The 110876-nt window shown below is 73.7% G+C and carries 106 protein-coding genes, 2 tRNA genes and 1 other RNA gene (1 of these 109 running past the window's edge); 42 read left to right on the forward strand and 67 right to left on the reverse strand.

Translation table 11 applies throughout. The features are described 5' to 3' along the window. The first annotated feature begins 591 nt into the window (after positions 1 to 591). Together ABD946_RS24150 and ABD946_RS24155 are read left to right on the forward strand one after the other, a co-directional pair. Entirely contained in the window at positions 592 to 891 is a 300-nt protein-coding gene (locus ABD946_RS24150) for a hypothetical protein (protein ID WP_345286919.1), read from the forward strand. A 367-nt stretch (positions 892 to 1258) separates the two neighbouring features. After that, the gene (locus ABD946_RS24155) at positions 1259 to 3655 is read left to right on the forward strand and encodes a SulP family inorganic anion transporter (protein WP_345286921.1); all 2397 of its coding nucleotides are present in this window, start codon (positions 1259 to 1261) and stop codon (positions 3653 to 3655) included. A gap of 123 nt (positions 3656 to 3778) precedes the next feature. Here the strand turns inward: ABD946_RS24155 and ABD946_RS24160 are convergent, their stop codons facing one another. After that, positions 3779 to 4327: a hypothetical protein gene (locus ABD946_RS24160; RefSeq protein WP_345286923.1), complete on the reverse strand. Its 549-nt coding sequence runs from the start codon at positions 4325 to 4327 to the stop codon at positions 3779 to 3781. Between the two features lie 508 nt (positions 4328 to 4835). Here ABD946_RS24160 and acs point away from each other — a divergent pair. Then, positions 4836 to 6788, forward strand: a complete 1953-nt coding sequence (acs, locus tag ABD946_RS24165; RefSeq protein WP_345286925.1) for an acetate--CoA ligase — start codon at positions 4836 to 4838, stop codon at positions 6786 to 6788. Positions 6789 to 7022: 234 nt separating this feature from the next. Here acs and ABD946_RS24170 read toward each other — a convergent pair whose 3' ends face one another. After that, positions 7023 to 8192: a serine hydrolase domain-containing protein gene (locus tag ABD946_RS24170; RefSeq protein WP_345286927.1), complete on the reverse strand. Its 1170-nt coding sequence runs from the start codon at positions 8190 to 8192 to the stop codon at positions 7023 to 7025. A 402-nt stretch (positions 8193 to 8594) separates the two neighbouring features. Here ABD946_RS24170 and nhaA point away from each other — a divergent pair, with 402 nt between their 5' ends. The 4 genes from nhaA (at position 8595) to ABD946_RS24190 (ending at position 12164) form a co-directional block, all read left to right on the forward strand. After that, on the forward strand, positions 8595 to 9893 hold the full coding sequence (nhaA, locus tag ABD946_RS24175; RefSeq protein WP_345286929.1) for a Na+/H+ antiporter NhaA: 1299 nt from the start codon (positions 8595 to 8597) through the stop codon (positions 9891 to 9893). 157 nt (positions 9894 to 10050) lie between these two features. After that, positions 10051 to 10527 carry a phage holin family protein gene (locus ABD946_RS24180; protein ID WP_345286931.1) on the forward strand — a complete coding sequence of 159 codons (477 nt, stop codon included), beginning with the start codon at positions 10051 to 10053 and terminating at the stop codon, positions 10525 to 10527. A gap of 218 nt (positions 10528 to 10745) precedes the next feature. Further along, entirely contained in the window at positions 10746 to 11705 is a 960-nt protein-coding gene (locus tag ABD946_RS24185; RefSeq protein ID WP_345286933.1) for an alpha/beta fold hydrolase, read from the forward strand. A 240-nt stretch (positions 11706 to 11945) separates the two neighbouring features. Beyond that, a complete protein-coding gene (locus ABD946_RS24190) occupies positions 11946 to 12164 on the forward strand; it encodes a hypothetical protein (RefSeq protein WP_345286935.1) in 219 nt (72 codons plus the stop codon). Positions 12165 to 12177: 13 nt separating this feature from the next. Here the strand turns inward: ABD946_RS24190 and ABD946_RS24195 are convergent, their stop codons facing one another. The 4 genes from ABD946_RS24195 to nth all read right to left on the reverse strand — a co-directional run bounded on the left by ABD946_RS24195 (position 12178) and on the right by nth (position 15987). After that, positions 12178 to 12879 (reverse strand): metal-dependent hydrolase, encoded by a 702-nt coding sequence (locus tag ABD946_RS24195; protein ID WP_345286937.1) that lies wholly within the window; start codon positions 12877 to 12879, stop codon positions 12178 to 12180. A 186-nt stretch (positions 12880 to 13065) separates the two neighbouring features. After that, positions 13066 to 14250: a MarP family serine protease gene (locus ABD946_RS24200; RefSeq protein WP_345286939.1), complete on the reverse strand. Its 1185-nt coding sequence runs from the start codon at positions 14248 to 14250 to the stop codon at positions 13066 to 13068. 211 nt (positions 14251 to 14461) lie between these two features. Beyond that, positions 14462 to 15112, reverse strand: a complete 651-nt coding sequence (locus tag ABD946_RS24205) for an NUDIX hydrolase (RefSeq protein ID WP_345287266.1) — start codon at positions 15110 to 15112, stop codon at positions 14462 to 14464. Between the two features lie 11 nt (positions 15113 to 15123). Next, on the reverse strand, positions 15124 to 15987 hold the full coding sequence (gene nth, locus ABD946_RS24210) for an endonuclease III (protein WP_345286941.1): 864 nt from the start codon (positions 15985 to 15987) through the stop codon (positions 15124 to 15126). Between the two features lie 401 nt (positions 15988 to 16388). Between nth and ABD946_RS24215 the strand changes: the two genes are divergently transcribed. The 5 genes from ABD946_RS24215 (at position 16389) to ABD946_RS24235 (ending at position 22112) form a co-directional block, all read left to right on the forward strand. Beyond that, positions 16389 to 19064, forward strand: coding sequence for an ATP-binding protein (locus tag ABD946_RS24215; protein WP_345286943.1), 2676 nt, complete (start codon positions 16389 to 16391; stop codon positions 19062 to 19064). Positions 19065 to 19186: 122 nt separating this feature from the next. Next, entirely contained in the window at positions 19187 to 20149 is a 963-nt protein-coding gene (locus ABD946_RS24220; protein WP_345286945.1) for a sigma-70 family RNA polymerase sigma factor, read from the forward strand. Between the two features lie 71 nt (positions 20150 to 20220). After that, entirely contained in the window at positions 20221 to 20709 is a 489-nt protein-coding gene (locus ABD946_RS24225) for a carboxymuconolactone decarboxylase family protein (protein WP_345286947.1), read from the forward strand. Between the two features lie 102 nt (positions 20710 to 20811). Continuing rightward, a complete protein-coding gene (locus tag ABD946_RS24230) occupies positions 20812 to 21240 on the forward strand; it encodes an SRPBCC family protein (RefSeq protein ID WP_345286949.1) in 429 nt (142 codons plus the stop codon). Positions 21241 to 21437: 197 nt separating this feature from the next. Beyond that, on the forward strand, positions 21438 to 22112 hold the full coding sequence (locus tag ABD946_RS24235; protein WP_345286951.1) for a Crp/Fnr family transcriptional regulator: 675 nt from the start codon (positions 21438 to 21440) through the stop codon (positions 22110 to 22112). A 67-nt stretch (positions 22113 to 22179) separates the two neighbouring features. Here the strand turns inward: ABD946_RS24235 and ABD946_RS24240 are convergent, their stop codons facing one another. From ABD946_RS24240 to sp36, 5 genes are all read right to left on the reverse strand, one after another. After that, complete coding sequence (locus tag ABD946_RS24240) at positions 22180 to 23001, reverse strand: MBL fold metallo-hydrolase (protein ID WP_345286953.1); 822 nt, start codon at positions 22999 to 23001, stop codon at positions 22180 to 22182. Further along, positions 22998 to 23183 (reverse strand): hypothetical protein, encoded by a 186-nt coding sequence (locus ABD946_RS24245; protein ID WP_345286955.1) that lies wholly within the window; start codon positions 23181 to 23183, stop codon positions 22998 to 23000. Before ABD946_RS24245 ends, ABD946_RS24240 begins: the two co-directional genes overlap by 4 nt. Positions 23184 to 23276: 93 nt before the next feature. Next, positions 23277 to 24122: an NUDIX hydrolase gene (locus ABD946_RS24250; RefSeq protein ID WP_345286957.1), complete on the reverse strand. Its 846-nt coding sequence runs from the start codon at positions 24120 to 24122 to the stop codon at positions 23277 to 23279. Between the two features lie 231 nt (positions 24123 to 24353). Next, a complete protein-coding gene (locus ABD946_RS24255) occupies positions 24354 to 24818 on the reverse strand; it encodes a RidA family protein (protein WP_345286959.1) in 465 nt (154 codons plus the stop codon). Beyond that, a complete protein-coding gene (gene sp36 / locus ABD946_RS24260) occupies positions 24818 to 24973 on the reverse strand; it encodes a Sp36 family protein (RefSeq protein WP_345286961.1) in 156 nt (51 codons plus the stop codon). Before sp36 ends, ABD946_RS24255 begins: the two co-directional genes overlap by 1 nt. 277 nt (positions 24974 to 25250) lie before the next feature. On the opposite strand from sp36, the gene bagA reads away from it, so the two are divergent. Together bagA and bagB are read left to right on the forward strand one after the other, a co-directional pair. Then, positions 25251 to 26309, forward strand: a complete 1059-nt coding sequence (gene bagA / locus ABD946_RS24265; RefSeq protein WP_345286963.1) for an ATPase BagA — start codon at positions 25251 to 25253, stop codon at positions 26307 to 26309. A 70-nt stretch (positions 26310 to 26379) separates the two neighbouring features. Then, positions 26380 to 27540, forward strand: coding sequence for an ATPase BagB (gene bagB, locus ABD946_RS24270; RefSeq protein WP_345286965.1), 1161 nt, complete (start codon positions 26380 to 26382; stop codon positions 27538 to 27540). A 204-nt stretch (positions 27541 to 27744) separates the two neighbouring features. Here the strand turns inward: bagB and ABD946_RS24275 are convergent, their stop codons facing one another. Continuing rightward, positions 27745 to 28068: a WhiB family transcriptional regulator gene (locus ABD946_RS24275; protein WP_345286967.1), complete on the reverse strand. Its 324-nt coding sequence runs from the start codon at positions 28066 to 28068 to the stop codon at positions 27745 to 27747. A 400-nt stretch (positions 28069 to 28468) separates the two neighbouring features. Here ABD946_RS24275 and ABD946_RS24280 point away from each other — a divergent pair, with 400 nt between their 5' ends. Further along, entirely contained in the window at positions 28469 to 30724 is a 2256-nt protein-coding gene (locus tag ABD946_RS24280; RefSeq protein ID WP_345286969.1) for a transglycosylase domain-containing protein, read from the forward strand. 151 nt (positions 30725 to 30875) lie between these two features. Here the strand turns inward: ABD946_RS24280 and ABD946_RS24285 are convergent, their stop codons facing one another. Then, the gene (locus ABD946_RS24285; RefSeq protein ID WP_345286971.1) at positions 30876 to 31328 is read right to left on the reverse strand and encodes a GatB/YqeY domain-containing protein; all 453 of its coding nucleotides are present in this window, start codon (positions 31326 to 31328) and stop codon (positions 30876 to 30878) included. A gap of 306 nt (positions 31329 to 31634) precedes the next feature. Here ABD946_RS24285 and ABD946_RS24290 point away from each other — a divergent pair, with 306 nt between their 5' ends. Next, complete coding sequence (locus ABD946_RS24290) at positions 31635 to 32576, forward strand: metallophosphoesterase (protein ID WP_345286973.1); 942 nt, start codon at positions 31635 to 31637, stop codon at positions 32574 to 32576. Between the two features lie 101 nt (positions 32577 to 32677). Continuing rightward, positions 32678 to 32751: transfer RNA gene (locus tag ABD946_RS24295), tRNA-Pro, on the forward strand. A gap of 243 nt (positions 32752 to 32994) precedes the next feature. On the opposite strand, the gene ABD946_RS24300 is transcribed toward ABD946_RS24295, so the two are convergent. The 3 genes from ABD946_RS24300 to ABD946_RS24310 form a co-directional block, all read right to left on the reverse strand. Then, positions 32995 to 34068, reverse strand: coding sequence for a hypothetical protein (locus tag ABD946_RS24300; RefSeq protein WP_345286975.1), 1074 nt, complete (start codon positions 34066 to 34068; stop codon positions 32995 to 32997). Positions 34069 to 34242: 174 nt separating this feature from the next. After that, positions 34243 to 35679, reverse strand: a complete 1437-nt coding sequence (locus tag ABD946_RS24305) for a DHA2 family efflux MFS transporter permease subunit (protein ID WP_345286976.1) — start codon at positions 35677 to 35679, stop codon at positions 34243 to 34245. A 9-nt stretch (positions 35680 to 35688) separates the two neighbouring features. After that, complete coding sequence (locus ABD946_RS24310) at positions 35689 to 36324, reverse strand: NADPH-dependent FMN reductase (protein WP_345286978.1); 636 nt, start codon at positions 36322 to 36324, stop codon at positions 35689 to 35691. Positions 36325 to 36452: 128 nt separating this feature from the next. On the opposite strand from ABD946_RS24310, the gene ABD946_RS24315 reads away from it, so the two are divergent. Both ABD946_RS24315 and ABD946_RS24320 read left to right on the forward strand, forming a co-directional pair. Beyond that, complete coding sequence (locus tag ABD946_RS24315) at positions 36453 to 37145, forward strand: TetR/AcrR family transcriptional regulator (protein WP_345286980.1); 693 nt, start codon at positions 36453 to 36455, stop codon at positions 37143 to 37145. A gap of 134 nt (positions 37146 to 37279) precedes the next feature. After that, positions 37280 to 37807: a gamma carbonic anhydrase family protein gene (locus ABD946_RS24320; protein ID WP_345286982.1), complete on the forward strand. Its 528-nt coding sequence runs from the start codon at positions 37280 to 37282 to the stop codon at positions 37805 to 37807. A gap of 67 nt (positions 37808 to 37874) precedes the next feature. Here the strand turns inward: ABD946_RS24320 and ABD946_RS24325 are convergent, their stop codons facing one another. Both ABD946_RS24325 and ABD946_RS24330 read right to left on the reverse strand, forming a co-directional pair. Next, positions 37875 to 38129 (reverse strand): hypothetical protein, encoded by a 255-nt coding sequence (locus ABD946_RS24325; RefSeq protein WP_345286984.1) that lies wholly within the window; start codon positions 38127 to 38129, stop codon positions 37875 to 37877. A gap of 161 nt (positions 38130 to 38290) precedes the next feature. Further along, positions 38291 to 38716: a hypothetical protein gene (locus tag ABD946_RS24330; protein WP_345286986.1), complete on the reverse strand. Its 426-nt coding sequence runs from the start codon at positions 38714 to 38716 to the stop codon at positions 38291 to 38293. Positions 38717 to 39044: 328 nt separating this feature from the next. Here ABD946_RS24330 and ABD946_RS24335 point away from each other — a divergent pair, with 328 nt between their 5' ends. Both ABD946_RS24335 and ABD946_RS24340 read left to right on the forward strand, forming a co-directional pair. Continuing rightward, complete coding sequence (locus ABD946_RS24335) at positions 39045 to 39554, forward strand: hypothetical protein (RefSeq protein ID WP_345286988.1); 510 nt, start codon at positions 39045 to 39047, stop codon at positions 39552 to 39554. 138 nt (positions 39555 to 39692) lie between these two features. Beyond that, complete coding sequence (locus ABD946_RS24340) at positions 39693 to 41510, forward strand: S9 family peptidase (protein WP_345286990.1); 1818 nt, start codon at positions 39693 to 39695, stop codon at positions 41508 to 41510. 73 nt (positions 41511 to 41583) lie between these two features. Here the strand turns inward: ABD946_RS24340 and ABD946_RS24345 are convergent, their stop codons facing one another. From ABD946_RS24345 to ffs, 10 genes are all read right to left on the reverse strand, one after another. Beyond that, positions 41584 to 42384 carry an SURF1 family protein gene (locus tag ABD946_RS24345; protein ID WP_345286992.1) on the reverse strand — a complete coding sequence of 267 codons (801 nt, stop codon included), beginning with the start codon at positions 42382 to 42384 and terminating at the stop codon, positions 41584 to 41586. Positions 42385 to 42466: 82 nt separating this feature from the next. Next, on the reverse strand, positions 42467 to 43537 hold the full coding sequence (locus ABD946_RS24350) for a hypothetical protein (RefSeq protein ID WP_345286993.1): 1071 nt from the start codon (positions 43535 to 43537) through the stop codon (positions 42467 to 42469). Then, positions 43530 to 44060 (reverse strand): SigE family RNA polymerase sigma factor, encoded by a 531-nt coding sequence (locus tag ABD946_RS24355; RefSeq protein WP_345286994.1) that lies wholly within the window; start codon positions 44058 to 44060, stop codon positions 43530 to 43532. The genes ABD946_RS24350 and ABD946_RS24355 overlap by 8 nt, the downstream gene beginning before the upstream one ends. A 293-nt stretch (positions 44061 to 44353) precedes the next feature. Continuing rightward, positions 44354 to 45421: an aspartate-semialdehyde dehydrogenase gene (locus ABD946_RS24360; protein WP_345286995.1), complete on the reverse strand. Its 1068-nt coding sequence runs from the start codon at positions 45419 to 45421 to the stop codon at positions 44354 to 44356. After that, positions 45418 to 46698 carry an aspartate kinase gene (locus ABD946_RS24365; protein ID WP_345286997.1) on the reverse strand — a complete coding sequence of 427 codons (1281 nt, stop codon included), beginning with the start codon at positions 46696 to 46698 and terminating at the stop codon, positions 45418 to 45420. Before ABD946_RS24365 ends, ABD946_RS24360 begins: the two co-directional genes overlap by 4 nt. Positions 46699 to 46991: 293 nt before the next feature. Then, positions 46992 to 47645: a DUF5063 domain-containing protein gene (locus ABD946_RS24370; RefSeq protein ID WP_345286999.1), complete on the reverse strand. Its 654-nt coding sequence runs from the start codon at positions 47643 to 47645 to the stop codon at positions 46992 to 46994. Beyond that, positions 47638 to 48237: a recombination mediator RecR gene (gene recR, locus ABD946_RS24375; RefSeq protein ID WP_345287001.1), complete on the reverse strand. Its 600-nt coding sequence runs from the start codon at positions 48235 to 48237 to the stop codon at positions 47638 to 47640. The genes ABD946_RS24370 and recR overlap by 8 nt, the downstream gene beginning before the upstream one ends. Before the next feature lie 161 nt (positions 48238 to 48398). Beyond that, positions 48399 to 48737: a YbaB/EbfC family nucleoid-associated protein gene (locus tag ABD946_RS24380; protein WP_345287003.1), complete on the reverse strand. Its 339-nt coding sequence runs from the start codon at positions 48735 to 48737 to the stop codon at positions 48399 to 48401. A gap of 89 nt (positions 48738 to 48826) precedes the next feature. Then, on the reverse strand, positions 48827 to 51100 hold the full coding sequence (locus tag ABD946_RS24385; protein ID WP_345287005.1) for a DNA polymerase III subunit gamma and tau: 2274 nt from the start codon (positions 51098 to 51100) through the stop codon (positions 48827 to 48829). 50 nt (positions 51101 to 51150) lie between these two features. Further along, positions 51151 to 51241: signal recognition particle sRNA small type (ffs, locus tag ABD946_RS24390), an RNA gene on the reverse strand. Positions 51242 to 51374: 133 nt separating this feature from the next. Between ffs and ABD946_RS24395 the strand changes: the two genes are divergently transcribed. Both ABD946_RS24395 and ABD946_RS24400 read left to right on the forward strand, forming a co-directional pair. Next, positions 51375 to 51459, forward strand: a tRNA-Ser gene (locus ABD946_RS24395). A gap of 373 nt (positions 51460 to 51832) precedes the next feature. Next, positions 51833 to 52348, forward strand: a complete 516-nt coding sequence (locus ABD946_RS24400; RefSeq protein ID WP_345287007.1) for a DUF5994 family protein — start codon at positions 51833 to 51835, stop codon at positions 52346 to 52348. A 41-nt stretch (positions 52349 to 52389) separates the two neighbouring features. Here the strand turns inward: ABD946_RS24400 and ABD946_RS24405 are convergent, their stop codons facing one another. Next, positions 52390 to 52641 carry a hypothetical protein gene (locus ABD946_RS24405; protein ID WP_345287009.1) on the reverse strand — a complete coding sequence of 84 codons (252 nt, stop codon included), beginning with the start codon at positions 52639 to 52641 and terminating at the stop codon, positions 52390 to 52392. A 129-nt stretch (positions 52642 to 52770) separates the two neighbouring features. On the opposite strand from ABD946_RS24405, the gene ABD946_RS24410 reads away from it, so the two are divergent. The 3 genes from ABD946_RS24410 to ABD946_RS24420 all read left to right on the forward strand — a co-directional run bounded on the left by ABD946_RS24410 (position 52771) and on the right by ABD946_RS24420 (position 54081). Further along, a complete protein-coding gene (locus ABD946_RS24410) occupies positions 52771 to 53127 on the forward strand; it encodes a PRC-barrel domain-containing protein (RefSeq protein ID WP_345287011.1) in 357 nt (118 codons plus the stop codon). 31 nt (positions 53128 to 53158) lie between these two features. Continuing rightward, positions 53159 to 53326: a hypothetical protein gene (locus ABD946_RS24415; RefSeq protein WP_345287013.1), complete on the forward strand. Its 168-nt coding sequence runs from the start codon at positions 53159 to 53161 to the stop codon at positions 53324 to 53326. A 161-nt stretch (positions 53327 to 53487) separates the two neighbouring features. Next, positions 53488 to 54081, forward strand: coding sequence for a DUF5994 family protein (locus ABD946_RS24420; RefSeq protein WP_345287015.1), 594 nt, complete (start codon positions 53488 to 53490; stop codon positions 54079 to 54081). A 36-nt stretch (positions 54082 to 54117) separates the two neighbouring features. On the opposite strand, the gene ABD946_RS24425 is transcribed toward ABD946_RS24420, so the two are convergent. Both ABD946_RS24425 and ABD946_RS24430 read right to left on the reverse strand, forming a co-directional pair. Next, positions 54118 to 54366, reverse strand: a complete 249-nt coding sequence (locus ABD946_RS24425) for a hypothetical protein (RefSeq protein ID WP_345287017.1) — start codon at positions 54364 to 54366, stop codon at positions 54118 to 54120. A 61-nt stretch (positions 54367 to 54427) separates the two neighbouring features. Then, on the reverse strand, positions 54428 to 54916 hold the full coding sequence (locus ABD946_RS24430) for a DUF5994 family protein (RefSeq protein WP_345287019.1): 489 nt from the start codon (positions 54914 to 54916) through the stop codon (positions 54428 to 54430). Between the two features lie 196 nt (positions 54917 to 55112). Here ABD946_RS24430 and ABD946_RS24435 point away from each other — a divergent pair, with 196 nt between their 5' ends. Further along, positions 55113 to 56093: a TerC family protein gene (locus ABD946_RS24435; RefSeq protein ID WP_345287021.1), complete on the forward strand. Its 981-nt coding sequence runs from the start codon at positions 55113 to 55115 to the stop codon at positions 56091 to 56093. 59 nt (positions 56094 to 56152) lie between these two features. Here the strand turns inward: ABD946_RS24435 and ABD946_RS24440 are convergent, their stop codons facing one another. From ABD946_RS24440 to ABD946_RS24450, 3 genes are all read right to left on the reverse strand, one after another. Continuing rightward, on the reverse strand, positions 56153 to 57373 hold the full coding sequence (locus ABD946_RS24440; RefSeq protein ID WP_345287268.1) for a PP2C family protein-serine/threonine phosphatase: 1221 nt from the start codon (positions 57371 to 57373) through the stop codon (positions 56153 to 56155). A gap of 478 nt (positions 57374 to 57851) precedes the next feature. Next, on the reverse strand, positions 57852 to 58718 hold the full coding sequence (locus tag ABD946_RS24445) for a hypothetical protein (protein ID WP_345287023.1): 867 nt from the start codon (positions 58716 to 58718) through the stop codon (positions 57852 to 57854). Between the two features lie 170 nt (positions 58719 to 58888). Beyond that, a complete protein-coding gene (locus ABD946_RS24450) occupies positions 58889 to 61078 on the reverse strand; it encodes an MMPL family transporter (RefSeq protein ID WP_345287025.1) in 2190 nt (729 codons plus the stop codon). Positions 61079 to 61255: 177 nt separating this feature from the next. Here ABD946_RS24450 and ABD946_RS24455 point away from each other — a divergent pair, with 177 nt between their 5' ends. After that, a complete protein-coding gene (locus ABD946_RS24455) occupies positions 61256 to 62428 on the forward strand; it encodes a sensor histidine kinase (RefSeq protein WP_345287026.1) in 1173 nt (390 codons plus the stop codon). Then, complete coding sequence (locus ABD946_RS24460) at positions 62403 to 63065, forward strand: response regulator (protein ID WP_345287028.1); 663 nt, start codon at positions 62403 to 62405, stop codon at positions 63063 to 63065. Before ABD946_RS24455 ends, ABD946_RS24460 begins: the two co-directional genes overlap by 26 nt. A 35-nt stretch (positions 63066 to 63100) precedes the next feature. Here ABD946_RS24460 and ABD946_RS24465 read toward each other — a convergent pair whose 3' ends face one another. The 17 genes from ABD946_RS24465 to ABD946_RS24545 form a co-directional block, all read right to left on the reverse strand. After that, entirely contained in the window at positions 63101 to 64354 is a 1254-nt protein-coding gene (locus tag ABD946_RS24465; protein ID WP_345287030.1) for an ATP-grasp domain-containing protein, read from the reverse strand. Positions 64355 to 64396: 42 nt separating this feature from the next. Then, positions 64397 to 65629, reverse strand: coding sequence for an ATP-grasp domain-containing protein (locus ABD946_RS24470; RefSeq protein WP_345287032.1), 1233 nt, complete (start codon positions 65627 to 65629; stop codon positions 64397 to 64399). Between the two features lie 3 nt (positions 65630 to 65632). Then, complete coding sequence (locus tag ABD946_RS24475) at positions 65633 to 66136, reverse strand: flavin reductase family protein (protein ID WP_345287034.1); 504 nt, start codon at positions 66134 to 66136, stop codon at positions 65633 to 65635. Beyond that, a complete protein-coding gene (locus ABD946_RS24480) occupies positions 66133 to 67482 on the reverse strand; it encodes an LLM class flavin-dependent oxidoreductase (RefSeq protein WP_345287036.1) in 1350 nt (449 codons plus the stop codon). Before ABD946_RS24480 ends, ABD946_RS24475 begins: the two co-directional genes overlap by 4 nt. A 75-nt stretch (positions 67483 to 67557) precedes the next feature. Further along, entirely contained in the window at positions 67558 to 68526 is a 969-nt protein-coding gene (locus ABD946_RS24485) for a D-2-hydroxyacid dehydrogenase family protein (protein WP_345287038.1), read from the reverse strand. Then, positions 68519 to 69541, reverse strand: coding sequence for a mandelate racemase/muconate lactonizing enzyme family protein (locus ABD946_RS24490; protein ID WP_345287040.1), 1023 nt, complete (start codon positions 69539 to 69541; stop codon positions 68519 to 68521). The genes ABD946_RS24485 and ABD946_RS24490 overlap by 8 nt, the downstream gene beginning before the upstream one ends. Beyond that, the gene (locus tag ABD946_RS24495; RefSeq protein WP_345287042.1) at positions 69538 to 70917 is read right to left on the reverse strand and encodes a DUF6025 family protein; all 1380 of its coding nucleotides are present in this window, start codon (positions 70915 to 70917) and stop codon (positions 69538 to 69540) included. Before ABD946_RS24495 ends, ABD946_RS24490 begins: the two co-directional genes overlap by 4 nt. Next, entirely contained in the window at positions 70914 to 73415 is a 2502-nt protein-coding gene (gene acnA / locus ABD946_RS24500; protein WP_345287044.1) for an aconitate hydratase AcnA, read from the reverse strand. Before acnA ends, ABD946_RS24495 begins: the two co-directional genes overlap by 4 nt. Further along, a complete protein-coding gene (locus ABD946_RS24505; RefSeq protein ID WP_345287046.1) occupies positions 73412 to 74797 on the reverse strand; it encodes a citrate/2-methylcitrate synthase in 1386 nt (461 codons plus the stop codon). The genes acnA and ABD946_RS24505 overlap by 4 nt, the downstream gene beginning before the upstream one ends. A gap of 46 nt (positions 74798 to 74843) precedes the next feature. Continuing rightward, positions 74844 to 76445 carry an amino acid adenylation domain-containing protein gene (locus ABD946_RS24510; protein ID WP_345287048.1) on the reverse strand — a complete coding sequence of 534 codons (1602 nt, stop codon included), beginning with the start codon at positions 76443 to 76445 and terminating at the stop codon, positions 74844 to 74846. A 167-nt stretch (positions 76446 to 76612) separates the two neighbouring features. After that, positions 76613 to 77236 carry an RraA family protein gene (locus ABD946_RS24515; RefSeq protein WP_345287050.1) on the reverse strand — a complete coding sequence of 208 codons (624 nt, stop codon included), beginning with the start codon at positions 77234 to 77236 and terminating at the stop codon, positions 76613 to 76615. Next, positions 77236 to 79890, reverse strand: coding sequence for a YCF48-related protein (locus ABD946_RS24520; protein WP_345287053.1), 2655 nt, complete (start codon positions 79888 to 79890; stop codon positions 77236 to 77238). The genes ABD946_RS24515 and ABD946_RS24520 overlap by 1 nt, the downstream gene beginning before the upstream one ends. A 37-nt stretch (positions 79891 to 79927) precedes the next feature. Then, complete coding sequence (locus ABD946_RS24525) at positions 79928 to 81160, reverse strand: MFS transporter (protein ID WP_345287055.1); 1233 nt, start codon at positions 81158 to 81160, stop codon at positions 79928 to 79930. Continuing rightward, a complete protein-coding gene (locus ABD946_RS24530) occupies positions 81154 to 81990 on the reverse strand; it encodes a hypothetical protein (RefSeq protein WP_345287057.1) in 837 nt (278 codons plus the stop codon). Before ABD946_RS24530 ends, ABD946_RS24525 begins: the two co-directional genes overlap by 7 nt. After that, complete coding sequence (locus ABD946_RS24535; protein ID WP_345287059.1) at positions 81983 to 82666, reverse strand: response regulator; 684 nt, start codon at positions 82664 to 82666, stop codon at positions 81983 to 81985. Before ABD946_RS24535 ends, ABD946_RS24530 begins: the two co-directional genes overlap by 8 nt. Before the next feature lie 328 nt (positions 82667 to 82994). Then, complete coding sequence (locus ABD946_RS24540) at positions 82995 to 83276, reverse strand: hypothetical protein (protein ID WP_345287061.1); 282 nt, start codon at positions 83274 to 83276, stop codon at positions 82995 to 82997. Between the two features lie 7 nt (positions 83277 to 83283). After that, on the reverse strand, positions 83284 to 83472 hold the full coding sequence (locus ABD946_RS24545; protein WP_345287063.1) for a hypothetical protein: 189 nt from the start codon (positions 83470 to 83472) through the stop codon (positions 83284 to 83286). A 400-nt stretch (positions 83473 to 83872) separates the two neighbouring features. Here ABD946_RS24545 and ABD946_RS24550 point away from each other — a divergent pair, with 400 nt between their 5' ends. Next, positions 83873 to 84847 (forward strand): LuxR C-terminal-related transcriptional regulator, encoded by a 975-nt coding sequence (locus ABD946_RS24550; protein ID WP_345287065.1) that lies wholly within the window; start codon positions 83873 to 83875, stop codon positions 84845 to 84847. Positions 84848 to 85080: 233 nt separating this feature from the next. Here ABD946_RS24550 and ABD946_RS24555 read toward each other — a convergent pair whose 3' ends face one another. Further along, on the reverse strand, positions 85081 to 85506 hold the full coding sequence (locus ABD946_RS24555; protein WP_345287067.1) for an RNHCP domain-containing protein: 426 nt from the start codon (positions 85504 to 85506) through the stop codon (positions 85081 to 85083). Between the two features lie 13 nt (positions 85507 to 85519). Then, positions 85520 to 85858, reverse strand: coding sequence for an RNHCP domain-containing protein (locus tag ABD946_RS24560; RefSeq protein WP_345287269.1), 339 nt, complete (start codon positions 85856 to 85858; stop codon positions 85520 to 85522). Positions 85859 to 86209: 351 nt separating this feature from the next. On the opposite strand from ABD946_RS24560, the gene ABD946_RS24565 reads away from it, so the two are divergent. Beyond that, the gene (locus tag ABD946_RS24565; protein WP_345287069.1) at positions 86210 to 87214 is read left to right on the forward strand and encodes a GlxA family transcriptional regulator; all 1005 of its coding nucleotides are present in this window, start codon (positions 86210 to 86212) and stop codon (positions 87212 to 87214) included. A gap of 82 nt (positions 87215 to 87296) precedes the next feature. Next, positions 87297 to 87917 carry an isochorismatase family protein gene (locus ABD946_RS24570; RefSeq protein ID WP_345287071.1) on the forward strand — a complete coding sequence of 207 codons (621 nt, stop codon included), beginning with the start codon at positions 87297 to 87299 and terminating at the stop codon, positions 87915 to 87917. A gap of 14 nt (positions 87918 to 87931) precedes the next feature. On the opposite strand, the gene ABD946_RS24575 is transcribed toward ABD946_RS24570, so the two are convergent. Further along, positions 87932 to 89473, reverse strand: coding sequence for a PLP-dependent aminotransferase family protein (locus ABD946_RS24575; RefSeq protein WP_345287073.1), 1542 nt, complete (start codon positions 89471 to 89473; stop codon positions 87932 to 87934). 109 nt (positions 89474 to 89582) lie between these two features. Between ABD946_RS24575 and ABD946_RS24580 the strand changes: the two genes are divergently transcribed. Further along, positions 89583 to 90074, forward strand: coding sequence for an Lrp/AsnC family transcriptional regulator (locus ABD946_RS24580; protein WP_345287075.1), 492 nt, complete (start codon positions 89583 to 89585; stop codon positions 90072 to 90074). A gap of 47 nt (positions 90075 to 90121) precedes the next feature. Here the strand turns inward: ABD946_RS24580 and ABD946_RS24585 are convergent, their stop codons facing one another. Beyond that, a complete protein-coding gene (locus ABD946_RS24585; protein ID WP_345287077.1) occupies positions 90122 to 91522 on the reverse strand; it encodes a hypothetical protein in 1401 nt (466 codons plus the stop codon). 166 nt (positions 91523 to 91688) lie between these two features. Here ABD946_RS24585 and gad point away from each other — a divergent pair, with 166 nt between their 5' ends. Further along, on the forward strand, positions 91689 to 93077 hold the full coding sequence (gene gad / locus ABD946_RS24590) for a glutamate decarboxylase (RefSeq protein WP_345287079.1): 1389 nt from the start codon (positions 91689 to 91691) through the stop codon (positions 93075 to 93077). Between the two features lie 103 nt (positions 93078 to 93180). On the opposite strand, the gene ABD946_RS24595 is transcribed toward gad, so the two are convergent. The 3 genes from ABD946_RS24595 to ABD946_RS24605 all read right to left on the reverse strand — a co-directional run bounded on the left by ABD946_RS24595 (position 93181) and on the right by ABD946_RS24605 (position 94488). Next, complete coding sequence (locus ABD946_RS24595; RefSeq protein ID WP_345287081.1) at positions 93181 to 93717, reverse strand: hypothetical protein; 537 nt, start codon at positions 93715 to 93717, stop codon at positions 93181 to 93183. Between the two features lie 4 nt (positions 93718 to 93721). Next, complete coding sequence (locus tag ABD946_RS24600; RefSeq protein WP_345287082.1) at positions 93722 to 93907, reverse strand: hypothetical protein; 186 nt, start codon at positions 93905 to 93907, stop codon at positions 93722 to 93724. Between the two features lie 110 nt (positions 93908 to 94017). Further along, on the reverse strand, positions 94018 to 94488 hold the full coding sequence (locus ABD946_RS24605; RefSeq protein ID WP_345287083.1) for a MarR family winged helix-turn-helix transcriptional regulator: 471 nt from the start codon (positions 94486 to 94488) through the stop codon (positions 94018 to 94020). Between the two features lie 122 nt (positions 94489 to 94610). On the opposite strand from ABD946_RS24605, the gene ABD946_RS24610 reads away from it, so the two are divergent. Further along, on the forward strand, positions 94611 to 95021 hold the full coding sequence (locus tag ABD946_RS24610; RefSeq protein WP_345287085.1) for an organic hydroperoxide resistance protein: 411 nt from the start codon (positions 94611 to 94613) through the stop codon (positions 95019 to 95021). A 60-nt stretch (positions 95022 to 95081) separates the two neighbouring features. On the opposite strand, the gene ABD946_RS24615 is transcribed toward ABD946_RS24610, so the two are convergent. Then, complete coding sequence (locus tag ABD946_RS24615; protein WP_345287087.1) at positions 95082 to 96161, reverse strand: imine reductase family protein; 1080 nt, start codon at positions 96159 to 96161, stop codon at positions 95082 to 95084. Positions 96162 to 96238: 77 nt separating this feature from the next. On the opposite strand from ABD946_RS24615, the gene ABD946_RS24620 reads away from it, so the two are divergent. Continuing rightward, on the forward strand, positions 96239 to 97294 hold the full coding sequence (locus ABD946_RS24620) for an AfsR/SARP family transcriptional regulator (protein WP_345287089.1): 1056 nt from the start codon (positions 96239 to 96241) through the stop codon (positions 97292 to 97294). Between the two features lie 8 nt (positions 97295 to 97302). Further along, positions 97303 to 99312 (forward strand): ATP-binding protein, encoded by a 2010-nt coding sequence (locus ABD946_RS24625; RefSeq protein ID WP_345287091.1) that lies wholly within the window; start codon positions 97303 to 97305, stop codon positions 99310 to 99312. A gap of 10 nt (positions 99313 to 99322) precedes the next feature. Here ABD946_RS24625 and ABD946_RS24630 read toward each other — a convergent pair whose 3' ends face one another. Genes ABD946_RS24630 through ABD946_RS24645 form a run of 4 tightly spaced genes read right to left on the reverse strand, consistent with a single transcriptional unit; the run spans position 99323 to position 105072 of the window. Beyond that, the gene (locus tag ABD946_RS24630) at positions 99323 to 100864 is read right to left on the reverse strand and encodes a DUF4407 domain-containing protein (RefSeq protein ID WP_345287092.1); all 1542 of its coding nucleotides are present in this window, start codon (positions 100862 to 100864) and stop codon (positions 99323 to 99325) included. After that, a complete protein-coding gene (locus tag ABD946_RS24635) occupies positions 100854 to 102170 on the reverse strand; it encodes a hypothetical protein (protein ID WP_345287093.1) in 1317 nt (438 codons plus the stop codon). The genes ABD946_RS24630 and ABD946_RS24635 overlap by 11 nt, the downstream gene beginning before the upstream one ends. Continuing rightward, entirely contained in the window at positions 102167 to 104296 is a 2130-nt protein-coding gene (locus ABD946_RS24640; RefSeq protein ID WP_345287094.1) for a hypothetical protein, read from the reverse strand. Before ABD946_RS24640 ends, ABD946_RS24635 begins: the two co-directional genes overlap by 4 nt. Next, positions 104293 to 105072 carry a hypothetical protein gene (locus tag ABD946_RS24645; protein ID WP_345287096.1) on the reverse strand — a complete coding sequence of 260 codons (780 nt, stop codon included), beginning with the start codon at positions 105070 to 105072 and terminating at the stop codon, positions 104293 to 104295. The genes ABD946_RS24640 and ABD946_RS24645 overlap by 4 nt, the downstream gene beginning before the upstream one ends. A gap of 233 nt (positions 105073 to 105305) precedes the next feature. Between ABD946_RS24645 and ABD946_RS24650 the strand changes: the two genes are divergently transcribed. Then, a complete protein-coding gene (locus ABD946_RS24650; RefSeq protein ID WP_345287098.1) occupies positions 105306 to 105797 on the forward strand; it encodes a Pycsar system effector family protein in 492 nt (163 codons plus the stop codon). A gap of 68 nt (positions 105798 to 105865) precedes the next feature. On the opposite strand, the gene ABD946_RS24655 is transcribed toward ABD946_RS24650, so the two are convergent. Further along, positions 105866 to 106567, reverse strand: coding sequence for a Crp/Fnr family transcriptional regulator (locus ABD946_RS24655; protein WP_345287100.1), 702 nt, complete (start codon positions 106565 to 106567; stop codon positions 105866 to 105868). 110 nt (positions 106568 to 106677) lie between these two features. Between ABD946_RS24655 and ABD946_RS24660 the strand changes: the two genes are divergently transcribed. After that, the gene (locus ABD946_RS24660) at positions 106678 to 107283 is read left to right on the forward strand and encodes an HhH-GPD-type base excision DNA repair protein (RefSeq protein ID WP_345287102.1); all 606 of its coding nucleotides are present in this window, start codon (positions 106678 to 106680) and stop codon (positions 107281 to 107283) included. Here ABD946_RS24660 and ABD946_RS24665 read toward each other — a convergent pair. Beyond that, complete coding sequence (locus ABD946_RS24665; protein WP_345287104.1) at positions 107276 to 107482, reverse strand: KTSC domain-containing protein; 207 nt, start codon at positions 107480 to 107482, stop codon at positions 107276 to 107278. The two genes, ABD946_RS24660 and ABD946_RS24665, sit on opposite strands and share 8 nt — an antisense overlap. 57 nt (positions 107483 to 107539) lie before the next feature. On the opposite strand from ABD946_RS24665, the gene ABD946_RS24670 reads away from it, so the two are divergent. Then, positions 107540 to 108247: a nucleotidyl transferase AbiEii/AbiGii toxin family protein gene (locus ABD946_RS24670; protein ID WP_345287106.1), complete on the forward strand. Its 708-nt coding sequence runs from the start codon at positions 107540 to 107542 to the stop codon at positions 108245 to 108247. A gap of 7 nt (positions 108248 to 108254) precedes the next feature. Here the strand turns inward: ABD946_RS24670 and pyrB are convergent, their stop codons facing one another. Next, positions 108255 to 109289 carry an aspartate carbamoyltransferase gene (gene pyrB / locus ABD946_RS24675; RefSeq protein WP_345287108.1) on the reverse strand — a complete coding sequence of 345 codons (1035 nt, stop codon included), beginning with the start codon at positions 109287 to 109289 and terminating at the stop codon, positions 108255 to 108257. Positions 109290 to 109396: 107 nt separating this feature from the next. Beyond that, entirely contained in the window at positions 109397 to 109915 is a 519-nt protein-coding gene (locus ABD946_RS24680; RefSeq protein WP_345287110.1) for a YbhB/YbcL family Raf kinase inhibitor-like protein, read from the reverse strand. A gap of 67 nt (positions 109916 to 109982) precedes the next feature. Here ABD946_RS24680 and ABD946_RS24685 point away from each other — a divergent pair, with 67 nt between their 5' ends. Further along, positions 109983 to 110708 carry a rhomboid family intramembrane serine protease gene (locus tag ABD946_RS24685; RefSeq protein WP_345287112.1) on the forward strand — a complete coding sequence of 242 codons (726 nt, stop codon included), beginning with the start codon at positions 109983 to 109985 and terminating at the stop codon, positions 110706 to 110708. A 93-nt stretch (positions 110709 to 110801) separates the two neighbouring features. After that, on the forward strand, positions 110802 to 110876 hold the beginning of the coding sequence (locus tag ABD946_RS24690; RefSeq protein ID WP_345287114.1) for a hypothetical protein. It continues 1083 nt past the right edge of the window; 75 of the gene's 1158 nt are visible here — the first part of the coding sequence; its start codon is at positions 110802 to 110804; its stop codon lies off the right edge, out of view.

The following is a 110876-nucleotide window of genomic DNA, read 5'->3' on the forward strand; positions in this document are numbered from 1 at the left end:
CCGGCGCGCACTCTCGCCCGAAGATCAAGGAGTACCTGCGCGGGGAGAACCCACGATGCAGCTCCGCTCCGCGGGTAGGAGGATGATTCGAAGACACTCCGACGTGGCCGGGGCTCCCGGACGTGCGCGGATCTTTTGGAGGCAGAATCCGCTGTCTACGCCATGCCTGCGCGCGGGCCGGTTGGCGCTCGACGAGGAATGGCCGGTCCGCCTGCATGCGGCCACCGGGTCGTTATGCACGCCTGAGGGTAGGGACCTCGGCGGGCCTTGCTGCCACTCCAGGTCGGCGCTGCGCGAGCTTCACCTCTGAAAACCTGCAGGACGGATCCGGACGAGTACTGTGGCGTGACGGACATGACGCCAGCTGCGCTCCGGAATCCTTACGCCTCGGCCTGTTCACCCGCTTCGACCCGACCTTCTGATCGCCGAGCCAAACCGGGCAAGGGACCGTCTCCATCTACCCCAAAGTACAAACAGCGAGTACGCCGGGACTTCCGGGATGGCGATCAGGTTGGTGGGCAACAAGGGTGCAGAGCCCGGACGACCTGGCCATTCCTCCGTCGACGAGGTCCCCCCCCCCCGACAGACCTGATGGCCAGCTTCCGGAAAGTCGGACTCGGGCTACGCCGACTGGAGCAGGGCACAGAGCCCGCACTGCGCGAACTGGATCCCGCCAACCGCGCCGTGCTGGAGGTGCTGCGCGAGCAGGCCGACGCGGCGTTCGACGCCCGCGACCCCCAGCGGTACACCGAGCAGGCCGTCCACTTCCACCTGCGGAACGCGGAGAGCTGGGGCAACGCCAAGACCGGCGTCGACCTGGCCACCCAGGTGGACCGCGGCTTCACGCTCGGCCCGGCGCGGGCCGGCCGGCTGGATGCCGCAGGCGTCTGACGCCCCGTCGGACCAGCAGTCGCACGCACGAGGGCGGCCCCACAGGGGCCGCCCTCGTCTGCTCTGCGGCCGGGCACGCCCCCGGCTGCGGCGCCGTCAGCGCTCCCGGCAGCGATCTCGGGCGCGAACTCTCCCATATTCCCGACTGGTTCGACTACTCCCCATTCGAGTGAATCCAACGCTCGGATCTACCACTCGATTTTACGCTGTGCAAAGCTCTCATTACTCTCGGTTTACCGAGTCTTGATAGTTCAAGGGTGGACACCACCATCCCCGCCACACCGTCGCGACCCACGACAGCCGATCCGATCCCCCGAGCACCACCCCGGACCTGACTGCGTTCGTTCCCCCGGAAAGACGGGCAACCATGACCCTCGACATCTCCTCCGCTCCCATCGCCTCCGACACCACCGACCACGCGCCGCCCCCCGCCGGGGCCCCTGCCCCGCGAGCCTCCCTCCTGCGGGACCTCCCGGCCTCCGTCGTGGTCTTCCTGATCGCCGTTCCGTTCTCCCTCGGCATCGCCCTGGCCACCGGCGCTCCGCTCACCGCCGGCCTGGTGGCCGCCGCCGTCGGCGGCCTGGTCGCCGGCGCGCTCGGCGGAGTGCCGCTGCAGGTGACCGGTCCGTCCGCCGCGCTGACCGTGGTCGTGGCCGGGCTGATCACCCAGTTCGGCTGGTCGCTGACCTGTGCGGTCGTGGTCGTCGCCGGCCTGCTCCAGCTGCTGCTGGGCTCCATCAAGGTGGCCCGGGCGGCACTCGCCGTCTCCCCCGCCATCGTGCACGGCATGCTCGCCGGCGTCGGCCTGACGATCGCCATCGCCCAACTCCACGTGGTGCTGGGCGGATCCCCGCAGAGCGCCGCCCTGGCCAACCTGATCGCGCTCCCCGGTCAGCTCTCCGCCGCCCACCTGCCCGCCCTCGCCGTCGGCGCGCTGGCGATCGTCCTGCTCTTCGGCTGGCCCCGGTTGAGCCGCCTCCCGGGACGGGCCGGGCGGATCGGCGCCCAGGCCACCAGGATCCCCGCCGCCCTGGTCGCGGTCGGCGCCGCCACCGGTCTGTCCGCGGTCCTCGGTCTGACCCTGGCCAAGGTCGAGCTCCCCACCTGGGAGCAGCACGGCATCGCGGCCCTGCCCTCCCTCTCGCTGCTGGAACAGCACTGGCCGACGCTGCTCGCCGCCGCCCTCACCATGACGGTCGTGGCCGGGGTGGAGTCGCTGCTCTCCGCCGTCGCGGTCGGCCGGATGGCCCCCGGTCCGATCGACCTCGACCGCGAGCTGCGCGGCCAGGGCATCGCCAACGTGGTCTCCGGCCTGCTCGGCGGCCTCCCGGTGGCCGGCGGCGCGGTCCGCTCCACCGCCAACATCCGCGCCGGGGCGACCAGTCGGTGGTCCTCCGTGCTGCACGGCGTATGGGTCCTGATCGCCGCGCTGACCCTGGCCACGGGCTTCCGGCACATCCCGCTGGCGGCACTCGCCGCGCTCGTCCTGGTGGTCGGCCTCCAGATGGTCAGCTTCGCGCACATCCGGCGGGTGCACCGGCACCGGGAGTTCCCGGTCTACCTGGTCACCGTGCTCGGCGTGGTGGTGATCGGCGTACCGCTGGGCGTGCTGGTCGGCTGCGCGGTGGCGGGCGTGCTCGCCCTGCACCGGCTGACCAGGGCGCACGTGGACGTGCTGGCCGAGCCCGACGGCTCCTACACCATCCGCACCCACGGCCCGCTGACCTTCGCCGTGGTGCCCCGGCTCAGCCGGACACTGGCCGAGATCCCGCCCGGCACCGCCGTGACGGTCCGCCACGACGGCTCCTTCCTCGACCACGCCGCCTACGAGGAGATGCACACCTGGCGGGCGGGTCACCAGGCCGGCGGCGGGCGGGTCTCGATGCTGACGGAGCCCCACGAGGACGACGTGCTCGACCCCGACGGCACCGTGCGCTCCGGCAGCTCCCCCGGCCCGCACCGTTGCCGCGCCTGGACCCCGTGGGTCGGCCACCACTGCATCGAGCAGGCCGAGGACGATCCTCACGGGCGCCTGCTGGAGGGCGTGCGCGGCTTCCAGCAGCACACCGCCCCGCTGGTCCGCCCCGAGCTGGCCCGGCTGGCCCGTGAGGGCCAGACCCCCTCGCAGCTCTTCCTCACCTGCGCCGACTCCCGGCTGGTCACCAGCATGATCACCAGCAGCGGCCCGGGCGACCTCTTCACCGTGCGGAACGTGGGGAACCTGGTGCCCGCCCCCTACGAGCCCGGTGCTGCCGACGACTCGGTGGCCGCCGCCGTGCAGTACGCGGTCGAGGTGCTGGAGGTCCGCTCCATCACCATCTGCGGGCACTCGGGCTGCGGGGCGATGAAGGCCCTGCTGGACGGCGTGCACGAGCAGACCGGACCGCCCACCCCGCTCGCCCGCTGGCTGCGAAACGGCCGCGGCTCACTGGCCCGGCTGCGCCGGGTGCCCGCAGAGTTCGCCCACCGGCCGGTCAGCGACGAGGCGGAACAGCTCTGCATCACCAACGTGGTCCAGCAGTTGGACCAGCTGCTCGCCCATCCTTCGGTGGAGCGGAGGGTGGCCGAGGGCAGCCTCCGCCTGGTCGGGATGTACTTCGACTTCGCCGACGCCCAGGCCTACGTGCTCGATCCGGCGATCGGTCGCTTCGTCCCGGTCTCCGAGCGACAGCCCGGCGCTGACGACCCGTCGGACTCCCGGCGCCATGTGATCGTCGAGCACCCGTCCACCGAGGAGCTCGCGCCCCGGTCGCTCGCGGCCTGAGCGGCCCGCTCCCGGCAAGCCGGCCCGGCCTCGAACCGCTGCCCGGCGCCGCTCCACCCTCGCCCCGGCACGACCCGGGGCGAGGGAGGCACCGACAGGCCTCGGGAGCATCCGGCGAAACCCCTAGGCCAGGAGGTTGGCCAGGTCCGCCGGAGTCACGTACCCGGGCCAGCGACCGTCGGAGAAGAGGTGGACGCCGGCGTCCTGGTAGCACTGGTCGACCAGTTGGGAGCAGATCATGTGGCGGCTGTCCGCCACGTAGGCCCTGAGCAGCGGGCCGACCGGCAGGTGGAAGCGGTGCGCGGCCAGGGCGAAGTAGTCGGCCACGCTGTACGGGGTGCCGACGTACCCGAGAGCAGCGGCGACGATCGCCCTGCGCTGGTGGTCCGTCAGCGGGAAGCGACCGGTGGACCATCGGACCGGGCGGCCGTCGGTGTAGACCGAGAGGGGGCGCAGTTCGGCCCCGCCCGGCTGGGCCTCGACCAGCTCCTCGTTCCCCACGTAGACGAAGGCGTGCTCGAAGTCGGCGAAACCGTCGCCGTTGAGCCACTGTCCGATCCGGATCGCGCGGCCGCCCCGGCCACCCATCCGGACCACCGCGAAGTCGCCCGGGAGCGGCCGCACTTCGACGGCCGCGGCAGACCCGGGAGCCGGCCCGGGTCCAACGGTCACCGATTCGGAAGACACCTCGGAAGGAGCGCCGGAAGGAGCGTCGGATGAAGGCTTGGAGAGGGGAGATGAGGGTTCGGTCGGCGGGACCGGTGCGGTGGGCATGGCTGTCCCCCTGCCACGGTGGGGAGCGGCCGACCCAGTGCCGGCCGGGCCCCGTCCGCTCTGACAGTGGAGTACCGGCCTGACGAGCCGTCAATGCCTTCCGCAGGCTCACCCCATCCGGTGCCGCCGCCATCTGACAGAGCCTGCGCCGATGTGTCCCCGCCTGCGGCCGCCGCCCCCGGAACCGCCCACCGCAGGCCGGAGGCCCGGAGCCTCCTCACCCCGCCCGGAATCCCCCGCACCCTGTGTCCACCCCCTGGTCACGCGCCGGTCAAAGGTCTACACCAATTAACGGGCGCCTCTTGTCAACATGCCGGTTCGCCTGGTGAGCTGTGCGCTGGGACACACGGGACAATCCCTCCGCACGGGGTTCCCCGCAGCATTGAGACTCGATGAGGAGTGCGCGTTGAGCAACGAGAGCCTGGCCAACCTGCTCAAGGAGGAGCGTCGCTTCGCGCCGCCCGCGGAGCTGGCGGCCAACGCGAACGTCACCGCGGCCGCGTACGCGCAGGCCTCCGAGGACCGGCTCGGCTTCTGGGCCGAGCAGGCCCGCCGCCTCACCTGGGCCATCGAGCCCACCGAGACCCTGGACTGGTCGAACCCGCCGTTCGCCAAGTGGTTCGCCGACGGCACCCTCAACGTCGCCTACAACTGCGTGGACCGCCACGTCGAGGCCGGCAACGGCGACCGCGTCGCCATCCACTTCGAGGGCGAGCCCGGCGACTCCCGCTCCATCACCTACGCCCAGCTCAAGGACGAGGTCTCCCAGGCCGCCAACGCCCTGCTGGAGCTCGGCGTCCGCAAGGGCGACCGCGTCGCCGTCTACCTCCCGATGATCGCCGAAGCCGTCGTCGCGATCCTCGCCTGCGCCCGCATCGGCGCCACCCACTCGGTGGTCTTCGGCGGCTTCTCCGCCGACGCCGTGGCCTCCCGCATCACCGACGCCGACGCCAAGGTCGTCATCACCGCCGACGGCGGCTACCGCCGCGGCAAGCCCTCCGCCCTCAAGCCCGCCATCGACGAGGCCCTCACCAAGGTCGACGGCGTCGAGAAGGTCCTGGTCATCCGCCGCACCGGCCAGGAGGTGCAGTGGACCGAGGGCCGCGACTTCTGGTGGCACGAGCTGGTGGAGCGCCAGTCCACCGACCACACCCCCCAGGCCCACGACGCGGAGCACCCGCTCTTCATCCTCTACACCTCCGGCACCACGGGGAAGCCCAAGGGCATCCTGCACACCTCCGGCGGCTACCTCACCCAGGCCGCCTACACCCACCACGCCGTCTTCGACCTCAAGCCGGAGACCGACGTCTACTGGTGCACCGCCGACATCGGCTGGGTCACCGGCCACTCCTACATCGTCTACGGCCCCCTCGCCAACGGCGCCACCCAGGTCATCTACGAGGGCACCCCCGACACCCCCCACCAGGGCCGGTTCTGGGAGATCGTGCAGAAGTACGGCGTCACCATCCTCTACACGGCGCCGACCGCGATCCGCACCTTCATGAAGTGGGGCGACGACATCCCCGCCAAGTTCGACCTCTCCACCCTGCGGGTGCTGGGCAGCGTCGGCGAGCCGATCAACCCCGAGGCGTGGGTCTGGTACCGCGAGCACATCGGCGCGAACAAGACCCCCATCGTCGACACCTGGTGGCAGACCGAGACCGGCGCCATGATGATCAGCCCGCTGCCCGGCGTCACCGAGACCAAGCCCGGCTCCGCCCAGCGCGCCCTGCCCGGCATCGCCGCCACCGTCGTCGACGACGAGGCCCGCGAGGTCCCCAACGGCTCCGGCGGCTACCTCGTCCTCACCGAGCCCTGGCCCTCCATGCTCCGCACCATCTGGGGCGACGACCAGCGCTACATCGACACCTACTGGTCGCGCTTCGAGGGCCGCTACTTCGCGGGTGACGGCGCCAAGAAGGACGAGGACGGCGACATCTGGCTGCTCGGCCGGGTCGACGACGTGATGCTGGTCTCCGGCCACAACATCTCCACCACCGAGGTCGAGTCCGCCCTCGTCGGCCACCCGTCCGTGGCCGAGTCCGCCGTCGTCGGCGCCACCGACGCCACCACCGGCCAGGCCATCGTCGCGTTCGTGATCCTGCGCGGCAACGCCACCGAGAGCGAGGAGCTCATCGCCGACCTGCGCAACCACGTCGGCAAGACCCTCGGCCCCATCGCCAAGCCCAAGCAGATCAAGGTCGTCAGCGAGCTGCCGAAGACCCGCTCCGGCAAGATCATGCGCCGCCTGCTCCGCGACATCGCCGAAGGCCGCGAGGTCGGCGACACCACCACCCTCGCCGACGCCTCCGTGATGAACACCATCCAGTCGCAGCTCCCGGCCAACGACCAGGGCTGATCACCGGGACAACGGGCTGACGCTCCGCCAGGCCCGCGCCCCCGGCGGAGGGGACGGTCCTGGTGGTGCCCGTGGCACCGGACACCACCAGGACCACCCACACCACCAGGACCACCCGCAGTACCAGAACCGCCCGGACGACCAGGCCCCGGCCGACCAGGCCGACCAAGGTGGCCAGGGCGGCCGCACGACCAGCGCGACCAGGACCGGCCCTCGGTCCCGAGGGAGCCCCCGCTACCCCGCCGCCAGACGGCGCAGCGTCCCGTAGGCGGTCTGGGTGAAGCGCCGCCGCAACCCCGGAAGGGTGCTGGCCATCGCCACCAGCCCCACCTGGGCCACCGGGTTGAAGCCCGCGAAGACCGCCGAGGGCGCCCCGCTCCCGGCACTGTCGCCCCGCCCGACCCGGCCGCGGGCAGAGCCGGTCGAGCCCGAGTGGTACAGCAACTCGCCGTCCTCCACCGGCCGCTGGTTCCACGTCAGGGCGATCCGCACCCCGCCCCTCCCCCCGCTGCCCCTACGCCGCTCCACCCGCGGCAGCCGGACGTCCCGCAGGGCCGAGCGCAGCGCCGCCGCCGCACCGCCCCGCTCCGGGATCGGCACCGCGTCCACCGCCAGGTGGGCCTGGAGGTAGCGCAGCATGTCGTCCGCCGTCGAGCTGAGGGCGGCGGCTCCGGGCAGGGCGGGCAGGCGGAAGGAGGAGACCCGACGCCCGCGCCGGTAGCCGGAGGACGGCTCGCGGTCCTCCGCGCAGGAGGTGTCTACCAGACCGAGCGGGCCGCAGACCCGGCCCGCTAGCAGCTCCTCGTAACGCAGGCCGGCCGCGTTCTCCAGGGCCAGGCCGAGCAGCCCGCAGCCGAGGCTGGAGTAGCGGTACTGCGCACCCGGCATGCCGCGCACGGGTGTTCGGGGCAGCGCGCGGAGCAGGTGCGGGCGGCTGAAGCTCGCGTACGGGTCGGTGAACCAGCGCGGCACGGCCGCCGGGGTCAGGCCGACCGGCAGTCGGGGCAGCCCGGAGGTGTGGGTGGCCAGATGGAGCAGGGTGATCGGGCGCTCCTGCGGGTAGCCGGGGAGCGCGTCGGCCGGGAGGTAGCGGTCGATCGGGTCCTCGTAGCGGACTTCGCCCCGGGCCACCATCTCGGCGAGGAGCAGTCCGGTGAAGGTCTTGGTGACGGAGCCGAGGGCGAAGCGGGTGTCGGCGCGGACGGGACGGGAGCCGGAGCGGTCGGCGTAACCCCGGCAGACCACCGTCCGTTCGCCGCCCCGGATGACGGCGACGGCGATTCCGCCGCCCGGCGCCGCACCGCTGAAGAGCGGTCGGAGCAGCTGGGCGAGTTCGGGGGAGAGCGGCGAGGTGGGCGGCGGCGCGGACGGGGCGGGTATGGGAGAGGGTTGCTGACTGACCATCACGTGCTCCCGGAGGGACGAGCTGGCGCCCCTGCTGGGCGGCACACTGCCCTGACCATAGGAACGCCCCGGGAGCGTCGCACGACGCTGCGGCCATTCGAGCGAGCGCACGTCCAGCGCACGGCGAGCGCGCCCCGGGTGGTGCCCTTGCGTCGCCCCGACGGTGCCCGGGAACGGTGCCACGGCAGTCGGAGCGCACTCCGAGTGCACGAGCGGAAGGTGGCGGCGTTCATAAAATAGGCAAACCGGACGCCGCCTCTGGGTTCCCGAACCGAGCCCGATAAGCTGTCAAAAACACAACAAGATCTCCGAGGCGCGCCGGGAAGTCTGGTCGGCACCACACCACCCGTGTGTCCACGCCCGTGGCCACACCCCGCCGCCCCGCCCTGGAGGTCCGCCACCGTGGCCACGCCGCCGCCCACCCCGACCCGCCGTCAGCTCCTCGGCAGGCTCTCGCTCCCCGAGCGGACGTACATCGCCGACGCCCTGCGCACCGAGACCGTGGGCGGAGTCCTCCTCCTGTTGGCCGCGACCGCCGCGCTCATCTGGGCGAACGTCTGGCCGGACGCGTACGAGAGCGTCAAGGAGTTCACGGTCGGGCCGTCCGCGCCGCTCCACCTCGACCTCTCCCTGGACGCCTGGGCCAAGGACGGCCTGCTGACGATCTTCTTCTTCGTGGCCGGGATCGAGTTGAAGCGCGAGTTCGTGGCCGGTGAGCTGCGTAATCCCGCGGCCGCCGCGCTGCCGGTGGTGGCGGCGGCCTGCGGCGTCGCGCTGCCCGCGGTCGTCTACACACTGGCCAACGCGGGGCCCGGCGGTCACCCGGCCGGCTGGGCGATCCCGACCGCGACCGACATCGCCTTCGCGCTCGGCGTGCTGGCGGTGGTGGGCAGTCACCTCCCGTCCGCGCTGCGGGCGTTCCTGCTCACCCTGGCCGTGGTGGACGACCTGATCGCCATCCTGATCATCGCGGTGTTCTACAGCTCGGGCATCAAGTTCTGGGCGCTCGGGCTCTCCTTCGCCGGGCTGGTGCTGTTCTGGTTCCTGCACCGCCGTGGAGTCCACGGCTGGTACCTGTTCGTGCCGCTGGGCGTGGCGATCTGGGCACTGATGCACGAGAGCGGGGTGCACGCCACGGTGGCCGGCGTGGCGATGGGCCTGATCCTGCGCTGCCACCGGGAGGAGGGCGAGAAGGTCTCCCCCGGCGAGCACATCGAGCACCTGGTGCGGCCGCTGTCGGCCGGCTTCGCGGTGCCGGTGTTCGCCCTCTTCGCCGCCGGTGTGACGGTGTCCGGCAGTGCACTCGAGGAAGTGTTCACCCAGGCGACGCCGCTCGGGATCGTGCTCGGGCTGCTGATCGGCAAGACCGTCGGCATCTTCGGCGGCACCTGGCTGGCCGCCCGCTTCACCCGGGCCGAACTGAACCCGCAACTCAAGTGGGCCGACCTGTTCGCGGTCTCGGTGCTGGCCGGGATCGGCTTCACCGTCTCGCTGCTGATCAGCGAGCTGGCCTTCCCCGGCGACCCGGAGCTGGCCGACCGGGCCAAGGCTGCCGTGCTGGTGGGTTCGCTGCTCTGCGCGCTGATCGCCACCGTGCTGCTGAAGCTCCGCAACCGGCACTACCGCGCGCTCTGCGAGGAGGAGGACCGGGACTCCGACGGCGACGGCATCCCGGACGTCTACCAGCAGCAGGCGACCTGACGCCGAGCCACCTGACGACCCGTCGAACCCTCACGAGTGACACGCCGTCGCCCCCGGGGTGCCCCGGAGTGGTGCCGGACTGGCCGGTAGAGGCATGATTCAGAGCTGTCGGTACCGAACGCCGAGGACCGCAGCCCAAGCCGAAGGAGACCCGCTGATGCCCGCAGGAACCGCAGACCCCATCGGCGACGGACGGGCGCCCTACGAGGGCGAGCGTTCGGTGGGCCAGCTCTTCGCCGCGGCCACCGCCGACCTCTCCGCCCTGGTGCACGACGAGATCGCGCTCGCCAAGGCCGAGATCCGCCAGGACGTGAAGCGCGGTGTCTCCGGCGGCGTCTCGCTGATCGTCGCGGGCGTGGTGGCGCTGGCCGCCGTGCCGATGCTGAGCGCCGCCGCCGCGTACGGCCTGCACGCGCTGGGGCTCTCGCTCGGCTGGTCCTTCCTGATCGTGGCCGGCGCCTACCTGCTGCTGGCCGTGCTGCTCGGCCTGCTGGCGCTGCGCTCGTTCAAGCGGATCGAGAAGCCGCGCCGCACCATCGAGGGCGCGCAGAAGACCGCCGACGTGCTGAAGAACGCCCGGCCGCGCCCGGCCACCCAGGAGGAGATCGACCGGGGCCTCGGCCGCATCCGCTGAGCCCCCGTCAGAGGGCCCGAGCGGCGAGCGGACGGCCCGAGCACGGGGCCGAGCACGGGCCCGAGCCGAGGCCGCGAACTGACGACCGCGAGCAGGGGCACCCGCCAGCCACCCGCCGTCCGCCACCCGCCGTCCACCATCCGCCGTCCGCCACCCGGAAGCCGGCCGGACCGAGTGCCGGGCGGCCGATCCGCCGTCGGGTGTGACAGGCTCTCGGTATGTCGCTGACCGCCAACAGGCCGACCCCCGGAACGAGAGCCGTCGAGATCGCCGAGACCCCCTGGGAGCTGCGTTCGGCCGGGCCGTGGTCCCACCGCGACCTGGCGGCGAACGGCGCCCGGTTCCACATCGCCGAGGTCGGCGAGGGCCCACTGGTGCTGCTGGTGCACGGCTGGCCCGAGTACTGGTGGGCCTGGCGGCACCAGTTGACCGCGCTGGCCGAGGCCGGGTTCCGGGCGGTGGCGCTGGACCTGCGCGGGGTCGGCGGCAGCGACCGCACCCCGCGCGGCTACGACCCCGGCAACCTGGCGCTCGACATCACCGGCGTGATCCGCTCCCTGGGCGAGCGCCAGGCCCACCTGGTCGGCCACGCGATGGGCGGTTCGCTGGCCTGGGTGGCGGCCGTGATGCGGCCCTCGGTGATCCGCAGCCTGACCGTGGTCTCCGCCGCGCACCCGCGCCACCTGCGCCGTGCGCTGCTGACGGACCGTCGGCAGATGGCCGCCTTCGACCACGTCCTGAGCTTCCAGCGCCCCTGGGTGCCCGAGCGCAAGCTGGTGGCGGACGACGGCGCCCTGGTGGGCGAGTACCTGAACGCCTGGACCGGCCCCAACCAGCTGGGCCCCGACGCCCTGCACGCCTACCGGCAGGCCATCCAGATCCCCAGCACTGCGCACTGCTCGATCGAGCCGTACCGCTGGCTGCTGCGCTCGATGGCCCGCCCGGACGGCATCCAGTTCGCCCGCCGGATGAAGCGTCCGATCACCGCGCCGACCCTGCACGTCCAGGGCGCGGCCGACCCGGTGCTGCTCTCCCACACCGCGCTGGGCGCCGGGGAGTACGTCGAGGCGCCGTACCGGTGGCGGCTGCTGCCCGGGGTCGGGCACTACCCGCACGAGGAGGTGCCGGAGCAGTTCTCGGCGGAGCTGGTCTCCTGGGTGCGCGAGCACCAGCCCTGACGGGCCCTGCCCTCCGGCCCTGACGGCCCCAAGGTCCAGCCTCGAGATCCACCCCCGACGCCCCGACCTGACAACGGTCCTGACGGAGCAGCGGGCCTCCGTCCGGAGGTCGACGGAGCCCGCAGACCGTCCTGACGGAGTCTCATATCGGCAGACTCATATGACAATCGCATAGGCCAGGCGACCATCCGGTAGCGATTAGCCCGCCCGGAGCGCGGGCATCCATCCGGTATGACCTGGATGCCCGATCGCGAAGCTGTCACGCGCCGACGCCGCCGTGCCGACAGCCCGCAGTACCCCTACCCCGAGACCCAAGCCGTCGACTGGCCGCGCGAGTACGACGGCCACAGCCGGATCGGCCGCCAGCGCCAGGCCGGCGACGAGCACCCGTTGGGAATCCCGCGCATCCTCGGGCGGCGCGCCCGCTGGGTCGGGGCGCGCCTGCGCCGCGAGGGCTAGTTCGGAGCAGGCGCTAGCTGAGGACCGTCGGCGAGACGGCGGTGAACCAGAGCAGCACGAAGGTGGCCACCGACATGATCGGCACCAGCACCTTGGTCTCCACGGCGTTGCCGCTGCGCTTGATCAGCACCGTCTCGTAGCGCTCCTTGTGCGGCCAGAGCAGCGGCGCGCCCTTCTTGGTGAGGCAGTCGCCCAGCAGGTGGGCCAGCGTGCCGAGGGCCACCGCGTACGGGAGCCAGCCGGGGGCGCTGGGCAGCCAGGTGTCCATGCCGGCGGTGCCGAGCACGGAGAGGCCGACGATGGTGATCCACATCGTCGGACCGTCGCCGGGCGGGTGCAGCCGCAGGGCCCGGATGGCCAGGGCGAGCAGGAAGAACGTCGTGCCCAGGGTGAAGTTGCGGCCCAGGTAGGTGATGCCCGCCCAGGTGCCCCCGCCCATCAGGGCGACGAAGAGCAGCGAGTGGGTGGCGTGCCGGTGTCCGCCGGAGGCCCAGGCCACGAAGCGGCAGAGCAGCCGGGAGACCGGGCCGAGGAAGTTGGCGATGGTGCCGTCGTGGTGGTCGAGGTCCGGCAGCAGCGCCGCGCCGGCTGCCAGGACGGTGCCCATCAGGACGTCGGCGGGCGCCAGGTGGACGCCGAACAGCACCGGCGCCAGGAACGGTGCGGTGCCCGCGTACAGCATCGCCCCGCTGACCGCGTGCGAGTGACCCATCATGGCCGGTCGTCCTCCGTCGTCCCAGCTCGCTGACCCGTCGTCGGCTCGTCCGCCCCGCACGGCAGTTGAGCCGAACGGGTGAGCTCGGGGCGACGCTACCAGCCACGGCCCGCAGAACGGCGGAGGTCGGGAACGCGATCGGACGCGCCCCGTCCGCCCCCGGGCCGGAGGCGGACGGAGGGGCCGTCAGAGCGCGCAGCCCTCGGTGTCCACCCGCCCGGTCGCGGAGGCGCCCGCCACCGCCTCGCCCTGCACCTCGGCGGCGGTGAGCACGTACCCGGTGTCCGAACTGTCCAGCGACTTGGCGAACACCACGCCGAAGACCTTGCCCTCCGGGCTCAACAGCGGTCCACCGCTGTTGCCCTGACGGACCAGCGAGCGGATCGAGTAGATGTCCCGGACCACCTGACCCCGGTGGTAGATGTCCGAGCCGGTGGCCTTGATCCGGCCGCGGATGCGGGCGGGCTGGACGTTGAAGGCACCGTTCTCCGGGAAGCCGGCCACGATCGCGCTGTCGTTGCTCTTCGCCTCGTCGGCGAACTCCAGCGCCGGTGCGTCCAGCTTGGGGACGTCCAGCACCGCGATGTCGCGCTGCCAGTCGTAGCGGACCACGGTGGCGTCGTAGAGCTTGCCGGTGCCGCCGACCTGCACGGTCGGCTCGTCGACGCCGCCGACCACGTGGGCGTTGGTCATCACCCGGTGCGGGGCGAAGACGAAACCGGTGCCCTCCAGGGTCTTGCCGCAGGCGGTGGCGGTGCCGACCACCTTCACCAGGCTCTGCCGGGCCCGGGTCACCACCGGGCTGGCCGCGAGCGCCGGATCGGGCGGGCTGACCTCGGTGATCTGCTCCCGCTCGAAGGGGTTGAAGACCTGGGGGAAGCCGTTCCTGGCCAGTGCGTGGGTGAAGTCGCGGAACCAGTTCGGCGCGGAGGCGGGCAGCGTCGCCTGCACCCCGCCGAGCACCTGCGAACTGCGGACCTGCTTGGAGACCGTCGGCATCGAGGTGCCCGCCAGGGCCGATCCGATCAGCCAGGCCACCAGCAGCATCGAGATCACGTTGACCACGGAGCCGCCGATCGCGTCCAGGGTGCGGGCCGGGCGGCGGCCGATGTGCCCGCGCAGCTTCCACCCGAAGTGCGTGGTGACCGCCTGGCCGACCGCCGCGAAGACGATCACCACCAGCACCGCCACCACCGAGGCCACCGTGCCGGGGTCCAGGTGGCGCAGCAGCAGCGGCAGCAACTGGACGGCGATCAGACCGCCGCCCAGGAAACCGAGCACCGACAGCACGCCGACCACGAAGCCCTGCCGGTAGCCGGTGACGGCGAAACCCAGCGCGGCGACGATCAGCAGAAGATCCAGGACGTTCACCCGGCTACCCTCCCACGGGTCGCCGCCCGAATGGCCGAAGGCCCGGACAAAGCCGGATCCCGACGCCGCAGAACCGCCGGTCCCGCCGCGGATCCCGATCGGGCCCCCGGCCGAGCCCCAGGCTGGGCCCCCGGCCGGGCCGCCGGCCGAGCCGCTGGCCGAGCCGCCGGCCGAACCCCCGGACACGGCCCCGGCCGGCCGTGACCCGGCGTCAGAGGCTCAGCGTGCGGGAGGCGTCCCACTCCCGCTCCAGACCGCTGTAGTGCAGCACCCGGTCGATCACCCCGGCCGTGAACCCCCAGACCAGCCGCCCCGCCACCTCGAAGGCCGGGCCGACGTGCCCGGAGGGGTGCCGCAGCCTGGCCCGGTTGGCCGGGTCGGTCAGTTCGGTGATCGGCACCCGGAACACCGCACCGGTCTCGGCCAGGTCCACCGGGGCGACCGGCGTCTCGCGCCGCCACCACCCCAGCACCGGCGTCACCACGAAGCCGCTCACCGGGATGTAGAGCGCGGGCAGGGTGGCGAAGACCTGCACCCCGCTCGGGTCAAGCCCGGTCTCCTCCTCCGCCTCGCGCAGCGCGGCCGCCACCGGGCCGTCGCCCTGCGGATCGCCGTCCTCCGGATCCAGCGCGCCGCCGGGGAAGGAGGGCTGGCCGGCGTGCGAGCGCAGTGCCCGGGCCCGCTCGATCAGCAGCAGGTCGGGACCGGACGGACCGTCACCGAACAGCACCAGCACCGCCGACGCGCGACCGCCCTCGGCCGGCGGCAGGAAGCGGCTCAGCTGCTCCGGCCGGACGGTCTCCGCCGCCTCGCGCACGGGCACCAGCCACTCCGGCAGCCCGTCCCGCTCCACCCGCACCATCTGACGACCGGTCACTCCGCCTCAGCCTCCCCCACGGACACCCACCCCGCCGGACGGGCGGGTTCGCCAGGGTAGTCGGCCGGGGGCCTCAGCCGCTGTCCCGGCTGGCCGCCCTTCTCGTACTTCAGCAACTTCGCGGCCTTCTCCGGATCGATCTCGCCGACCCCGTACGAGGGGCAGAGCGCGGTGATCGGGCAGGCCCCGCAGGCCGGGCGGCGGGCGTGGCAGATCCGGCGGCCGTGGAAGACCACCCGGTGCGAGAGCATCGTCCACTCCGACTTCGGGAAGATCTCCGCCACGGTGGCCTCGACCTTCACCGGGTCCTCGTCCTCGGTCCAGCCGAACCGCCGGGCCAGCCGCCCGAAGTGGGTGTCCACGGTGATGCCGGGGACGCCGAAGACGTTGCCCAGCACCACGTTGGCGGTCTTGCGGCCGACGCCCGGCAGCGTCACCAGGTCCTCCAGCCGGCCCGGCACCTCGCCGCCGAAGTCGTCCCGCAGCGCGATCGACAGCCCGATCAGCGACTTGGCCTTGGACCGGAAGAAGCCCGTCGGCCGGATGACCTCCTCCAGCTCCTCCGGCACCGCCGCCGCCATGTCCTCCGGCGTCGGGTACTTCGCGAACAGCGCCGGAGTGGTCTGATTCACCCTCAGGTCGGTGGTCTGCGCCGACAGCACCGTCGCCACCAACAGCTCGAAGGGGCTCTCGAAGTCCAGCTCCGGGTGCGCGTACGGGTACACCTCCGCCAACGCCCGGTTGATCCTCCGCGCCCGCCGCACCATCCCCAGGTGCGTCTCCGGCTTCCCCGGCTTCGCGGCCGCCCGCTTCACGGCCGGCTTCGGCTCCGCCGTCTTCCCGGCCTTGCTCTCAGTCATGCTCCGCAGGCTACGCCGGGCGGGACGCCTCGGGGGCCGGCTCGGGCTCGACCGACCCCTACGGGGCCGGCAACCACCCACGAGCACGGCGCCGAGGGTCAGCCTGCCCGGCACCATGTACTCCGTCACCACGTGGGCCGCGCACGCCCTGGCCGAGAACGTCCGGCTCCTGGTGGCCGGGGACGGCATCGGCGTCGGCGTCGGCGTCGGCGTCACCCTCGTCGCCCCGGACGTGGTGGACACCCCCTTCCGTGACGAGCGCGGCGGCATCCCCGTGGTGGCACCCGTGCTGACGGCAGCCCGCGGAGGAGTGCCGGGCCCGCAACGGCAAGTACGTCCCATCGGCACCGGCGCGGCGCTAGCCTCGGCCGGGGGGAGAGTCCGGCGCCGAGGGGGACACCGTGGGGGCAGCTCAGGAACGGGCCGCGCTGTACGAGCGCGAGGCGGAGACCAGGGCCGCGGAGGAGGCGGTCCGGGCGCTCTGCGACCCCACCGGGGCGGCCGGGATCGGCGGGCTGCTGCTCTACGGCGGGCCGGCCGGGGTCGGCAAGACGGCGCTGGTCACCGAGGTCCGCCGGCTGGCGAAGCGGGCGGGCTGCACGGTGCTGTTCGCCCGGGGCGGCGAGCGCCGTCGCAACGAACCCTTCCACGTGGTGCGGCAGTTGCTGCAGCCGGCGCTGGCCGGGCTGGGCGAGGACGGGCAGCGGCAGGTCACCGGCCACTGGCACGAGGTGGTCGGCCCCGCCGTCGGCCTGCTGCCGCCCGTCGGGGCGCCCGACCCGCAGGGCGTCCGCGACGGCCTGGACTTCGTCCTGGTCCAACTCGCCCGGCTGCTGGAGCCGTTGGTGGTGGTCGTGGACGACCTGCACTGGGCCGATCCGGAGTCGCTCGGCTGGCTGGCCGCCTTCGCGGGGCGGGCCCGGGAGCTCCCGGTGCTGCTGGTGGCCGCCTGCCGCGACCGGTCCGACGAGTTGCCCGACCGGACCCCGGACCTGCTGCGGGGCATCCGGGAGAGCGCCGACCGGCTGCACGAACTGCGCCCGTTGCGGCCGGACTCGGTGGCCGGCCTGGTCCGCGACTCGCTCGGGGAGCAGGCGGACGAGGCCTTCTGCCGTCAGGTCTGGGCGGTCACCGGCGGCAACCCGTTCGCGACCGGGGCGCTGCTGCGCGAGGTGCACGAGCAGGGGCTGGCCCCGGTCGCCGGCAACGCCGGGCAGCTGCGCGAACTCGCCTCGGACACCCTGGGCCTGACGCTGGACCACTGGCTGTCCAGGCTCGGGCCGAGCACCCTCCGGTTCGCCTGGGCGGCCGCGCTGCTCGGCACCGGGATCCGCCCGGACCTCGCGGCGGCCATCTCCGCCCAGGGGCCGGACACCGCCGCCGACTCGGTCCGCGAGCTGCGTCGGCAGCGCGTGCTGACCAGCACGGCCGACGGGCGGCTGGAGTTCGTCCACCCGCTGATCGCCACCTCGGTCTACCGGTCCATTCCGCCCGCCGTCCGCACCGGCATGCACGGCGTCGCCGCCACTGCGATCGAGAACGCGGGCCTGGGCCTGCTCGCCGCCTCCCGTCACCTGCTGGAGACGCTGCCCGACGGCGACCCGGAGACGGTGCACCGCCTGCGCCGGGCCGCCGCCGAACACCTGGCCACCGGCGCCCCCGAGGCGGCGCAGCGCTGCCTCCGACGGGCGATGAGCGAGCCGCCGGACGGGACGGAGCGCGCCGCGGTGCTGTACGAGCTCGGCTGTTCGGCGCTGCTGACCGACCCGGCCACCACCGTGAACCAGCTCCGGCTGGCCCTGGACGAGGAGCCGGGGCTCACCGCCGCGCTCCGGGTGGACGCCACCTTCCGGCTGGCCCAGGCACTGGCCCACAGCAACCGGCTGCGCGAGGCCGCCGCGGCCTGCGCCGAGGAGGCCGCCCGGACCGCCCCCGGACCGGGGCGCGGGCGGCTGGAGGTGGCGGCGCTGATGTTCGCGGCGTTCCAGGCCGAGGAGGTGGACGGGCCCGACCGCTTCCGGCGCTTGGAGGAGTACGCCCGGAGCCACGCCCGGGCCGACGGGACGGACCCGGCCGTCTCGGTGCTGCGCTGCTGGGAGCTGGTCCTCCGGGGCGGCGACGCCACCCGGGCGGTCGCGCTGGCGGAGTGGGTCCTGGAGGACGGCCGGCTCCCCTCCGAGCTCGGCTGGACCAACACCACCTGGGGCTTCGAACTCCCCGGTGTGCTCGGCATCGCCTACCTCTACGCGGACCGGGCGGACCGGGCCCGGGCCCTGTTCGACGAGGCGGTGCTGGCCTACCAGGTGGCCGGCTGGAGCGGTGGGCACCTGGGGTTCGCGCTGTTCCTGACCGGCCTGCTCCACTTCCGCTGCGGCGACCTCGCCGAGGCCGAGCAGCTGCTGCGGCGCTCGCTGCGGATCGCCGAGCGGATCGCGCCGGGCATCCCGCTGCAGTGGTTCGCCGTCGGGGTGCTGGCCGACACGCTGCTCGCCCGTGGCCGGCCCGAGGAGGCCTGGAACCTCGCGCGGCGGTACGCCTTCGAGCCGCCGTTCCCCACGGTGATGGTGCTGCCCGACGCCCCGACCCTGTACGGCCGGCTGCTGCTCGCCCGGGGCGACGCCGCCGCGGCCGTCGAAGCGCTGACCCGGGCCGGAGCGGCCCTGGACGCCCGTGGCTGGCGCAATCCGGTCTGGGCTCCCTGGACCGGCCACCTGGCCCTCGCCCTGCTGCCCCAGGACCCGGACCGGGCAAGGGAGTTGGCCGCAGAGTCGGTGCGCCGCGCCGAGGAGTTCGGCCCCGGCGCGGCGGTGGGCAGCGCCCTGCGGCTGGCCGCCGCGGTGCACGACGGGCCGCGCGCGCTGCCCCTCCTGGAGGAGGCGGTCCGGCGGCTGGAGCACTCCCCCGCCCGCTACGAGCACGCCCTCGCCCTGGTCGACCTCGGCACGGCGCTGGCCCGGGCCGGCCGCCCGGCCGAGGCCCGGCCCCGCTTCGAGGAGGGGCTGGCACTGGCCCGGCGCTGCGGGGCCGACGGCCTGGCCGACCGGGCACACGCCGCACTGTCGGACCCGGCCCGCTGACCTCGCCCGCTGACCCGGACCGCTGACCTCGCCCGCTGACCGGGGCCGCGCCCCGTCGGAGCGCTGGGGTAGCGTCGGCGGTCGACCGATCAGCAGGTCGACAGCGGCGACGGGGGGACCGGATGGCGGTCACGGCGGAGGTCGAGCAGGAGCTCGAAGGGTACCGGCGGGAGCTCACGGGCTACTGCTACCGGATGCTGGGGTCGGCCTTCGAGGCCGAGGACGCCGTGCAGGAGACGATGATCCGCGCCTGGCGCGGCCACCGGGGCTTCGAGGGCCGGGCCGCACTGCGCACCTGGCTGTACCGGATCGCCACCAACGTCTGCCTGGACGCCCTGAAGGGCCGTCAGAAGCGGGCCCGGCCGATGGACCTCACCGGCCCGGTGCCGGTCGCCGAGGCGTACGGGACCCAGCTGCCCGAGGTCACCTGGATCGGCCCGGTGCCGGACGCCTGGGTGCTGGCCGGGGACCCGGCCGAACTGGCCGCGCAGCGCGAGTCGGTCCGGCTGGCCTTCGTCGCGGCGCTCCAGCGGCTGGCCCCCCGGCAGCGTGCGGTGCTGATCCTGCGCGAGGTGGTGGGCTGGTCGGCGGCCGAGGTGGCGGAGCTGCTGGAGACCACCGTGGCCTCGGTCAACAGCGCGATGCAGCGCGCCCGTTCGGCCCTGGCCGCGCAGCCGGGGACGGACACCGAGCCGGCCGCGCCGCTCGACCCCGGCCAGCGCGAGCTGCTGGAGAAGTTCGTCTCCGCCTTCGAGAGCTTCGACCTGGACCGGCTGGCCGCCCTGCTGCACGAGGACGTGGTCCTCTCCATGCCGCCGTTCGAGATGTGGCTCCGCGGCCTGGACCAGTACCTGCTCTGGCTGCACGGCCCGGGCGGCGGCTGCCGCGGCTCCCGCCTGCTCCCGGTCTCCGCCAACGGCGCCCCGGCCTTCGCCCAGTACCGCCCCGACCCGGCCGGCGGCTTCCTGCCCTGGGCGCTCCAGGTGCTGGACGTCCGGGACGGCCGGATCACCGGGCTGAACAACTTCCTGAACACCGACGCGCTGTTCCCGCTCTTCGGCCTGCCGCCCCGCCTGGACGACTGACCGGCCGTCACACTTCCGCGCTCCCGTCCGTCGGTGTGGTGAAGGCCCCGACAGAGACGAGGAACCCCGTCATGACCGCGCAGTCGATCTCCCGGATGCCCGACCCCGGCCGGTTCGTCCCCGAGCTGGCCGAGGTCAGCACCGCCCTCTTCAAGGCCACGGGCAACCGCTCGGTGCCCCGGACCACGATCAACCTGGTGCACCTGAGGGCCGGTCAGATCGTCCACAACACCTACCTGACCACCCTCAACACCGGCTTCCTCCGCAAGGCCGGCGAGACCGAGGAGCGCATCACCGCCGTCTCCTCCTGGCAGGACGCGCTCTGCTTCACCCCGGCCGAGCGCGCCGCGCTGGCCCTGGTGGAGGCGACCCTGCAGCCCGCCCCGCCCGGACGCGAGCGGGTCACCGACGAGCTGTACGCCGAGGTGGCCGCGCACCACGACGAGAAGGCGATGGCCACCCTGACCATCGCGATCGGCCAGATCAACTTCTTCGTCGCGCTGGCCGTCATCGGCAAGCCGATGCCCGTCACCTCGCTCGCCCAGCGCCAGTGGGAGTGAACCCGCCGAAGAACCTCCGCCGGGACCGATGAGTCCGGCCGGGGTCGGCGGTCCACCCCTGCGAGGGGCTCGTCCGGAGCCCCGCGACACAGGGAGTACGACATGACCGACCTCGGCGAGCTCACCATCGACCGCGTCCTCCGGGCCGACCGCGCGGACGTCTTCCACGCCTACGTCACCCCGGAGCGCTTCGTGGACTTCTGGGGCCCGGAGGGCACCCACGTCCCGTTGGAGAGCGTCACCATCGAGCCGTTCGCGGGCGGGCGGTTCGAGAGCACCATGGTGGTCGACGGGACGGACCGGAGCTTCCCGCTCGACGCCGTCTTCGAGACCGTCACCGAGCCGGAGCTGCTGGTCTTCCGGGTCCGGGGGACCACGATGCGCAGCGCGATCCACCTCACCGACCTGGGCGACGGCCGCACGGCCGTCCGGCTGCACCAGACCGAGGTGCCGCCGCAGTACCTCGGCCCGCAGGCCGAGGCCGGCCTGAACTCCTCGCTCGACCGCCTGGCCGCCCACCTGGCGGGGTGAAGGGTCCGGCGCCACCGCTGCGGCGTACGGGTGAACGAACCCTCACGGCGGTAGCCGACCGGCCGTGATGAGTACAAATGGCCCCGTACCGTACCCCCGGCCAGCACCCCTCCTCATATGATCGGAGCGACATGCGTCATCCTTGGTGATGCAAGTCATGACCGGATGCACCATCCACCACCAGCAGGAGGAAGCACGTGGACGACGTTCTGCGGCGTGCCGCGCTGTTCGCGGCTCTCGATGACGAGCAGGCCAGCGAGCTGCGTGCCTCCATGACCGAGGTGACGCTGGCCCGCGGCGAGTCGCTCTTCCACGAGGGCGACCCGGGCGACCGCCTCTACGTCGTCGCCGAGGGCAAGGTGAAGCTGCACCGCGCCTCGCCGGACGGCCGGGAGAACATGCTGGCCGTGCTCGGCCCCAGCGAGATGATCGGCGAGCTGTCGCTCTTCGACCCGGGCCCGCGCACCGCCACCGCCAGCGCGCTGACCGAGGTGAAGCTGCTCGGCCTCGGCCACGGCGACCTCCAGCCCTGGCTGCACGCCCGTCCCGAGGTCTCCATCGCGCTGCTGCGGGCCATCGCCCGCCGCCTGCGCCGGACCAACGACGTGATGTCCGACCTGGTCTTCTCCGACGTGCCCGGCCGGGTGGCCAAGGCGCTGCTGGACCTGTCGCGCCGCTTCGGCGTGCAGTCCGAGGAGGGCATCCACGTCGCCCACGACCTCACCCAGGAGGAGCTGGCCCAGCTGGTCGGCGCCTCCCGCGAGACGGTCAACAAGGCGCTGGCCGACTTCGCCGGCCGCGGCTGGCTGAAGCTGGAGGCCCGCGCGGTGGTGCTGCTGGACGTCGAGCGCCTCTCCCGCCGCTCGCGCTGACGCGACATCAGGAAGGCCCCCGGGACCTCTTCGGTCCGCGGGGGCCTTTCCGCTGTCCGGCGGCCCGTCAGATCAGGCCGTGGTCCTCCAGGTAGGCGAGCTGGGCGCGCACCGAGAGTTCGGCGGCCGGCCAGAGCGCGCGGTCCACGTCCGCGTACACCTTGGCCACCACCTGCTCGGCCGTCCGGTACCCCGCCTCCACGGCGGTCTCCACCTGGGCCAGCCGGGCGGCCCGGTGGGCCAGGTAGTAGTCGACGGCGCCGAGCGCGTCCGCCAGCACCGGCCCGTGGCCCGGCAGCACGGTGCGCACGCCGCGCTCGGCGGCCATGGTGTGCAGGCGGCGCAGCGAGTCCAGGTAGTCGCCGAGCCGGCCGTCCGGGTGGGCGACCATCGTGGTGCCCCGGCCCAGCACGGTGTCGCCGGTCAGGATCGCGCCGTCGGCGGGGAGGTGGAAGGTGAGGGAGTCCGCGGTGTGCCCGGGGGTGCCGACCACCCGGACCTCCAGGCCGCCGACCTCGATCACCTGGCCGCCGCGCAGCCCCTCGGAGCCCAGCCGGTGGGCCGGGTCGAGCGCGCGGACGTCGGTGCCGGTCAGCTCGGCGAAGCGGGCGGCGCCCTCGGCGTGGTCGTGGTGCCCGTGGGTGAGCAGGGTCAGCGCGATCCGCTTGCCCTGCTGCTCGGCGGTGTCGACGACCCGGCGCAGGTGGCCCTCGTCCAGCGGGCCCGGGTCCACCACGACCGCGAGGTCGGAGCCGGGCTCGGAGAGCAGCCAGGTGTTGGTGCCGTCCAGGGTCATCGGGGAGGGGTTCGGCGCGAGCACGCAGAACGCCCGGGGGGTGGCCCCGCCGCCGATCCCGTCGGCGGGGTCACCCGGGAGGAGACCGGTCACCGGCCGCCCTCGCTGACCCGGTACAGGCTGCGCAGGGGCAGCTGCCGCTCCAGGCGCCGCAGGGTCGGCTCCTCCGGCACGCGGTCGGCCGCCCGGCCGGCCAGCGAACGGAGCGTCAGCGGACGCGCGGTGAGGGTGTTGTCGGTGAGCGCCGACCGGCGAGCCACGTCGTTGTGGGTCATCGGATCGTCCTTCCTGGGTGTGAGCTGGTGCTTCTCGGGATTTCGGGCGAGCGGCGTCCGGCCTCCCACGGTCCCTTCGGGAGATCGTGACGGCTACTCGGGAGGAAAAATACCTTCGATGGTCAGCTCTTCATACCCCGGCCAGCGAACTGTCAGCCGATCCCCCGAAGTCTCCGCGCGTCCCAGCACGGGTACCACCTTCCGGTCGGCCCCGGCGGCCACCGCCCCGGCCGCCGAACGGACCGTCAGCAGCTCGCGCTGGACGGTCACGGTGGGCGGCATCATCCGGTAGCGGCCCTCGCCGTAGCCCTCGACCACCTCGGCCGGGGAGAGCCAGGCGACCCGGTCGGCCTCGCCGACCGTCTCGGCCGCCAGCTGCCCGGGCGGCATCGCGGCCACGAAGAACCAGGTGTCGAAGCGGCGCTCCTCGAACTCCGGCGTCACCCAGCGGGCCCAGGGCGCCAGCAGGTCCGAGCGGAGCACCAGGCCGTTGGCGGAGAGGAAGTCGGCGAAGGCCAGTTCGTGCCGCTCGATCGCGGCGCGCTCCTCCGACCAGTCGCGCGGATCGGCGGTCCGTTCCGCGTCCGGACCGGCGAGCAGCACCCCGGCCTCCTCGAAGGTCTCCCGCACCGCCGCGCAGACCACGGCCCGGGCGGTCGGCTCGTCCGTGCCGAGCCGCTCCGCCCACTCGGCGGGGGACGGGCCGGCCCAGCCGTAGCCGCCCTCGGCGTCGCGCGGGTCCACCCCACCGCCCGGGTAGGCGTACTGCCCGGCGGCGAAGGCCATCGAGGTCCGGCGGCGCAGCAGGTAGGCCTCCGGGCCGTCCTCACCGTCCCGCAGCAGGACCACGGTGGCGGAGGGCTTGGGGACCGGCGGGGTGAGTTCACCCGCGGCGAGGGCCCGGATCCGTGCTGGCCACGACGGCGGCATCGACATCATGGCCGGATGCTACCGGCCGTCGCAGCGCCTCCGGCAGGGCCTGTCACTTGTCCGGAGCGGCTCCGGAAGGCAGCGGCCCAGGGGCGCGAGGAACTGCGCGCAGGGGAACGGCAGCACGTGCAACTGGCTGACGTGCCCTCAGTTGCAGATGAGCCGCCTTCCGACCCGCGCAGTTCCTCGCGCCCCTGAGGCCGCTGCCCTGCCGTCCGTTCGAGGACGACTACCGGTACGTCAGTCCCGGACCCGGACCTGGAACTCGATCTCGACCGGCGCGTCCAGCGGCAGCACCGCGACGCCCACGGCCGACCGGGCGTGCACGCCCGCCGCGCCGAGCACCTCGCCGAGGAACTCGCTGGCGCCGTTGATCACACCCGGCTGGCCGGTGAAGTCGGGGGCGGAGGCGACGAAGCCGACCACCTTGACGACCTGCTCCAGCTTGTCCAGGTCACCGATCACGGACTTGATCGCCGCCAGGCCGTTGAGCGCGCAGACCTGCGCCAGCTCCTTGGCCTCCTCGGCGGTGACCTCGGCGCCGACCTTGCCGGTGCTGGGCAGCTTGCCCGCCACCATCGGCAGCTGACCGGCCGTCAGCACGTACTCGCCGGAGCGGATCGCCGGGACGTACGCGGCGACCGGCGGCACCACCTCGGGGAGGGTCAGGCCGAGCTCGGCCAGCTTCTCCTCGACCTTGCCCATCAGATCTTCTCCCGCTTCAGGTAGGCCACCAGCTGCTCCGGGTTCGGGCCCGGAACGACCTGGACGAGCTCCCAGCCGTCCTGGCCCCAGGTGTCCAGGATCTGCTTGGTGGCGTGGACGAGCAGCGGCACGGTGACGTATTCCCACTTGGTCATGGCCCCGACTCTAGTGCCATTTCACCCACGGACCGTCGCCCGCCGTCGGTTCTCCGTCAGGGGTCACCCGTCCGTCGCGCGTCCGCCAGAGGTCCACCGGAGGTCCGCCGGACGTCGGCCGTACCTCCGTCGCCCCTCCGGGAATCCCGGCATCCGCGGCGGCGGCTGGTTACCCTCGCGGGAGAGCACCTTCGGCGGCACGTCTTCGGCGGCCCGTCGGCAACGGCAGCTCCTGACGTCGGCTGACGCCGGCACCCGAGAGGCACGGAGGCGGAGCGTGGAGCAGCAGGACCGGCACGGCCCGGACTGGGAGGGGGTCCGACTCCACGTGGTGAGCGGCAAGGGCGGCACCGGCAAGACCACCGTCGCCGCCGCGCTCGCGCTGGCGCTGGCCGCCGAGGGGGGCCGGACGCTGCTGATCGAGGTGGAGGGCCGGCAGGGCATCGCCGAGCTGTTCGGGATAGCCGCTCTGCCGTACGAGGAGCGGAAGGTGGCCACCGTCTCCCCCGCCAAGCTCGGGCTGCCGGGCCGCGGGCCGGCCGGTGAGCTGTACGCGCTGGCGATCGACACCGAGCTGGCGCTGCTCGAGTACCTCGACATGTTCTACAAGCTGGGCCGGGCCGGGAAGGCGCTGCAGAAGGTCGGCTTCGTCGACTTCGCCACCACCATCGCACCCGGGGTCAGGGACGTGCTGCTCACCGGCAAGGCCTGCGAGGCCGCCCGCCGGAAGGGGCCGGACGGCCGGCGGGCCTACGACGCGATCGTGATGGACGCGCCGCCGACCGGACGGGTCACCAGGTTCCTCAACGTCAACTCCGAGGTGGCCGGGCTGGCCAGGTTCGGGCCGATCCACGGGCAGGCCCAGGCGGTGATGCGGGTGCTGCGCTCGCCCGAGACGGCCGTGCACCTGGTGACCCTGCTGGAGGAGATGCCGGTGCAGGAGACGGTGGACGGCATCGGCGAACTGCGCGAGGCCAAGCTGCCGGTCGGCGGGGTGCTGGTGAACATGGTGCGCCCGCCGGTGCTGGACGCGGCGGCGGTGGCCGCGGTGGACGGCGACCACCGCGAGGAGGTCGCGACGGCCCTCGGCGAGGCCGGGCTGGGCGGCCGCTCCAAGTCGGCCGCCACCGTGCGGGCCGCGGTGGAGCCGCTGATCGACCCGCTGCTGGACCAGGCCCGGGAGCACGCCGAGCGGGTCGAGCTGGAGCGCGAACAGCGGACCGCGGTGCAGCAGTTGAAGCTGCCCACCTACGAACTCCCGCTGCTCGGCGGCGGGGTGGACCTGGGCGGGTTGTACCGCCTGGCCGGCGAGCTCAAGCGGCAGGGGGCGGCATGACCGGGCCGACCGGACGGGACGGACAGGACGGACGGGACGGACGACGGGTGACGGCGAAGGGGACGGCGGCATGACCGGGCTGGACATCGACGCGCTGATCGGCGACCGGGCGACCCGGATCGTGGTCTGCTGCGGCTCCGGCGGGGTCGGCAAGACCACCACCGCCGCGGCGATCGGCCTGCGCGCGGCGGAGCAGGGCCGCAAGGTCGTGGTGCTGACCATCGACCCGGCCCGGCGGCTGGCCCAGTCGATGGGCCTGACCGAGCTGGACAACACCCCGCGGGTGGTCAAGGGCGCCAAGGGGGACGGCGAACTCCAGGCCATGATGCTGGACATGAAGCGGACCTTCGACGAGGTCGTGATCGCCCACGCCGACCCGGAGCGGGCCCGGACCATCCTGGAGAACCCCTTCTACCAGTCGCTCTCGGCCGGCTTCGCCGGGACCCAGGAGTACATGGCGATGGAGAAGCTCGGCCAGCTGCGGGCGGCCGAGGAGTGGGACCTGATCGTGGTGGACACCCCGCCGTCCCGCTCCGCGCTGGACTTCCTGGACGCGCCGAACCGGCTGGGCTCGTTCCTGGACGGCAAGCTGATCCGGATACTGACCGCCCCCGCCAAGGTCGGCGGCCGGAGCGCGATGAAGTTCCTGAACGTCGGGATGGGCCTGGTCACCAGCACCCTCGGGAAGGTCTTCGGCGCCCAGCTGCTGACGGACGTGCAGACCTTCGTCTCGGCGATGGACTCGATGTTCGGCGGCTTCCGCGAGCGGGCCGACCGCACCTACCAGCTGCTCAAGGCGCCCGGCACGGCCTTCCTGGTGGTCGCCGCCCCCGAGCGGGACGCCCTGCGCGAGGCCGCGTACTTCGTGGACCGGCTGGCCGCCGACGAGATGCCGCTGGCCGGACTGGTGCTCAACCGGGTGCACGGCACCGGCGCGCCGCAGCTCACCGCCGAACGGGCCCTGGCCGCCGCCGAGACGCTCGAGGAGAACGGCTCCGGCGAGGCGCGCACGGAGCACGACGTGGCGGCCGAGACGCTGGCCGCCGGACTGCTCCGGCTGCACGCCGAGCGGATGCAGGTGATGGACCGCGAGCGGCTCACCCGGGACCGCTTCGTCTCGGTCTACCCGGACGTGCCGATCGTCGAGGTACCGGCCCTGCCCGGTGACGTGCACGACCTCGACGGCCTCCGGGCCATCGGCGCGCGACTGGGCGGCGAGCCGACCGACTGACCGCGACCGACTGACCGTCAGCCCGCCCCTGCGACACGCCCGTTGGGCGCCGCACGTGCGACACGCCCGTTGAGCACCCACGCCGCCGAACGGCGGCACCGCGGCACTCAGCGGGCGTACCCCCACACAGCCGTACGGGCCGATCACCGCCCGGGCTCCCCCACCCGGACACCGATCCGCCCGACGGATCGTCCTGAACCGCGACTAGCCCGCCTGGGCGTAGTCGGTGAGGATGACGCCCGTGGCGAGCGACTCCTCGTACTCCGTCCTGGCCGTCTCCAACAGCCTGCGCCAGGACATCACCGTCGGCCGACGGCGGAGCAGCGCCCGCCGCTCCCGCTCGGTCATACCTCCCCAGACACCGAATTCCACCCGGTTGTCCAGGGCGTCGGCCAGGCACTCCGTCCTGACCGGGCAGCCACTGCAGACCGCCTTCGCGCGGTTCTGCGCCGCCCCCTGTACGAACAACTCGTCCGGATCACTCGTGCGGCAGGAAGCCTGCGCACTCCAGTCGTCCACCCAGCCCATCCCGGCGCCGTCCTCTCCCGAATCGGGGCTCCCCCACGGCGGCAACGGCATATTCACCGCTGCCAGTTGAGGACGTTACGGAAGAACGCCAGGACGCAACAGCCCCTTCGGGCCCAATCTCAAATGACCCGATCGGACTATGGGTATCCATCCACTCACCCGTTGGAGTGATCGCAGGTCGGAGGCCTTGTCAGAACCCGTCCGACCACTCTCGTCACCCTCTGCCACACCGTCACCGGCGGACCCGCCAGTAGACCACCTGAAAGCGGGTCAATTCGGGCAAAGCTCATCACTCACAAGAGTGATGAGCATGAACAGAGCGAAGCTGTCGCAGTGTTGTGACAAGCGTAGGCGAACACCTGCCCCCTTGTACGGGAATCAGCGACGTAGTGTTCTCCCCATGGCACCTCAGCGACCCGCGGGTTCCCCGCTTGACAAGGCCGGGCTCGGACTCAAGTTCCTGGGCATCAGCGTGCTGGCCGGAGTGCTGGTCGCCGGGATGGCGCTGCCCGCGATCGGCGCGCTCGGCCTGACCGCGAAGGACACCGCCGAGAGCTTCGACAACGTCCCCACGGACTTCAAGACGCCGACCCTCTCCCAGGCCTCGTACATCTACGACGCCGGCGGCGGCCTGATCGCCAAGGTCTTCGACCGCGACCGGACCATCCTCACCAAGGAGCAGATGGCCCCGATCATGCGGCAGGCCCAGGTCGACATCGAGGACGCCCGCTTCTACGAGCACGGCGCCGTCGACCTCAAGGGCGTGGCCCGCGCGATCGGCAAGAACGCGGAGTCCGGCGAGGCGACCCAGGGCGCGTCCACGCTGACCCAGCAGTACGTGAAGAACGTCTTCGTCGAGCAGGCCGGCGACGACAAGGAGGCCTTCCTCCTCGCCACCCAGAAGAGCCTCGGCCGCAAGATCAAGGAACTGAAGATCGCGGTCAAGCTGGAGGAGGAGCTGAGCAAGGAGCAGATCCTCACCAACTACCTGAACATCACCTTCTACGGCCACCAGGCCTACGGGATCGAGTCGGCGGCCCAGCGCTACTTCTCCAAGAGCGCCAAGGACCTCACCGTCCCCGAGGCCGCGATGCTGGCCGGCCTGGTGCAGAACCCCTCGGCGTACGACCCGGTGCTGCACCCGAAGGCGGCCCAGATCCGCCGCGACACGGTGATCAGCAAGCTGCTGGAGAACAAGCACATCACCGCCGAGGAGGCCAAGGCGGCCACCGCCGCCCCACTGGGCCTCAAGTACAAGGAGCCGTTGAACGGCTGCATCACCGCGCAGAACGGCATGGGCTTCTTCTGCGACTACGTCCGCCACGTGGTGAAGCAGGACCCGGCCTTCGGCAAGACCGCGACGGACCGTCAGAAGCTCTGGTCCCAGGGCGGCCTGAAGATCTACACCACCATCGACCCGCAGAAGCAGGCCGCCGCCCACAAGGCGGTGACCACCAAGGTCTACCCGACCGACGACGTCTCGGCCGCGATGACCATGGTCAAGCCCGGCACCGGCGAGATCCTGGCGATGGCCCAGACCCGCCCGTACGGCCTCGACGGCAACCAGAAGCAGACCGTGCTCAACCTCAACGTCGACGCGGCGATGGGCGGCGGCAACGGCTTCTCCCCCGGCTCGACCTTCAAGCCGATCATGGCCGCCGCGGCCATCGAGAACGGCACCCCGGTGACCCAGCAGTACCCGTCGGAGTACAAGATCCCGTACCCGACGATGAGCACCTGCAACGGCACCTGGGTCAACTCCAAGACCAAGCCCTCCACCATCGAGAACGAGAGCAAGAGCGAGATCGGCCCGTACCAGCTGAAGGAGGCCATGGCGAAGTCGGTCAACACCTACTTCATCCAGATGGCCCAGGAGACCGGGCTGTGCGCCTTCAAGCAGATGGCCAACAAGCTCGGCATCAAGGCGCTGGCCAGCGGCGAGGCCTTCCCCGAGGTGCCCGCCATGGTGCTCGGTGCCCGTGAGGTCAGCCCGCTCTCGATGGCCGGCGTCTACGCCGCCTTCGCCGCCCGCGGCAAGTACTGCACCCCGATCGCCGTCAAGTCGGTGGTCAACAACGCCGGCACCCAGCTCCCGGTCCCGCAGCCGAACTGCACCCAGGCGATGAGCGAGACCACCGCCGACGCCATCAACACCCTGCTGCTCGGCGTGACCGAGAAGGGCACCGGCTCCTCCCTCGGCCTCGACGACGGCCGCCAGATCGCCGGCAAGACCGGTACCACCGACAACCGGTACGCGGCCTGGTTCAACGGCTACACCCCCGAACTGGCCACCGCGGTCTGGCTCGGCGGCCCGACCACCTACGTCTCGATGAAGAACATCAAGATCGGTGGCAAGCGCTTCGACTCGGTCTACGGCGCCACCGGCCCCGGCCCGATCTGGCAGATGGCCATGAACGAGGTGCTGATGGGCACCCCGCGCGGCTCCTTCCAGACCGTGAACATCCCCGACCCGCAGCCCAAGACCGACCCGAACGCCTCCCCCGGCGCCACCCCGCCGTCCAACGACGGCAGCCAGGCCGCCGGCGGCCTGATCGGCGGCAACTTCACCCTCCCGCCCGGCATCATCGGCGGCGGCAACGGTGGGAACGGCGGCAACGGGAACGGCAGCGGCTGGGGCAACGGCGGCCACCGCTGACCCGCCCCGCCTGACCCCACGTCAGAGGGCCACCCCCGTATCGGGGGTGGCCCTCTCTCGCGTTCTCCGGCTTCCGCACGGGCCGTCGGGGCTCCGTCACGGCTGACGTGCCGACCGACGTGCCGACCGACGTGCCGACTCCTGCTCCCTGCTACTGCAGCGCGGCCTTCACCGCGGCGGCCACCCGGCCACCCTCCGCCAGACCGTCCACCTTCGGCTTCACCAGCTTCATCACCGCGCCCATGCCCTGCGGCCCGGTCGCCCCGCTGGCGGCCACCGCCTCCGCGACGATCGCGGTCAGCTCCTCGTCGCTCAGCTGCTTCGGCAGGTACTGCGCCAGCACCTCACCCTCGGCCCGCTCCTGCACGGCCGACTCCACACGGCCGGCCTGGTCGAAGGCCTCGGCCGCCTCCCGGCGCTTCTTCGCCTCGCGGGCGATCACCTTCAGCACCTCGGCGTCGTCGAGCTCGCGCTCGGTCTTGCCCGCCTTCTCCTCGGCCGTGACGGCGGAGAGGGTGAGCCGGATGGTGGACGTGCGGAGCTCGTCCCGGGCCTTGATCGCAGCCGTGAGGTCCTCCTGCAGCTGCTGCTTGAGCGTAGTCATGCAGCATTCCTACGCCGCCGCCCGCCACCGGGCAAACCCATTCTTCCCACCCGGCCGTCCGCCCCGGCCCTCTCCGCCACCCCCGCCGCCCCCGCCACCGGCCCGTTCCCCACCCCGTCCAGCACCACCGTGGCCGCCGACCACCTCGCCGAAACCGCCCTGCCCGCACCCGGCGGCGGGCTGCTCCTGACCCTCCGTCGCCTCAGCTCCTCCCCCTGCCCCCACGACGTCCCCGGTCCGCCCTCCTGACGGACGATCAGCCCGGGGACGTTCTCGGTGCGATCAGCAGTCTGAGAGCATGGACCGATGCGACCGCTGTACTCCGTCCCGCTCGGAATCGCCGCCACCGGCGCCGCCTGCCTCGCCTACTCCGCCGGCTACGAGGTCCGCTCCTTCCGGCTCCGCCGGGTCGAGGTGCCGGTCCTGCCCGCAGGGGCCCGGCCGATCCGGGTGCTCCAGGTGTCCGACATCCACATGGTCGACGGTCAGCGGAAGAAGCAGCGCTGGCTCCAGAGCCTCGCCGGCCTGCGCCCCGACCTGGTGGTCAACACCGGCGACAACCTCTCCGACCCGCTCGGCGTCCCCGCCACCCTCGACGCCCTCGGCCCCCTGCTCGACTTCCCCGGCGTCTACGTCTTCGGCTCCAACGACTACTACGGCCCCGCCCGGAAGAGCCCCACCCGCTACCTCAAGGCCCTCCGCACCGGCGTCCACGGCCTCAACAACCCCGACGGCACCGGCCGCCGCGGCATCACCGGCGCCGTCCACAACCCGTGGACCGACCTCCGCGACGGCTTCGACGCCGCCGGCTGGCTCGACCTCACCAACACCCGCGGCCGCCTCAAGCTGGCCGGCCTCGACGTCGAGTTCACCGGCCTCGACGACCCCCACATCCGCCGCGACCGCTACAACGCCGTGGCCGGCGGCCCCTCCCCCGACGCCGACCTCTCCCTCGCCGTCGTCCACGCCCCCTACCTCCGCGTCCTCGACGCCTTCACCGCCGACCGCTACCCCCTGATCCTCGCGGGCCACACCCACGGCGGCCAGCTCTGCGTCCCCTTCTACGGCGCCCTCGTCACCAACTGCGACATCGACGCCCGCCGCGTCAAGGGCCTCTCCGCCCACCGCGCCGGCGGCCACCAGTCCTACCTCCACGTCTCTGCCGGCTGCGGCACCAACCGCTACACCCCCGTCCGCTTCGCCTGCCCCCCGGAAGCCACCCTCCTCACCCTCACCACCCGCCGCTGACACCCCAGCTCACAGCCCCGAGAAACCGGATTTCGCATCTCGGCGCCCGTCCGATAGAGTTCTACTCGTTGCACCGGAGACGGAGAGCAACGAAGCAGGACCGGGGTGTGGCGCAGCTTGGTAGCGCGCTTCGTTCGGGACGAAGAGGCCGTGGGTTCAAATCCCGCCACCCCGACCCAGTGCAGAGGCCCTGCCGGAGAAATCCGGCAGGGCCTCTGTCGTTTTTGGTGACCGGGCCTCGGACTAGGTCCGGCGGGGGCGTACGCGGCTGGCCTGGGAGCGTGGCCGTGTGACGGTTGGTCAGGTGGCGGTGGGGCGGGCGGGTCGTGGCGGGTGGGTGTGCGGAAGGGGCCCTGCCGGGGGTGTCCGGCAGGGCCCCTTCTGTTGGGTGACCGTTCGTCAGGAGCGGGTCACGGGGTCAGACCTTGTTCCAGGTGTCGGTGGACCAGAGCGCGCCGCCCTTGCCGGGGCCGCCGTCGGACTTGTAGATGACGAAGTTGCCGTCGTCCTGGAGGAGGGCGTAGGCGCCGGGGTTGTTGTAGGTGCCGGCCGCCCAGGTGACCTGTGCGGGGTGCATCCAGTCGCGCAGCAGGAGGTTGCCGTCGGCCTGCATCACCAGCTCGATGATCGGGTACGGGACGTTGTACGTGCCGCTGGACCAGATGGCCTTGCCGTCGCTCTTGCGGTAGATGACGACGTTGTGGTCGGCCTGCACGATCATCCAGACCGTGGCGGTCTGGGCCCAGTCACCGTCGAACCAGTAGTTGTAGGAGTTGTCGCCCTGGACCGCGCACAGGCGCGTGCCGCGCTCGCGGGTGCCGTTCCAGAAGTCGGTCTGCCAGTTGTAGTTCTTGCGCCCCAGGACCATGAGGGCGCCGTCCCAGCGCAGGTAGGCCTTGGGCGTGCGGTCGGTCTTGGTGCCGTAGGAGTTGGAGCTCCAGAGGGCGCCGCCGGACTCGGGGCCGCCGCCCGCGCGGTAGACGACGAAGTTGCCGTCCTGCTGCATGGTGACGTAGGCGCCGGGGTTGTTGTAGGTGCCGGTGCTCCAGAGCGGGAGGCGCGGGCCGCCGGGGTTGCCGAGGGCGTAGGTCACCAGGTTGCCGTCGGGCTGCATGACCAGCTCGGTGGAGCCGCTGGGGCTGGTGATCTTCTGGCCCGAGGTGAGCTTCTCGCCGATGTTGATGACGGTCTGCCGGTCGGAGTAGGCAAGGTCACAGGCTGCCGGGTCGACTGCGGCCGGGGCGGCGGCGAACGACCTGGCGGCGGGCGCGCCGGAGGCCTTCGCCGCAGCTGCCGCGGCGGCTGCCGCGCCGGAGGCTGCGGCGGCCCGCGCGTCGGCGGGGCCGGACTTGCCCGCAGCGGCCGGAGCGCCGGGAGTGCCCGGAGCACCCGGCGTGCCCGGGGCGGCGTGCGCCGCGATCGGTGCCGTGCCGGCCAGGGCGGAGGCGGCGAGCAGGGATATGAACGCGCTGCGGAGCAGGCGGTGGCGCATGGGTGCTTTCCCCCGTGGTCGATCTGTCCGGGGCGTCGGTGTGACGCCCCCTGAGCACGCGCGTATCCCGCCGGCACGGCGGCCGTCGGGATACGGACGAATCTCGTCGATGGTCACTTTAATCGTGTGGGACGGGTGTGACATACGGGGTTTTGGTGGCGGTGCGAAGACCTGTCAGCCCTCCGGCGGGCGGTGGGCCGGGAGGAGGAGGGCGGGGACGAGGGCGAGGGTGAGGAGGAGGGCGGCGGCGGTGTAGGCGGTGGGGAAGCCGGTGGTGGTGAGGAGGGTGGAGATCAGGGCGGTGCCGGAGGCGGCCCAGAGTTGGGAGTTGATGCTGAGGGCGGTGCCGGCGGCGGCGAGGCGGTCCGTGGGGAGGGCCCTGGTGGCGGTGGTCATGGTGGGCATCAGGACGGTGCCGGCTCCGGCGCCCATGAGCATGGCGGAGGCGACCAGCCGCCAGGCGGGGACGGTGGGGTCGGCGATCTGGACGGCGGTCAGGGCCATGCCGAGGGCGCCGATGGCGACGCCGGCCGGGATCAGGCGGCGGGGCGGGGTGCGGTCGATCCGGCGGGCGGCGAGCTGCATGGCGAGGCCGACGGTGAGGCCGACGGGGGCGCCGAGCAGGCCTGCGGTGGTGGTGGAGAGGCCGCGGACCTGCTGCCAGTAGACCGGGCCGAGCAGCATCGAGCCGAAGTAGCCGCTGACGAAGAGGGCCAGGGTGATGACGGACACCGTGAAGGTGCGGTCGCGGAGCAGCCGGAGGTCGAGGAGGGGCTGACGGGTGGTCAGGGCGTGGCGGACGAAGGCGGCGATCAGGACGGCTCCGGCGAGGGCCGGGAGGGCGGCGCCGGGGGTGGTGAGGTCGCCGCGTTCGCCGCCGAGGGTGAGGCCGTAGAGGAGGAGGGCCAGGCCGGGCGGGAGGGTGAGCAGGCCCGGGAGGTCGAGGCGGGGCGCGACCTCCGAGGAAGCGGCGGAGGCGGGTGCGTCGGGGCGGAGGAGGAGGGCGGCGAGGGTCAGGGCCAGGGCGCCGACCGGCAGGTTGACCAGGAAGATCCAGCGCCAGTCCGCGACGTCCAGCAGCCAGCCGCCGAGGACGGGGCCGAGCACCGGGCCGATCAGGACGGGCAGCCCGGAGAGGGCCATGGCGCGGCCGAGCCGGTTGCGGTCGGCGGCCCGCATCACCATCGTCATGCCGACCGGCATCAGCAGACCTCCGCCGAGGCCCTGGACGGCACGGAAAGCGATCAGGCTGCCCGCGCTCCAGGCGCAGGCGGCGAGCAGCGAGCCGAGGGTGAAGAGGGCGAGGGCGGTCAGGTAGCTGCGCTTGGCGCCGATCCGGCCCATCGCCCAGGCGGCGGTGGGGACGACGGCGGCGAGCGCCAGGGTGTAGGCGGTGGCGGTCCACTGGACGGTCTCCAGCGGGGCGGCGAGTGCGGTGGTGAGGCTGCGCAGGGCGACGTTGACGATGGTGATGTCGAGCACCGACATGACCGAGCCGGTGATGACCACCAGGAGCGTGCGGTTGAGCACCGAGGAGGAGGGAGGGGAGAAGGGAGGGGAGGAGGCGGGAGCGGCGGGAGGAGAGGCGGGGGTGGTGCGTGCGGTGGACACGGCGGCGCCTCAGCCCTGGTAGGGGTGGGCGGCCCGGGCGGCCCGCAAGGCGCGCCCCCACCAGGCCAGTTGGCCGAGCATGCCCTTGGCCGCTCCCTCGGCGACGGCAGGGTCGCGCGGGGCGCCGTCGGGGCCGAGGCCGGACCAGGGGCCGTGCAGGCTGACCGTGTCGCGGACCGTGGTGGCGTGCAACTCGGCGAAGACCAGCCGGAGTTGTTCGACGGCGCGCAGTCCGCCGCCGAGGCCGCCGTAGGAGACGAAGCCGACCGGCTTGGCGTGCCAGGGGCTCATGTGCCAGTCGAGCAGGTTCTTCAGGGCGGCCGGGAAGCTGTGGTTGTACTCGGGCGTGACGATCACGAAGGCGTCGGCGGCGGTCAGGCGGGGCGTGACGTCGGCCAGCGCGGCGGCGACCTCGGGGGACGGCTCGCTCCCCCACTTCGGCATCGCCAGGGGGAGGTTGACCTCGGCGAGGTCGATCACGTCGTACACCGCGCCGCCCTGACGCGCGGCCACGCCCAGGAACCAGTCGGCGACGGCGGGCCCGTGGCGGCCCTCGCGGACGCTGGCCACGATCACGGCGACGCGCAGCGGCAGCTCCGCGGGGGAAGTGACGGCGGCCGACGGGTGAACGGCGTTGACGGACATGGGTGTTCCCCTCCCTGACGGACCGCCCGGTGCGGCCCGACGTCGAGTAAAGTACAACGAGCGCTGTCACAACGACAACGGTCGTTGTACCTAGGTCGGCGGTAGGAGAGGCAGGGGGAGGGACGGGCATGACGGGCAGCAGCAACGACGCCTGGGTGGCGCAGGCGCGGGAGACGGTGCCGCCACGCCGGCTGGAGAAGCAGATGGCGATGGCGAGCGCGGCCTGCGGCGTGTTCGGCCGCGAGGGCTACGCGCGGGCCTCGGTGGACACGCTCGCGGCTGCCGCAGCGGTCTCCACCCGGACGCTCTACAACCACTTCCCCGGCGGCAAGGCCCAGCTCTTCGAGGCCGTCATCCGGTGGACCGCAGGCCAGGTCAAGGACGCCCAACTGGGGCTCCTGGCAGCGATGTTGGACCCTGCGAGGCCGCCCCACCCCGAGGACCTGGAGCGCGACCTGACGGCCGTGGCCCGGGCCTTCGTCGAGCTGATGGCCGCCTACCCGGACCACTTCGCCCTGGTGCGGCACATCCACGCCGAGGCCGGCCACGTGCCGGCGGAGGTGCTGGCCACCTGGCAGGAGGCCGGACCGGCGCCGGTCGCCCGCGCACTGGCCGAGGCCCTCGGCGGGCTGGCCTCGGCGGGCCTGCTCGACCTGCACGGCGACCCGGAGTTGGCCGCCACCCACTTCATGGCGCTCGGCTCGCAGCCGATCGTCCACCTCTCCCACTACGGCGTCCTGCCCCTGCCGCCCGAGCGGATCGACCGCCTGGTCACCGGCGGTGTCGCCGCCTTCCTCCGGGCCTACCGGGCCGGGAGTTAGGCGGCGGGCCTAGGCTGGCGCCGGCACCCGCCGAGGCGCCGGCACCCGCCGAGGCGCCGGACTCAGGGCCGGGGCTGGGCGGGCCGCGGCGGAGCAAGGACGAGCGCGAGAAGAAGAGGAAGAGGGGTACGGGCATGGCGGAGGCACTGATCACCGGGGTCGGCGGGCTCGAACCGCAGGTGGACCCGGGGGCGTACGTGGCGCCGAACGCGGTGGTGGTGGGCGCCGTGACGGTGGGGGCCGGGGCGAGCGTCTGGTACGGGGCGGTGCTGCGCGGGGACGCGGAGACCATCACCGTCGGCCCCGACACCAACATCCAGGACAACTGCACCGTGCACGCCGATCCGGGCTTCCCGGCGGTGCTCGGGGCGCGGATCTCGGTCGGCCACAACGCGGTGCTGCACGGCTGCGTGGTGGAGGACGACGTCCTGGTCGGGATGAACTCCACCGTCCTCAACGGGGCCCGCATCGGCACCGGTTCGCTGATCGCCGCCGGGGCCGTGGTGCCGCAGGGCATGCAGGTGCCGCCCGGCTCGCTGGTGGCCGGGGTGCCCGCCAAGGTGAAGCGCGCGCTGACGGAGGAGGAGAAGGCCGGCATCAAGGCCAACGGCGAGGGCTACCTGCTGCTCGCCCGCGCCCATGCGGAGATCCCCGGGAACTGACCCGACGTCACCCGACCCGGCCGACCGGCGGAGCCGACCAGCGAGATCGGCCAGCGGAGCCGGCCGCTCAGCGGAGCTCGCCCGCGGGGAGGGACATCGACCCCTCGGCCGCGGGACCCTCGCCCCGGAGCGCGTCGGCCAGCAGGGCGTGCAGGCGGGCCGGGACGAGGGGGCCGGTGGCGAGGGTGGCGGCGAGGGCGGGGAGGAGGTTGGGGGGCAGGGTGCGCGGATCGCCGATGAGGACGGACTCGTCGGGGAAGGTGAGCAGGACGAGGGGAGCGCCGTCGTCGAGCTCGGCGTGGTACCAGCTGACCCTGTTCATCTGCCCCCCTTCCCGGTGGCGGTGGACGCGTTCGACCGAGGCGGAATCGAACGTACACCCGATTATGGGGGCTGGCGAGAAGCGCGCGGAACCGCAATACCGCACGGGTCTGACAGACGGGCCGTGGCGAGGGCGGGGACAGCGCCGGAGAGCCGCCCGGATCAGCCTCCGGCGGGGCCTTCCGGGTTCGAACGGCGGGCCACGAAGTCCTCCACCACCGCGCGGACCTTGGGCAGGTCGGCGGGGTCGAGCTCGACGAGGTGGGCCACGATGGCGCGGGCGTCGGCCGGCAGGCCGGTGAGCTCGGTGGTGACGTAGTCGAGGTACTGGGCGGCGGCGGCGCGCTGGACCCGGGCCAGCGGCAGGCCGAGGCCGGTGGCGAGGGCGCGCAGGACCTGGGGCTCGGGGGCGCGGACCACCTCGTTGCGCACCAGCTTGTGCAGCCAGGTGGTGCCGGGGCGGTAGCCGGTGGCCGGATCGACGGTGGCCTCGGTGAGCCGGCGGAAGGTCATCCCCGGGCGGTCGAGCGCCTCGCGGACCAGCACCGAGAGCGCATCGTCGGCGCCGCCGGCCGTCGTCCCAGGCATCTCGTGCTCTCTCCCTCGCGGCCACCGGCCCCGCTCTGGGGCGCGGACATCGACCCGGACCGTCGCCCCCGGTCGGTCGGCGCGCGAACAGCCGCGTTCGCGACCGAGGCTAACAGCGCCAACCGGCCGATGCTGCCACTTCCCCCACCCCTCCCACCAGCCCGTTTCGCTCCGAGCGGCACCGTTCGAAATAATTCGAATACGTGTTCGCGTTCGCGAACGCATCTAGGTAAGGTCCTGTCCGCAGCCCAGCGGTACCGCGACCCCCTCAGTACAGCGAGCCCAGCGGCAGAGAGCCCAGCAGCACAGAGCAGCAGCAGGAGGCACCGTGTCCACGCCGACCCAGTTCTTCGGAGTCCCGATCCACCGCAGCCGCCGCCCCGTCGCCACCCGGGTGCCCCAACGGCCGCTCTCGGCGCTGCGGCCGCTGTTCGAAGCGGTGCAGCGGGACCCGGTGATCGCGGCGTTCGGCTGGTCGCAGTCCGGTCCGGTGCCGGACGAGCACGGGCGGACCGCCGGGCTGCGGATCGGGCCGCCGTGGTTCCGCACCACCACCGACCACGCCGAACAGGACCTCTACGCGCTCTCCCTCGACCTCCCCCACCCCAGCCTCGGCGGCCACCGCTACGGGCCCGGCGCCACCTCGCTGCGGTGGCGCCGGCTGCCGTACCAGGGGCCGGACGAGGAGCGGTTCGGCCGCGCCAAACGGCTGGCCGACGCCCTGGAGTCCGGCGCCTTCGACCGCGCCCTGGCCGAGTCCTTCGGCGGCGGCCGGGGCGCCACCGACGTCACCGTCTGGCGCGACCGCATCCGCGTCGTGGAGACCACCCTGGACTGAGCCCCCGAACGGAGCGGGAACCGCCCCGGGCCGGAGCCCGGAACGGAGCCACGGCCGGAACGGGACCGGCGCCGCTGACGGCCGGTCAGGTCGGCCAACCCCTGCTGGAGCACCCCCCGGGCGTGACACCCTGGGAAGATGACTGACGAGACGAGTGCCGTACCGGCGTGGGAGCAGCGGTTCCGAGCAGCGCGGGTCTCCCTGCCGGACTGGGCCGAGGAGGCACCCGACCGGGCGCTGTACGTGTCGAACTCCACCGGCACCTACGAGGTCTACGCCTGGGACCGCACCGCCGACACCCACCGCCGGGTGACCGACCGCCCCAACGGCACCACCGACGCCGAGCTCAGCCCGGACGGCGAGTGGATCTGGTGGTTCGACGACACCGACGGCGACGAACTGGGCGTCTGGCGGCGCCAACCCTTCGCGGGCGGCCCGGACGAGCTCGCCGTCCCCGGCATCGAGGCCGCGTACGGCGCGGGCCTGGCGCTGGGCCGGGACGGCACCGTGCTGGTCGGCACCTCGGAGGACGACGAGGGCACCACCATCCACCTGCGCCGCCCGGGTTCGGCCGACCTCGAGACGGTCTACCACCACCAGGAGTACGGCGGGATCGGCGACCTGAGCCACGACTCCTCCCTGCTCGCCGTCGACCACACCGAGCACGGCGACGCGATGCACTCCGCGATCCGGGTGCTCCGCCTCTCCGACGGCGCCGCGGTGGCCGAGCTGGACGAGGTGACCGGCCGTCAGGACCCGCGCGGGCTGGCCTGCCTGGGCTTCGCCCCGGCCGAGGGCGACACCCGGCTGCTGGTCGCGCACCAGCGCCGGGGCCGCTGGGAACCGATGATCTGGGACGTGGCGACCGGCGCCGAGACCGAGCTGGTGCTCCGCGACGAGCAGGGCCGGGAGTTCCCCGGCGACCTCTCCGCGCAGTGGCGCCCCGGGGCCGCCGCCCTGCTGGTGGAGCACGAGTACGAGGCCCGCAGCGAGCTCTTCTCCTACGAGCTGACGAGCGGTGAGCTGACCAGGCTGACCACCCCACGCGGCACCGTCTCGGGCGCGACCGCCCGTCCGGACGGCACGGTGGAGTTCCTCTGGTCCTCCGCCGCCGAGCCGGCCGCGGTCCGCTCCACCGCCGGGCACGTGGTGCTGCGGGCGCCCGGCCCGGTGCCGCCGGGCTCGGTGGCGGTGGAGGACGTCTGGGTCGAGGGCCCCGGCGGCCGGGTGCACGCGCTGGTCCAGCGGCCGGACGGGGCGGGGCCGTTCCCCACCGTCTTCGAGGTGCACGGCGGCCCGACCCACCACGACAGCGACTCCTTCGCGGCCGGCCCGGCCGCCTGGCTGGACCACGGCTTCGCCGTCGTCCGGGTCAACTACCGCGGCTCGACCGGCTACGGGCAGGCCTGGACCGACGCCCTCCAGGAGCGGATCGGCCTGATCGAGCTGGAGGACATCGGCGCCGTCCGCGACTGGGCGGTCTCCTCCGGCCTGGCCGACCCGGCGCAGCTGGTGCTCTCCGGCGGCTCCTGGGGCGGCTACCTCACCCTGCTCGGCCTCGGCACCCAGCCGGAGAGCTGGTCGCTCGGCCTGGCCGCCGTACCGGTGGCCGACTACCTCGCCTCCTACGAGGACGAGATGGAGGCGCTCAAGTCGCTGGACCGCACGCTCTTCGGCGGCTCGCCGGAGGAGGTGCCCGAGCGGTACCGGGCCTCCTCGCCGATCACCTACGTCGAGCGGCTGAAGGCCCCGGTCTACATCAGCGCCGGGTTGAACGACCCGCGCTGCCCGATCCGGCAGATCGACAACTACGTGGCCCGGCTGGAGGAGCTCGGCAAGGAGCACGAGGTCTACCGCTACGACGCCGGGCACGGGTCGCTGGTGGTCGAGGAGCGGATCAAGCAGCTGCGGCTGGAGATCGGCTTCGCACTGCGGCACCTGGGGCGGGCGCAGTGACCTCCCGGGCGGCACGGTGACCCCGCGGGACGGGCGCACCGCCCGGAGCTGACGGGGCGCGACTGACGGGGGGTCAGTCCAGGACCGGGTCCAGCCCGAGGGCCCGGTCCCTGGCCCGCTCCGCCTCGCGGCGGGCCAGCCGGAACCACATGAAGACCACGAAGCCGCCGAAGACGAACCACTCCAGGGTGTAGCCCAGGTTCTGGAAGGCGCGCAGGCTCAGGCCGTTGCCGCCCTGCGGCTGCACCGTCGGCACGGCGGTGAAGCCGTCCGGCACGGCGTCGGCGGCCAGCCAGCCGTCGGTGGTCGGGTACGGCAGCACGTTGACCAGCGCGGCCGGGCTGATGGTGCCCAGCTGGCCGGCGGGCAGACCGCCTGTCACGGCGCCGTCGCTGCCGCTGTTCTCCGGCGCCTGGAGGCGGCCGGCCACCGTCACCGTGCCGTCCGGCACGGCGGGTACGGCCGGGGCGTCCGCCGAGGGGCTGCCGGGGGCCCAGCCGCGGACCACCGGGACGCAGGGGGCGGCGCCGGTCTCCGGACAGAGCGGGGTGAGCACGTAGTGGCCCTGGCGGCCGTCCACCGTCCGGTTGGGGACCAGCAGTTGGTGCTCCCGGTCGTACCGGCCGGAGACGGTCACGGAGCGGCCGACGGTGTCCGTGGTCACCTTCGCGCCCGGGCCGGTCAGCAGCTCGGCGAGCGGCACGGCCGGGCCGGTCGAGCCGGCGGTGGCGGTGCGTTCGGCGTCCTGGTGCCGGTCGACCTGGTCCTCGAAGCGGCTGAGCTGCCAACTGCCCATGAGGACGCAGACCACGATCGCGAGGAGGGCGACCACGGTGCCGCCGAGCCAGCGCGAAGTCAGGAGGAACCGGTACACACGCACCACGGTAACCGGCCCTACACCGGCCCCCGGCACCAGGTCCGCTCGGGCTTGCCCCGGGGCCTCGCGCCCCCCCGGCTCACGGAGCCGGCGAGGCGGTCGGCTGGGGGTCGGGTTCGGGGGCGGTGCGGTAGACCGTGCCGGTGCAGGCGTTCGGGACGGTGGCCTGGACGGGCTGGCCGCCCGGGTCGGGGACGTGGGTGAGCAGCAGGGCGGTCTCCGGACCGGGGGTGGGCGAGGCGGTCGGGGTCGGGGTGGGCGAGGTTTCGGGACCGGGCGCCTCGGAGGGGGCGCCGGAGCCGGAGGGGGCGGGGACGGCGGCCCGGGCCTGGGCGGCCTCGCCCTTCTCGGGGACGCCGGCCGAGGTCGGCCCCGGTGCCGGGGTCGGTGCGGGGCACGCGGTCTCCGGGACCCAGCCGAAGCGGACCAGGTAGGCCGCGGCGGGCGCGAGCAGCAGCGGCCCGTTCGCGGTGGGTGCGGGCAGGGCGGTGGCCGGGCCCCCGGCGGTGTGGAGGGCCACCCGGATCCGGGCCTGGTCGGAGGTGACCGCCCCGCCGCCGGCCAGCTGGCAGGTCCGCGCGGAGACGTTCTGGACCCGGAACCACCCGTACACGTTCCCGGCCGCGTCGGGCCGCCCGACCGAGACGGAGGCCCGCCCGAGGTCGGCCGCGGTGCAGGCCGGGGCGGTGGCCGTGGGTGTCGGCGAGCCGCCGGGCATCCCGGCCACCGGCCCGCCGGCGGTGGCCTGCGGCAGCGGTGGGGTGGTGGCGGACGGCGATCCGGTGGCCGCGCTCGGGGTGCCGGAGCCCGCCGGCGCCTGCGGCACCGGGCGGGTGGTGCCGCTGGGGCTGGGCCGCAGGACGCCCGTCGCCTTGGGCGCGGCGCCGACGGTCGGGCTCTCCACCGGGCCGCCGGAGAGGTCGAGGCCCTGGACGCCCTGAATGGTGGGCCAGGCCGCGGCGCTGAGCAGCACCGCCGCGGCGGCCGTGGTCCAGAGCGTGCGGTGCCGGGCCCGGCGCCTGGGGACTTCCTGCCGCAGCCGCGGCAGGGCCGCCGCATCGGGTTCGAGCCGGGACACCGCCTGATGCAGGCGGCTCCGCAGTTCGTTCTCCAACTGGTCCTCCCCCGAAGGCAGTTGGTGGTCAGTCATCGTCCGTCCCCGCGCCCTGGTCCATCCGTACCCGGAGCGTGGCCAGCCCGCGCGAGCCGTACGCCTTGACCGAACCGATCGAGATCCCCAGCAGGTCGGCGACCTGGGCCTCCGTCAGGTCCGCGTAGTAGCGCAGCACCAGCACCTCCCGCTGACGGCGTTGCAACCCCCGGAGCGCGGCCTTCAACTCGTCGCGCTCCAGCGCATCGTAGGCGCCTTCTTCTGCACTGGCCATGTCAGGCATCGGCTTGGGCAGCAGGCGCAGACCCATGATCCTGCGGCGCAGGGTGGAACGGGAGAGGTTCACCACGGTCTGGCGTAGGTACGCCAGTGTCTTCTCTGGCTCGCGGACCCGGCGGCGGGCGGCGTGCACCCGGATGAAGGCCTCCTGCACCACGTCCTCGCAGGAGGAGATGTCGTCCAGCAGCAGGGCGGCCAGCCGGAGCAGGGAGCGGTAGTGCGCCCGGTAGGTCTCGGTCAGGTGGTCGACGCTGGCCCCCAGCGCCTCCGGGGCGGTGCCCACCGGGTTATCGACGGGACGCGCCGCCACGCGCACCGTACCCAGGCGCACGGGACCCACGTGCACCGACCCGATGTGCGCTGTGCCCACGCGTACTGCCCCCACCACGTTCGCCACGCCTGTTGGACACTCGACCCCCTGCCATGGTTGCCCCGGACTGCGGGCCATTCTCGCGTACCGGACCGAGGCCCTCCAGTGCTCCGGGGAGGGAATCTGACGGAACGTCCGGGATCGAGCGGCCCAACTCCGGACGCCCGCGGGGCCACGGGGCCGGGCCCGCCCCGGCCGGGGTCGGTTCAGCCCAGGGCGGCGAACTCCGCGGCGACCAGTTCGGCGGTCTGCGCCAGGTTGAGCGCCGCGCCCTTGCGCAGGTTGTCGCCGCAGAGGAAGAGGTCGAGCGCGTTGGGGTCGTCCAGGGCCCGCCGGACGCGCCCCGCCCAGACCGGATCGGTGCCGACCGCGTCGTTCGGGGTGGGGAACTCACCCGCCGCCGGATCGTCGTAGAGCACCACGCCGGGCGCCCCCTGCAGGATCTCCTGCGCCGCCTCGCGGGTGACCTCGCGTTCGAAGACCGCGTGCACGGCCAGCGAGTGGGTGGTGAGCACCGGGATCCGCACGCAGGTGGCGGAGACCTTGAGGCCGGGCAGGCCGAGCACCTTGCGGGGCTCGTCCCGCAGCCGGACCTCCTCGGAGGACCAGCCGTCCTCGGTCGGCACGCCGACCCAGGGCACCGCGTTCATCGCCAGCGGGGCGGGGAACGGACCGTGGTCGCTGACCACGGCCCGCAGGTCGCCGGTCAGCTCGCCCACACCGGTGCCGGCGATCTCGCCCAACTGCCCGCGCAGGGTGGCCATCCCGGCCCGGCCGGCGTCGGAGGCGGCCTGGTACGAGGCCACCACCAGCTCGCGCAGCGCGTACTCGGAGTGCAGCGCGGCCAGCGCGCCGATCATGGTGAGGGTGGCGCAGCCGGGGGTGGCCAGGATGCCGCGCGGACGGATCAGCGCGGACGGGGCGTTCACCTCGGGAACCACCAGCGGGACGTCCGGGTCCTGCCGGAAGACGGGCGAGCCGTCGACCACCACGACGCCCTTGGCGGCGGCGATCGGGGCCCAGCGGGCGGCCACCGCGTCCGGCGCGGCGAACACCGCCACGTCGACGCCGGCCAGGGACTCCTCGGTGAGCTCGCCCACCTCGGTCTCCACCCCACGGACCGTCAGTTTCCGGCCCGCGGAGCGGGAGGAGGCCAGCAGCCTGACCTCGCCCCAGACGTCCTGACGGACGGAGAGGAGGCCGAGCAGCACCCCGCCGACGACGCCGGTGGCGCCGATCACCGCGAGGTTCGGCCTCCTCCCCGCGGAGGTCATCGGCCGGTGCCGCCGTAGACGACCGCCTCGTCGGTGTCGCTGTCCAGGCCGAAGGCGCTGTGCACGGCGCGGACGGCCTCGTTGACGTCGTCGGCACGGGTGACCACCGAGATGCGGATCTCCGAGGTGGAGATCAGCTCGATGTTCACGCCGGCCTCGGAGAGCGCCTCGAAGAAGGTCGCGGTGACGCCGGGGTTGGAGCGCATGCCCGCGCCGACCAGCGAGATCTTGCCGATCGCGTCGTCGTAGCGGAGCGACTCGAAGCCGATGCCCTCCTTGACCCGGCCCAGCGCGTCGATGGCCTTCTGGCCCTCGGTCTTCGGGCAGGTGAAGGAGATGTCGGTGAGGCCGGTGGACGCGGCGGAGACGTTCTGCACCACCATGTCGATGTTGACCTCGGCATCCGCGATGGCGCGGAAGATCCGGGCGGCCTCGCCCGGCTTGTCGGGCACGCCGACGACCGTGACCTTGGCCTCGGACGTGTCGTGGGCGACTCCGGAGATGATCGCCTGCTCCATCTCGCCCCCTTCGGGCTTGGTCGGGTTGGTGCTGCTGACAATGGTCCCCGGCAGGCCGGAGAAGGACGAGCGTACGTGAATCGGGATGTTGTAGCGCCGCGCGTACTCCACACAGCGGTCAAGGAGCACCTTGGAGCCGGACGAGGCCAGCTCCAGCATGTCCTCGAAACCGATCCAGTCGATCTTGCGGGCCTTCTTCACCACGCGCGGGTCGGCGGTGAAGACGCCGTCCACGTCGGTGTAGATCTCGCAGACCTCGGCGCTCAGCGCGGCGGCCAGCGCCACCGCGGTGGTGTCCGAGCCGCCGCGGCCGAGGGTGGTGATGTCCTTGCTGGCCTGGGAGACGCCCTGGAAGCCGGCGACGATGACGATGTTGCCCTCGTCCAGCGCGCTGCGGATCCGGCCCGGCGTCACGTCGATGATGCGCGCCTTGTTGTGCACGGAGTCCGTGATGATGCCGGCCTGACTGCCCGTGAAGGACTGGGCCTCGTGGCCCAGGGACCGGATCGCCATGGCCAGCAGGGCCATCGAGATCCGCTCGCCGGCGGTCAGCAGCATGTCGAACTCGCGCCCGGAGGGGATCGGGGAGACCTGCTCCGCGAGTTCGATGAGCTCGTCCGTCGTGTCACCCATGGCGGACACCACGACGACGACCTCATGGCCGGCCTTCTTGGCGTCTACGATCCGGCGGGCGACGCGCTTGATGCCCTCGGCATCCGCAACGGATGAGCCGCCGTACTTCTGCACGACAAGGCCCACGTGCGCTCCTCGACTAGTGTCGTTTTCGGGGGGTGGTGGCCCCCGCACCCCCGGTGAGCGGGGGTTCTGCGGTCGGGCGCCAGTCTAGCGAGCGAGGCGCCCCCCACCTGCGGTTTCCATATGATGAGACGGTGATCTCGTTCCCCGGTCAGAGCGCACCGGCGAGTCTGCGGGCGCGGCCGGTCCGCCCCGGAGAATTGCCGGGACGGGGCCCGCGCGGCCCCGGTTTTCCCGCCCGGACGGCGCGGATGACTGGTGCGTCACACTCGCCGCCCGGGCGGGTCACCGATCGTCTACAGACCGAGCTCGGCGGCCATCAGGTCGCCCGCCTGCTGCTCCAACTGCTCGTCCGTCAGGCCGTCGTCGTCGGTGTCCGCACCGTCCGGCACCGCGCCGATCGGGCTGTCCAGCCGGACGTGCGCGATCAGCGACTGGAGCGCCCGCAGCACCGCGCTGCAGGTCGAGCCCCAGCTCGACAGGTAGGAGAACTGCCACCACCAGAGCGCCTCGCTGATCCGGCCCTCCTGGTAGTGCGTCAGCCCGTGCCGCAGCTCGCTGACCACGCCCGCCAGGTCGTCCGAGATCCGGAACGCGTTCGGCTTCTCCGGCGGCCCGTACGGGTCGAAGACCTCGTGGTAGACGTCGATCGGGGCCAGCAGCTCGGCCAGCTTCTCCCGCAGCTCGATGCCGTCCGGCTCCGGCCCGGCGTCCGGCTCGAACCGGTCCTCCGGCAGCACGTCCTCGATCGCGCCGAGGCGCCCGCCGGCCAGCAGCAGCTGCGAGACCTCCAGCAGGAGCAGCGAGACCGCGCTGCCCGGTTCGTCGCCGCGGGCGACCTCGGTCACGGCCAGCACGAAGCTCTCGACCGAGTCCGCGATCTGCACCGCGAAGTCGTCCGGCTCGTCCGCGCCGTGGCTGATCTGGGTGCCGCTGGTCTGGTCAGACATCGAGAAGTCGTCTCCCTTCGAAGGCCCGTCCGAGGGTGACCTCGTCGGCGTACTCCAAGTCCCCACCGACCGGCAGGCCGCTGGCCAGCCGGGTCACCTTCAGGCCCATCGGCTTGCAGAGCCGGGCCAGGTAGGTGGCGGTCGCCTCCCCCTCCAGGTTGGGGTCGGTGGCCAGGATCAGCTCGGTGACGGTGCCGTCCGCGAGCCGGGTCATCAGCTCCCGGATCCGCAGGTCCTCCGGGCCGACCCCCTCGATCGGGCTGATCGCCCCGCCCAGCACGTGGTACCGGCCCCGGAACTCGCGGGTGCGCTCGATCGCCACCACGTCCTTGGGCTCCTCCACCACGCAGATCACCGCGAGGTCGCGCCGCGGGTCCAGGCAGACCCGGCACTGCTCGGCCTCGGCGACGTTCCCGCAGGTCACGCAGAACCGGACCCGCTCCTTGACCTCCAGCAGCGCGTGCGCCAGCCGCCGGACGTCCACCGGGTCGGCCTGGAGCACGTGGAAGGCGATCCGCTGCGCGCTCTTGGGCCCGACGCCGGGCAGCCTGCCCAGTTCGTCGATCAGGTCCTGAACAACGCCCTCGTACAACGTCGCGCCTCTCTTCGGCCCGGGCCGGTGGTCACGCCGCCGGCTCCGGTGCCATCATCCAACGAATCGGGCGCCGGACACACCGTCCGACGCCCGACTCACGATAAATCCCCGCAGTGCGTTCGAACCGGCGCGCCGGCCCGCCCCGCTGCCGCGGGAGCTCAGAAACCGAGGCCGGGCAGACCGCCGCCGAGACCCTGGGCCAGCGGGCCCATCCGCTCGGCCTGCATCTTCTGCGCGGTCGCGTTGGCGTCCCGGACGGCGGCCAGCACCAGGTCGGCCAGCGTCTCTGTGTCGTCCGGGTCCACCGCGGCCGGGGCGATGGTCAGCGCCACCAGCTCACCGGCACCCGTCACCGTCGCCTCGACCAGACCGCCGCCCGCCGAACCCGAGACGTGCGTCTCGGCCAGCTCGCGCTGCGCCTTGCCCAGCTCCTCCTGCATCTTCTGCGCCTGCTTGAGCAGCTGCTGCATGTTGGGCTGGCCACCACCAGGGAACACGGGTCACTCCTGTGAGATCTCGGGTCGTTCTTGCTCGGTCCAACGCTTCGGGCCGAGCCTACGTGCCCGGGTGCCGCCGCCGGGCGTCCTCAGCGGTTGTGCCGGATCTCCTCCAGCACCGTCGCCCCGAGCTCACGGACGATCAGCTCCGTCGGGTCCACGCCCGGCTGCTGCGCATGCGTGGGCGGGCCCGTGTAGACCGCGTCGCCCTCGATGTCGTAGTCGTCCGGCGGGTACTCCTCCAGCGGGGGCTCGGGCACCGGCGCGGGCGCCGGGGCGGCCGCCTGGGGCGCCGGAGGTGCCTGAGTCGGCTGGGGCGCGGAGTGCACGGGGGGCGCCTGCACGGCTGCGGGCGCCGGGGGCTGCTGCTGGACGGGCGGGGCCGTCTGCGGCGGGGCCTGCTGGGCCTGCGGCTGCGGAGCCGGCTGGGCCTGCGGGGCCGGCTGGAAGGACTGCGGCGGGCGGGCCTGCTGCTGGAACGCCTGCGGCTGCTGCTGCGGCGCCCCCCAACCACCGCCGGCCGGCGCCGCCGGAGCGGCCGGAGCCTGCTGCGCGGCACCCGCCCCGCCCGACGGGTCGACGATGCACTCCACCCGCCAGTCGACGCCGAGCGCGTCGGCCAGCGCCTGCTTCAGCACGTCGTCGCTGTTGCTGCTGACGAAGCTGTCGCGGGCGCCCGCGTTGATGAACGAGACCTGGAGCGTGCTGCCGTCGAACCCGGCCACCTGCCCGTTCTGGCTGAGCAGGATCCAGGTGAACCGGCGGCGGTTCTTCACCGCCTCCAGGATCTGCGGCCAGAGCTGCCGCACCTGGCCCGCCCCCTGCTGCGCGGCCGCCGACGGCTGGCCGGCCGCGGGCGGCTGCTGCACCACGGGCGGGGCCGGCGGCTGCACGGGCTGCGGGGCCGCGGGCTGGGCGGCCTGCGGGACGGGCGCGGGCGCGGGGGCCGCCGCACCGCCACCGGCCGGGAAGCTGCGCGGGATCGGCCAGGCGCCGGGCGCGGGCTGAGCCGGCGTCACCCCGCCCTGCGGGGCGGGCTGCTGAGGCGCCGTCGACTGCTCCTGCACGGGGGCGGCCGGCGCCGGCGGCATCTCCACCGGAGCCGCCTGCACCTGCGGCACCTGCTGTGCCTGGGGCACCTGCTGCAGCTGGGGCATCTGCGGCATCGCCTGGGCGGCCTGCACCGGAGCGGCGAAGCCGCCCGCCGTCGCCCGCCGCTCGAGCTTGTCCAGCCGGGCCTGGAGCGACAGCTCGTCCCCGTACGCGCCGGGCAGCATCACCCGGGCGCAGATCAGCTCCAGTTGCAGCCGGGGCGCCGAGTTCCCGCGCATCTCCGTCAGGCCGGTGTTGACGATGTCCGCCGCCCGGCTGAGGTCGGACGGGCCGAAGCGGTCCGCCTGGGCCTGCATGATCGCGATCCGATCGGCCGGCGCGTCGATCAGGCCCTTCTCCCCGGCGTCCGGCACGGTCCCCAGGATGACCAGGTCGCGCAGCCGCTCCAGCAGGTCGGTGACGAAGCGGCGCGGGTCGTTCCCGCCCTCGACCACGCGGTCGATCACCTGGAACACCGTCGCCCCGTCGTGCGCGGCGAAGGCGTCCACCACCTCGTCCAGCAGCGCCGAGTCGGTGTACCCGAGCAGCGCGGTGGCCATCTGGTACGTCACGCCGCCCTCGGCCGCGCCCGCCAGCAGCTGGTCCATCACCGACATCGAGTCACGGACCGAACCCGCGCCCGCCCGCACCACCAGCGGGAACACCGGGTCCTCGACCTGGATGCCCTCCCGGCCGCAGACCTCCGCCAGGTAGTCCCGCAGCGTGCCGGGCGGCACCAGGCGGAACGGGTAGTGGTGCGTCCGGGACCGGATCGTCCCGATCACCTTCTCCGGCTCGGTGGTGGCGAAGATGAACTTGAGGTGCTCCGGCGGCTCCTCCACCACCTTGAGCAGCGCGTTGAACCCGGCCGAGGTCACCATGTGCGCCTCGTCCAGGATGAAGATCTTGTACCGGCTGTGCACCGGCGCGAAGAACGCCCGCTCGCGCAGCTCGCGCGCGTCGTCCACACCACCGTGCGAGGCGGCGTCGATCTCGATCACGTCGATCGAGCCCGGCCCGCCGGTCGCCAGGTCCCGGCAGGACTGGCACTCGCCGCAGGGCGTCGGGGTCGGGCCCTGCTCGCAGTTGAGGCAGCGGGCCAGGATGCGGGCGCTCGTCGTCTTGCCACAGCCGCGCGGCCCGCTGAACAGGTACGCGTGGTTGACCCGGTTGTTGCGCAGGGCCTGCTGGAGCGGAGCGGTCACGTGCTCCTGCCCGATGACCTCGGCGAAAGTCTCGGGGCGGTAGCGGCGGTACAGGGCTAGGGACACACCCCGACGATATCGGGCCAGACGGACAGCCGGGCCGCTCCCGGGAACGCAAGGACCCCTCGTGCACCCGCCAGAGCCCTCCTACCCTTGCTGCCTTCCGGCCCTGGGGGGGTTCAGAGAGATGACGCCACACGAGGGGCTGGTCCCCACAGTAGCGGATCCCGGACCCAAGCCGCACCACCCCACCCGCCCACCCATCCCCAGGCACCCACCCCCCGACCACCTGCAGATGGTTGGTCGCGAGCACCCCCGAACATGTACTAAGCTCTCCCACGGAGGATTCGCCTAGAGGCCTAGGGCGCACGCTTGGAAAGCGTGTTGGGATAAAACCCTCACGAGTTCGAATCTCGTATCCTCCGCCTCGCCCGCCAGGGCAAACGAGGGCCCCGACCGCACAGCGGTCGGGGCCCTCGTCGTTGCGATGGTCTCCGTGACCGTGTCCACCGGCGCCCGCTCGGTCTGGTGCGCAGCGATGAAGCAGCCCGACCGGGACCCTCCGCCTGCTGATGATCGAACCAGTCATCGCAACCGTGCCAGATCCAGGACGGACCGAGAGTAGCCTGGGCATTACCGAAGGCACTTCGCATGCTGGCACCGGACACTGGCGTCGTCTCCGGCGAACAGCTATCCCGGACCCGACCTCGAGCCGGGCTCGGAGACAGGTTCTTGATCATGACCGCGATCCTCGATCGTGCGACGACGCCTACCCCCCAACCTGCTCTGCGACTGTCCATGGCGCCTGACGGCGTGCGGGCCGGCCGGCTGGACGGGGCTTGGTGGCCCCAGTCTCGTGACCTTCTTCTCGAACTCCCCGCCTTGGCCGCCGAGCTCGACAAGCGGTGGGGCCGGGTCACCCGGATCACCGTGAACCCCGCCCAGTGGCCGCTCATCCCGCGGCGGATTCCGGTCGCGGGTCACACCGTCCACGCGGGGTGGTTCACCACCGAGCAGGACGAGCACATGATCATGGTCTGCTCGTACGCCCCCCGTCGGCTGAACCTCCTGGTCGTCCCGCCGCAGACGGATGCCGCCGACGCCGCCCGGCTCATGGCCGGGGCCGCCGACCCCGCCAACACCAGGACCGCGAGCGAGCTGCTCGGCGCGGAGGCGGGCACCACTGCAGCCGAGTCGGACACCCGTTCCGACTTCCTGCCGTCGGCCGTCGCACCCCCCGATGGCCTCGGCGAGGCCAACCGGCGAGCCGATCTCGCCCTGAGCAGGGCCGCCTCTTGGCCGACACCCGCGTAGGCGGCGGACGGCAGCCGCCCGGGCCCGCGGCCGAGCCTGCGTCACTCGCGTGACCACTCGGTCTCGGCCTGGGGCTCGCCGTCGGCACCGGTCCCTTCCCAGAGCCGGACCCTGACCGCCCGGGGGCCCGGCGCAGGTCGGGAGAGAGTTCGGACGAACACGTCCCGCAAGTGGTTGGCCGCCCGCTGGGGCGACCCGTCGTAGTCCAGCGGATTCGGCATCGTCGTGTCGTCCTGCCGGGACCAGTGGCCGTAGTCGTCCTGGGTCTCCAGAATCCACCGGTAGCACCGCATCGTGGCCTCCTGTGACAGCGCTCCTGCCCCGACCACGACCGTACGAGGCGGGCGGGCGGACAGCTACCGGGGAGGTCGGGTGACGGCTCCGGTGCCACGATGGAACCAAGGGTGCAGAGGAGGCTGTCGATGTTCGAGGCAGGTGACATCCGGGAGTGGCGCGGCCACGACGTCGTCGACGTCGACGGCCACAAGATCGGCACGTTGGAGTCCGTCTACGTGGACACCGCGACCGATCAGCCGTCCTTCGCCACGGTCACCGTCGGCCTGCCCACCCGCCGCCGCCTGGTGTTCGTCCCTCTGTCCGGCGCGACGGTCGGTCCCGGCTACCTGAAGGTCACCCGTCCCAGGAGCCAGGTGAAACACGCCCCGGCCATCGACACCGACGGAGAACTCCCCGCCGAGGACGAGCAGGCCGTCTTCGCCCACTACGAGCTCGACTACGAGCCGGGCACGGGCGGGGAACGCCGCCTGGCCCGCCGCTAGCAGTCCTCCGGGCCGAGCAAGGAGGCCGACCATGGCACTGGTGCTGTTCCTCGTCATCGTGGCGATCGTGCTCGGACTGGTCGGTGCCGTCGCCGAGGGCCTTACGTACCTGCTGTTCATCGGTATCGCCGTACTGATCGTCGCGCTGGCACTCTCCGCGGTCCGGTTCCGGCGCGGGGGCCGATCCGTAAACCGCTGAACCCAGGCGGAGCCCGGGCCGGGCAGTGCGGGACTGGGCTGGGAGTAGCCTGGGTATCACCGAAGGCACTTCGCATGCCGGCACCGGACACTGGCGTCGTCTCCGGCGAACGGCTATCCCGGACCCGGCCTCGAGTCGGGTTCGAAGACAGGTCCTCGATCATGACTGTGACCGATCGCGCGACGACGCCGGCCACCCCACAGTCCCGCGTGCGGCTCTCGCTGACGCCCGACGGCGCGCGGGCCGGCCGACTGGACGGAGCCTGGTGGCCCCGATCGCACGACCTTGCCCTCGAACTCCCGTCCCTGGCCGCCGAACTCGGCGAGCGGTGGGGCCGGGTCACCCGGATCACCGTGAACCCCGCCCAGTGGGTGACCGTCCCCCGACGGATACCGATCACGGGTCACACCGTCCACGCGAGCCACACCGTCCACGGGCGCTGGTTCACCACCATGCCGGACCAGCACACGGTCTCGGTCCGCTCGCACCTTCCCCGTGGGCTGAACCTGCTGGTCGTCCCGCCGCGGACGGAGGCCGTCGAGGCCGCCAGACTGATGGCCGAGGCCGCCGATCCCGCGAACACCAGGTCCGCGAGCGAGCTGCTCGCTGCGGAGCCGAGCATCGGGGTGCCCGACGGGCGAGGGATCGCCTGGCCGGTGCGTGACCCCTCGGTCTCGGCCTGGGACTCCGCCCGCTGGGGCGGTCCGTCGTCCTTGCCCGGGCACGCCGGCACGCACCCGGCCGAGCGGCGATGACGGTCCTCCCGATCGTCCGCCCGGAGCGGACCGCCGTCAGTACTCGGAGCCGCTTCGCAGGTAGGTCCCGGTGACCTGGAGCCACGCCCCGCAGCCGAAGCACGTCTCGATCCGGTGCGGCGTGTCTTCGAAGACCCGCAGGACGCGCAGTGCGCCGCTCGGGTGGAGGTCGTACTCGAAGGTGACGCGGTCGTCCGCACCGTCCTCGTACTGCAGGTCCAACGGCCCCTTCGACGGCTCTGCCGGTGCCCGGGCCTCGGCTGGGAGTTTCACGTAGACGGACATTTCCTCGTCCCGCCCTTCCTCTCTCTGTTCCGCCCGGGAAGCCGCACCGTGTGCCTTCGCCTCACTCCTCGGCCGGTGGCTCGGGGCCGATTCCTGTGGTGAGGAGGATCTGCCGCGCGGTGTCCGTTCCGCCGGCCCTGGCCGCGCGGGCCATCGCCGCCAGGGCCGCCCCCTGGCTCGCCCGCGCGGGGACGACGAGCAGGCTGAAGTGATCGCGGTCGCCTCGGGTGATGATCACGGTGTCGTCGCCGACCGGGTACGTGTCGATGTGCACCGGCCGGCCGTCGATGACCAGCCTGGACGGGATGTCGTCCCAGGCGTCGGCGTCCAGACCGACGCTCGCGACCGGGCCGAGGTGTTCGGTCAGGGCCCTGACCAGACCGGGCAGCTCGGCGGCGACGTCCCGGGAACGCGGCCACCAGGCGCCGTCCAGTGCACCCTCGCGCGACTGCGTGGTCTCCAGGCGCAACAGGACCGTCCCCGGCCGCACAGCCTGTTCGAACCGGTCGGGCAGGAGCCCGTGGCGGGAGGCTCTGGTCTCGTCCGACATGGTCCGCCGCCCTTCCGAAGGCGCAGTTCAGGACACCGGAGCGGGGACGGTACTCGCCGCGGCGGCTGGGACCGTCCCGTCGTTCCACGGTACTCCGCGCCGTGTCGGCGGCGTCGGGGCGAGAAGAACGGCGCGCGGGTGCAGACTCTCCCCGGGGGGCCGGTCTTGACCGCGGATCACTGTGAGGACTTCCGGCATGCTCGACGTCCCGGCCTGGTTGTGGGTGGCGTTCGTCGCCACCGTGGTGGTGGCGCTGGCGGTGGACCTGCTGGCCCACCGCAGCGCGCACGTCATCGGCTTCCGGGAAGCCGCCGCGTGGAGCGGCGTGTGGATCGGCCTCGCGCTCGCGTTCGCCGCGGTGGTCTTCCTCGTCCTCGGCGTGACGCCGGGAACGGAGTACGTCACCGCGTGGCTGCTGGAGAAGAGCCTGTCGGTCGACAACCTGTTCGTCTTCGCGCTGATCTTCGGGTACTTCAAGGTGCCCCGCGCGTACCAGCACCGGGTGCTGTTCTTCGGCGTCATGGGCGCCCTGGTGTTCCGTGGGGTCTTCCTGTCCCTCGGGGTGGCTGTGGTCAGCCGCTTCACCGCGGTGCTGTTCGTCTTCGCCGCGGTGCTGTTCTACAGCACCTACAAGATCCTCAAGGAGGAGGACGACAGCTTCGACCCGTCCAGGAGCCTCGCCGTGCGGCTGCTGCGCAAGCTCGTCCCCGTCCAGGACGAGTACGCCGGGATGAAGTTCTTCGTCGAGGAGGGCGGCCGACGCGTCGCCACCCCACTGCTCGCGGTCGTCGCCGCGATCGAGGCGGCCGACCTGGTCTTCGCCGTCGACAGCGTGCCGGCGGTACTCGCGGTCAGCGATGACGCCTTCATCGTCTACACCAGCAACGCCTTCGCCATCCTCGGGCTGCGTGCGCTCTACTTCCTGCTGGCGGGCCTGCTCGACCGCTTCTCCTACCTGAGCAAGGGCCTGGCCGTCATCCTCGCCTTCATCGGCGTGAAGCTCGTCCTCCAGGCCTCCCACAAGACCATCAGCAGCGACATCCCTGAGATCTCGTCACCGGTGAGCCTGGCCGTCATCGTCGTGGTCCTGACGGCTTCGGTCGTGCTGAGCCTTCGGCGCCCCGCGCAGCCCCCTCCGGCCGTCCCTCCCGGAGCGGGCGAGGCCCCCGCGCGGTGATCCACCGGAGCCGGGCGCGTGAGCGTTCGTCGACCGGCCCGTGGCGGGATGGAGGAAGCTCAGCGCCACTCGATCAGGAACAGCGTGGCGTCGTCGCTCGTACGCCCTCCCCGCTTCTCCTTCAGGACGTGCGAGAGCGCGCGCACCACGGCCCGCACACCGTCCTGGGAGCGCTCGACGCGGTCGACCCAGTCGATGAGCTGTTCCTCCCCGAACTGCTCCCCGCCGGCCTCGCGTTCCTCGACCAGTCCGTCGGTGAAGCACAGGACCCGGTCCCCGTGCCGCAGCACCCGCTCGCTGATCACCGGCACCTCGCCGCCGAACCCGACCGGCAGGGTGGTGGCGCTCTCCAGTCGCTCGACCACCCTGTGCCCGCGGATCAGCAGCGGCTGCGGATGACCGGCGTTGACCCACTGCAGGAGGCCGCTCACGGTGTCCAGCCGCATCATCTGTGCCGTGACGAAGTGGTCGGGCCCGAACTGCTCGGCGACGGCCCGGTCCATGAAGGCGTAGATCTCCGCCAGTCCGACGTCGGCGCGCCGCGCGTGCCGGTACGCACCTATGGCGACCGTCGCCATGGTGGCGGCGTCCAGCCCGTGGCCCATGGCGTCGATCGTGGTCACGTGCAGGACGTCGTCGTTGAGCGCGTAGTCGAAGCTGTCCCCGGCCACCTGGTACGCGGGTTCGAGAATGCCCGCCACCGCGACCCGGGGAACGGTCATCGACAGCGGTGGCAGCAGCGACCACTGGATCTCCGCCGCCACGCTCATCGGCTCCAGGCGCCTCGCCTGGAAGATCCGGTCGGTGTAGCCGCTCTTGGTGACCAGCAGATCAGCCACCAGGCCGGCGAACCGGCCAAGGAGCCTCCGATCGTCCTCATCGACGGTGTCCAGCGTGAGGGCCAGCACCCCCACCTCGTCGCCGCCGTCCAGCAACGGCAGGTACACCCGCACCCCGTCCACCTGCGGCACCTCGACGGGAACACCGCGCAGAAAGGCCGCGCCCGCCGGGGACCCGTCGATCGGCACCGGCTCCCCGACGGCCAGCCCCCGGCCGGGCAGCGGCGCAAGCACCGACTGACCGTAGTCCTGGAGCAGGAGCTCCGGGTCACGGCCGCCCACCACGGTCACCGCATCGGCGACCAGCGGGGCGAGCAGTGCGGGTGGAAGCTCGTGGGCCTGGAGCAGCAAGCCCAGCAGGTGTTCGCCGAAGCCCTCCGCCCGGGCCGGCCGCCGCTCGCCATCACTGCTCACCACCGCGACCTCCCTGTCCCGTGCGATCGGCACGGACGCGATCCATCCCGACACTCCGGTGGGTCCGCCGGACTGGTCCTTCCATTACGCCCGACGGCGGCGCGATACGCCCCCGGCCACGCGCCGTCCCATCGGTCGCCCTGCCGAGAGGTCGGCCCTGCAGGCCGGGGCTCGGCCGCTGCGCCGAGGAGCACCTCCGGTCCTGGTCTCAGTTCTGGTCTCATTCGCCCCGGTCCAGCCGGGTTCAGCGCCTGCTCAGCGGCTCGCTCCGGCGCAGGTCAGGACGGGTGTGAACGCTGGCGGACGGTGTTCGGGAGAATTGGAAAGCGTGTTGGGATAAAACCCTCACGAGTTCGAATCTCGTATCCTCCGCCTTCTCGAAGGCCCGGACCGCTCAGCGGTCCGGGCCTTCGTCGTTGCCTGGCCGTCCCCGCACCGACCTCGCCGCGCTCCGCCCCTGCCCGGCCGTCGGCCGGGCAGGGGCGGAGCGCGGCGGCCAGAGTTCCTAGCCCGCGGCTCCCCAGGTGCCGGTGGACCAGAGCGGCCGGCCGTCCTGGCGGTAGACGACGAAGTTGCCGTCGTCCTGGAGCACGGCGCGGGCCCCCGGATTGCCCCAGGTGCCGGTGGACCAGACCGGGGCGTCGATCTGGTAGCGCATCACCAGGTTGCCGTCGGCCTGCATGTTGAGCACCCAGGGGTACATGTGCCAGGTGCCGCTGGACCAGATCGGAGCGTCGTCCCGCTTGCGGTAGATGACCAGGTTGCCGTCCGGCTGCATGATCAGCCAGACGCTGGCGGACTGGGCCCAGCTACCGGCGTACAGCTCGCCCTGGTGGTCCGGCCGGCTCGCGTCCGCGTCGCAGAAAGAGGCCGCCCGCCGGGTGGTGTGGCTCTCCCACAGGGCCTTCGAGCTGCTGTTGGCGACGAGCACGTACAGGTTGCCGGACTGGTTGAAGTAGGCCTTGGCCCCCGGGGAGTCCCAGGTCCGGGTGGACCACAGCGCGGTGCCGTCCTGGCGGTAGACCACCAGGTTCCCGTCGGCCTGCATCTCCGCGTAGGCGCCGGGGTTGCCCCACGTCCCGCTCGACCACATCGCGTGGTCGGGCCCTCCGGCCGAGTTCACCAGCGACAGCACCAGGTTGCCGTCCGGCTGCATCCGCAGCGCGGTCGAGCCGGTGTGGTCCGCGCGGGTCTGGCCGGCCGTCAGCCGCGCGCCCGAGTCCAGCGCGACCCTGATGTCGTCGGTGTACATCGGGTCCTGACGGCAGATCGGCGTGCTCTCGGCGCTGGCCTGCGGCGCCGGGACGATGCCCGCCAGGGCGGCTGCGGCCAGCAGCGAGACGGCGGATCTGCGGATGTGACGACGCGTCATGCGTGGGTCCCCCTTGTGTGGTGCGGTCGGGGATCTTCCTACACCCCGGGGGCGCGGCGACGACGACCGGGGGTGGGTCGAAGATCGTTCCCGCACGGCCCCCTCGCCCGGGGGCAGTACCGGACCGCCGCGCCCGCCGACGTCCGCGCACCCGGGCGGCGGTCCCGTCCTCACGAAGGCCCCGGACCGCCGGGGAGCAGACGGTCCAGCCACCCCGGCAGCCACCAGTTGGCCCGGCCGAGGAGCGTCATGGTCGCCGGTACCAGCACCATGCGCACGACCGTGGCGTCGATGAGGATCGCGGTGGCCAGGCCGAGTCCGAACATCTTGGTGGAGGGGTCCTCGGCGACGGCGAAGGACACGAAGACCGCCACCATGATGAGGGCCGCCGAGGTGATGATCCGGGCGGTGCCCGAGACGCCCTCCACGATCGCCGTGCCGTTGTCGCCGGTGCGCAGGTACTCCTCCCGCACGCGGGAGAGGAGGAACACCTCGTAGTCCATCGACAGGCCGAACAGGATGGCGAACAGGAACATCGGGATGAACGACACGATCGGGACCGTCGCCTCCAGCCCGATGAGTGCGCCTCCCCAGCCCCACTGGAAGACCGCGACCAGGACGCCGTAGGCCGCGCCGATGCTCAGCAGGTTCAGCAGGACGGCCTTGAGCGGGACCAGGACCGAACGGAAGACCAGCATCAGCAGCAGGAAGGACGTCGCCAGCACGGTGGCGACGAGCAGCGGCAGGCGTTCGCTGGTGCGCCGGCCCACGTCGGAGAGGCTCGCGGCGGCGCCGCCGACGTGGGCCCGGGCCGGGCCGGGGCCGGTCGCCGCGGGCAGCACGTCGGTGCGCAGCCGGGCGATGGTGTCGGCGGTGACCTCGTCCTGGGGGCCGGTGGTCGGGAACACCAGGAGGGTCGCGATGCCTCCGGCCCGGTCGACGTGCGTCGGTGCGACGGACGCGATGCCCCGGTCCGCCGCGACCGCCGCGACGAGCCGGTCCAGCGCTCCCGGGTCGCCGGCGGTGTCCGCGGCGATGACGAGCGGTCCGTTGGTGCCCGGGCCGAACCCCTCGGCGACGAGGTCGTAGGCCCGGCGCTCGGTACGGCCGACCGGCATCGAGCCGTCGTCGGGCAGACCGACGCGCAGGCCGAGCACGGGGAGCGCGGCGGTCAGCAGCAGCCCGGCCGCGCCGACCGCGTACGGCACCGGGTGCCGGTTGACGTGCCCGATCCAGCGGCGCCACCCGGCGGCACGGTCGGCTCCCGCCGCCGGGACCGGCCGCCTCCGCAGGGCCCGGCCGATCCGGCCCGCCCCGGCCAGGCGCGGGGCGGCCGCGCCGAGGAAGGCCGGCAGCAGCGTCACCGACGCGGCCACCATGATCAGGACGACGATCGAGACGGCCAGCCCGCCGACCGTCATGAACGGGACGTCCGCGACCGCCAGGCCGAGGATCGACACGACCACGGTGCCGCCCGCGAAGACCACGGGCCTCCCCGCCGTGGCCACCGCCAGCCCCGCCGCCTCGCGGGGGTCGAGCCCGCCCGCGAGGTGCTCCCGGTGCCTGGCGAGCACGAAGAGCGCGTAGTCGATGCCCACGCTGAGCCCGACCATGCTGCCCAGGACCGGGGCGAAGGTCGGGACGTCCGTCACCCCCGCCAGCACCGTCATCGTGGCGACCCCGACGGTCAGTCCGAAGACCGCCATGCCGATCGGCAGCGCGGCGGCGACGAGCGACCCGAAGGCCAGGAAGAGGATCGCGGCCGCGGCGAGGAGGCCGATCAACTCGCTGGCGCCGCCGTCGGGTTCGGAGAAGGCGTAGAAGAGGCTCCCGCCCATCTCGATGCGCAGCGGCAGTTCGGCGCGCAGCCGGTCGCCGAGGCCGACCAGGGCGTCGAGGTCCTCGGACGACAGCCGGCTCTGGTCGGGGTACTGCACCCGGACGACCGCGATCCGCCCGTCGGCCGAGACGAGGCCGCCGCGCACGGCGGTGTCCCCGCCCGCGTCGAGCGCCCCCACCGGGTCGCCCGTGCCGAGCACGTGCGGCAGGCGCTGCACCTCGGTCCGCAGCCGCGTGAGGGCGGTGCGCGCACCGTCGTGGTCGAAGAAGGTCGCGGTGCCGTCGAGGGGGGTGACGACCACTTGGGCGGTCATCCCCTCCTGGCCGGTGCCGGCCCGCTCGATCAGTTGCGCGGCCCGCTGGGAGTCCAGGCCCGGAGCGGTCATCGTGTCCGCGTTCCGCCCGCCGAAGGCGACGGCCGCGAGGACGGCGAGCGTGGCGGCCGCCAGCCAGGCCGCGATCACCCGCCAGGGACGGCGGGCTGCGCCTGCGCCCAGGCGCAGCAGGGCTCTTGAGAGCATCAGGTCCTCCAACCACCGCGTCGGCCGTCCTTGCGCGGCCGCCCGATGCCGAGGTTCGTCGTCACGGGGCGCGGCGGCATCGACCCACGGGCTGCGGATGAGTCGGCCCCGGGGCCGGGTGCGGACCCGTCCTTTCGGCCGATGCGCGGAGCCGCGCGGTCCCCGAGGCTGAGGACCGTGCTGCGAGACGAGCTCCGAACCCTGTGGACCGAGCCCAGGCCGCCCGACCCGCCCGCCCGGGTGCGGCGGGACTGGGCGCTGCTCGCCGCGGGCCTGGCTGCCGTGGCGCTGGAGGGCGCCCTGCGCGAGGACCTCGTGTGGCGGCCGGTGGCGGTGGTGTCCGCCGCGGGGCTGTGCCTGCTGGCCCTGTGGCGCCGGACCCACCCGCTGGCGACCGTCCTGCTGGCGTTCGGCTCGGTGATCGTGCTCCAGCTGGTCTCGCTGATCGCCGCACCGCGCGAGCCGGTCGGCCTGGACAGCAGCGTGGTCGTGCTGGTGCTGGTGTACGCGCTGCTCCGGTGGGGGTCGGGACGGGAGATCGTGCTGGGCGGCACGGTGATCCTCACGGCCTTCGCGCTGGCGGCCTCCGTGGACGGGACCCCGGCCGCCGAGCAGGTCGGGGGCTTCGTCTTCCTGTGGCTGCCCGGTCTGCTCGGGGCTGCGGTGCGCTTCCAAGTGACCGCTCGTGCGCGGCAGTTGGAGCAGCTGCGGTCCCGCGAGCGCGAGCAGCTCGCCCGGGAACTGCACGACACGGTGGCCCACCACGTCTCGGCCATGGTGATCCTCGCCCAGGCGGGCCGGGTGCTCGCCGGCACCGACCCGTCCGCCGCCGTCCAGGCGCTGGAGGGGGTCGAGGAGGAAGGGGCGCGCACGCTGGAGGAGATGCGGGCCATGGTCGCCGCGCTGCGCGACCGCGGGGCCGGAGCCGAACTCACGCCGCCCGCCGGGGTCGCGGACCTGGAGCGCCTGGTGCGCACCCCGGGCGGCCGCCTGAGGGTCGACCTGGGGCTCGACGGCGAACTGGGCACGCTGCCCCCGGCCGTGGACGCCGCCGTCTACCGGATCGTGCAGGAGTCGGTGACCAACGCGCTGCGCCACGCGGCCGACGCGACCGAGGTGGTCGTCCGGGTCGTCGCGGAACGGCACGCGGTACGGGTGAGCGTGCGCGACGACGGCCGGCGCACCGGCCGGGGCCGCGACGGGTACGGACTCACAGGGCTGCGCGAGCGCGCCGCCCTGCTCGGTGGCACACTACGAGCCGGCCCCGGCGCCGACCGGGGCTGGCAGGTCGAAGCCGAGCTGCCGAGAGGGAGGACCGACGGCGGTGTCCATCCGCGTCCTCGTCGCTGACGACCAGACCATCATCCGCACCGGGCTGCGGATCCTGCTGAACGCTCAGCCCGGCATCGAGGTGGTCGGCGAGGCCGCCGACGGACGGGAAGCGGTCCGCCTGGCCCGCGAACTGCGCCCCGACGTCTGCCTGTTCGACATCCGCATGCCCGTGGTCGACGGGCTGGAGGCGACCCGGCTGGTGGCCGGCCCGGGCGTCGCCGACCCGCTGGCCGTGGTCGTCATCACCACCTTCGACCTCGACGAGTACGTCTACGGCGCGCTGCGGGCCGGCGCCCGCGGGTTCCTCCTCAAGGACACCGGGCCGGACCTGCTGGCCCAGGCCGTACGGTCGGCGTCCGGCGGTGAGGCGCTGATCGCGCCCAGCGTCACCATCCGTCTGCTCCGGGCCTTCGCGGACCTGCCCGCCGGCCGGCCCGCGGCCCAGCCGGTCTCCCCCGTCACCGCCCGCGAGGAACAGGTCCTCCTCGCCGTCGCCCGCGGCCTGACCAACACCGAGATCGCCGATGCCCTGCACATCAGCCTCAGCACGGTGAAGACGCACCTGGCCAGCCTGATGGCCAAGCTCGGCGCCCGCAATCGGGTCGAGATCGCGATGTGGGCCTACGAGACGCGCCGCATCCTCCCTGGCACCTGAGCCGGCTGCCGGACCGTCAGCACGGGCTGCCCCGGTCAGACCGTGGTGGCGGCCGTGCAGCGGGCGCGGACGGTGAACTCCAGGCGGGCGACGGCCGCGCGGGCGGCGGCGACGGCCTCGTCGGGGGTGGGGGCGAGGGCGCGGGCGTAGGCGACGCGGGATTCGGAGTGCTGGAGGCCGCCGACGGTCGCGCCCGGCTTGGCCAGCGCGGCGGCCTCGGTCACGCCGGGGAGGGCGCGGGCCTCGTCCAGGCCGGACACGGTCTCCAGGACGCCGGTGGTGTCGAGCGCGCCGAACCAGATGGCCGAGCTGGGCCGCCCGGCGGCGGAGGCGAGGGCGGCGCGGATGGCCGGCAGGACCGGCTCGCCGAGGGTCTGGCGCACGGCGCAGTCGTCGATGTCGACGCCGGTCGCCTCCAGGGTGATCAGCGGGATCTGGTCGCCGCCCATCCGCACGTGGGTCTCGATCAGCCGCGGGCCCTTCGCGGTCAGCACGACCTCGCTGTGGGTGGGGCCGGCGGCGATGCCGAGGGCGTCGAGCACCCGGCCGACGTAGGCGTGGACCTCCTCGGCCTGACCGTCCGTCAGCGGGGCGGGCGAGACGTGCCCGAGCTCGACGAAGCCCACCGGGTCGGAGTACTTGAGGGTGATCCCGACCACCTGGTGCTCGCCGTCCTCGGAGAAGGCCTCGACGCTGTACTGGGTGCCCTCCAGGTACTCCTCGACCAGCACGCCGCTGTGGCCGAGCCCGAGGTAGCTGCCGTCGGCCCGCTCGAAGGCCCCGGCGAGCCCGTCCTCCGTCGTGACCTTGGTGACGCCGGCGCTGCCGGAGCTGGCGACCGGCTTCACCACGCAGGGCAGGCCGTGCTCGCGGACGAAGGCGAGCAGGCCGTCGACGTCGGTGGCCCGGGCGCTGGCGGTGGAGTCGATCCCGGCCGCGCGCAGCCGCTCGCGCATCCGGCCCTTGTCGTGCACCAGCTCGACGGTCTCGGGGGTGTGCGCGGCCAGGCCCAGGGCCTGGCCGATGGCGGCGTAGTGGTCCTGGTCGCGCTCGCCGAAGGTGGCGATCCGGGTGAAGGGGTGCCGCGCGTGCGCGGCGGCGGCCAGGGCCACCCACTCCGCGGGGTCGTCGCCGCGGGCGCCGAGCACCCGGGCGTTGGCGCCGGGCTCGCGGACCTTGGCGAGGTACTCGACCTGGCAGATGACGGTGGTCTCGGTGCCGGGCCCGGCCGCGCGCAGGCGGGCCGGGAAGTCACGGCCGGGGCCGACGATCAGGACGTGCTCGGACATCAGGTGCTCCTCAGCAGCTGGAAGGGAAGGGCAGGAGGGAGGTCAGTGCCAGGCGGCGTGCTCGTGCCACCACTCGATGGCCGCGGCGAGCCGCTCGCGGACCAGGTCGGCGGTCCCGGCACGGACGAAGAGCTGGGCGGCGGCGTCGGAGACGTGCTCCACGCCGCGCCGTTCGGCGCCGGGTTCGATCAGCAGGGTCAGCTCGGCCCCGGGCACCGGGCACGGCCCGGCGGGCGGCACGAAGCTGCCGTGCCCCGGCGGGAGCAGGACCCAGCCGACGGCGACCGCCGGCCGCGCGGGCTGCTCGTCCAGCACGAGTGCGGCGCCGCACTGGGCCCGTAGTCCCTCCCGGGCCAGCTGCACGCCGAAGGCCGTCTCGTACGCCTCGGCGATCAGTGCGCCGCCCGCCCGGCTGGCGATCTCGCACAGCACGGGGGTGCCGCTCGCGTCGATCCAGAGCTCCAGGTGGAAGGCGAGCGGCAGCGGTGCGGCGGGCAGGGCCGCGACCACCGCGTCGGCCGCCGCGAGCAGCACCGCCGTGCGCTCGTCCTCGGGCCCCAACAGCACGCTGCCGACGTGCAGTTGGTCGCGGATGCGCTCGGCCAGGCCGCCGCTGTACTGGCCGGGCCAGGCGTGCACCACGCGGCCGTCCCGCATGATGCCGTCCACGTGGAAGAACTCGCCGGCCACGAAGGACTCCGCCATCCACTGCCCGGGCAGGTACGGCACCTCGGACTCGCGCTCGCGGGCGAGGAAGGCGGTCACGTCCGCCGCCTCGCGCAGGATGGCGACGCCCTCGGCGCCGGCGCCCAGGCGCGGCTTGACCACGGCCGGCAGGCCGTGGTGCTCGACGAAGGCCCAGAGGTCCTGCGGGCTGTCGACGGGGGCGTGGGCGGGAACGGCGATCCCGGCCCCGGCGGCCAGCCGCTTCATCACCAGCTTGTCCCGGTAGGCCGTGGCGGAGGCCACGCCCTGGCCGGGCAGCCCGAGCCGCTCGCGCAGCCGGGCGGCCCGCAGCACGTCGCTCTCGCTGGTGCTGGCGATCAGCTCGGCCCCGAAGGCGCGGGCGGCCTCCTCGGCGTACTGCTCGGTGGACCAGCCGTGGTAGTCGGGCACCAGGCGGTGCAGCGGGAAGTGCTCGGCGAGCCCGGCCTCGGTACCGGCGACCGCCTTGGCGGTGGTGACCAGCACGACGCCTTCGGCGGTGTCGTCCAGCCAGTCCTGGAGCGGGCGGGAGGCGAGCGGCTGGCGGGAGAGGACCAGGGTCCTGGGCATGGGTCAGATCCTCGAAGGGGTGGCGGTCAGGACGGGACGCAGGGCGCCGTGCACGTGCACCAGGCTCTCGCCCGGGAGGCCGTGCTCGACCTGCTCGACGGCGCCCGCGAGCAGGTGGTGGTCGCCCAACTTGACCTGGTGGTACGGGGAGCAGACCAGCCAGGCGAGGCAGTCGTCGAGCAGCGGCACCCCGTGCGGGCCGCGCCGCCAGGCGGTGGGCGCGGCGAACCGGTCGGCCCCGGGGGTGGCGAAGCGCATCGCCAGCTCGGCCTGGTGGGCACCGAGCAGCTGGATGCCGAACCAGTCGCAGTCCTTGATCAGCTGCCAGGTGCCGGAGGTCTCGGCGAGCGAGACGGACACCAGTGCCGGGCTGGCGCTGAGCGAGCTGAACGAGGTCACCGTGACCCCGGCCGGGCGGCCGTCCGGCCCGGCGGCGGTGAGCACCGCGACACCGGCCGCGTGCGAACGCAGCACCGAGCGCAGGGCGGTGGAGTCGACGCCGGTCACGCCGTCACCACCGAGGAGGAGAAGTCGGGCCGGGGCAGGCCGAGGTGGTCGCGCAGGGTGCGGCCCTCGTACTCGCGGCGGACCAGGCCGCGCCGCTGGAGCTCGGGGACGAGCAGGTCGACGATCGCGTCCAGGCCGTCCGGCAGGTAGTCCGGCATGATGTTGAAGCCGTCGGCGGCCTCGTTCAGGAACCACTCCTCCAGCTGGTCGGCGATCACCTCCGGGGTCCCGAGCAGGAAGCGGTGGCCGCGCCCGGCGGCGACGGACAGGTAGAGCTCACGGATCGTCAGGCCCTGTCGGCGGGCCTGCTCGTAGAGCACCGCCTGCTTGCCCGCGCTCCCCTCCACCGCGGGCAGTTCGGGCAGCGGACCGTCCAGCGGGTAGCCGGAGAGGTCGACCATGCCGAGCTGGTACGAGAGCATCCCGAGGCCCACCACCGGGTCGACCAGGGCCTGGAGGGTGGCGTACTTGTCCTCGGCCTCGGCCTGGGTGCGGCCGACCACGATGAAGGCACCGGGCATGATCTTCACGTGCTCGGGGTCGCGGCCGTGCGCGGCGACCTTCGCCTTGAGGCCGCGGTAGTGGGTCTGGGCCTGCTCCAGGGTCTGCTGCACGGTGAAGACCACCTCGGCCCACCGGGCGGCGAAGTCCTGGCCGTCGGCGGAGGATCCGGCCTGGACGATCACCGGGTGGCCCTGCGGCGGCCGGGCCACGTTGAGCGGGCCGCGCACGGAGAAGTGCTCGCCCCGGTGGCCGAGGATGTGCAGCTTCTCCGGGTCGAAGAAGCGGCCGGACTCCTTGTCGTAGAGGAAGGCGTCGTCCTCCCAGCTGTCCCAGAGGCCGGTGACCACCTCCATGAACTCCCGGGCGCGGTGGTAGCGGGCGGCGTGCTCGGGCTGCCGGTCCAGGTTGAAGTTGCGCGCCTCGGCGTCGGTGGCGGAGGTGACGACGTTCCAGCCGGAGCGGCCGGCGCTCAGGTGGTCCAGCGAGGCGAACTGACGGGCCACCGTGAACGGCGCGTTGTACGTGGTGGAGGCGGTGGCGGTGAGTCCGATGTGCTCGGTGTGCACGGCCAGCGCGGAGAGCAGGGTGAGCGGCTCGAAGTGGACCATCCGGCCCTGGCGGCTGAGCTCGTCGGCGTCCTTGTACTTGGTGCGCACGCCCGCGCCGTCGGAGAGGAAGATCATGTCGAACTTGCCGCGCTCGGCCGCCTTGGCCAGCGAGCAGTAGTAGTCGAAGTCCAGGCCGCCGTCCGGCCGGGCGTTCGGGTGGCGCCAGGCGGCGACGTGGTGGCCGGGGGCGGGGAGGAAGGCGCCGAGCTTCATCATGCGGCGGTTCTGGCTCACCGGTGGGTACTCCAATGCGGAAGTCTGGGAGGGTGGCGCCGAGCGGGACGGCGCAGGTGGTTCGGCGGGGGTGGTTCAGCCGAGGAGGCGGACGGGGGCACCGTCCAGCCAGGCCTCGATGTCCGCGACGGCCTCGCCGTAGTAGGTGCGGTAGTTGAGCTCGGAGACGTAGCCGAGGTGCGGGGTGGCCAGCAGGCGCGGCGCGGTGCGCAGCGGGTGGCCGGCCGGCAGCGGCTCGACGTCGTACACGTCCACGCCCGCGCCCGCGATGCCGCCCGCGTGCAGGGCGGCGAGCAGGGCGTCCTGGTCGATCAGACCGGCGCGCGAGGTGTTCACCAGGTACGCGGTCGGCTTGAGCAGGGCCAGCTCGGCGGCGCCGAGCAGGCCGCGGGTGCGCTCGCCGAGCACCAGGTGGAGCGAGACGAAGTCGCTGGTGGCCAGCAGCTCCTCCTTGGAGGAGGCCAGCTGGACGCCGACCTCGGCGGCCCGCTCGGCCGTCAGGTTCTGGCTCCAGGCGACCACCTCCATGCCGAAGGCCAGTGCCACCTGCGCGACCTTGGAGCCGATCTTGCCGAGGCCCAGCAGCCCGAGGCGCTTGCCGTGCAGGTCGGCCCCGACGGTCCGCTGCCAGGGCCCGCCCTCGCGCAGCCCGGTCGCCTCCGTCACGATGCCCCGGGCCAGGCCGAGCAGCAGCGCCCAGGTCAGCTCGACCGGCGGGGTCGAGGAGCTGGCCGTGCCGCAGACCGTGACGCCGTTGCGCTCGGCCGCGGCGTAGTCGATCACCGAGTTGCGCATCCCGGAGGCGATCAGCAGCCGCAGCCGCGGCAGCCGGTCGAGCAGCGGGGCGGGGAACGGAACCCGCTCGCGCAGGGTCACGACGATGTCGAAGTCGGCCAGCGCGTCGGCGAGTTCGTCCTCACTGCCGAAGTGCTCGGTGAAGCTGGTGACCTCCACCCGCCCGGCCAGCGGGCTCCAGTCGGCGACGGTGGTGGCGACCGCCTGGAAGTCGTCCAGTACGGCGCAGCGCAGCGTGGTGTCAGCCATGTCGGTCTTCTCCGTCTTCTCGGTGGAACATCGGGTCGGGGGCGACGCCGAGGCCGGGCGCCCCGGGAATGGTGAGCGTGCCGCGGTCGATGCCGAGGCCGTCGAACGGGTCGGCCGCCAGGCCGACCGGTCCGTCGAGGTCCAGGTGGTCGGCCAGCGGTGCCAGCTGGGCCATCGCGGTGACACCGAGGCTGCTCTCGACCTTGCAGCCGAGCATCACCTGGAGACCGCAGGCCCGGGCCAGGACGATCGCCTCGCGGGCGCGCTCCAGACCGCCGCACTTGACCAGCTTGAGGTTGACCCCGCGCACCCGGCCGCGCAGCGCCGGCACGGACTCGGGCCCGGTGCAGTCCTCGTCGGCGAAGACCGGCACCGGCGAGCGCTCGTGCACCCACCCCAGATCGTCCAACCGGCCGGGTGCGACCGGCTGTTCGAGCAGCTCGACGCCGTGCCGGTGCAGCTCGCGGGCGACCCGCAGGGCCTGGTCGGGCTCCCAGGAGCCGTTGCCGTCCACCCGGATGCGCCCGGCGTAGACCGATCGCAGCAGCCCGGCCCGGCTGCCGTCGTCCTCCGGGGTGAACTTCAGCTTGAGGACCGGCCAGTCGGCCAACTCCCTTCCCTTGGCGATCAGTTCCTCGTCCGGGCAGGCCCCGATGGAGAGCGCGGTGGGCGGCACGGGCAGCCCGTCGAGCCCGAGGATCCGGTGCAGCGGCTGGCCGCAGGCCTTGCCGAGCAGGTCGTGCAGGGCCAGGTCGACGGCGGAGGCCGCCGCCGGGCCGATGCCCGCCGAGGCGAGCCGCCCGAGCAGCTGCCGCAGTCCGTACGGCGAGGCGTCCTCGAGCAGCGGCGCGCAGGCCGCCAGTTCGTCCGGGTCCGCCCCGCGCGCGGTGCCGTACCCGGTCAGCCCCTGCCAGCTCAGCTCGACCACGCTCTGGCGGACCTCGGTGATGACACCGGTGTTGCTGGCGAAGGCCTCCTTGAGCGGGACGACGATCTCGTACTGACGGAACCTCACCCCCACACCTCCTCGAACGCGGCGACGGCGCCGCAGGCCTGGCGGAACGTCAGCTCGTGGAAGCCCTCCGGCTCGACCGGTACGGCGGGCTCGCGGTGCGCGCCGTCGGCCGGCACCCCGCTGCCGCCGCGGAAGCGGCCGCGCAGGTAGTCCGACAGCCGCTCGCCGTGCCCGTCCAGCCAGCCCAGCGTCGTCCCGTACGCGTCGTCCGGTCCGGCCGCCCGCACCCGGTGGAACAGGCCGGCCAGCAGCTCGGCGTCGCCCGGCGAGGTGCTGGGCGGGCAGAGCATGAACGCCTGGGCGGGCAGCAGGACGAAGGCCAGCGGGGAGGCCTGCTCGAAGTGGCGCACCAGCGGGTCGGTGATGGCCCGCAGCGAGCGCACGGTGGAGCGGCGCGAGAAGTAGCCGCCGCGGCGCGGCGGGCAGCCGGCCATCGCCCGGGCCCCCCAGTGCAGGTGGGTGATGAACGGGCGCTCCGGCGCTCCGGCCGGTGCGTCCGGGTGGTGCATGTCCAGCATCCCGAACAGCACGTTGGTCAGTTGGAGCGACATCACCGGGAGGACCGGCGGCAGTTCGCCGATCCGCGCGAAGAACTCCCGCGGCTCGACCAGCGCGCGGACGGTCAGCAGCACCGCCTCGGCCAGCGCACGGGCGGAGGGGAAGCGGTGGCCGTCGAGCAGGTAGCCGGTGCCGTCGGGGACCAGGTCGCAGCGGGCCACCTCGCCGTCCAGCCGGACGGCCTGGCTGATCAGCTCGGCGAAGGCCTGGTTCCGGCCCTGGGCCGCCGCCTGCTCCAGGAGCAGGGTGAGCATGTCGACCACCAGCGGCGCGTTCTCCACCAGGGCGGCGGCCCACTGCTTGAAGCGGTAGCCGGGCAGTTCCAGCATCCGCCGCCAGTGCACCTCGACCAGCGGCACCAGCTCACCGTCCACCTCGGCCTGCACCAGCGGGCAGAACAGCGGGCGGGAGCGGTCGCGCCGGGCGAAGCCGGTGCCGTCCCAGGTGTACAGGGCGAGGGTCTCCCGCTCGCCCCGCTCGATCACCGAGCCGGGCTGGTAGGCCTCGTCGCCGCCCTCGGTCTCGGCCTCGGTACGGGTGAAGCCGTAGATCAGCGGATAGCCGTAACCGGCGCCGCAGATCGCGGTGTTGAAGTCCATCGGGCCGGAGCGGCCGGCCGCGATGTCGGCCCAGTTGCCCAGGTGGCCGGTGCGCGGAGGCAGCAGGGACGGATCCTCCCGCAGGGCGGCCAGCACGGTGCCGATCGGCACGTCGTGGGTGCCGACGTGCACCGGCTGGAAGGTCTTGGCCCCGGCCGCGAGCGCGTCGGCGGCAGCCGCCGCCCGCAGGCCGAGCCGGTCGAGCACGTGCGCGTTCACCGGGCCTCCTCCGCCCGCAGCCGCTCCAGCAGGTGGGGCAGGGTGCCGCCCGCGAGCAGCACCTCCCACTCCCCGGCCGAACGCACGTCGGCCCGCAGGGTGACGCTCCGTCCGGCGGCGGTCAGCCGCGCCTCGCCGCTCTCCCGCACCCCGTCCAGCTCCAGCTCGTACTCCTCCCGTCCGGTCAGGCCGAGTGCGGCCCAGCCCTCGGGCAGCAGCAGCGGCAGGATGCCCATCGCGCACAGGTTGGCGCGGTGGATCCGCTCGAAGCCCTCGGCCAGCACGGCCCGCACGCCCAGCATCCAGGGGCCCTTGGCCGCCCAGTCGCGGGAGGAGCCCATGCCGTAGTTGCGCCCGGCGAGCACGATCAGCGGGGTGCCCTCGGCCCGGTAGCGCTCGGCCGCCTCGTAGACCGGCAGCCGCTCGCCGCCGGGCAGGTGCAGCGTGGTGCCGCCGCTGTCGCCCTCGCCGACCAGGTGGTTGCGCAGCCTGGGGTTGCCGAACGCGCCCCGGGCCATCACCTCGTGGTTGCCGCGCCGCGCGCCGAAGGAGTTGAACTCCCGCTCGCCCAGGCCGCTCAGGTAGCGGCCGGCCGGGGAGTCGGGCGCGATCGCGCCGACCGGCGAGATGTGGTCGGTCGAGACGTCGTCGCCGAGCGCCAGCAGCGCGCGGGCGCCGCGCAGCGTTCCGAGCGGGGCCGCCGGGTCGACGTAGGCGGGCAGCCGCAGGTAGCCGGAGCGCTCGTCCCAGGCGAAGACCTCGCCCTCCGGGGCGGCGATCGCCTGCCAGGCGGCACCGGCCGGCTCCGGCTCGGTGAACACCTCGACGGTGGCGAACTCCTCCTCCAGGGAACGCAGTTCCTCGTCATCGGGCCAGAGGTCCCGCAGGTGCACCGGGGCGCCCTCGCGGTCGGTGCCCAGCGGCTCGGACTCCAGGTCCACCCGTACGCTCCCGGCCAGGGCCAGCGCGACCACCAGGGCCGGGGAGGCCAGGTAGCCCGCGCGCACCTGCCCGTGCACCCGGCCCTCGAAGTTGCGGTTGCCGCTCAGCACGGCGGCCACGGTCAGGGCCGCCTCGTCGACCGCCGTGCCCACGCCCTCGTTGAGCGGGCCGCTGCCGCCGTTGCAGGTCATGCAGCCGTAGCCGGCGACGTGGAAGCCCAGGCGCTCCAGATCGGCCAGCAGGCCGCTGGCGCGCAGGTAGCGGGTGACGGCCCGGGAGCCGGGCGAGAGGCTGGTCTTGACGCGCCCGGGCACGGTCAGGCCGCGCTCCACGGCGCGGCGGGCCAGCAGCCCGGCGGCCAGCATCGCCCGCGGGTTGGAGGTCGAGGTGCAGGAGGTGATCGCGGCGATCACCACGTCCCCGTCGGTGACCTCGCCCGAGGTCCGGTACGGCCCCTGGTGCAGGGCCGCGAACGAACCGGGCAGACCGCCCAGCGAGATCCGCTGGTCCGGGCGGCTCGGCCCGGCCAGCGCGGGACCGACCTCGCCGAGGTCGAACTCGACCACCCGGCCGAACCGCGGCTCGGCCTCCTCGCGGAACAGCCGCTGTGCGCGGCAGTACCGCTCCACCCGCTCGACGTGCTCCGCGCCGCGGCCGGTGCGCCGCAGGTAGTCCAGCGTCTCCCGGTCGACCGGGAAGTACGCGGTCATCGCGCCGTACTCGGGCGCCATGTTGGCGATGGTGCAGCGGTCGGGGGCGCTCAGCGCGGCCACCGACGGGCCGGTGAACTCCAGCATCAGGCCGGTCACGCCCTCGCGGCGCAGCCGCTCGGTCAGCGCCAGCACCACGTCGGTGGCCGAAGTCCCCGGCCGCACCTGCCCGGTGAGCCGTACGCCGACCACGGCGGGGATCCGGATCGGCTGGGCCAGGCCCAGCATCAGCGCCTCGGCCTCCAGGCCGCCGACGCCCCAGCCGAGCACCCCGAGGCCGTTCACCATGGTGGTGTGGCTGTCGGTGCCGATCACGGTGTCGGGGTACAGCTGCCCGTCCGGGCCCTCGGCGACCACGGTGGCCAGCCGCTCCAGGTTGACCTGGTGCACGATGCCCCGGCCGGGCTCGGTCACCCGGAGCCCGTCGAAGGCCTGCTCGGCCCACTTGAGGAAGGCGAAGCGCTCCTGATTGCGGCTCAGTTCCAGCGCCTCGTTGCGGGCCAGCGCGTCCGGGCCGCCCGCCCGGTCGGCCTGCACCGAGTGGTCCACCACCACGTCGACCGGCAGCGCGGGATTGACCCGGCCGGGCCGGTCGACCCGGCTGCGCAGCGCGGCCAGGTCGGTGAGCAGCGGGATGCCGGTGTAGTCCTGCACCAGGATCCGGGCCGGTCGGAAGGGCAGCTCCAGGCCGGGCTCCTCGCCCCGGGCGAGCCGCTCGCCGAGCAGCGCGGCCCGCTCCGACTCCCCTGCCCTGAGCAGCTGTTCGAGCAGCACCCGGCCGGTGTAGGGCACGGCGCCGAGCTCGAACCCGGCACGCCGCGCGAAGTCCGGAAGGTCGACGGTCATCGGGCCGCCCCCGGATACGCCCGGCCCTGCGGGCCGACGTAGTCGAGCAGCGGGCGGATCAGCACGTTGTTGGCCTGCTGCTCCAGCGCCTGGGCCACCCAGCCGGCGGTGCGGCCGACCACGAAGAGCGGCACGGCCAGGTCGTCCGGCAGGCCCATCAGGCGGTAGGCGAGCCCGGCGTACAGGTCGACGTTGGCGGCCACGCCGTGGCGGCCGCGCGGGCCCATCGCGGCGGCCACCGCGTCCAGGATCTCCAGACCCCGGCTGTCGCCGCGCTCCTCGCTCAACTCGACCACGGTGGAGCGCAGATGACGCACCCTCGGGTCCTCGGTGCGGTACACCCGGTGGCCGAAGCCCATCACCGGCTCGCCCCGGTCGTGCAGGTCGGCCACGTACGCCTCGGCGTTCTCCGGGCTGCCGACCCGGTCGATCAGGCCGACCACCCGCTCGGCCGCGCCGCCGTGCACCGAGCCCGCGAAGACCGCGACGGCGGCGGTGAGCGCGGCCGTCATGCCGGAGCGGCTGCCGATCGCGACCCGGGCGGTGAACGCCGAGGCGTTGGAGCTGTGGTCGGCGTGGACGATGAAGCCCTTGTTGACGAAGCGGACGGCGGCCGGGCTCGGCCGCTCGCCGAGCAGCGCGGTCAGGAAGGCCTCCGGGTACGACAACTCCCCGTCCGGCAGCAGGGGTTCGCGGCCCGAGCGGTAGGCGTGGTGGGCCGCGACGATCATCGGGATGCGAGCGATCAGCTCGATCCCGGCCGCGCGGGCCTCCGCCAGGCTCTCGTCCGTGCCGGCCGGCCGCCGCGGGCCGAAGGCGCCGAGCGCCGAGACGCAGGTCCGCAGCGCCTCCATCGGGTGCGCGTGGGCCAGCGTGCGGGCCAGCTCCAGCACCGGCCCGGGCAGCTGCCGGGCGGCCGCCAACTCCTTGGCGAACAGCTCCAGTTCGGCGGCCTCGGGCAGCTCGCCGTGCACCAGCAGGTAGGCCACCTCCTCGTACGAGGCGCGCTCGGCCAGGTCGTGGATGCCGTAGCCGCGGTACTCGAGCACCCCGGCCGCGCCGTCGATGCGGGTGACGGCGGTCCGGTCGAAGCTCACGCCCTCCAGGCCGCGGTGCACGGTGTGCCGCTCTTCCGTCGCGGCGTCCTCGGCAGCCGGCTCCGGCTCGCCGCCGGCCACGAAGGCGCGGATCGAGCCGACGCTGCGCAGGGCCAGCGTCCAGTCGTCGTCCACCGTGACGCCGTACTCCTGCTCCAGCGCCACCATCAGCGTGACGTGGCCCAGGGAGTCCCACTCCCGGATCGACTGGTACTCCAGCTCGTCGGTGACGAGCTCCTCGGCGATGCCGAGGGTGCGCGCGACGAAGTGCTCGACGCTGCTCATGAATTCCCCTCCTGGATGTGCTCGTTGTGGCCCGTCGCGGCCGGGGTCAGACCCGGGCCCGGCCGACGGCGTCCTGCCGCTCGTCGAGCCAGTGGCGCAGCGCCGCCCGGTCGACCTTGCCGTTGCCGTTCACCGGCATCTGCTCGATGGCCCGCACCGAGCGCGGCACCATGTACCCGGGCAGCCGGTCCGCGCACTCCGCGGCCAGCGCGTCGGTGTCCCCGGCGCCGCTGTCTCCGGCGCCGGAGACGACGGCGGTGATGGTCTCCTCGTCCGGCCAGAGCAGGGCCACCGCCTCGACGGCGCCCGCCCGGCGCAGCACGGCCTCGATCTCGCCGAGCTCGATCCGGTAGCCGCCGACCTTGACCTGCTGGTCGTTGCGTCCCAGGCAGACGTAGTCCTCGCCCTGGAGCCGGACCAGGTCACCGGTGCGGTAGTAGGTCCGCCCCGCCCGCTCGAACCAGCGCTCGGCGGTCAGGTCCGGAGCCTGCCAGTAGCCCGGCGTGGTCTGCGGGCCCGCCACGCACAGCTCGCCGGCCTCGCCCTCGGGCACCGGGGCCAGCGCCTCGTCCACCACCAGCGCGTGCAGGCCGGGGTACGGGCGGCCGATCGGCACGTTCTCGTGCACGCACTCGGCCGGGCTGCGCTCCGGGTCCCAGCGGTAGGCGGTGCAGGCGATGGTGAGCTCGGTCGGGCCGTAGAGGTTCTCCACCACCGAGTGCGGAGCGGCGGCCTGCCAGGCCTCGGCCGTCGCGCGCGGCAGCGCCTCGCCGCAGAACAGGCTCCAGCGCAGCGTCGGCATGGAGCCCGGCCTGAGCGAGCCGCGCTTGCGCAGCATCGCCCCCACCGAGGGCACCGAGAACCAGACCGAGATCTCGTTGCGCTCCAGGTACTTGTACGGGGCCAGCAGCTCGATCGGGTCCATCCCGCAGAGCCGGGCGCCGTGCTCCCAGGCCATGAACAGGTCGAAGACCGAGAGGTCGAAGGTCTGGTCGAAGGTCTGGGTCAGCCGGTCCGCGGGGGTGAGGCGGTAGCGGGCCTGGTTGGCGTCGAGGAAGGCCCGTACGTTCCCGTGGGTGACCGGCACGCCCTTGGGGGTGCCGGTGCTGCCCGAGGTGAAGAGCAGGTAGGCGACGTCCTCCGGGCCGACCTCCGGCAGGTCCTCCAGCGGCGCGGCCGCCGCGAGGTCCGCCGCGTCGAGCACCCGGGCGCCGCCCAGGTCGCCGGCGGCGCCGCGCAGCACGTCGGGCAGCAGCACGACCGGCCGGTACGGCAGGCCGCGCAGCAGCTCGCCGAGCATCGGCAGCGAGCCGGCGTCCACGATCAGCGCGTCCACCCGGGCGCGCTCCAGCATGGCGCGGGTGCGCTCCAGCGGGAACCGCCGGTTCAGCGGCACGAAGGCGGCCCCGGCGCACAGGGCGGCGGCCACCCCCAGGTAGGAGGCCTCGCTGCGGTGGGCGAACACCCCGACCCGGCCCGGACGGCCACCGGCCGTCTCGACCAGCAGCGCGGCCCAGCGGCGGGCGGTCTCGGCCGCCTCCCGGTACGTGTGGTCCCGGCGCCCGACGGTCAGGGCGACGTGGTCGGGGCGGATGCGCGCGTGCTCAAGCAGGCCTGCGCCCAGAGGTGCTTTCAGTGCAGTGGTCATCTCGATCCGAACGTCCGAACATCGGCAACTGGACGGGTACGACATTAGTCGCGCCAAAGCCCCCGGGCACGGTTGCGCCCATTTATCCCACAACAATTCACGGCGCCCCGGAAAACACCGGACACCCCGGGGAGAAAATCTCCCCGGGGTGTCCGGAAAAACATCCGTCAGCCCTCGAATCCTGTGTCCTTCAGGGCCTTCTCGATCTTCGCGCGGTGCGCCGCCTCCCAGTCGTCCAGGGTCTCGGCGGCCTCCTTCGCGAGCTTGGCCAGGGCTGCGGCCAGCACCTCCTCACGGCGGGCGGCGGGCACCACGACGACACCCTCCTCGTCGGCCACCACGATGTCCCCGGGGCCGACCAGGACGCCGCCGCAGCGCACCTCGGTGCCGTGCTCGCCCAGTCCCTCCTTGGTCCCGGGGATCGGGATGACGCCCCGGGCGTACACCGGGAAGCCCGCCTCGCGCGCCTCGGCCACGTCGCGGATCAGCCCGTCCAGGACGAAGCCGGCCACGCCCCGGCGCTGCGCGACGGCGCAGACGTTGCCCCCGGCCAGCGCGTAGTCCAGATCGCCGGACTCTGCCACGATCACCGCGCCGGGCTCGGCCCGGTAAATGGCGGCGTGCAGCATCAGGTTGTCGCCGGGCGGGCACTTCACGGTGAATGCCGGACCGGCCGTCCGCTCCATTCCGGACCAGAGCGGGCGGACGCCGATGTCCATGACCTGGGCGCGGCCGAGGACATCGGCCAGCGTGGTCGTCGGAATGTCCTGGAATTCATTGTGCTGAACCATCAGATTGCATCCTTTTCCGGGCTGTAGAGGTGTTGGTCCCAGGTGGTGCCACCGTCGGCGGTCGACAGGACGGTGCCCTCGTCGCCGACGATCCACGACTCCCGCGCGGAGACCACGCGGACGTTCCAGAGCGACACGCCCGAACCGGTGGTGCCGGCCTGCCAGCTGGCGCCGCCGTCGAGCGTGGTCGCGACGGTGTCGCTGCGGCCGACGGCGCGGCCGGTCCTGCCGTCGGGCGAGAAGTGCACGGCGGTGAAGTTCTGCCGGGTGCCCGCGTCCCGGCGCTGCCAGCTGCGGCCGCCGTCCCGGGTGTGCAGCACGGTGCCGCGGTGGCCCACCGCCCAGCAGGTCAGCGGGTCGACGGCGTGCACGTCGATCAGGTCGTCCTCGACGCCACCGGGCTGGAGCTCCCAGCTCGCGCCGCCGTCCCGGGTGCCGAAGACCTTTCCACCGGTGCCCACGGCCCAGCCGGTCCGGTCGTCGGCGAAGTCGACCGCCCACAGGGCGCCGTCGGGCTCGGGGAGGGTCTGGTGGGCCCAGGTGGCACCGCCGTCGGTGGTGGCGAGCACGGTGGGGCCGTCGCCGACCGCCCAGCCGGTGCGGCCGTCCGGGCGCACGTGCACCTCCAGCAGGTCCTTGAGGCTGCCGCTGGGCTGCCGCTGCCAGCTCGCACCGCCGTCCCGGGTGACCAGGACGGTGCCGGCCCGGCCCACCGCCCAGGCGGCGTCCCGGCCGGCGGGCGAGACGGAGTACAGGTTGGCGGGGGTGCCGCTCGGCCGGGGCGCCCACCGGTCGCCGCCGCGCGAGCCGAGCAGGGTGCCGCCGTCCCCGGCCACCCAGCCGCCGGTGCCCCGGCCGCCCTCGGCGAAGACGTGCAGGCCGTAGAGGTTGCGGCCGGTGGAGGCGACGCCGCTGCGCCAACCGGCGCCCAGGTCCTCGCTGGTGAGCACGGACGAGCCGTCACCCACCACGTGGACCCACGAGCCGTCGGGCGCGGCCCGGACGGCCTTGAGGTTGCCGGCCACCCCGCTCTCCTGCCGGGCCCAGGTGGCACCGCCGTCCGCCGTGGCCAGCACGGTGCCGCCGGCGCCGACCGCCCAGCCGTGCTCGCCGGAGGCGGTGAACGAGACGCCCCACAGGGCGAGTCCGGTACCGCTCTCGCGCCGCTCCCAGTGCGCGCCGCCGTCGACGGTGCGCAGCAGAGCGCCGTCGCGGCCGACCGCCCACACCGTGTCGCCGCCCAGGACGTGAAGGTCCGTCAGGCTGCCCGCCACCGGGGTGCTCTGGCGCCGCCAGCTCGCGCCGCCGTCCTCGGTGGCCAGCACCGTCCCGGCCGCACCGACCACCCAGCCGCGCTTCTCGTCCGCGAAGTCCACCGCGTACAGCGACTCGTCCCCCGGCACCTGCCGGTGCTGCCAGCTCGCGCCACCGTCCTCGGTGGCCAGCACCGTCCCGGCCGCACCGACGGCCCGGCCCCGCTCCCGGTCGGTGAAGTGCACCGCGTACAGCGTCCGGTCGGTGCCGGAGTCCTGGCGCCGCCAGCTCGCGCCGCCGTCCTCGGTGGCCAGCACCGTCCCGGCCGCACCGACCACCCAGCCGTGCCGCCGGTCCGTCAGGACGTGTGCGCCCCACAGCAGTTCGTCCGTCCCGGTGGCCGGGGCCTGCCAGGTGGCGCCGCCGTCGGCGGTGACGGCGAGCAGACCGTCCTGCCCCACCGCCCAGGCGGAGGTGCCGGTGCCGTGCACGCCGACCAGGTCCTTGTGGATGCCGCTCAGCTGCGGGGTCCAACCGGTGCCGGAGTCACGGGTGTTGAGGATCGTGCCGCTGTCGCCGACGGCCCAGCCCCGGTCGCCCTCGGGGGCGAAGGCCAGCGCGACGAGGTCCTTGGCCGTGCCGGTCGGCAGCACCGCCCAGCTCAGCCCGCCGTCCTCGGAGGCCAGCAGGACGCCGTCGTCGCCCGAGGTGTAGACCCGGCGGCCGTCCGGGGCGGCCCACAGGCCGTACAGGTCGAGGTGGGTCCCGGTCTCGGCCGCGGCCCAGCTCGCTCCGCCGTCGGTGGAGCGCAGCACGGTGCCGCCCCGCCCCGCCGCCCAGACCGCCCCGCCGGGGACGGCGTGGATGCCGCGCAGGTCGACCGTGGTGGTGCTCGGCCGGGCCTCCCAGGTGGCGCCGCCGTCGGTGGTGGCGCGGATGCTGCCGTGCTTGCCGATCACCCAGGCGGTCCGCTCGTCCAGGGCGAAGCACCGGGTGTAGTGGGTCTCCTCGAAGGACTGCGGACGCCAGGTCCGGCCGCCGTCGACGGAGACCAGGATGACGCCGCTGTCGCCGACGGCCCAGCCGACCCGGCCGGAGGGGGCGAAGGAGACGCCGTAGAGGTTGCGGTCGGTGCCGGTCTCCCGCCGCTCCCAGTGCGCACCGCCGTCGACGGTGTGCAGCAGGGTGCCGTCGCGCCCCGCGATCCACCCGGTCCGGGTGTCCGCGAAGCAGACCGCCCGCAGGTCCTTGTCCGTCTCCCCCTGGGCGTGCCAGCTGCGGCCGCCGTCGGCGGTCGCCAGGATCATGCCGCCGTCCCCGGCGGCCCAGGCGTGCGCGTCGTCCACCCGGCAGACGCCCTGGAGGTTCACGCTCCGCGGAGCGATGTTGCAGATCATCATCTTCACCTTGTCGAACGGGAATCGTGGGGGAGGGCGGTCAGCCGGCGGCAATCGGCTCGGACGCCGGCTCGGCGGCGGGCCGACGCCGGGCCCCGACCGCGACGACCAGCGGCATGGCGGCCCCGAGCACGGCGAACGCGGCGCCCAGCACGAGCCACCCGTCCGCGCCGTGCTCCAGCACCAGCCAGGCGAACACCGCCGGGGCGAAGGTCTTGCCGATGTCGGCGCCCATCTTGTAGGTGCCCTGGTACTGCCCCTGGGCGTGGTCGGGCGCGAGGTCGAAGGCGATGGTCCAACTGCCCGCGGCCTGCCGGATCTCGCCCCAGGCGTGCAGCAGCGCACCGGCCAGCAGCAGCGTCACCGCGAGCGGCCAGCCGCTTCCGCCGCTCAGCGCGAACAGCACACAGGCGGCCGCCACCGAGAGGGCGCCCTGCCGGCTGGCCCGGGCCGCCGAGCGCAGGTCGTCGGTGCCCCGGGCCACCTTGGTCTGGAAGGCCACCACGAAGCAGGTGTTGGTCAGCAGGATCACCGCGCTCATCCAGCCGGGCGCGCCGGTGTGCTTCAACACCCAGAGCGGGAGCACCACTTCGAGCAGCAGGGTGTGCATGGTGAGCAGTCCGTCCAGCACCGTGAAGGCGAGGAACGGGACGTCGCGCAGCACCGCGAAGGCCGAGCCGGCCGAGGCGGGCACCGGCGGCACCGGCGCCTCCCGCAGGGTGAGCAGACCGGTGGCCAGGAAGCAGACCGCGGTGAACAGCACGGCGGCGTGGTAGCCCGTCGGGGAACCCCAGGCGATCACCAGGCCGGAGAGGCAGGCGCCGATCGAGATGCTGACGTTGAGCCCGGCCCGGATGGCGGCCATCACCATGACCCGTTCGCCCTTCGGCACCACCGCCGCGATCATCGCCTTCCGGGCGTTGTTGCCCGAGCGGTAGGCGATCGCCTGCACCACGGAGACCGCCAGGTACGCCCAGAAGCCGTCCACCAGGAGCAGCGCGGCGGTCAGCGGGGCCAGCGCCAGGAAGGACCAGAGCTGCACGGTGCGCGGCCCGATCCGGTCGGCCATCGCACCCAGCGGGATGCTGAGCAGCAGCACGACGGCGGCCGAGGCCCCGACGCTGACGCCGAGCTGAGCGGGCGTCAGGTGCACCTGGGTCACGGCGTAGATGGCACTGATCGCCATCCACAGCCCCTGTCCCAGGCTCATCACCATGGTGACGTAGGCGAGCAGCCGGGCGGGGCCGGCCGGCGGGAGGATTCGGGTCAACACGGGTAGGTCTCCTGTCGGGTCAAGCCGCCCCGCCAGGGCCCGCGCACCTCAGCGGCACGGGGGCGGGGTACTGCGGGGGGTGTCGTCACGTGGGCGGCGGCCCGGGCGTGAGCAGGGGCGTGGGCCGGGGCGGCCGCCGGCGCCGGGGTCAGGTCGGGCAGGTCGTGCCGCCCCGCCAGCCACTCCTGGGCCCGGACCTTGGCGGCCATCGCCGGGGCCCGCAGGGTGCGTTCGCGCCGCTCGGCCCGGATCCGCTTGTCCGGCCGGGCCCGGTAGCACCGGCGGGCCCAGGGCGCGCCCGGCCGGCTCAGCCGGGCCGCCCCGAGGAGCAGCAGCGGCGGGCAGAACACGCCGGCCAGGCCGGTCCAGTACTTGCCCTTGAGCACGGTGACCACGGCGAGCGGCAACCAGCCGAGCACGTAAGGGAGTTGACCACCAACCAGGCCCGGCCCGAGCAGCGGCCGGGCGGCCAGCGCCAGTGCCACGCAGACCGCGTCCAGCGAGACCCGCCCGCGCGCGGTCCAGTACACGTCCTCCAGGTGCAGGATGAGCGCGAACTCGTCCAGCACCAGCCCGGTGCCGGCCCCGAACGCCGCCGCGAGGGCCACCCGCCCGGCACCGTCCGGCACGACCAGGCCAGCGACTCCGGCAGCCGCCATCAGCACCACGCCGAACACCACGTGGTGCACGTGCAGCCCGCCGAGGCGGACGTTGCCCGGCCACCAGCGCACCCCGGCCCGGATCAGCCGGGCACTCACCCGGATCCCGGCAAACCCGACGGACAGCCCCGCCACGAACGCGGCCAGCGCCGCCCGGCCCGCCTCAGACACCGGAGTACAGGTGCTCGGGGCGGCCGCTGCTGCCGTACCGCAGCGTCAGGCTCACCGTGCGGGTGTGCTCCAGGAACTTGAGGTACCGCTGCGCCGTGGACCGGCTGATCCCCGCCCGCTCCGACACCTCCTGGGCGGAGACCGGCCGGTCCGTCTGGGTGACGATCCGTCGGATCAGCTCGACGGTGCGCTCGGTGACGCCCTTGGGCAGCACGGACGGCGCGGACGGCGCGGCCGCCGCCGGAGCACGGAGCGCGCCGAGCGCGCGGTCCAGCCCGGCCTGGTCCAGCAGCGAACCGGCCAGCAGCTGCCGCAGCCGGGCGTACGCCGCCAACTTCTCTGCCAGCTCCGGCAGTTCGAGCGGCTTCAGCAGGTAGTGCAGCACCCCGGCCCGCAGCGCCTCCCGCACCGAGGCCGGCCTCCGGTCCGCCGACAGCACGATCAGGTCCAGGTCCCGCCCCTGCTCCCGCAGCCGCCGGGTCAGCGCGCAGCCGCTCCCGTCGGGCAGGTGCTGGTCCAGCAGGACCAGGTCGATCCCGCCGCGCTCCACCGCGGCCAGCGCCCCCGCCGCGCTGTGCGCGACGGCCGCGACCCGGAATCCCGGCACCTGCGCCACGTGACGGGCGTTGATCCGCGCCGCGCAGGGGTCGTCGTCCACCACGAGTACGTCGATCACGCCGCCCACCCCTCGAACCGGCTGCCGGGCCGGCCTGTCCCCTCCGACAGGCCGGCCCGGCCGTCGCACCGCCCGTGGTCCCGGACGCGCGGCTGAGCGGCGGTCGCGCGGCGACGGGACGAGGGGCGGGGCGAGGTCCGTGGAGAAAGCGGTTGCCGGGTCACGTGCAACGACCTTTCTGAGCGTGCTTCAGGGCCCGGCGGCTCCGGTCGGGAGCACGGCGGCGGGTCCGGTGGTGCGGGAAGGCCTCCGGCGAGGCAGGGCGCGGCGCCTCCGCGAGGCGAGGCACGGCGCGGCGTCACGCGGCGCCACGCGGCGCCACGCGACGCTAGGCGGGCGGCAGGTAGCGGCTGCGGATCAGCGGCGAGGCGCGGTGGCAGCGCTGGAGCAGCCGGCCGACCCGCCCCTCGGGGCTGCCGCCGAACCGGTCGGCCCGCCGCAGGAAGAACAGGATGACCACCCGTTCCAGCAGCACGCGGACGCTCGCGTGCTCGATGCCGTCCTCGGGGAGGGCATGGGCCCAGAGCGCCCCGACGAGCTCCGAGGCCTCACCGACGGAGGTCGGCTCCCCGGACTCCTGGCGCACCAGGCTGGCGTAGACGATGTCCACCCGGGTCCTAGCCCCACTGGGCGTTGTCGAGGGACAGGACGACCGTCTGCGGCGCGGACGCCTCGGCGGCGAGCTGCGCCGACGCGGCCGTCGGCGCGGGGGCGGCCGCTTCGGCACCCACGACGCCGACGGAGAGCGCGAGGGCGGAGGCGGCGACGAGGGCGGCGGCGGCACGGGCGAGGCGGATGCGGTTCATGGGTCGGTGTCTTCCTGGTCCTGTGATCTCGACCGCGTGGTCCTCGACCTCGCGGTCTCCGGTGTCACGGTCCTTCCGGCGGGGCCGCCCGGGCTGTCCCCCGGTCGGCAGGCCCTCAGCTTCACCCGGGGAGCACGGCCACCGGAACCGCTTTCGGCGGCACGAAGCGGCCGCGCAACTTGCTGCCATGTAGTCATGCTCACATCAAACACCTTCGGCCATTCCCCCCACCCGTACACTCACCCCGGTGGCAATGCACTTCATACGAACCAATTCCGATCCCACCGCCTCCCACCTGCGGCGGAGGCCACACCCGTCAGACCTTGAGGCAGCGCCGAGGAGATGTAACGATGTGGCCGGATCAGGTGCTGCGGGGGGCCGCACCACGTACGGGGGAACCATGCTCGAAGCGCTCGGCCTGACCGCGACCGCGGTCGCCGTCTACCAAGCCATGCTCGACCGGCCGGACCACGGGGTCGAGGAACTGGCCGCCGACTGCTCGCTGAGCCCGGGCCAGGTGCACGACTGCCTGGACGAACTGGCCGGCCTGATGCTGGTCCGGGCCTCCAACGAACGGCCGGGCACCCTCTGCGCGGTCATCCCCGAGATCGGCCTGGCCGACGTGCTCGCCCGCCAGGAGGCCGAGCTGGCGGCCCGTCAGGCCCAGCTCGCCGCCTCCCGGGCCGCGCTCACCCAGATGGTCGCCGAGCGCGCGGGCTCCCGGCCCGCCATGGGCGAGCGGCTCTGGGGCATGGACGCCATCCAGCACCGCATCGAGCTGCTCGCCCGCCGGATGACCTTCGAGTGCCTGGGCGTCCACCCCGGAGCCAGCCACCGCCCCGAGGACCTCGCCGCCGCCCGGGTGGCCGACACCGAGCCGCTGTCCCGCGGCGTCAGCATGCGGACGCTCTACCAGGACACCACCCGGAACGACCCGCACACCACCGCGCACGCGCACTGGCTGCTCAGCCGGGGCAGCGAGGTGAGGACCGCCCCGGTGCTCCCGCACCGTCTGGTGATCTTCGACCGGGCCGCGGCCATCGTCCCGATCGACCCGGCCGACAGCCGGGTCGGCGCCCTGCACGTCACCGAGCCCGGCATCGTCACCGCCCTGGTCGACCTCTTCGAACAGGCCTGGTCCACCGCCGTCCCGCTCGGCGCCACCCTCACCCAGGACCCGGCCACCGGCCTGACCACCATCGAGCGCGAACTGCTCCGCCTGCTCGGCGGCGGCCTGACCGACGAGGCCGCCGGCACCCGCCTCGGCATCTCCGTCCGCACCGTCCGCCGCCACATGGCCTCGATCATGGAGCGCCTCAACGCCAGCAGCCGCTTCGAGGCCGGCATCAAGGCCGGCCAGAAGGGCTGGCTCTGAACCGGCCCGCCAGCGGGGTCCGCACCACCGGGGGACGGGACCTTCACCGAGCCTGACCAGGCATCAGGACGCTTCCGGCAGGCCGTAGTTCATCTGCGGCGCCCGACCGTGCCGAAGGCGCTCCGCGCGCCCACGAACCGCCCGGTGACCGGCCGTTGACCCACTCGTCGGCCGACGCCGAGGGAGGAGAGGCCCGCACCGCAGCCGCGGTGCGGTGCGGGCCTCGCGACGGTTCAGAGGTCGAGCGGTGCCAGGCCGGCCGTCCGCTGCTCGCGCAGGGGGCGGACGGCGAGGCGGAGCAGGGGCAGCGGGTTGTCGTCGCCCGCCGTCCGGTTGGCGCTCAACTCGCCGCAGGAGAGGCACTGGTGGATGATCAGCCACTCCCCGTCCGGGCGGACGGAGAGGCCGAGGGGCTCCATCCGGCCCCGGCAGTCCGAGGCGCGGTCGCCGGGGATCCGGCGGTCGACGTGGAGACTGGCGAGGCAGTTGGGGCAGTGGTTGCGGTGGGCGGTGCCGGGGGCGTCCAGGGAGACGTCCAGGCGGCAGGAGACGCACCGGAAGTCGTGCGCCCGGTGCCCGCTGCCGAGGCCGTGCAGGACGTCCTTGTGGCGCTGCGGGCGGTGCTGCTGCCGGCGGTCGGCGTTGCTGCGTCGTGGCATAACCGTCCCCTCCTCAGAGCGCGCCGAACGCTTCGAGCGGGAACGGGGGTTGGGCCAACGGCCGGACCGCCGTCCGCATCAGGATCAGCTGGTTGTCGTCCGGACGGACCGGATTGGACGTCAGCTCGTCGCAGCGCACGCAGCGGTGGACGACCATCCAGTCGCCGGTCCGCAGGACGGCGATGGCGATCGGCGTCATCCGGCCGTGGCACTCGCTCGGGCCGCCCTCGACCTGGTCGAGGACGTGCCGGGACTGCAGGCAGGACGGGCAGTGGTTCCGCCGCGCGCCGTCGGGCGCGAAGGTGGTGACGGTGAGACCGCACCAGGCGCAGTCGAAGGTGGCGGTCTTCATGGTGGTGGAGACGGTGTGGCTGGACACCCGGGGTGCTCCTTGCTGAGAAGGCTTCACTGACAGCAAGAGCAGGCCGAGCGGCCTCGACAGGGGAACCCCGTCCGGCGATCGCCGCCCTTCAGGAGGACGACGGAGAACGGGAGTTACGCGTTACCGCGAGGCGCACTCGGCGCGGTCCGGGTCATACACTTCCCTGCCTTCCGGCCACCGTGGCCACTGGACGTCCCTGACGGAGCGGTCACGCTAACAACCGCCGCCTCCGCGTCGCCACCGATTTACCCCGGACGTGATGTCCGGATCTGACGGGGAATCGTCATTGCCGCCATCGGCGGCCCGCCCCAGGATGGAGGCATGTCCACTCCGCACGCTCCCCGGCCGCCGCACCGCGTCGTCATCGCGGTCTTCCCGGACGTCGACCTGCTCGACGTGACCGGCCCGGCCGAGGTGTTCGCGCTGGCGAACCGGGAGACCGCCGGGCGGGCCGGGTACCGGGTCGAGCTGGCCGGGCCCGAGCCGGGCGAGGTGCGGACCTCCGCGGGGGTGAGGCTGGCCACCGACCTGGCGTTCGCCGAGGTCGGGGGCCGGGTGGACACGCTGCTGGTGCCGGGGGCGGTCGAGATGACCGCCGACGGGCCGGTGGCGCTGAACGATCCCCGGGTGGTGGCCTGGGTGCGGGAGACCGCGCCGCGGGCCGGACGGGTGGCCTCGGTCTGCGTCGGCGCGCACGTGCTGGCCGAGGCCGGGCTGCTGGACGGGCTGACGGCGACCACGCACTGGTCCACCGCCGCCCAGCTGGCCGCCGACCACCCGGAGGTGACGGTCGATCCGGACCCGATCTTCGTCCGGACCGACCGGGGGAGGATCTGGACCGGCGCCGGGATCAGCGCCTGCCTGGACCTCACGCTGGCCCTGGTGGCCGAGGACCAGGGCGAGGAGGTCGCGCTCGCGGTGGCCCGGCAGCTGGTGATGTACCTGAAGCGGCAGGGCGGCCAGAGCCAGTTCTCGGTGCCGCTCTCCCGGCCGGCCTCGGCCCGCCGGGACATCGACGAGCTGCGCCTGTGGATCGCCGACCACCTGGACGGGGATCTGTCCGCCGCCGCGCTGGCGGGACGGATGTGCCTGAGCGAGCGTCACTTCGCCCGGGTCTTCCGGCAGCAGACCGGCACCAGCCCGGCCGACTACGTGCAGGCCGCCCGGGTGGAGGCCGCCCGCCGGCTGCTGGAGGGCACCGACGAACCGCTGGAACGGGTCTCCTCGGCTGCCGGCTTCGGTTCGGCCGAGAGCCTGCACCGGGCGTTCCGCCGCCAGCTGGCCACCACCCCGGCCGCCTACCGCCGCCGCTTCCGCACCGACTAGACCGACCCACCGACCCACCGACGCAGCGGGACAGCTGCGTCCCCGGAATGCCCTTTTTCTCACGGAAAGTCAGGAATCAACCATGACCACCACCGCTTCCGCCACCCTCCGCGACGTCAGCGGCCTGGACAGCACCCCGCCCCGCCTGAGCGAGTCCGTCCTGGTCCTGATCGACTACCAGAACACCTACCGCACCGGCGTGATGGCGCTCGACGGCGCCGAGGAGGCCGTCGCGGCCGGCGCCCGCCTGCTGGCCCGGGCCCGGGAGCTGGGCACGCCCGTGGTCCACGTCGTGAACGACGGCGGCGAGGGCACCCCGTACGACATCCGCGCCGAGATCGGCGCGATCAGCCCGGAGCTCGCCCCGGTGGCGGGCGAGGCGGTGGTGGTCAAGCAGGTGCCGAACGCCTTCCACGGCACCGGGCTGGAGCAGGTGCTGCGCGGGCTCGGGGTCGCCCCGGAGGACGGCAGGGACCTGGTGCTGGCCGGGTTCATGACCCACATGTGCGTCAGCTTCACCGCCCAGGGCGCCTTCAACCTCGGCTACCGCCCCACCGTGGTCGCCGAGGCCAGTGCGACCCGGGCGCTGCCGGGCCCGGACGGCCGGGTGGTCCCGGCCGCCGTGCTGCACACCGCCGCCCTGACGACCGTCGCCGACCTGTTCGGCACCGTGGTCCCGACCGTCGACGCGCTCCCCGCCTGAGGCGGCGTGCCGGTCTACCGTGCGGCCGTGGCAGCCGCGCGGTAGACCGGGTCCTCGGCCAGATCGGCCAGCAGGGCGTCCAGCTTGGCCCGGTCCACCGAGGGCATCAGGAAGACGTGCACGTAGTCCCGCCGGGAGGACGGATCGCCGGGGGCGGTGAGCAGGCTCTCGCAGGAGAGCGACCACTTGGCCACCGCCTCCGGCCCGGGCCGGCGGAACCGCACCGTCACCGCGCCGGGCGTGCGGGCCGTCCACAGCTCGGCGCCCAGCTCCCGCTCCAGCTCGCCGAGCCGGCCCTCCAGGTAGCCCGCCAGCTCCTGGGACCGGCGGATCCGGTCCACCTGGTCCTGGTGGGAGTGCCGGGAGAGGTGGTCCCAGAGCACCAGTGGGGAGAAGCCGTTGCGCGAGCCGGCGAAGGTGGAGTCGGGCGCGCCGATGTACTCGGGCCGGGTGGGCGGCTCCAGCTGGTACTTGGTCCGGGTCATGAAGACCCCGCAGGGCCACGGCACCCCGGCCCACTTGTGGCCGCTCATCGCGATCGAGGAGACGAAGTCCAGCTCGCCGTGGCCAGCGGTGGGCAGCCGCAGCCCGAAGTCGAACTCCGGCAGGTCCTGCTCGGGCCGCCAGCCGTACGTCTCCGGGTCGGCCGCCGCCATCCGCAGGAAGGGGGCGTACCCGCCGCCGAGCGCGCCGTCCACGTGGATCCAGAAGCCCCGGCGGACGGAGCCGTCCGGCAGGTGACGCTCCATCAGGCCGTGCCGCTCGAACACCGGCAGCAGGAGCTCACCGGCGGCGCGGACGTCGTCGTGCGCGCCCTTGAAGGTGCTGCCCAGGTTGAAGTTGACGAAGACCGGGTGCCCCTTGGCGGCGAAGAACTCGACCAGCACGGCGAGCGCCCGCGGGTCCATCGCGCCGGGCCCGTCCCAGGAGTGGCCGGAGGGGCCGGCCAGCGAGGGCACCTCGGCGGGCCAGGCGCCGCCGAGCGGGCACTCGTCCGGGTAGAGCTCGGCACCGACGGCGGCGAAGGTGGCGACGCCGAGCACCCGGACGGCCTTGGCGAAGGAGTAGTGGGTGTCCTCGGAGTAGAACGCGACGGGCTGCGGCGTACCGGGGACGGTGAGGTAGTCCCGGGCGTTCCACAGGGCGTACATGTTCCCCTCGGTGGAGCCCATCGAGAGCATGTAGCCCCAGTACGAGTCCGGGTCCTCCCGGTCGTACGGGCGGCCCGCGCGCCAGAGCTTGGCGTAGTAGTCGAGCACCGCGCGCTCGACCACCTTGGTGTTGGGCTTGTAGCCGCCGCTCTGGAACGGGTCGCCGAGGTTGTTGATGTTGCTCAGCATGAACCGGGCCAGGTCGAGCGCGCTGCCCGCCATCGACTGCGTCGCCTGGTAGCCCACCAGGTGCTGCCGCTTGCGGGTCAGGTAGTCGTCCATCGCGTCGAGCGCCCGCAGGCGCTCCGCGTCGGGCAGCCCGGCGGCCGGGATCTCGAAGTCGCGGAGCTCCGGCTCGGGGTCGGGACCGGTCGAGGGGTGCCGGGTGACGGCGGGGCTGCTCATGGAGCCAGGATGAGTTTTCCGATGATCCAACGAAAGCGATCCGAACAATATTCGGAATCCGGCCGTGGGAGCTTGCGGATCGACCGTCCGGGCCGGGAGCCTGGGGGGCGTGCCGAATTATCGTCAGCCCGCCCGGGGCCCCGTGGACGAGCTCGACCAGGCGATCCTGCGGGTCCTGGTGGAGAACGCCCGCACCCCCAACAACGCCCTCGCCGAGGCCGTCGGGATCGCCCCCTCGACCTGCCTGGCCCGGGTCCGCTCGCTCCGCGAGCGCGGCATCATCAAGGGGTTCCGGACCGAGGTCGACCCGGCCGCGATCGGCCTGCCGCTGCAGGCGATGATCTCCGTCCGCCTACGGGCGCACACCCGCGAGCAGAACGAGAGCTTCCGCACCACCGCCCCCGAACTCCCCGGCGTGCTGGCCGTCTTCCACATGGCCGGCTCCGACGACTACCTGCTCCACGTCGGCGTCGCGGGCCCCGAGGGCCTGCGCGACTTCGTGGTCGACCACCTCACCACCCACCCCGCGGTGGCCCAGACCCGCACCAACCTGATCTTCGAACAGATACCGGGCCGCCACTACCTCACCCCGGAGGGCTGACCGCGCCGGAGGACCGACCGACCGTCGGCCCTCCGGCCCGGAGCGGGTCAGGCGACCCAGAACGAGTAGTAGTACGAGTCGAGTTGCAGGCCGTCCGCCAGCACGGGGGTGACGTTCAGCCCCTGCAGGTCGCTGTACTCCGGCGCCCAGTCCAGCCGGGCGGTGCCGTCCGCGGCGGCCGGGACGGTCACCGGCGGGCGGCCGTCGAAGGTGCACAGGTAGCTCGTCACGCCCGGCACCTTCGGGGCGAGGAAGAAGGTGCCGGTCACACCCACGCCACCGCCGAAGTCGTTCTCGGGGTAGACCTGCGAGGTCACCGTGGGGGTGGTGTCCGTGACCGGGCTGGTCCACTGGTTCTGGTTGCTCACCCAGCCGTTGGCGCTGGTGCTGGAGACCGAGAGGCGGGTGATGAGCTGCCCGTTCAGCGGGAGGTGCACGATCGCGTTGCCGGTGGCGGAGGGCTTGACGGTCTGCTTGCGGGTGCCGCGGCCGTCGTAGATCTCCACCGAGTACTCCGTCACCCGCGCCTCCGGCGGCAGGTCGGGGTTGGCCGTGATCTTGAACGGCACCGTCTCGCCCCACTGCGGATCGGCCACCAGCTGCCGGATCTGCGGCGCGGTCGAGTTGACGTAGAAGCTGTACTCGGAGGTGGCGGCCGAACGGGTCCAGGTGCGGTCGAGGCTGGCCACCGTGAGGCGCATCGGCCCCGAGCCGTGCGGCGGGAGCAGCCGCACCGTGGTCGGCCGGCCGGGCCCGGCCGCGCGGACCAGGTAGCTCGTGGAGGTCTCGTAGGAGTCGATCGGGGTCGGGATCCCGCGCTCGCCGACCAGGAAGCCCCCCACGACGGGCAGCGACCCGACCCAGCTGAACTGGTACCCGGCCACGTCGTCCACCCCGGCGGGGTCGAGCGTGATCTCGACCGGGAGGCCGCCCCGGGACCAGGTGTCCGCCGGGTAGTTCGAGGAGCTGATCACCGGCGGCGCGGCCGGCCGGGTGTTGTCCACCACGAAGTGGCAGGGCGCCGTCCAGGCGGAGGACTCCCCGCCCGCCACCGTGCGCGACCGCCAGGCGTAGGTCCGACCCTCCGTCAGTGCCTCGGGCTGCACCACGACGGAGCCCTCGCGGCCGTTCGGCACCGTACCGCTGACCAGGGTGGTGGTCCGGGCCGGGTCGGCGACCGGCCAGTACTCGAACTCCTCGCCGAGGTACCGCAGCTCGGCCGTGTCGGGATGGCTCGGTATGCCCATCAGGGAGACCCCGCTCCTGGCGTTGAGCCAGGTGGCCGCGGCCGGGTCGGCGGCGCAGGCCCGGTTGCCGGAGTACAGGTCGGTGGGCACGGCGGGCGCACCGGTGGCCGCTCCGGCCGGACCGGCGGTGGTCAGCCCGAGGACGAGCGCGCCCAGCGCGGCGAGCGTGGAGCGGACCCGCGGGCCCGGAGTGGATCGCATCTGTTCCCCCATCGTTCGGTGCCGCCCGGCGGTGCACCGGTGTGCCCCCGCATACGAACGGCGAGCGGCAGGCTAGCGGAGATCATCGACGGCGTCGTGCGATTTCGCTCCGTCATATGTCCCGTTATGGTCGGTTTCTGGTGGACCGTGACCGAAAGGGAGAGCAATGGCGCTGCACGAGGTGCGGGAGCACGGGGCGTACGACGGGGCCACGGACGTGTTCGCCTCGACACTGAGCGAGCACGTGCTGCCCAAGCACCACATGCCCGCCGAGCACTCCCGGCCCGAGGTGGTCTACGCCCTGCTCCACAACGAGCTGCTGCTGGACGGCAACGCCGCGCAGAACCTGGCCACCTTCTGCACCACCTGGACCGACGACGAGGTGCGGCGGCTGATGGCCGAGTGCCTCGACAAGAACATGATCGACAAGGACGAGTACCCGCAGACCGCCGAGATCGAGTCGCGCTGCGTCAACATCCTGGGCGATCTCTGGCACGCCCCGGCCGGCGCCGACGGCACCGCCGTCGGCTGCTCCACCACCGGTTCCAGCGAGGCCGCCATGCTGGGCGGGCTGGCGCTGAAGTGGCGCTGGCGGGAGCGCCGCCGCCGGGAGGGCAAACCCGCCGACCGGCCGAACCTGGTGGCCGGACCGGTGCAGGTCTGCTGGGAGAAGTTCGCCCGGTACTTCGACGTGGAGCTGCGCCAGGTGCCGCTGGAGCCCGGGGCCACCGGTCTGCGGCCGCACCAGCTGCGCGAGTACGTCGACGAGAACACCATCGGCGTGGTGGCGATCATGGGCGTCACGTACACCTGCGACTACGAGCCGGTGGCCGAGATCGCCGCCGAGCTGGACCGGATCCAGGCCGAGACCGGCCTCGACGTGCCGGTCCACGTGGACGCGGCGAGCGGTGGCTTCGTCGCGCCGTTCCTCCACCCGGACCTGGTCTGGGACTTCCGGCTGCCCCGGGTCGCCTCGATCAACGCCTCGGGGCACAAGTACGGCCTGGCCCCGCTCGGCGTCGGCTGGGCCGTCTGGCGGACCGCCGACCTCCTTCCGGAGGAGCTGGTCTTCCGGGTCTCCTACCTGGGCGGCGACATGCCGACCTTCGCGCTCAACTTCTCCCGCCCGGGCGGCGGGGTGGTCGCGCAGTACTACACCTTCCTGCGGCTGGGCCGGGGCGGCTACCGCCGGGTCCAGCGGGCCTGCGCCGAGACCGCCCGCCACCTGGCCGGGGAGATCACCGCCATGGGCCCGTTCACCCTGCTGTACGACGGCACCGGCGCGCTGCCGGCCGTCTCGTACACGCTCACCGACCCCGAGGGCGCCGGCTTCACCCTCTACGACCTCTCCGACCAACTGCGGATGCGCGGCTGGCAGGTGCCCTCCTATCCGCTGCCGGCGGACCGTCAGGAGACGGTGATCCAGCGGGTGCTGGTCCGCCACGGCATCGGACGGGACGAGATCGAACTGCTCGCCCGGGACATCCGTGCCGCCGTGGCCCGGCTCACCAAGGGCGCCCCGGCCGAGACCGACCGCAGTGGCTTCCGCCACTGACACCGCCGCACGGCCGAGCGCGAACGGCCGCCGACGAACGGTCATCGACGAACGGCCGGCGACGCACGGCCACCGGTGAACGCACGCCGACGGACGGGCGCGGTCAGCTCCGCAGCGCCGGCCAGCGGCACCCGACCGCCTCGGCGAACCGCCGCCGCCTCCCCCAGGGGGCGGTCGGGAGGCCCGCGGCGGTGACCAGGGAGCGCAGGTGGGCCTCCGTCAGGGCCCGGTCGAAGGAGACGTACCCGCCCGGTGCCGGGTCCGGCCGGCAGCTCTCCCGCAGCGCGCGCGGGACCAGCCGCGACCCGGTGACGGCGGCGTGGCCTGCCCGGTAGCGGAGCCGGTCACCCGCCGCCCCCACCACCGTCAGGTCGCTGCCGACCGGGTCCTGGTACCAGCGGCCGCCGAGCCGGGCGAGGAAGAGCAGCACGTGGTCACCGGGCTCCGGCGCGTGCTGCGCCCAACTGGCCGAACGTCCGACGAACTCGAAGGACTCCCCCGGGCGCAGCCCGAACTCCCGCGTGGAGTACGCCTCCTGGACCACCGCCCGGACCCGCTGCGGCCCCGTCCGCCCGACCACCCGGACCCGCACCAGGTCGTGCTGCCGCAGCCGCTCCGCCAGGAACGCCGTCTCCGTCATGCCGTCACCGTAGACCCTGGTCCCGGTGCGGACGGAAGACGGTGACCAGCACCCGGAGGGCGAGCGCCGAGGCGACCACCAGCAGGCAGTAGCCGAGGAACTGGTGGACGGTGATCCGGCCGTCCAGGGTGGGCCCGCCCTCGACGCCGACCAGCAGGGCGGCCATCACCCCCGAGGTGGCGGCGAGCACGGTGAGCAGGACCTGGTGGAGCAGGTCGGTGACCGTGCGTCGGCCCCACCGACGATCTGAGAGATCATCAGATTTTGCGAGGAGCGTACGACCGGCGGTCGCCGCCGGGCTCAGGCCTCGGCGCCGGCCGCGTCCAGGGCCGCCGTGACCCTGGCCAACTGGGCGTGCAGGGTCGCGAGTTCGGAGACCGGGAGGCCGGTGGCGGCCAGGATCCGGCGCGGCACCCCGGCGGCCTCGGCGCGCAGCTCCGCACCGGCCTCGGTGAGGCTGACGACGACCGAGCGCTCGTCCTCCGGGCTGCGCTCGCGACGGATCAGGCCGGCCGCCTCCAGGCGCTTGAGCAGGGGGGAGAGGGTGCCCGAGTCGAGGCGCAGGTGCTCGCCGATCCGCTTGACCGGCAGCGCGCCCTGCTCCCAGAGCACCAGCATCACCAGGTACTGGGGGTAGGTGATCCCGAGGTCCTTGAGGATCACCCGGTAGACGCCGTTGAAGGCGCGCGAGGCGGCGTGCAGCGAGAAGCAGATCTGGCTGTCGAGCCGGAGGAAGTCCTCGTCCGGCAGCTCGGTGGGCGGCGTGGTCATGGGTCCAGGGTAGCGCCACCCCGCGCTATTCAGTTGCGCACAATTTAATTGCGTGCTCTACTTGAGCCCGTCAGGAGGACCGCCGGACCCCACCGGCGGCACAGACCGAAGGGAACGTCGACATGAGCGCGCTCTACACCGCCGTGGCCACCGCGAACGGCCGGGAGGGCCGGGCCGTCAGCTCCGACGGTCAGCTGGACCTCGCCCTGGCCATGCCGCCGGCCCTCGGCGGCTCCGGTGAGGGCACCAACCCCGAGCAGCTGTTCGCCGCCGGTTACGCCGCCTGCTTCGCCAGCGCCCTCGGCCTGGTCGGCCGCCAGGCCAAGGTCGACACCGGCGACGTCTCGGTGACCGCCGAGGTCGGCATCGGCAAGGACGACTCCGGCTTCGGCCTCTCCGTCGTCCTGCGCGTCGAGCTGCCCGAGGCCCTCGACAACGAGACCGGCCATCTGCTGGTCAAGCAGGCCCACGAGGTCTGCCCCTACTCCAAGGCCACCCGCGGCAACATCCCGGTCGAGCTCGTCGTCGAGTGACCGACCCGCAGCCGCCGCAGGCCCGGACCGCCCCCGCGGTCCGGGCCTGCGGCGTGCCGCTCACTCCCCCACCCGCAGCTCCTCCACCGCCCGGGAGAGGCTGGCCGCGGCGTGGCCGGCGTCCAGCTGACGGAGGAACAGCTCCTGCAGCGGGGCGAGCAGGCCGGCCGGCACGCCCTGCCGCTCGGTGGCGCGGAGGATGTTGCCGAGGCCGGTGGCGTTGATCGCGATGTTGGAGGTCTCGGTGGTGTAGTCCCGGGAGTCCATCTCGGCCGCGAAGTGCGGCAGGGCCGGCAGCAGCGCCGTCAGCCAGCGCACCAGCTGCGCGGTCACCTCGACCGCCGACAGGCCCGCCGACCAGCCCAGCGCCACCGCCTGGAAGTGCCCGGCGAACATCCCGTACATCCCGCTGAGCAGGGCGACGTCCTGGAGCAGCGCCAGCCCCGGGTCCTCGCCCAGGTGCCTCGGCTCGCCGAGCAGGGCCAGCAGCTCGTGGTGCTCCCGGTACGCCTCCGGGGAGCCGCTGTAGAACAGGAAGGCCCCGGGGGTGCCGACCGTCTGCGGCACCGCCATCACCGCACCGTCCAGGTAGCGGACCCCGCTCCGCTCGGCCCAGGCCGCGAAGGCACGGGCCTGCTCGGGGGTGCCGCTGGTCAGGTTGGCCACGGTCCGCCCGGCGAGCTCCTCGGCCAGCGGTTCGAGCACGCCGTGCACCGTCGGGTAGTCCAGCAGCGCGACCACCACCAGCTCGGCGGCGGCGACCGCCTCCGCGGCGGACCCGGCCCGGACGGCGCCCTGCTCGACGAGCTTCGCCGCCTTCTCCGGCGAACGGTTCCAGACGGTGACGGAGTGACCCGCCGTCAGCAGGGTGGCGGCCAGGGCCTGGCCGAGGTTGCCGAGGCCGAGCACGGTGACGTTGGTCATGGGAGTTCCTCCGGTACGGGCGAGCGGCCGTTCCGTTCGCTGCCCCCACCGTCGCCGCCCGCACTGCCGGTCCACTGTCGGTCCGAGCGGCAGCGCCGCCGGGGGCGCGAGGAACCGCGCGAGTCCGGAAGGCGGCCCACCGTGAGATCGGGGCAGGCAAGCCAGTTGCACGTCCGGCCGTTCCCCCGCGCGCCGCACGGTTAGGCTGACGATCATGAGATTCGGGGTGCTCGGACCGGTCGCCGCGTGGGCCGACGACGGCGCGCCGGTACGGGTGCCCGAGGCCAAGGTCCGTGCCCTGCTGGCCGTGCTGCTCACCGAGCCCGGCCGCCCGGTGCCGCCCGCACCGCCTGGTCGACCACCTCTGGCCCGATCGCCTCCCCGCCCACCCGCTCAACGCCCTCCAGGGCAAGCTCTCCCACCTCCGCCGCGTCCTCGACGCCACCGAGCCCGGAGCCCGTGCCCTGGTGCACTCCGGCCCCGCCGGCTACCGGATCGACGTCGAGGGCAAGGCCCTCGACGCGGCCCGCTTCACCGCCCTCACCGCCGAGGCCCGGGCCACCGACCGCCCCGCCGAGCGGGCACGACTGCTGACCGAGGCCCTGGAGCTCTGGCGCGGCCCGGCCTTCGCCGACTTCGCCGACCGGCCCTTCGCCCTCGCGGCGGCCGCGGGGCTGGACGAGGCCCGCCTCACCGCCGAGGAGGAGTTGGCCGAGGCGCGGATCGACCTCGGGCAGCACCGCGAACTCCTGCCCCGGCTGGCCGATCTGACCACCCGCCATCCGCTGCGCCAGCGCCTGTGCGCCGTCCGGCTCCGCGCCCTGTACCGCTCCGGCCGCCAGGACGAGGCCCTGGAGGCCTACGCCGAACTGCGCCGCGCCCTCGCCGACCAGTTCGGCCTGGACCCGGAACCGTCCCTGGCCGCGCTCCACCGGCAGATCCTCCGCCGCGACCCCACGCTGCTCCCACCCGCGGACACCGGCAACCTCCCCGCGCCGGTCTCCGAACTCGTGGGCCGGGACGGACCGTTGGCACAGGTACGGGAGCTGCTGGCGGCCGGCCGCCTGGTCACCCTGACCGGCCCGGCGGCATCGGCAAGACCCGGCTGGCGCTGGCCGCCGCCCGGGAGGCCGCCCGGAGCCACCGGGACGGCGCCCGGCTGGTCGAGCTCGCCGCCCTCGCCCCCGGCAGCGACAGCGCGACGGTCGCCGAGGCCGTCCTCGCCGCCGTCGGGGCCGAGGCCGAACGGACCGACCGCGGCCGCCCCACCCCCTCCCCCACCACCCACCTGCACGACGCCCTGCGCGGACGCGACCTGCTGCTCCTGCTCGACAACTGCGAACACCTGACCCGGGCCGTGGCCGAGCTGCTCGGCCCCCTGCTGGCCGCCACCCCCGGCCTGAGCGCGCTCCTCACCAGTCAGGAGCTCCTCGACCTGGAGGGCGAACTCCCGTACCACGTACCGCCGCTGCCCCTCCCGGTCGATGACGGCCTGGCCCAGGTCGGCGGTGCGGCCGCCGCCCGGCTCTTCCTCCGGCGCTCCGGCGCCGCCCTCGACGAGGAGAACGCCCCGGCCGTCGCCCAGCTCTGCCGCCGCCTGGACGGCAACCCGCTGGCCCTCGAACTGGCCGCCGCCCGGGCCCGTACCCTCGGGGTGCACGGCCTGCTGGCCCGGCTGGACCGCCGTCTCGACCAGCGCCTGGAGCTCCTCACCGGCGGCCACCGCGGCGCTCCGGCCCGGCAGCAGACCCTCCGGGCGGTGATCGACTGGAGCTGGAGCCTGCTCACCCCACCCGAGCAGTCCGTGCTGCGCCGCCTCGCGGTGACCGCCGAGAGCTGCACCCCGCGGACCGCCGCCGCCCTGTGCGCCGGCCCCGACGTACCGGCCGGGGACGTCCCCGGCCTGCTGGCCCGGCTGGTGGACCGTTCGCTGCTCACCCTCGCCGACCGGGCCGACGGCCCCCGGTACGGGTTGCTCGAATCCGTCCGCGCCTACGCCCTGGAACAGCTGACCGAGCACGGCGAGCTCGCCGCCACCCGCGACCGCCACCTCCAGTACTTCACCGAACTCGCCCTGACCACCGGACCGTTGTTGAAGGGCCGCACCCAGGCGCGGGCCCTGGCCTCGCTCGACGCCGAGTCGCCCGAGCTCCGCCGCGCGGTCGAGCACGCCACCACGGGCCGGTCCGCGGCGGCCGCCCACACCCTGGTCGGCGCCCTCGCCTGGTACTGGGTGCTCCGCTGCCGCTACGCCGAGGCCCGCCGGGCCCTCACCGCCGCCCTCGCCCTCGGCGACCACCCGACCACCGCCGTCTGGCTGGCCGGGATCGCCCTGCTGGAGGGCGGCGCCGAGGCGGACGGCCCGCACCTGCGCGAACTGCTCGCCCGCCACCCGGACACGCCCGAACTCCCTTTCCTCACCTGGCTCCTCGGCTGGGCCCAGCTCGGCAGCGGCGACGCCGCCGAGAGCGAGCACCTCGTCGCGGCCGCCCTCGCCTCCACCGGGGCAGACCGCTGGACCACCGCGGCCGCCCTCAGCGTCCGGGCCCGGCACGCCCTCGGCCGCGGCGAGCTGCCGGCGGCCCGCTCCGACGGCGAGCGGAGCTCCCGGATCTTCGGCGAACTCGGCGACGGCTGGGGCGAGTTGCAGAACGTCTTCCCGCTCGCCGCACTGGCCGAGATCGCCGGCGACTACCGCACCGCCACCCACCTGCACCGCACCGGCCTGGCCACCGCCGAACGGCTCGGCCTGCGCACCGAACAGGCCAAGCGGCTCTCCAGCCTCGGCCGGACCGCCCTGCTCGCCGGCGACCTCGACGAGGCCCGTGCGCTGCACGAGCGGGCCCGCCTCCTCGCGGTCGAACAGGGCCACCGCTCCGGCGCGTTGAACGCCGAGCTCGGCCTGGCCCTCGGCGAGCGCCGCGCCGGCGACCCGCAGGCCGCCACCAGCCGCCTGCACCGGCTCCTCGACGCCTACGGCGGCCGGGCCGGCTACGGCCCCGTCACCACCCTGCTGCTCGCCGAACTCGGCTTCGCCGCCGAGCAGTCGGGCGACCAGGCCACCGCCCGGCGCCACCACCTCGACGGCCTCGCGATCGCCCGTGCCCTCGGCGACCCCCGGGCCGTCGCCCTGGCCCTCGAAGGTCTGGCCGGCACCGCCGCGGCCACCGGCGACCACCCCGCCGCCGCCCGCCTGCTCGGCTGCGCCGCCGCCACCCGCGCCGCCGTGGGCGCCCCGCTCCCTTCGGCCGAACGCACCGACGTCGACCGCATCGGCGCCCTGGCCCGGGCCGCCCTCGGCGCGGCGGCATTCACCGCCCACCACACCGAGGGCACCCTCCTCCCCCACTCCACCCTGGTCCCCTGACCCGGGGCGGTCAGTACCGGGCCGCCTCCCACCGGAGGTCGTCCGTGTCCTCGGTCACCCTGGCCTGGCGGCGGAACTTGGCGGCCAACTCCTCGATCGCGGCGTCCACTTCGGCCTCCTCCATGGCCTGCTTGTCCATGTCGGCCTGGTCCAGCGCGGCCATCCGCTGCCGCTCGTGGTAGCGCAGCTGGGAGAGCCGGATCCTGGCGTCGGACATGCCGAGCTGCTCCTCCAGGTCCTTGCGCGCGTCGTGCAGCACCTCGTCGGCCGCCAACTGCCGCTCCAGCCGCCGGTCGTAGGCGGTGGTGCCGCTCATCAGCTTCACCAGGACCGGCAGGCAGTCGAGCACGATCAGCACCAGCCGGGCCAGCCACTCGGTCATCCGCACCACCCAGTTGCGCTCGCCCAGCCGGTCCAGCGCGGCCACCTCGTCCAGCAGGTCGATCCGGCCCTGGGTGGCCTTCTTCTCCTCGACCGCCTTGGTGATCTCCCGGTTCAGCGCCTCGGTGTACGTCCGGACGGCGGCACCCGTCTCACCGGAGTGGCCCGTCAGCTCCTGCTCCGCCTGGTCGAGCAGCCCCTGCTGCCGGGCGTGCAGCGCGGTGGTCTCCTCCAACTCCTTGCGGTCCTGGAGGCAGTTGAGGCCGATCCCGGCCCGGCCGGTGGTGCCCTGCCGGGAGGTGCCGGTGCACTCGTCGTGGGCCAGGTTCTGCTGGGTCTGCATCAGCTGCTTCAGCCGGTCCACCTCGGTGGCCAGGCGGTTGCGGGCCTCCTGGGCGTCGGCCTGCCGCTGCTTCGCGGCGACCCGGGTGTCCGGCACCGAGACCGGGTTGTCCCGGCAGTCCCCGGAGGTGGAGCGCTCGCGGTCCACCGGGTTGCAGCGGTGGAGCAGCTCCTCGTAGCCGCCGACGGTGGAGATCCGGTACTCCTTCACCTCCTGGTGGATGGCCGGCTCGAAGACCCGCAGGATCAGCGGCTCGGCGATGAAGAGTCCGAGCAGCACCGAGAGCGCCAGCCGGGGCAGCAGCGCCCGCCAGCGGCCGACGCCGGTCTTCCCGTGCGAGCCGGCGATCATCATGCCGTCCAGGCAGACGATCACCCAGGCCCAGAGCAGCGCCGGGGGCAGCAGCACCCACCAGGGGGCTCCGAGGAACCGGTTCATCGCACTCAGCAGCGAAAGCCCGGCGAACAGACCGGTGTTGAGGATGACCAGACCCATCCAGGTGTACTTCCGGCGCTCCTCCGGCACCCAGTCGAGGACGTCCTCGTCCACCCCCGCGACCTTGCGGATCCGGCGGCCGACGGCACCGCTCGGCCCGGCCGGCCGGACCACCAGCACCGGCCCCGCGACGGGCACCGGCTCGAAGGGCTCCGCAGCGGGCACCCCTTCTCCGGGCACCCCCTGCACGGGCGCCCCTTCCGCGGGCACCTCCTCGGACACCTCCCCCGCAGACGTCCCCTCCGCAGGCGTCCCCTGCGCGAGCGGCTCCTCCGGGACGTCCCCCGGCACCTGCTCCGGCCCGTCCCCGGGCACGGTCCGGTCAGTCGTCATCGTCGTCCTCGCCCACCGCGTCGTACTTGGTGCCGCGGCCGCGGCCGCCCGTCTCCAGCTCGGCCGCCTCGGGCCCGTCCAGCGCCGGGGTGCCGGCCCCGAGCTTGGTGAGCATCCGCTCGAAGTCGACGAAGGTCTGGTCGCCGTGGCCCCGCTTGATCAGGTCCCGCACCACCTCCAGCGTGGCGTTGCGCTCCCAGGCCCGGTCGGCCCGCTCGTTGGCCTGCTGCTCGGCCGCCAGGGCGCGCTCCAGCGCCGCCTGCTCCTTCCGGTCGGCCCGGCTGCGGTCCTGCAGCTCCGCCTGGCGCTGCCGCTTCACCTCGATCCGTTCCCGCTGGAGCTCCCAGTGGCGGTCCTGCCGCTGCAACCGGTCCGCGCGCTCGATGGCCCGGCGCTCCCGCTCCGCCTCCTGCCGCCGCTCCTCCCTGGCCAGCAGCTGGTCGCGCACGTCGGTCACCGTGAGCTCGCCGGTGGCCTGGCCCCAGTAGACGGCCGCGTCCGGATCGTCGCCGAAGGTCCGGGCGGCCAGCTCCGCCTCCCGGCGTTCGAACTCCCGCCGCTCCCGGGCGAGCATCTGCTCGTGGTCCTGGTCGACCACCTCGTTGCCGCGCTCGAAGTCGCGGCGGTGGTTCAGCATCAGCTGGTCCTGCTGCTGCCGGGCGAAGTCCAGCCGGTGGTTCTGGGTCAGCTTCTCGCTGGCCAGCACGTTGCTGCGGTCCTGGTCCCGGCGCTGCCGCTGGAAGCCGACCAGCTCGTCCGGGTCCGGCATCTCGATGCTGGCGTAGGCGACGGCCATGCCCGAGATCCGGGGCGGGGAGACCGCGGTGTACGCCATCACCTGGGCGTTGACGTCCCGTCGGAGCCGGGTGATGTCGGCGAGGCGGTGGTCCAGGCCGAGTTCGAAGAACCGCTTGTGCCGCCGCAGGTAGGCCAGCAGGACGCGCTCGGCGTCGTCCTGCCCCTCCTGCACCACCACGGCGGCGTCGGTGACCGTGCAGCTGAAGGTGACGTCCACCTTGAACTCGGCCGCCTCGGCCGAGGGGATCGACATCCGGACCGTCACCAGCACGTTCCGGCGCAGGTCGACCACGGAGACGTGGTTGGCGTTCACCAGCTGCGGGTCGTCCAGCCGCCGCCGGCCGGTGTCCAGGACGTACCGTCCGTCGACCCGGAAGACCAGCACCTCGTGGGCGGCCACCGAGGGCAGTTCGTCGGAGGTCCGCCGCCGGCTCGCCAGGCCGAACGGACCGCGCTTGGGTGGTTCGGCCAGCGGCTGCTGGTGGACCACCGGGTAGGGCTTGCTCATCGTGCTTCCTCTTCCCAGGCCGGGCGGCCGTGGCTCTCCTCCACCGCCGCGAGCAGGACTTCGATCAGTTCGTCGGGGGCCGGCCGCTGCCGCGTTCCGGCCACCAGGTTGGTCAGTTCTCGCCGCAGCGGCACCAGTTCGCGGTGCGGCAGGGCGGGGCCGAGCGCCGCTCCGAGCCGCGCGACCTCCGCCCGCGCCCTCGCCCGTGCCGGGCCGCCGGACCGGTCCAGGCCCTCCACGGCCCGCACCAGCGCCGTCAACGCCCCCCGTCGCAGCGGTCGGTAGCGGAGCAGGTCGGCCCAGAGCCGGCCCAGCCGGGCGGCGTGGTCCGGCCGGGCCGCCAGGTGGTGCATCACGGCCAGGCCCCCGGCCCGCTCGGCGGGGGCGGAGAGCACCGCGAGCACGGTGGAGAACACGGCCCCGGGATCGCGCCGGCGCTCGGCGGCGTCCATCCGCTCCAGGTTCTTCAGCACCACGGTCGCGGCCCGGCCCTCCGCGGTGAGCATCGCGAACAGCACGCCCAGCGCCTGCTGGGCCATCCCCCGCAGCCGCTCGTCCTGCCGCACCAGGCCGCAGAGCCGGGCGGCCGCCTCGTGCGGGTAGCGCAGGCCGAGCTCGCCGGTGAAGGCCACCGAACCGGCCCACCGCCGCGCCTTGTTCGGGCCGGTGACCCAGCCCTCGGCGATGCTCAGCGCGACGGGGGCGAGCCCCTCGTCCAGCCGGCACATCATCCACAGGGTGTGGACGGCGGTCTGCTGCCCGGCCCACCCCAGCTGTCCGGCGGCCCACGGGTGGAGACAGGAGTTCTCCACCTCGTACACCTCCAGCCTGGCCAGCTCGGCCAGCCCGGAGGCGACCGCGGTGCGCAGCTCGGGGTCGGCGTCCGGGCGGCCGCGGACCCGGCCCGCCAGCCAGCTGCTGACGCCCCGCCAGAACGCCACGTCGTAGTGGTCGTTGAGCTCGGCCAGCACCCGCCGCCGGTAGACCGGCTCGCGGAAGACCATCACCGCCCTGGTCCGGACGCCCTCGGCCAGCCGCTCCCGCCGGATCAGGCCGTCGGGCCTGATCCGGGCGGCCCGGCTGGCCGGGAGCACCGGCACCGCCGTGGCGTCCGGCCCGTCCTCGGCGGAGGGCACCAGCGAGGGCACCGCCACCGCCATCCGCTCCACCAGTTCGGCCAGGCCGTGCTCGTACTCCTGGATGCTGGTGTGCTCGCTGAAGGCCAGCGCCGTCACCTCCAGCACCTCGACCGGCTCGGGCCCGGCGCGGAACCAGTCGGCCACCGCCGCCGAGGCCGCCAGCGAGAACTGCTCGAGGGCGGCCGCCGTCCCCTCCCCGGCGGCCAGCCTCCGGGCGACCGTCCGCAGGTCCTGCGGGCGGAAGTCGGCGGGCACCGAGGCGAGCACCTCGTCCACCGTGCCGGGCGGGAGCTCGGCCGGCCCGAGCCCGGCCAGCAGCAGCGCCCGGGCGTCCGGCCGGCGCCACTCCACCCGCCAGGGCGAGGGCGGCGAGGCCACCGAGGCGGTCACCACCAGGTGGGCCCCGGCCTCCCGGACCGTCGTCCGCACCCGGCGCCAGAGCAGGTCGGTGTCCTCGGCCCGGTCCCCCTCGCCGAGCCGGCCCGGCAGGACGTAGCCGCAGCCGGAGCGGTAGTCGCGCTCGGCCAGCTGCCGCAGCGAGAGCGTGGGACGGAGCAGGAAGACCGGCCCGTCGAGCAGCTCGTCGAGCAGCACGACCGCCCCGGCCCGCTTGCCGGTGCCGGCCTCGCCCCAGAGCTCCACCACCCGGTGCTTCATCAGCAGGGCGAGCGCTCCGTCGTACGGCGCCGGCCTGATGTACCCGGTGGTGGCGTCGGCCAGGTCGTCCTCGGTGAGCCGCCCGGTGTCGGTGGCGCGGCGCGCCGGGCGCCCCGGCTCCCGCCCGGTTCCGCCGCCTTGGCCGAAGACGCTGTTGCGGGCGTCCACCGGACCGGCGAACAGCTGGAACACCTGGACGGCACTGGCGAGTTGGTCGGCCACCAGCTCCTCGGCCGGCAGCCCCTCGTCCTCACTGCCCGCGCCCCCCTCGGGCTCGGCCGCCGCCCCGCCCGGGCCGTCGGCCGGATCGGCCCTCTCCTCCTCGCTCACCGGTCGTTCCCGTGCTGGTTGTGGACCGTCCCGAAGCCGAACACCGAACCGGGGGCGGTGACGTGGTGGAAGACCTGCTGGAGGCCGGGCGCCGACGCGGCCGGAGCCGGATCCGCGCTTCCGCGCTCCGGCCCGGGGTCAGATCCCGACCCCGCACCCGGGCCCGCGCCGCCGTCGAGGTCCAGCCCGTGGACGTCCTCCCCCGGCACCCGGAGCCAGGCCGCCACCGGACGCTCCTTGGTCTCCACCGTCACCCGCCGGAACTCCCCCGGGGCCAGCCGGGTGTGCCGCTGGAGCACGGTGTCGGTGTAGACCCGGTCCGAGACGACCACCACCAGGTCGGCCGCCCTGGCCACGGCCAGCGCCCGCTTGACCGGCGCACCGTCGATCAGCCGGCTGACCAGGACCACGCCCTGACTGGCGAAGCCGTTGTCGGCGTCCGAGACCGGCCCGAAGTGCACCGCGAGCCGCAGCCGGAGCCGGTGCTCCGGGCGCCTGGGCTCGTTGTGGTACGCCAGCGCGGCGCGCAGCTCGGCCACGTAGTCGTCGACCACCTTCGCCTCCGGGACGTCAGCCGGCAGGATCGCCAACTCCCCGTCCCCGGCGCCCTGTCGGATCCAGTCCGACCGTGCGAGGCCGACCGCGTCGGCGGCGTCGCCGAGCACCTGCACCAGCCCGCGCTGCGTGTCGAACTGGGTCCGGTCGTCACCCTTCCCGTACCCCTCGACATCGGTGGAGAGCAGCAGCCGTCGCGGCCCGCCCTGAAACCTGCTCAACTCCGCCCAGCCTTCCTTGCGGTGATGCGCCTCATGGGCAGCAGTGTGGTGCGCCGGGGCAGCAGGAATACCGGATCGATACGGATTCCCCCCGGTCGATCGCACCCCTCGCGGGTGACCATGCTCACACAGCGGAACCCGGATTCCTCCGGCATCTCCGATTCGTTACCGAGCTTCCATCAATGTGCGAACACCCGTACCAAGGGGGGGCTTTGACGAATCATCAAATCGACATGGCGGCTCAGCCGGAGCCGTCCGCGCTGAGCGTCGCACTCAGCGCGCTGACCGCCTTCCAGGGCTACGTGCAGCAGGCCGACAGCAAGGTCAACACCCTCCTGGTGGTGCACACCGGCGGAGTGGTCGCGGTGGTGAGCGCCCTGGCCGGGCGGGACACCCCGGCCCGCTTCCCGGTGCCCACGCTGCTGGTGATGGCGGGCTTCGTGGCGGCCTTCCTGATCTCCGGACTCCATCTGGTCCAGGCGCTCCGCCCCCGGCTGAGCCCGCCGGTGCCGCCCAGCCGGTTCGCCATGACGGGCGTCGGCCACCTCGGCCTCGGCCACGTCGCCGGGGCCGATCCGGACGCCCAGCGGGTGGAGGCCTGGGCGATGGCCCAACTGCTGGGCCAGATCGCCCTGCTGAAGAACCGGCACCTGGCCAGGGCGACGCCCTGGACGGCCGTGATGCTGCTGCTCGGGGTGGTGGCGGCCCTGCTCCGCTCCTGGTGACCGCCGGGAGCGGGGCGGGGGAGCTCACGCGTCGGCGAGGTACCGCGGAGGGGCCGGAGCGGGGCGGCTCACTCGTCGGCGAAGTGCCGCAGCCCCTCCAGGTCGAGCACCACGACGCTGCGGTACTGCGAGCGGACCAGCCCGGCCGCCTTCAGGCGGTGCATCGCCCGGCCGACGGCGTCGGTGCCCGCCCCGATCAGCCGGCCGAGCTCGGGCTGGGAGAGCTCGACCCCGATGCTGTGACCGCCGCCGACCCGGTGCCCGTACTGCTCGACCAGCTCGACCAGGATCCGGGAGAGCCGCTGCGCCACGTCGAAGGCCGCGAAGTCGAGCCGGCGCCGGTTGGCCGAGTTCAGCCGGTCCGCCATCATCACCGTCAACGCCAGCCCCGCCGAGGGGTGTTCGGCCAGGAAGCCCATGAACCGCTCCCGCGTGACGTGGCCGACCAGCACCGGGCTGCAGGCCGTCACGGTGGCCGAGCGCGTCCCGTCGGTGATCACGGCCTGCTCCCCCACCAGGTCTCCCCCGACCCTGATGCCGAGCAGCCCCTCCGCCCCGTTCTCCAGGGTCGCGGTCACCTTGGCGCAGGCCAGCGCCGAGCTGTCCACCGGTTGGAGCAGGCAGACGTGGGTGCCGTCGTCCCCCTGACGCACGATCACTTCGCCCGGCGCGTACCGGACCTGACGGGCCAGACCCAGCAGACGCTCTGCCTGGACCGGCTCCAGCCGGGCCAGGTACGAGTTGCGCGCCCAGGGCGCGTTCTCCCTCATGTCCGGTATTGAACCCCCGTCGGAGCCCCAGGTGAAGCCCTCGGAGCGGCACCCCGCCGGGGCGGGCGGGCACACCTACGCTGGGCCGCAGCGACGACGAGGAGACGGCGATGGCGACCGAGGTGCACCTGGCGCAGCAGGCGGAGGCCGACGAACTGCTCGGGCGCAGCCCGTTGGCGGCGTTGATCGGCATGCTGCTGGACCAGCAGGTGCCGATGGAGAAGGCGTTCAGCGGGCCCCGGGTGGTGCTGGACCGGATGGGCGGGGAGGACCTGGACGCGCACGCCATCGCCACCTACGACCCCGAGGGGTTCGTGGCGCTCTGCGCGCGGACCCCGGCCGTGCACCGGTACCCGGGGTCGATGGCCAAGCGGATGCAGCAGCTCTGCCAGTACCTGGTGGCGGAGTACGACGGCGACGCGGAGGCCGTCTGGCGGGGGGCCTCGACCGGGGCCGAGCTGCTCAAGCGGCTGGAGGCGCTGCCGGGGTACGGGCGGCAGAAGGCGCAGATCTTCCTGGCGCTGCTGGGCAAGCAGTACGGCGTGCGGCCGGAGGGCTGGCGGCAGGCGGCCGGCGCGTACGGGGAGGAGGGGAGCTTCCGCTCGGTGGCGGACATCACCGGGCCGGAGTCCCTCTCCCAGGTGCGGGCGCACAAGCAGGAGATGAAGGCGGCGGCCAAGGCGGAGAAGGCCGCCAGGACGGGCCGGGTCAGCTGAGGCGGCGGTAGGGGTACCGGTCCCGGATGTGTGCGTGGAAGTACCGGCCGAGGCTGGGCGCGGCGAGCAGTGCGCGGTACTCCGCCTCGGGCACGTCCGCGTACGCGTAGACCGAGCCGCCGTGGAACTCCAGCTCCAGCGTCGTGCCCCGGTGACCGACGGAGGAGAGGCAGCTGGATTCGACGGGTAGGCGTTCCACTGGGTGCTCCGCCCTCCAGTATGAGCGGGGAGCCGCAGGCCCGGCGATACTGACGGCATGTCACCCATGACGGACACCGGACGGCGGCTGCTGGCCGATCTGCTGGCGCTCGGCACCCGCTTCCCGCTGGTGCTCGGCGGCGACTGCGCCGCCCTCGCGCACGGCCTGCCGGACCGGCCGGTGCGCACGGTGGAGCTGGCGACCGCGAGCCCGGTGCCGCTGGAGGAGCTGACCGCGCGGACGGCCGCCGAACTGCTGGCCCGCGGCTGGACCGTCCGGGTGCTGGTGGACGATCCGCTGGCCTCCGCCCTGACGGCGGCCGCTCCGGGAACGGGCGAGGAGTACGGGGTGGAGCTGCGGAAGGAGAACTTCTGGCAGCCCCCGCACCAGGGCCCGGACGGGCCGGTGCTGGCCCTGGCGGACCTGGCCGGGACGAAGGTCCGCGCCCTGGTCGACCGGGGGCTGCCCCGGGACCTCGCGGACCTGTTCGCCCTGGCGGACCGGTGGTCGTACCCGGAGCTGGAGACCCTGGGCCGCCGGCACACCGGCGAACCGGGGCTGGACCCGGCCGAGCTGCAGGCCCGGCTGGCCGAGGCGGGGTGGCGCGAGGAGCGCGACCTGGCCCGGCTGGGGCTCGACGCCGGGGAGTCCGCCGCCCTGCGCGACTGGGCGCAGGGCTGGCTGGACGACCTCACGGAGCGCCTGATGGAACGTCAGGCACCGCTCGCGGAGGAGGACGACGAGGACCCCGACGGGGAGTCCTGAACCGCCGTCACTTGTAGAACGGCGCGTCGTCCGGCCCGACGTACTCCGGCCGGTACCAGCGGGCCGGGCGGAGCGAGCCGGGGATCTCCTCGGCGACGCCGAGCACCGAGGCGAAGAGTGCCATCCGGGTCGGGATGCCGGCGTCGGTCTGCCGGAAGACCGCCAGCCGCGGGTCGCGGTTGAGGTCGGCGCTGAGGTCGTTGGAGCCGGGGCGGGAGTCCCGCGGGAGCGGGTGCATGATCACCGCGTCCTCCCGGCAGACCCGGTTCACCAGGGCGCTGTCGATCCGGAAGTCGTCGCTGTAGGGCAGCGGCCGGTCCTTGAAGCGCTCGGTCTGCAGACGGGTGGTGTAGACGAGGTCGGCGTCCTTGAGGCCCAGGGTCGGCTGGTCGGTCACCTCGACCCGGTGGCCGCGCTCGGCGGCCAGCTCCAGCAGGTGGGCGGGCATGCCCAGCTCCTCCGGGGCCACGCAGACGATGGTCATGTCCTGGTAGCGGGAGAGCAGCTTGACCAGCGAGTGCACGGTGCGGCCGTGCTTGAGGTCACCGACCAGGGCGATCCGGCGGCCGTCCATGGACTTGCCGAGCCGGTCGAACTCGCGGTGCAGGGCGAACATGTCCAGCAGCGCCTGGGTCGGGTGCTCGCCCGCCCCGTTGCCGGCGTTGACCACCGGGACGTTGGTCGCGGCGGCGAACTCGTGGATCGAGCTGACCTCGGGGTGACGCATCACCACCAGGTCGACGTAGCCGGTCACCACGCGGCTGGTGTCGGCCAGCGACTCGCCCTTGGCGATCGAGGTGACCTCGGTGCCGGTGGTGGAGGTGACCCCGCCGCCCAGGCGCAGGAACGCGGTCTCGCAGCTGAGCCGGGTACGGGTGGAGGCCTCGAAGAACAGGCTGGCCATCACGGCGCCCTCGAGCACCCGGGTGGTCTGCTCGCCCCGGGCCACCGGCACCAGCAGGTCGGCCAGCCGGAACAGCTGCTCCAGGTCCTGCCGCTCGAACTGGTCGCTGGAGAGGATGTGCTTCCCGGTCAGTGACATGGCGGCTGGGTTCTCCCTCGGGCGACGCGCTGGACGCCGTCAGTTTACTGGCCGGGCACCGGCCGCCGCCCGGGCCCTCCGCGGGCCCGGACGACGGCCGCCGCAGGTCACGGCCGTGCGTACTCGACGGTGAGCAGCGCCCGGCCGAGCGCGTGGTGGGTGAGGTGGAAGCCCACCACCGCGGCCGGGGTGTCCGGGGTGAGGTCGAGCTCCGCCACGTCCAGCGCGTGCACCGCGAAGACGTACCGGTGGGCCGGGCCGGGCGGCGGGGCGGCCCCGTCGTAGCGGTGGCCGGGGAAGTCGTTGCGGACGTGGAACGCCCCGCCCGGCAGGGTCCCGTCCGAGGCACCGGCCCCGGCCGGGAGCCCGGTGGTGCCGGCCGGGAGGTTGACGGCCAGCCAGTGCCACCACCCGCTGGCGGTCGGCGCGTCCGGGTCGTAGCAGGTGACCGCGTAGCTCAGCGTCCCCTCCGGGGCGCCGGACCAGGCCAGCTGCGGCGAGGTGTTCCCGGCCGCGTGCACCTGGGCGTCCGGCATGGTGCCGCCCTCGGTGAGGTCCTCGCTGGTCAGCTCGAACGACGGGACCGGGGGCAGGAATTCGTACGGCAGCGGCGGGCGCCGGCTCATCGCGGGACCTTCCTCGACTTCGGTGGCGGGGGTCACCGTGCAGCCTATGACCTCTAGAGTGCGGGGCATGGCAGCCGAACAGACTCCCGCTCCCGACTACGGCCGAATGGTCGCCGAGGCCCGGCGGGCCTTCTACGTGATGTTCGGGGTGCTCTGCCTGGTCTGGGCGCTGCACCTCGTCAACTGGCTGACGGACTACCAGCTGAGCGTCGACGGCGGCATCCGGGCCCGTGAGCCCGACTCCCTGCCGGACCTGGTCTCCGCGCCCTTCCTGCACGTCAACTGGGCGCACCTGGAGGGCAACTCCGGCCCGCTCTTCATCTTCGGCTTCCTCGCCGCCTACCGGGGCGTCAAGCGCTTCCTCGGGCTCACCGCGCTGGTCGCCCTGACCAGCGGGACGGCGATCTGGCTGTTCTCCCCGGAGCGCTCGCTCACCATCGGGGCCAGCGGACTGGTCTTCGGCTACTTCGGCTACGTGGTGCTGCGCGGCCTGATCGACCGGAACCTGATCGACAGTCTGGTCGGCGTGGTGATGGGCGCCTCCTTCGCCTACATCCTCACCACCGCGGTGCCCGGCACCCCCGGCGTCAGCTGGCAGGGCCACCTGGGCGGGCTGCTCGGCGGCCTGGCAGGCGCGTGGCTCTTCCGCGAGCGCCGTCCGAAGGCCTCGACCGCCGCCGCGGCCGCCCCCTCCTCGGCCGTCCTCCCCGCCCAGTCCGCCCCCACGGAGGGTGGAGCCGCGCTGACGGAGCGCCAGAAGCTGCTCAAGGAGCTGGACGACCTGGGGCTCTAGACCCGACGCGCCCCCCTTGGAGGTATAGACCATTCGAGGGCCCCCCGGTTAGCGTGGTCGCACCCGCCCGCACCACCCGTCCGGAGCCGCCCCGTGGACTCGTCCGTCCTCGCCTTCGCCACCGACCTGCTCGACGAGGGCCCCGAGACCTTCTTCGGCAACCTCACC

It is taken from the genome of Kitasatospora albolonga, assembly GCF_039535905.1.
Lineage (GTDB): Bacteria > Actinomycetota > Actinomycetes > Streptomycetales > Streptomycetaceae > Kitasatospora > Kitasatospora albolonga.

What these genes read in the sequence shown, in the direction of transcription:
- ABD946_RS24150 (WP_345286919.1), top strand. Translation starts at nt 592, where the DNA reads ATGGCCAGCTTCCGGAAAGTCGGACTCGGGCTACGCCGACTGGAGCAG.
- ABD946_RS24155 (WP_345286921.1), top strand. Translation starts at nt 1,259, where the DNA reads ATGACCCTCGACATCTCCTCCGCTCCCATCGCCTCCGACACCACCGAC.
- ABD946_RS24170 (WP_345286927.1), bottom strand. Translation starts at nt 8,192, where the DNA reads ATGGTCAGTCAGCAACCCTCTCCCATACCCGCCCCGTCCGCGCCGCCG.
- ABD946_RS24180 (WP_345286931.1), top strand. Translation starts at nt 10,051, where the DNA reads ATGCCCGCAGGAACCGCAGACCCCATCGGCGACGGACGGGCGCCCTAC.
- ABD946_RS24185 (WP_345286933.1), top strand. Translation starts at nt 10,746, where the DNA reads ATGTCGCTGACCGCCAACAGGCCGACCCCCGGAACGAGAGCCGTCGAG.
- ABD946_RS24190 (WP_345286935.1), top strand. Translation starts at nt 11,946, where the DNA reads ATGCCCGATCGCGAAGCTGTCACGCGCCGACGCCGCCGTGCCGACAGC.
- ABD946_RS24195 (WP_345286937.1), bottom strand. Translation starts at nt 12,879, where the DNA reads ATGATGGGTCACTCGCACGCGGTCAGCGGGGCGATGCTGTACGCGGGC.
- ABD946_RS24205 (WP_345287266.1), bottom strand. Translation starts at nt 15,112, where the DNA reads ATGGTGCGGGTGGAGCGGGACGGGCTGCCGGAGTGGCTGGTGCCCGTG.
- nth (WP_345286941.1), bottom strand. Translation starts at nt 15,987, where the DNA reads ATGACTGAGAGCAAGGCCGGGAAGACGGCGGAGCCGAAGCCGGCCGTG.
- ABD946_RS24220 (WP_345286945.1), top strand. Translation starts at nt 19,187, where the DNA reads ATGGCGGTCACGGCGGAGGTCGAGCAGGAGCTCGAAGGGTACCGGCGG.
- ABD946_RS24225 (WP_345286947.1), top strand. Translation starts at nt 20,221, where the DNA reads ATGACCGCGCAGTCGATCTCCCGGATGCCCGACCCCGGCCGGTTCGTC.
- ABD946_RS24230 (WP_345286949.1), top strand. Translation starts at nt 20,812, where the DNA reads ATGACCGACCTCGGCGAGCTCACCATCGACCGCGTCCTCCGGGCCGAC.
- ABD946_RS24245 (WP_345286955.1), bottom strand. Translation starts at nt 23,183, where the DNA reads ATGACCCACAACGACGTGGCTCGCCGGTCGGCGCTCACCGACAACACC.
- ABD946_RS24250 (WP_345286957.1), bottom strand. Translation starts at nt 24,122, where the DNA reads ATGATGTCGATGCCGCCGTCGTGGCCAGCACGGATCCGGGCCCTCGCC.
- ABD946_RS24255 (WP_345286959.1), bottom strand. Translation starts at nt 24,818, where the DNA reads ATGGGCAAGGTCGAGGAGAAGCTGGCCGAGCTCGGCCTGACCCTCCCC.
- sp36 (WP_345286961.1), bottom strand. Translation starts at nt 24,973, where the DNA reads ATGACCAAGTGGGAATACGTCACCGTGCCGCTGCTCGTCCACGCCACC.
- bagB (WP_345286965.1), top strand. Translation starts at nt 26,380, where the DNA reads ATGACCGGGCTGGACATCGACGCGCTGATCGGCGACCGGGCGACCCGG.
- ABD946_RS24275 (WP_345286967.1), bottom strand. Translation starts at nt 28,068, where the DNA reads ATGGGCTGGGTGGACGACTGGAGTGCGCAGGCTTCCTGCCGCACGAGT.
- ABD946_RS24280 (WP_345286969.1), top strand. Translation starts at nt 28,469, where the DNA reads ATGGCACCTCAGCGACCCGCGGGTTCCCCGCTTGACAAGGCCGGGCTC.
- ABD946_RS24285 (WP_345286971.1), bottom strand. Translation starts at nt 31,328, where the DNA reads ATGACTACGCTCAAGCAGCAGCTGCAGGAGGACCTCACGGCTGCGATC.
- ABD946_RS24290 (WP_345286973.1), top strand. Translation starts at nt 31,635, where the DNA reads ATGCGACCGCTGTACTCCGTCCCGCTCGGAATCGCCGCCACCGGCGCC.
- ABD946_RS24300 (WP_345286975.1), bottom strand. Translation starts at nt 34,068, where the DNA reads ATGCGCCACCGCCTGCTCCGCAGCGCGTTCATATCCCTGCTCGCCGCC.
- ABD946_RS24310 (WP_345286978.1), bottom strand. Translation starts at nt 36,324, where the DNA reads ATGTCCGTCAACGCCGTTCACCCGTCGGCCGCCGTCACTTCCCCCGCG.
- ABD946_RS24315 (WP_345286980.1), top strand. Translation starts at nt 36,453, where the DNA reads ATGACGGGCAGCAGCAACGACGCCTGGGTGGCGCAGGCGCGGGAGACG.
- ABD946_RS24320 (WP_345286982.1), top strand. Translation starts at nt 37,280, where the DNA reads ATGGCGGAGGCACTGATCACCGGGGTCGGCGGGCTCGAACCGCAGGTG.
- ABD946_RS24325 (WP_345286984.1), bottom strand. Translation starts at nt 38,129, where the DNA reads ATGAACAGGGTCAGCTGGTACCACGCCGAGCTCGACGACGGCGCTCCC.
- ABD946_RS24330 (WP_345286986.1), bottom strand. Translation starts at nt 38,716, where the DNA reads ATGCCTGGGACGACGGCCGGCGGCGCCGACGATGCGCTCTCGGTGCTG.
- ABD946_RS24340 (WP_345286990.1), top strand. Translation starts at nt 39,693, where the DNA reads ATGACTGACGAGACGAGTGCCGTACCGGCGTGGGAGCAGCGGTTCCGA.
- ABD946_RS24350 (WP_345286993.1), bottom strand. Translation starts at nt 43,537, where the DNA reads ATGACTGACCACCAACTGCCTTCGGGGGAGGACCAGTTGGAGAACGAA.
- ABD946_RS24360 (WP_345286995.1), bottom strand. Translation starts at nt 45,421, where the DNA reads ATGACCTCCGCGGGGAGGAGGCCGAACCTCGCGGTGATCGGCGCCACC.
- ABD946_RS24370 (WP_345286999.1), bottom strand. Translation starts at nt 47,645, where the DNA reads ATGTCTGACCAGACCAGCGGCACCCAGATCAGCCACGGCGCGGACGAG.
- ABD946_RS24400 (WP_345287007.1), top strand. Translation starts at nt 51,833, where the DNA reads ATGGCGCCTGACGGCGTGCGGGCCGGCCGGCTGGACGGGGCTTGGTGG.
- ABD946_RS24405 (WP_345287009.1), bottom strand. Translation starts at nt 52,641, where the DNA reads ATGCGGTGCTACCGGTGGATTCTGGAGACCCAGGACGACTACGGCCAC.
- ABD946_RS24410 (WP_345287011.1), top strand. Translation starts at nt 52,771, where the DNA reads ATGTTCGAGGCAGGTGACATCCGGGAGTGGCGCGGCCACGACGTCGTC.
- ABD946_RS24415 (WP_345287013.1), top strand. Translation starts at nt 53,159, where the DNA reads ATGGCACTGGTGCTGTTCCTCGTCATCGTGGCGATCGTGCTCGGACTG.
- ABD946_RS24420 (WP_345287015.1), top strand. Translation starts at nt 53,488, where the DNA reads ATGACTGTGACCGATCGCGCGACGACGCCGGCCACCCCACAGTCCCGC.
- ABD946_RS24425 (WP_345287017.1), bottom strand. Translation starts at nt 54,366, where the DNA reads ATGTCCGTCTACGTGAAACTCCCAGCCGAGGCCCGGGCACCGGCAGAG.
- ABD946_RS24430 (WP_345287019.1), bottom strand. Translation starts at nt 54,916, where the DNA reads ATGTCGGACGAGACCAGAGCCTCCCGCCACGGGCTCCTGCCCGACCGG.
- ABD946_RS24435 (WP_345287021.1), top strand. Translation starts at nt 55,113, where the DNA reads ATGCTCGACGTCCCGGCCTGGTTGTGGGTGGCGTTCGTCGCCACCGTG.
- ABD946_RS24445 (WP_345287023.1), bottom strand. Translation starts at nt 58,718, where the DNA reads ATGACGCGTCGTCACATCCGCAGATCCGCCGTCTCGCTGCTGGCCGCA.
- ABD946_RS24450 (WP_345287025.1), bottom strand. Translation starts at nt 61,078, where the DNA reads ATGCTCTCAAGAGCCCTGCTGCGCCTGGGCGCAGGCGCAGCCCGCCGT.
- ABD946_RS24465 (WP_345287030.1), bottom strand. Translation starts at nt 64,354, where the DNA reads ATGTCCGAGCACGTCCTGATCGTCGGCCCCGGCCGTGACTTCCCGGCC.
- ABD946_RS24470 (WP_345287032.1), bottom strand. Translation starts at nt 65,629, where the DNA reads ATGCCCAGGACCCTGGTCCTCTCCCGCCAGCCGCTCGCCTCCCGCCCG.
- ABD946_RS24485 (WP_345287038.1), bottom strand. Translation starts at nt 68,526, where the DNA reads ATGGCTGACACCACGCTGCGCTGCGCCGTACTGGACGACTTCCAGGCG.
- acnA (WP_345287044.1), bottom strand. Translation starts at nt 73,415, where the DNA reads ATGACCGTCGACCTTCCGGACTTCGCGCGGCGTGCCGGGTTCGAGCTC.
- ABD946_RS24505 (WP_345287046.1), bottom strand. Translation starts at nt 74,797, where the DNA reads ATGAGCAGCGTCGAGCACTTCGTCGCGCGCACCCTCGGCATCGCCGAG.
- ABD946_RS24510 (WP_345287048.1), bottom strand. Translation starts at nt 76,445, where the DNA reads ATGACCACTGCACTGAAAGCACCTCTGGGCGCAGGCCTGCTTGAGCAC.
- ABD946_RS24515 (WP_345287050.1), bottom strand. Translation starts at nt 77,236, where the DNA reads ATGGTTCAGCACAATGAATTCCAGGACATTCCGACGACCACGCTGGCC.
- ABD946_RS24520 (WP_345287053.1), bottom strand. Translation starts at nt 79,890, where the DNA reads ATGATGATCTGCAACATCGCTCCGCGGAGCGTGAACCTCCAGGGCGTC.
- ABD946_RS24545 (WP_345287063.1), bottom strand. Translation starts at nt 83,472, where the DNA reads ATGAACCGCATCCGCCTCGCCCGTGCCGCCGCCGCCCTCGTCGCCGCC.
- ABD946_RS24550 (WP_345287065.1), top strand. Translation starts at nt 83,873, where the DNA reads ATGCTCGAAGCGCTCGGCCTGACCGCGACCGCGGTCGCCGTCTACCAA.
- ABD946_RS24555 (WP_345287067.1), bottom strand. Translation starts at nt 85,506, where the DNA reads ATGCCACGACGCAGCAACGCCGACCGCCGGCAGCAGCACCGCCCGCAG.
- ABD946_RS24560 (WP_345287269.1), bottom strand. Translation starts at nt 85,858, where the DNA reads ATGAAGACCGCCACCTTCGACTGCGCCTGGTGCGGTCTCACCGTCACC.
- ABD946_RS24565 (WP_345287069.1), top strand. Translation starts at nt 86,210, where the DNA reads ATGTCCACTCCGCACGCTCCCCGGCCGCCGCACCGCGTCGTCATCGCG.
- ABD946_RS24570 (WP_345287071.1), top strand. Translation starts at nt 87,297, where the DNA reads ATGACCACCACCGCTTCCGCCACCCTCCGCGACGTCAGCGGCCTGGAC.
- ABD946_RS24575 (WP_345287073.1), bottom strand. Translation starts at nt 89,473, where the DNA reads ATGAGCAGCCCCGCCGTCACCCGGCACCCCTCGACCGGTCCCGACCCC.
- ABD946_RS24585 (WP_345287077.1), bottom strand. Translation starts at nt 91,522, where the DNA reads ATGCGATCCACTCCGGGCCCGCGGGTCCGCTCCACGCTCGCCGCGCTG.
- gad (WP_345287079.1), top strand. Translation starts at nt 91,689, where the DNA reads ATGGCGCTGCACGAGGTGCGGGAGCACGGGGCGTACGACGGGGCCACG.
- ABD946_RS24595 (WP_345287081.1), bottom strand. Translation starts at nt 93,717, where the DNA reads ATGACGGAGACGGCGTTCCTGGCGGAGCGGCTGCGGCAGCACGACCTG.
- ABD946_RS24605 (WP_345287083.1), bottom strand. Translation starts at nt 94,488, where the DNA reads ATGACCACGCCGCCCACCGAGCTGCCGGACGAGGACTTCCTCCGGCTC.
- ABD946_RS24610 (WP_345287085.1), top strand. Translation starts at nt 94,611, where the DNA reads ATGAGCGCGCTCTACACCGCCGTGGCCACCGCGAACGGCCGGGAGGGC.
- ABD946_RS24615 (WP_345287087.1), bottom strand. Translation starts at nt 96,161, where the DNA reads ATGATCGTCAGCCTAACCGTGCGGCGCGCGGGGGAACGGCCGGACGTG.
- ABD946_RS24630 (WP_345287092.1), bottom strand. Translation starts at nt 100,864, where the DNA reads ATGACGACTGACCGGACCGTGCCCGGGGACGGGCCGGAGCAGGTGCCG.
- ABD946_RS24635 (WP_345287093.1), bottom strand. Translation starts at nt 102,170, where the DNA reads ATGAGCAAGCCCTACCCGGTGGTCCACCAGCAGCCGCTGGCCGAACCA.
- ABD946_RS24650 (WP_345287098.1), top strand. Translation starts at nt 105,306, where the DNA reads ATGGCGGCTCAGCCGGAGCCGTCCGCGCTGAGCGTCGCACTCAGCGCG.
- ABD946_RS24655 (WP_345287100.1), bottom strand. Translation starts at nt 106,567, where the DNA reads ATGAGGGAGAACGCGCCCTGGGCGCGCAACTCGTACCTGGCCCGGCTG.
- ABD946_RS24660 (WP_345287102.1), top strand. Translation starts at nt 106,678, where the DNA reads ATGGCGACCGAGGTGCACCTGGCGCAGCAGGCGGAGGCCGACGAACTG.
- ABD946_RS24670 (WP_345287106.1), top strand. Translation starts at nt 107,540, where the DNA reads ATGTCACCCATGACGGACACCGGACGGCGGCTGCTGGCCGATCTGCTG.
- pyrB (WP_345287108.1), bottom strand. Translation starts at nt 109,289, where the DNA reads ATGTCACTGACCGGGAAGCACATCCTCTCCAGCGACCAGTTCGAGCGG.
- ABD946_RS24680 (WP_345287110.1), bottom strand. Translation starts at nt 109,915, where the DNA reads ATGAGCCGGCGCCCGCCGCTGCCGTACGAATTCCTGCCCCCGGTCCCG.
- ABD946_RS24685 (WP_345287112.1), top strand. Translation starts at nt 109,983, where the DNA reads ATGGCAGCCGAACAGACTCCCGCTCCCGACTACGGCCGAATGGTCGCC.